Source organism: Streptomyces toyocaensis, from assembly GCF_000725125.1.
Classification (GTDB): domain Bacteria; phylum Actinomycetota; class Actinomycetes; order Streptomycetales; family Streptomycetaceae; genus Streptomyces; species Streptomyces toyocaensis.
In genome coordinates, this window is record NZ_JFCB01000016.1 from 57,524 (window position 1) to 165,169 (window position 107,646).

Genomic DNA, 107,646 nt, shown 5'->3' on the forward strand with positions numbered 1-107,646 from the left:
ATTTCACCATGCGGACCAATCCCGGGCATCGGTCGGATGAACGCACCGGTCAGCGCGTACGTACGGAACGACGGCGGACCCGGACCCCCACGCCGGGTCCGCCTCCTACACGCGTTCGCCGCGGCCCTGGTCGTCGGCGCGTCGGCCTCCCCGCCGGGGCGGTCGTCGGGGCGGTCCTGCTCGGATCAGCCGCCGGAGGTGTCGAGCTCCGCGTCCTCTCCGACGCCGGCGCAGTCGTAGGGGTCCTTCAGCCAGCCGTCCGGCAGCACCACCCGGTTGTTGCCGGACGTACGGCCGCGGGGGCCGTCGGCGCCGGCCGGCCAGGGCTGGCCGAGGTCCAGCTCGTCGAGCCCGGCCCGCAGTTCCTCCAGCGAGGAGGTGACCGCGAGCCGCTTGCGCATCTCGGAGCCGACCGCGAAGCCCTTCAGGTACCAGGCGACGTGCTTGCGGAAGTCGATCACACCGCGGGACTCGTCGCCGATCCATTCCCCGAGCAGCGTGGCGTGCCGGACCATGACGTCGGCGACCTCGCGCAGGGTGGGCCGTACGAAGGCGTCGGTACGTCCCTCGAAGGCGGCCACCAGATCCGCGAACAGCCACGGCCGGCCCAGGCACCCCCGGCCCACGACCACCCCGTCGCAGCCGGTCTCGCGCACCATCCTGAGCGCGTCCTCGGCCGACCAGATGTCGCCGTTGCCGAGCACCGGGATCTCCGGGACGTGCTCCTTGAGCCGGGCGATGGCGTCCCAGTCGGCGGTGCCGCCGTAGTGCTGGGCGGCGGTGCGGCCGTGCAGCGCGATGGCGGTCACACCCTCCTCCACGGCGATCCGGCCGGCGTCCAGGTAGGTCAGGTGGTCGTCGTCGATGCCCTTGCGCATCTTCATCGTCACCGGCAGGTCGCCCGCGCCGCTCACGGCCTCGCGCAGGATGGACCGCAGCAGGTTCCGCTTGAACGGGAGGGCCGAGCCGCCGCCCTTGCGGGTCACCTTGGGGACCGGGCAGCCGAAGTTGAGGTCGATGTGGTCGGCGAGGTCCTCCTCCGCGATCATGCGGACGGCCTTGCCGACGGTCGCCGGGTCGACACCGTACAGCTGGATGGAGCGGGGCTTTTCGGTCTCGTCGAACCTGATGAGCTGCATGGTCTTGTCGTTGCGCTCGACCAGCGCCCGGGTGGTGATCATCTCGCTGACGAACAGGCCCTTGCCGCCGCTCCACTCCCTGCACAGGGTGCGGAAGGGGGCGTTGGTGATCCCGGCCATGGGAGCGAGCACGACGGGCGGCCGGACGGCATGCGGGCCGATGCGCAGGGCCGCGTCCGTGGTCGTGTCCGTGATCGCGTTCACGGTCGTGGTCGTGTTCGTGGTCGGCGAGGGCGTGGGCATTCCCCCATTGTCCCGCATCCCGGAGGGTCCGATCGCGGCCGTCCGCCCCACTCGTTGGTCCAGACCTCTTGACGAAAGGTCTGGACCAAAGCCACTGTCATGGCTACGACACCAGGACAACTCCGCACGGCGCCCCACACATGATCACCTCACCGCACCCACCGGGAGGCCCCATGAACCGCCGGCTCCGCCACAGGCTGCGTCTCCTCGCGGCCGCCGTCACCACAGCGGTCCTCGCCCCGTTCACCCTCACCACCGCACCCGCCGCCACGGCCGCGCCCGCCGCCGAGACCTGTGCGGTGAAAACGAAACCCGCCGGAAAGGTCCTCCAGGGCTACTGGGAGAACTGGGACGGCGCCTCCAACGGCGTCCACCCGCCCTTCGGCTGGACCCCGATCACCGACTCCCGCATGGCCGCCCACGGCTACAACGTGATCAACGCGGCGTTCCCGGTCATCCTCTCCGACGGAACCGCGCTGTGGGAGGACGGCATGGACCGGGGCGTGAAGGTCGCCACCCCGGAGGAGATGTGCGCGGCCAAGGCATCCGGGCAGACCATCCTGCTCTCCATCGGCGGCGCGACGGCCGGCATCGACCTCAACTCCACCGCCGTGGCCGACCGCTTCGTCGAGACGATCGTCCCGATCCTGAAGAAGTACAACTTCGACGGCATCGACATCGACATCGAGACCGGCCTGGTCGGCAGCGGCGACATCAGCCAACCGTCCGCGTCCCAGGCCAACCTGATCCGCATCATCGACGGCGTTCTCGCCCGCATGCCGGCGGGCTTCGGCCTGACCATGGCCCCGGAGACCGCCTATGTCACCGGCGGCAGCGTCGTCTACGGCTCGATCTGGGGCGCGTACCTGCCGGTCATCAAGAAGTACGCGGACAACGGCCGCCTGTGGTGGCTGAACATGCAGTACTACAACGGCGCCATGTACGGCTGCTCCGGCGACGCCTACTCCGCCGGCACGGTGCAGGGCTTCGTCGCCCAGACCGACTGTCTCGACAAGGGACTGGTCATCCAGGGCACGACGATCCGGGTGCCGTACGACAAGCAGGTGCCGGGACTGCCCGCGCAGCCGGGCGCGGGCGGCGGTCACATGTCCCCGTCCCTGGTCTCCCAGGCCTGGAACCACTACGGCGGCGGCCTCAAGGGATTGATGACCTGGTCGATCAACTGGGACGGGTCGCGGAACTGGACCTTCGGCGACAACGTCAAGGCTCTGCAGGGCCGCTGACGCGGATGATGTCGCTTTTCGCCGCACACCCCTTGTCGTCCCCGAACGGGGGCACAAGAACGGCATCACCGACCCGCCGAACCGCCGGAGGCACCATGCCGCAGACCGACACCAGCAAGGTCAGCCGCTGGGACCTGCACGGGCGCGTGCACATCGTGCGCGCCCTGCGCACCGGAGTGCAGCGCACGATCAGGTGTGACACGTGCGGCTGGCGCACAGGAGCGCAGTTCCTGCCGTGGCTCAAGGCGCAGGAGCACCTGGAGGCGGCCCACCAGGCGACGGTGGACCCCACCGCCGCCTGAGACCCGGGCCGGCGGGCCCGGTGGACGAAACAGCCCACCCTCCACCCGACCGGGTCGGGTGGAGGGTGGGCGCGGGTGACGAACGTTCAGCAGCCGATCAGCCGGGCCGCGAGGTACCCCTCGATCTGGTCCAGCGACACGCGCTCCTGCTTCATGGTGTCGCGCTCGCGCACGGTCACCGCGTTGTCGTCCAGGGTGTCGAAGTCGACGGTCACGCAGAACGGCGTACCGATCTCGTCCTGGCGGCGGTACCGGCGGCCGATGGCGCCGGCGTCGTCGAACTCGATGTTCCAGTTCTGCCGCAGCGCCTGTGCCAGGCCCTTGGCCTTCGGCGACAGCTCCGGGTTGCGGGACAGCGGGAGCACCGCGACCTTCACCGGCGCGAGGCGGTGGTCGAGCCGCAGCACGGTCCGCTTCTCCATCTTGCCCTTGGCGTTGGGCGCCTCGTCCTCGACGTAGGCGTCGAGCAGGAAGGCGAGCATCGCCCGGCCGACACCGGCCGCCGGCTCGATGACGTACGGCGTCCAGCGCTCGCCGGCCTCCTGGTCGAAGAAGGACAGGTCCTGGCCGGAGGCCTTGGAGTGGGCGCCGAGGTCGTAGTCGGTGCGGTTGGCGACACCCTCCAGCTCGCCCCACTCGCTGCCGCCGAACTGGAAGCGGTACTCGATGTCAGCGGTGCGCTTGGAATAGTGGGAGAGCTTCTCCTGCGGGTGCTCGTACCACCGCATGTTCTCCTCGCGCAGGCCGAGACCGGTGTACCAGTTCCAGCGCTGCTCCATCCAGTACTCCTGCCACTTCTCGTCCTCGCCCGGCTTGACGAAGAACTCCATCTCCATCTGCTCGAACTCGCGGGTGCGGAAGATGAAGTTGCCGGGCGTGATCTCGTTGCGGAAGGACTTGCCCATCTGGGCGATGCCGAACGGCGGCTTGCGGCGTGAAGTGGTCTGCACCTGGCCGAAGTTGGTGAAGATGCCCTGGGCGGTCTCCGGGCGCAGGTAGGCGATGGAGCCGGAGTCCTGGGTCGGGCCGAGGTGGGTCGAGAGCAGGCCCGAGAACTGCTTGGGCTCGGTGAAGGTGCCCTTGTTGCCGCAGTTGGGGCAGTTGAGGTCGGCGAGGCCGTTCTCCGGGGCGTGACCCTTCTTCTCCTCGTACGCCTCCTCCAGGTGGTCCGCGCGGAACCGCTTGTGGCAGGAGGTGCACTCGGTCAGCGGGTCCGTGAACGTGGCGACGTGACCGGAGGCGACCCACACCTCGGGGGCCAGGATCACGGACGAGTCGATACCGACCACGTCCTCGCGCGACGTCACCATGTAGCGCCACCACTGGCGCTTGAGGTTCTCCTTGAGCTCGACACCCAGCGGCCCGTAGTCCCAGGCGGCACGCTGGCCGCCGTAGATCTCACTGCAGGGGAATACGAAGCCACGGCGCTTGCTCAGGCTGACGATGGTGTCGATCTTGTCGGCGGCCACGGTGCTCTCTTCATTACGACGACGGGCGACGAAGCGAGATTGCTTCCAGCGAAGCCCTCAGGCTACCGGCGCGGCCTGCCCCGCGACCAATTCGGTGTCCCCTACAGCGCTCTCACGTGCTTTGTTGACAACGGTTTCCATATTTGTTGAAAATGAGTGTCATGAACGTACGACGACATCACATATCCGCGGCCGCCCTGGCCGCGGCCACCGCCCTCGGTCTCGGCACCCTGACCGCCTGCTCCTCCGACAGCGCCGCCGCGGGCAACACCGACAAGTTCGACGTCGTCGCCTCGTTCTACCCCATGGCCTTCCTCGCCGAGCAGATCGGCGGCGAGCACGTCAACGTCACCAGTCTGACCCAGCCCGGCCAGGAGCCGCACGACCTGGAGATCAGCGCCAAGCAGACCGCGCAGCTCCAGGAGTCCGACGCGGCCCTCTACCTCAAGGGCCTGCAGCCCACCGTCGACGAGGCCGTCGGCCAGTCCGAGGTCAAGACCAAGATCGACGCGAGCACGCTGACCTCCCTGGAGGAGCACGGCGCCGAGAGCGGTGGTCACGAGGAGGAGCACGCGGACGAGCACGGCGCCGAGGAGGAGCACGGCCACGAGGAGGAGCCCGGCCACGAGGACGAGCACGGCCACGAGGGCGAGGGCGGCAAGGACCCCCACATCTGGCTCGACCCGGTCAAGTACGCCGAGGTCGCCGAGGGCGTCGGCAAGGCCTTCGCCAAGGCCGATCCGGACCACGCCGCCGACTACGAGAAGAACGCCGAGGCGCTGGCCGGCAAGCTGAACGACCTGAACACGGAGTTCCGGACCGGCCTGAAGGACAGGAAGACCGACGTCTTCATCACCACGCACGCCGCCTTCGGCTACCTCGCCGAGCGCTACGGCCTGACCGAAGAGGCCATCAGCGGCCTCGACCCCGAGTCCGAGCCCAGCGGCGCCCGCGTGAAGGAGCTCCAGAGGACGGCGAAGGCGGACGGCGCCACCACCGTCTTCTACGAGACGCTCGTCAGCGACAAGACCGCCAAGACCCTCGCCGGTGACGCCGGACTCAGGACCGACGTCCTCGACCCGATCGAGGGCATCACCGACAGCTCCCGCGGCGACGACTACTTCCAGGTCATGGAAGCCAACCTCAAGGCCCTGCGGACGGCCCTGGGCGCCAAGTGACCGACGAACGACCGGAGGACGGCATGACCACCGAGCCCGTCATCTCCCTGAGCGGCGTCCGCGCCGAGCTGGGCTCGCGCCCCGTCCTGCGCGGCATCGACCTCACCGTGCGCCGCGGCGAGGTCGTCGCCCTGCTCGGTGCCAACGGCTCAGGCAAGTCGACCGCCGTGCGCAGCGTCATCGGCCAGGTGCCCGTCAGCGCCGGCGGGATCGAACTGTTCGGCACCCCGCAGCGCCGGTTCCGCGACTGGGCGCGCGTGGGCTACGTCCCGCAGCGCACCACCGCGGCCGGGGGCGTGCCCGCCACGGTCACCGAGGTCGTCTCCTCGGGCCGCCTGGCCCGCACCCGCTTCGGTGTCTTCCGCAAGGCCGACCGCGAGGCCGTACGCCACGCCCTGGACCTCGTCGGCATGACGGACCGCGCCAAGGACTCCGTCGACGCCCTCTCCGGCGGCCAGCACCAGCGGGTCCTGATCGCCCGCGCGCTCGCCGCCGCACCCGAACTGCTGATCATGGACGAGCCGATGGCGGGCGTGGACCTGGCCAGCCAGGAGGTGCTCGCCGAGACCCTGCGGCACCAGGTCTCCGAGGGCGCCACCGTCCTCCTCGTCCTGCACGAACTGGGCCCCCTGGAGCCCTTGATCGACCGGGCGGTCGTGCTCCGCGACGGCTGCGTCGCGCACGACGGCCCGCCCCCCAAGGCCGTCGGCCAGCACGCGCTGCCCGGCCATGACCACGTACACCCGCACGCCCCCGCGGGCGCCGGACCGATGCGCACAGGACTGCTCAGCTGATGGAGATCCTCGACTTCGCCTTCATGCAGCGGGCGCTGCTCGCCGCCGTCCTGGTCGGCATCACCGCCCCCGCCGTCGGCATCTACCTGGTGCAGCGCCGCCAGGCCCTCATGGGCGACGGCATCGGCCACGTGGCGATGACCGGTGTCGGCCTGGGCTTCCTGCTCACCTGGTCCCCGGTGTGGATGGCGACCCTGGTCTCCGTCCTCGGCGCCGTCTTCATGGAACTGGTCCGCTGGTACGCCAGGACCCGCGGCGACATCGCCCTCGCGATGCTGTTCTACGGCGGTATGGCCGGCGGCGTCATGTTCATCAACCTCGCCCCCGGCGGCTCCACCACGAACCTCTCCTCGTTCCTCTTCGGCTCCCTGTCCACGGTGTCGGAGTCCGACGTCACGGCGATCTGCCTGCTGGCCGCGTTCGTGATGCTGGTCACCGTCGGTCTGCGCCGGCAGCTGTTCGCGGTCAGCCAGGACGAGGAGTTCGCGCGGGTGACGGGCCTGCCGGTGCGGTTCCTCAACCTGCTCACGGCGATCACGGCGGCGGTGACCGTTTCGGTCGCGATGCGCGTCGTCGGCCTGCTGCTGGTGAGCGCGCTCATGGTGGTGCCCGTCGCGGCGGCCCAGCAGCTCACCCGCAGCTTCGCCGCCACCTTCGCCATCGCCGTCGCGATCGGCGTGAGCGTGACCATCGGCGGCACGGTCACCTCGTACTACCAGGACGTGCCGCCCGGCGCGACGATCGTGCTGCTGACCATCGGCGCGTTCATCGCGCTGACCGCGCTGGCGGCCCCGCTCGCCCGCCGCCGCGCCCGGACACTGGCCGCCGCACACCCCGGCGGCGACCCCGCCGAGTGCGCGATTCCGGCCGGCCGCACGGCCGGCGACGAGGTCGGCGCCTGACTCGCCACTGCCCGGGCTGGCACAATGGCCCCGGCAGATGCCAGACGTGAGGAGGCAATCCGGTGACGACCGCAGGACCGCCCGTGAAGGGCCGCGCCACTCGGCAGCGTGCCGCCGTGGCGGCTTGCCTTCAGGAGGTCGACGAGTTCCGCAGCGCGCAGGAACTGCACGACATGCTCAAGCACAAGGGCGACTCGGTCGGGCTCACCACGGTCTACCGCACGCTGCAGTCCCTCGCCGACGCGGGCGAGGTCGACGTCCTGCGGACCGCCGACGGCGAGTCCGTCTACCGGCGCTGCTCCACCGGCGACCATCACCACCACCTGGTGTGCCGCAGCTGCGGCAAGGCGGTCGAGGTGGAGGGCCCGGCGGTGGAGAAGTGGGCGGAGGCCATCGCGGCGGAACACGGCTACGTCAACGTGGCCCACACGGTGGAGATCTTCGGCACGTGCGCGGAGTGCGCCGCGGGCTGAGCGGAACGCGGTTGAGCCGTGAGGCCGCGGCGCGTGGTCGGCCTCGGGTGCGTGGTGGCTGGTCGCGCGGTTCCCCGCGCCCCTGGGGCGTCGTCACAGGCCGCGCGACCCACCCGTGTCAGCCCTGCTGCTCGGCCTCCGCGGGCCGTCCCTCCCTGGCCGACAGCTCCTCGTTGGGGATCGCCCCGCCGAACCGCCGGTCCCGGGACGCGAACTCCAGGCACGCCCGCCACAGATCACGCCGGTCGAAGTCCGGCCACAGCACGTCCTGGAACACCATTTCGGCGTAGGCGCTCTGCCACAGCAGGTAGTTGGACGTACGCTGCTCACCGCTCGGCCGCAGGAACAGGTCCACGTCCGGCATGTCCGGGTAGTACATGTACTTCTGCAGCGTCTTCTCGTTGACCTTCGACGGATCGAGCCGCCCGGCCCTCACGTCCTCGGCCAGCGCCTGCGCGGCGTCCGCGATCTCCGCCCGTCCGCCGTAGTTCATGCAGAAGTACAGCGTCAGCCGGTCGTTGTCCTTCGTCTGCTCCTGGGCGACCTGCAGCTCCTTGGCCACCGACTTCCACAGCTTGGGCATCCGCCCGACCCACCGCACGCGGATCCCCAGCTCGTCGAGCTGGTCACGGGTCCTGCGGATGAAGTCGCGGTTGAAGTTCATCAGGAAGCGCACCTCGTCCGGCGAGCGCTTCCAGTTCTCCGTGGAGAAGGCGTACAGCGAGATGGCCCCCACGCCCATCTCGACCGCGCCCTGGAGCACGTCCAGCACCCGCTCGGCACCGACCTTGTGCCCCTCGGTGCGCGGCAGCCCCCGCTCCTTCGCCCAGCGCCCGTTGCCGTCCATGACGATCGCCACATGGTTCGGGACCAGCTCGCCGGGGAGCTTGGGCGGCCGCGCGCCCGACGGGTGCGGTTCCGGCGTCCTGTACTCCCGGCGCTGACGCCCCAGGAACCCGCGTACGACCATGTGCCTCTCGTCTCCTCTGGCTGTTCGCTGCGCGCGCTACTTCTCGACGTACCGGAGCGAGCGCAGCCCGCGCTCCAGATGCCAGTGCAGGTAGGCGGACACCAGCCCGCTCCCCTCCCGGACGTACCGCGCCTCGCACGCGTCCGCGGTCTCCCAGTCTCCCGTAAGCAGCGCCCCCAGGAGTTCCAGGGCCTGCGGCGAGGGTACGACGCTGCCGGGCACCCGGCAGTCGGGGCAGACGGAACCGCCCGACGCGACCGAGAAGAACCGGTTGGGGCCGGGCATCCCGCACCCCGCGCAGTCGGTGAAGCTGGGCGCGTACCCGTTGACGGCGAGGGAGCGCAGCAGGAACGCGTCGAGCACCAGGTGCGGCGCGTGCTCGCCCCGGGCGAGCGTCCGCAGGGCCCCCACCAGCAGCAGGTACTGCTGCACCGCCGGCTCGCCCTCGTGGTCGGTGAACCGCTCGGCGGTCTCCAGCATGGCCGTACCGGCGGTGTAGCGCGCGTAGTCCGTCACGATCCCGCCACCGTACGGCGCGATGGTCTCGCTCTGGGTGCACAGCGGCAGGCCGCGGCCGATCAGCTCGCTGCCCTTGGAGAAGAACTGCACGTCCACGTGCGAGAACGGTTCGAGGCGCGCGCCGAACTTGGACTTCGTCCGGCGCACACCCCTCGCCACGGCGCGTACCCGGCCGTGACCCCGCGTGAGCAAGGTGATGATCCGGTCCGCCTCACCCAGCTTCTGGGTGCGCAGCACGATGCCGTCGTCGCGGAACAGACTCATGGCATCCATTGTCGCTTACGTTCAAGGCACCTCACCGCGACTGCGGGCGTTGGCGTACGCCGTCGCCGCACGCAGCCGCTCGGCGTCGGTCGCCTGCCGTACGACGTCGGGGTCCGCGTCCCACTCGCGGCCGCCGCCGCACGGTCTCAGCTGGACGTACGGCCCCTCGTGACCCATGACGATGCCGATCCGCTCGGTGCCCGTGTCCACGACGTACGCGCCGACGGGCGGCTTCACCGGAGCACCGCCGCGGTGATCCGCCGCGCGGTCTCCACGGAGCACCGTCCCAGTTCGACGAGCGGACAGGGCGCCTCCCGCGCGAGACTCACCGGGTCCAGTCCCAGTGACGGCAGGGAAATTCCGGCCTTCGCGAGTGCCGCCCGCAATTCCTTCACCACGTCCTCCGCTTCTCCGACGCAGACCGCCGAGTGTTGTGCCGTCACCGTGATTCCCTTCCCGTCGATTCTCACTCTTCGCATACCCACCGTGACGTTACGTACTTAGACTGGGAAGGGGTTTACGCGCTACAGGCGCGGCGCTGCACAAAGGGGTTGAGCAATGGCCAAGGGTTCGCGCCAGGCGGCGTGGGAGTTCTTCGGTGCGGAACTGAAGCGACGGCGGGAGGACGCGGGGTTCACCCAGGTGGAGCTGGGGATGCGGGTCTTCGTGTCCGGCGGCTACATCGGCCAGTTCGAACAGGCGATTCGCAAGCCGCAATTGGACGTGGCCCAGCGGATCGACGAGGCGCTGCAAACCGACGGTATTTTCGAGCGGATGTGGCGCAAGCTCATCAAGGATCAGACCTATACGGAGTACTTCGCGCACGCGGCCGAACTGGAACAGCTGGCCACGGAAATCTGCGAGTACGCACCCGCGGTGATCCCGGGACTCCTGCAAACGCGGGAGTACGCACGGGCCATGTTCCTCGCGGGCAACCCGCTCGCCACCGACGAGTACATCGAGGAACTCATCAAGGGACGCATGGACCGGGCGCGGGTCCTGACGGACGCCGCACGGCCCGTGTATTGGGCGGTGCTCCACGAAACGGTCTTGCGGATCCCCGTAGGGGGCGCCGCCGTCATGGCGCACCAGTTGGACCACATCGCGGCCATGATGCGGGAGCGCACGGTGCTGGTGCAGGTGCTGCCGTTCTCCCAAGGGGCGCACCCGGCCATGGGCAAGATGATGTGGGTGATGGAGTTCGAGGACGCGCCGCCAACTGTCTATACAGAAGGCGTGTTTTCGGGGAGTCTGCTGGACGAACCGACGCTGGTGAAGCGCATCCGGGCGTCTTACGATCACATCAGGGCAGCCGCGCTGTCACCGGAGGCGGCCCTGACCATGATCGAGTCGGCGGCGGAGGACTACAGACAATGCGCGAGCTCGCCCTGAACAGCGCCCGCTGGCGCAAGAGCACGCACAGCGGCGGAGACGGCGGCGAGGCATGCCTCGAAGTGGCCGACGGTCTCCCCGGCCTCGTCCCCGTCCGCGACAGCAAGCTGAGCGGCGGCCCCGTGATCGTCGTCGGGTCGGCCGCCTGGACGGAGTTCGTACGTACCGTGGCGGGCCGCTAGGGGGCGAGGGCCGGGGTCCTGGGGGCGGTGACCAGGCGCAGGCCCAGGTCCACCAGGGTCCAGCCGAGGCGGGTGCGCAGGCGCTCCGGGCGCACGGCCGTGGCGGCGAGGCGGTACGCGTCGGCCTCCGCACGGAGATCCGCGGCACGGGCGCGGTGCAGGGCGAGACGGGTCTCCGGGTGCATCGGGCAGCCTCTCATTCCGTACGGATCGGGAAGACGTGGTGGTGGACGCGCACGTGTTCGGCGTCCGGCGCACCGTCGCCGGGGGCCTGCGCGCGGTAGCTCTCGACGAGGGCGTGCACCTTGTGGATCAGCTCCTCCGCCAGTTCCGGCGTGAGGCGCAGCGTCCAGTCGCTCAGGTCCGACGCGCGGCGCCAGGCCTCCGACCACTCGTTGCCGGTGCCGAGCCAGGTCGCGATCTCCTGGGTGTGGTGGTTGGCGACCTCGTGCAGGAACAGGTCGGCGGCGCCTCGTACCTGGGGGTCGCGGTCCTTGAGCAGGGCGTCGTCGAAGCTCACGCCCGCGTGGACCGCCCTCCACCACCGCTCCCGCCCCTTGCCGTGCTCCGGCGCGTCCTCCACGAACCCGTGGACGGCGAGCTGACGCAGGTGGTAGCTGGTGGCGCCGCTGGACTGGCCGAGTTTCGCGGCCAGTCGGGAGGCGGTGGCCGGCCCGCCGCGCCGCAGTGCGCTCAGCAGCTGCATGCGCAGGGGGTGCGCGAGACCGCGCAGTGAGCGCGCGTCCAGGCTGTGGAGCTTGGGGTCCTTCGGGTCCTGGGGATCACCGGGCTCGTCCATGGACGCAAAGATAGCGTTGCAAAGAAGTGTGTGCAACCACTTCTTTGCAACGCCTTCTTTGCATGTCGATGAACTGCCGATGACGCCGTTGGCGTGACGTTTCCCCTTCGTCGCAACCGGAGCAGGCGCGGCTGGGCTCCTGTCCTGCAGAACCGACACCCTCTGGTGAGGAGAGCGACATGACCGCGACCGCTTTCGAGTACGGCCCGACCCATGCCCTCGTCGACCCCTACGCCGTCGGGGACCGCACGGACGCCGCCTGGTGGCCCTCCGCCGCCGGACAGCAGGACAGCGACTACCTGCTGGCCCCGCCGAACCCGGCCGAGCGCGTCGACACCGCCATCGACCCGCGTGACCGACGCCGGCTGGAGCTCCACGCCGCGCTGACCGCCGCCGGCATCCCGCCGCGACCCGAGGACCGCGAGGCCATCGAGAGCCTGAGCGCCCTGTCCGGCAGCATCAACACCACCATCCAGCGCTGGCTGCACCACACACTGTGAGCCGCCGCCTCACGCCCTCCCCGGCGCCACCAGCCCCGACTCGTACGCCACGATGACCAGTTGGGCCCGGTCCCGGACCCCGAGCTTGCCCATCGTGCGGCTCACGTGGGTCTTGGCGGTGAGCGGGCTCAGGCCCAGCGACTCAGCGATCTCGGTGTTGTTCAGCCCGCGCGCGACCAGGGTGAGCACCTCGCGTTCGCGGTCGGACAGGCACTCCGGGCCGGCGGCGACGGGCGCCGACGGGCTTCGGAGGAAACGTTCGATCAGCCGAGCCGTGGGGCCCGGTGAGAGCAGCGCCTCACCGGCCGCGACCGTGCGGATGGCGTCGAGGAGTTCGGCGGGCCGGGTGTCCTTCACCAGGAAGCCGGAGGCACCGGCGCGCAGCGCGTCCACGATGTTCTCGTCGGTGTCGTAGGTGGTGAGGACGAGGACCTTGACCCCCGCGAGGTCGTCGTCGGCCGCGATGCGGCGGGTCGCCTCGATGCCGTCGAGGTCCGGCATCCGGATGTCCATGACGACGAGGTCGGCTGGCTCGGTACGGGCCAGTTCCACCGCCTGCCTGCCGGTGGCGGCCTGGCCCACGACCTCCATGTCGGGCGCCGACTCGACGAGCATCGCGAACGCCTCCCGTACGAGGGTCTGGTCGTCGGCGAGCAGCACGCGGATGGTCATCCGGTGGTCCCTTCCCATGTCACGGTCGTCAGCGGCAGGGTCGCGGTCACCGTGAAGCCCCCGCCCTCCCGTGGTCCGGCGTCGAGTGTGCCACCCACGCTGCGGGCCCGTTCGCGCATGCCGACGAGTCCGAATCCGGGGGTGCCGCCGGGGGTGGGCCCGGTGCCGTCGTCGGTGACGGACAGATGCAGGGTGCCGCCCTCCTCGCGCAGCTCGACGCGGACCGCCGGATCGGGACCGGCGTGCCGGACGGCGTTGGTCAGCGCCTCCTGCACGAGGCGGTAGGCGGCGGCGCCGACGGCGGGCGGAACGGGCCCCTTCACCCTGACGGCCGGTTCCACCCGGGCGCCCGCGAGGCGTGCGGCCGCCACCAGGTCGGGCACGCCGTCGAGGCCGGCCAGCGGGCCGCGGGCGTCGGCGGGGGCGCCGTTGTCGCGCAGCACCTCCAGGGTCGTACGGAGTTCCCCGCGTGCCGTCCGGCAGGTCCCGGCGATGTCGTCGAGGGCCTTGGCGACGGTCGCGCGGTCGAGGCGTTCGGGGTCGGCGGCCAGCACGTGTGCGGCGACGGAGGTCTGCACGCCGATGAGGGTGATGCTGTGGGCGAGCAGGTCGTGCAGGTCGCGGGCGATGCGCAGGCGTTCCTCGGCGACCCTGCGGCGGGCCTCCTCCTCGCGGGTGCGTTCGGCCCGTTCCGCGCGCTCGACGATGGCGGCGACGTACTGGCGGTAGAAGCGGACGTCGACGCCGAACACGAGTACGGCGACGACCCAGCCGGTGATGCGGACCAGTTCCACGAAGCCGTCGGGATTGGTGAGGGCGTTCACGGTGAGGGTGGTGCCGATGACGACGGTGCCGAGGAGCAGGGTGCGGCGCGGTGGGCCGGTCGCGGCGACGGTGTAGAGGGCGATCATGGAACCGGCGACGGGCGCACCGTGGTTGTTGTCGAGGGCGTGGTAGGGCACGACCGGCGCCAGGACCAGCAGCAGCACGAGCACCGGGCGCCGTCGCCGCCACGCCAGCGGGACGTGGGCGGCGAGCAGCAGCGTCCAGCCGAGCGCGTCGGGCCGGCGGCCGTGGTCGACGAGCAGCGCGACGGCGATGGCGAGCACGGCGGTGCACGCGGCGAGGACCGCGTCGTTGCGGACGGCGTGCGGGGCGGTCAGGGGGTCACGGTTGATCGCCGCCATGATCCGCTCGCCGGTGCGGGGGCGCTCCACTGCCTGCGCTGTCTTCGTGTGCACGGGGTCCATCCTCCGGGAGGAGGGCGCCCCTCCGGGAGGGAGGGGCGCCCGGGTGGCTACACCGGTTCCGGCTGCCGTTCGCGCGGGGCCGGATCCAGGGTCCGGGAGAGCCTGCCGGGCCACCACAGCCGGCGGCGCAGCAGCACGCTCGCCGTGGTGACCAGGTAGGTGCGGACGAGGAAGGTGTCGAGGAGCACGCCGACCGCGATGACGAAGCCGAGTTCGACCAGCGGCACCAGCGGCAGGGTGGTGAGGACGGCGAAGGTCGCGGCGAGCACGACGCCGGCGGAGGCGATCACCCCGCCCGTGGTGCGCAGTGCCGTCAGCGCGGCGGCCTCGGGTTCGGCGCCGCTCAGGGATTCCTCCCGCATGCGGTGCATGAGGAAGATGCCGTAGTCGACGCCGAGGGCGACCAGGAACACGAAGGACAGCAGTCCGAGTCCGGGGTCGGTGCCGGCGAAGCCGAACAGCGGCTCGAAGACCAGCCCGCCGATGCCGAGGGCGGCGCCCCAGACGGCGACCACGGCGGCGAGCAGCAGCAGCGGTGCGACGAGGCTGCGCAGCAGGACCACGAGGATCACGAACACGGCGGCGAGCACCAGCGGCACGATCACCTTGCGGTCGCGCGCCTCACTGTCGGCGAGGTCGAGCTGCTGCGCGCTGGGGCCGCCGACGTGGGCGCCGTCGTCGAGGGTGTCGCGCAGGGCCTCGATGGTGCGGGTCTCGCCCGGCGATTCCGGGGCGGCGGTGGTGAAGACGGCGATCTCGGTCCAGCCCGCGCCGCTGCGCCCGGCGGCGGCGTCGGCGACCCCTTCGGTGCTGCGGGCCTTGTCCACCACGGCGTCGGCCCGACCGGTCGGTGCCATCACGGTGAGCGGCCGGCTGCTGCGCTCGGGGTACTCCTCCGCCAGGGTCCGCATCGCGGTGATGGACTCGGGCCGGTCGGTGAAGGAGTCCTCCTGCTTGAGGCTGCCGTTCAGGTTGAGCGTGCCGAGGGCGAGGCCGCCGAGGAGTACGGCGCCGCCCGCGAGGACGACGGCGGGGCGCCGGGCGGCCGAGGTGCCCATGGCGGCGAACAGCGACCGGCGCGCCGTGGGCGTGCTGCCGAGGGCGGGGATCAGCGGCCAGAACACGCGGCGCCCGAGCAGGACGAGGACTGCGGGGAGCAGGGTCGTCATGGCCACGAGCGCGGCCAGCACCCCGATCATGCCGACCGGGCCCATGCCCCGGCTGCTGTTGAGGTCGGCGGCGAGCAGGCACAGCAGCCCGGCGGCGACGGTGCCGGAGGAGGCGAGGATCGCCGGTCCGCAGCCGCGCAGGGCGGCGCGCATCGCGTCGTACGGCCGCTCGTGGCGGCGTAGTTCCTCGCGGTAGCGGGAGACGAGCAGCAGGGCGTAGTCGGTGCCGGCGCCGAGGACGAGGACGGTCATGATGCCGCCGCTCTGTCCCGTGATGGTGACGTCGAACAGTTCGTGCAGTCCGTACCCGGCGGCCATCGCCACGGCGGCGGCGACGCCCGCGACGGCGAGCGGGACCAGCCACAGGAAGGGGCTGCGGTAGATCAGCACCAGCAGCACGGTGACGACGCCGAGGGTGGCCAGCAGCAGGGTGCCGTCGATGGTCCCGAACACCTTGCCCATGTCGGTGTTGAGCGCGCCGGGCCCGCCGACGTCGACGCTCAGCCCGCCCGGTCCCTCGGTGATCGCGCGGACCCCGTCGACGAACGCGTCCCTGGCCTCCTCGTCCTGGCCCGGCGCGGTACTGGAGACCGGGTACATGAGGGTGCTGCCGTCCTCGGAGGGGATGCCATGCGGGGGGCCCGACAGCTCGTAGCCGCTCTCCACCTGCGCGACCTGCTCGGCGGCGGCCTCCCGGTCGGCGGCGGTCAGTCCGCCGTCCCGGTGGTACACCAGCACCAGGTCGGTGGACTCGCCACCGGGCAACGCGTCCTGGATGCGCGCTACTTGAGTGGAGTCCGCGCTGTCGGGCAGGTAGTCGACGGCCCGGTTCTGCTGCACCTCGCTGAACTTGCCGGCCAGCGGCCCGACCAGCACGAGCGCGGCCATCCACAGCCCGACGACCGCCCACGGCACGAGGCGCCGTCGCCGTACGTGTGTCCTTGCGTCCCCCATGAGCCGGGGCTCCCCTCCGGTCGGGTGTCTGGGTCGGTGTCCAGCCTCCCGGCACAGGGGATCGGGTTCGTCGGGCGCGAGACCGAGTTGCGGGGTACTGCGACGGGCGGCCGGGAACGGCGGTTACTCCCGCGGGAGTACGGGGCCGGAGCAGGCCATTGCCGTGTGTGCGCGGGGTGGGCCATTCATGACGTTCATGACCACGGTGTCCGTACGACCGGCCGGCCCCTCCGAACTCTCCTATGTGCACCACTTGTTGGTGGCCTGGTACGGGGCGGGGACGGCGCCGTCGCCGGAGGCGCTGGAGCACTTCCTGCGGCACGGCCTGGTGGGTGTGGCCGAGGTGGCCGGAGCGGTGGTGGGGTGCGCGGCGGCGGAGTCGCCGTCCCCCGGCCACATGCGTCTGTGCGCTGTCGCCGTCGCATGACATCGGGACAGGTGGGGCGTTCGCTCCGGCGTGGCCGCCGGGTCCGGTTCCGGTCAGGACGGTGTGCGGGCCGCCGCCAGGAGGCGGTTCACGTCGTCCGCGCAGATGGTGAGGGCCGCGCCGACCGTGGCCAGGGCGTCGCGTTCGGCGGGGGTGTAAGGGCCGTCGGCGAGGGCGATGCGGGCGCCCTGGAGGAGGATCGACTCACGGCCGGGGGCGGCCAGGTGTGGGGCCAGGGGGTCCAGGGCCTCGTGGAGCTCGATGGCGAGACCCGCCGTGCAGGGCTCACCGGTGAAGCGGCCGGTGTCCGCCTCCAGCGCCTCGACGAGCGCGGCGAGCTGCTCCTCCGTGCAGTCGTCGAAGCCGGCCGCGCGCACCCCGGCGGCGGCCGTTTCCAGCGAGGCGCGGGAGCAGATGCCGCCCGCGGCCAGGACCGCGAGGGCGACGGTGTGGACGGCGTCGCGGAGCATCGCGGAGAAGCGCGTGGTGGTGGGGTGGTCCAGGACGTCGGTGCCGAAGTGGCGGCGGCAGGCGGCGCACTCGACGGTCGGGGCGGACGCGCCGCGCGGCAGCACGGGCACGCCGAGCAGGGTGAAGCGGCGTCGTCCGGTGAGCCGCTGGTAGTTGCGGTCGCCGCCGCAGCCGGGGCAGAAGAACTCCCCGTCGCCGACGGCCGTCCACGCGGTGCGGGTGCCCATCAGGCGCGACAGTCCGGCAGCAGCGGCACGGCTGGTGGTTCCCCGTTCTGGCAGCACGTCGCACCTCCATCAACGCCACAGCACCATCGCCGCGCTTGCGTGATGTTAGCCACATCCGCGAGGTGGAGTCAGCACCCTGGACGAGACCTTTCCGTGACCTCCACAGCCATTGGCCGGTAACCGACGGCGCCCCGCCCGCCCGGAAAGGCGGACGGAGCCCTCAAACCCCACGAAAAGGCTGCTCAGCGCGTTGCGCGGTTGACGGCCGAGACGACCGCCTTCAGCGAGGCCCGCGTGGTGTTCGCGTCGATTCCGATGCCCCACAGAACCTTGTCGCCGATGGCGCACTCGATGTACGAGGCGGCCTGCGCGGAGGCGCCCTCGCTCATGGTGTGCTCCTGGTAGTCGAGCAGGCGTACGTCGACGCCGATGCCCTGCAGCGCGTCGAAGAAGGCGGAGATCGGCCCGTTGCCGGAGCCGGTCAGGGTGGTCTGCTCGCCGTCGACGGTGGCCTCGACCGTGAGGGTGTCCACGCCGTCGCGGTCGGTGGTGCTCTGCCCGTTGGCGACCTGGATGCGGCCCCAGGGGTTCTCCGGGTTGGGCAGGTACTCGTCCTGGAAGACCGCCCAGATGTCGGCCGGCGTGATCTCGCCGCCCTCGGCGTCCGTCTTCGCCTGGATGATCTTCGAGAACTCGATCTGCATCCGGCGCGGCAGGTCCAGCTTGTGGTCGTTCTTCAGGACGTACGCGATGCCGCCCTTGCCGGACTGCGAGTTGACCCGGATGACGGCCTCGTAGGAGCGGCCGACGTCCTTGGGGTCGATGGGCAGGTAAGGGACCGCCCACTCGATGTCGTCGACGGTGACGCCCTTGGCGGCCGCGTCGGCCTCCATGGCGTCGAAGCCCTTCTTGATGGCGTCCTGGTGGGAGCCGGAGAAGGACGTGTAGACCAGGTCGCCCACATACGGGTGGCGCGGGTGGACCTCCATCTGGTTGCAGTACTCCCACGTGCGACGGATCTCGTCGATGTCGGAGAAGTCGATCTGCGGGTCGACGCCCTGGGAGAACAGGTTCATGCCCAGCGTGACCAGGTCGACGTTGCCGGTGCGCTCGCCCTGCCCGAACAGACAGCCCTCGACACGGTCGGCGCCGGCCATCAGCGCCAGTTCGGCGGCGGCGACGGCCGTACCGCGGTCGTTGTGCGGGTGGACCGACAGGCAGACGTGGTCACGGCGGGACAGGTGGCGCCCCATCCACTCGAAGCGGTCGGCGTGCGTGGAGGGGGTGGAGCGCTCGACGGTGGCGGGCAGGTTGAGGATGATCTCGCGGCCCGGGCCGGGCTGGTAGACGTCCATCACCGCCTCGCAGACCTCCAGCGCGAAGTCCAGCTCGGTGTCGGTGAAGATCTCCGGGCTGTACTGGTAGCCGAACTCGGTCTCGTCGCCCAGCAGTTTCTCGGCGTACTCCATCACCAGGCGGGTGCCGTCGACGGCGATCTGCTTGATGTCGTCCTTGGAGCCGCGGAAGACCACCCGCCGGAAGACCGGGGCGGTGGCGTTGTACAGGTGGACGGTGGCGCGCTTGGCGCCCTTCAGGGACTCCACCGTCCGTTCGATCAGGTCCTCACGGGCCTGGGTCAGTACGGAGATGGTGACGTCGTCCGGGATGGCGTCCGGGTCCTCGACGATGGAGCGCACGAAGTCGAAGTCGGTCTGGCCGGAGGCGGGGAAGCCGACCTCGATCTCCTTGTAGCCCATCCTGACCAGCAGGTCGAACATCGCGCGCTTGCGGGCGGGTGACATGGGGTCGATCAGGGCCTGGTTGCCGTCGCGCAGGTCGGTGGAGAGCCAGCGGGGGGCGGTGGTGATCCGCTTCTGCGGCCACGTGCGGCCGGGGAGATCGACCTGCTCGTAGCGGCCGTACTTCTGGATCGGCATGGAACTGGGCTGCTGGCGGTTTGCCATGGTGCGTGGGCTCCTCGGAGGTCCGCGGGGTGTCCTGGTGGACGGCCGACGGCGCAGCGCCGAACTCCGCGGGGAGGGGGTCGGCCTCTACTGCGGACCCTCACCGCGGCAGCTAAGGAGAAGCAGCCCGAAACGCATGATGCTTCGCAGCTTAACCGAGACGGCCACCGTGCGAGGGTCCGTATCAGTATGCGGGACCGTCGGGACGAAGGGGACAAAGAGTGCTGTATACCACTTGCCGTCAGCCCAGGAGGTGAAGTGGCGGAGCATTTCGCTCATCATGACTGCGAGGGGTGACAGCGTCATCACGCAGTGCGATGGTGCTGGGCATGACCGAGAACGGGGGCTTCGAGCCCGTCTTCTGCACCATCGTCCCGCCGCACGTCCTCGACCATCTCGCGCAGGCCGAGGACCCCGTGGTCCACGGCCCCGCGCGCCGCACCCTCCGGCGCGACGCCTACGAGCGCACCCGGCGCCGGCTGACCACGGTCGTCGGCGCCCCGGCCGTCGCCACGCTCGCCGACGCCGAGCCGGGCGAGCCGCGCCGCACCGTGTACGACGCCCGGCACGGCACCGACCTGCCGGGCAGAAAGGTGCGCGGCGAGGGCGACGCGCCCGGCAAGGACGCCACCGTCAACCGCGCCTACGCCGGTCTCGGCGCCACGTTCGAGCTGTTCCTGACGGCGTACGCCCGCGACTCGATCGACGGCGGCGGACTGCCGATGGACGCGACCGTGCACTACGACGAGGACTACAACAACGCCTTCTGGAACGGCGAGCAGATGGTCTTCGGCGACGGGGACGGGGAGATCTTCCTCGACTTCACCATCCCCGTCGACGTCATCGGCCACGAACTCGCCCACGGTGTCACGCAGTACACCGCGAACCTGGACTACTTCGGCCAGTCCGGCGCGCTCAACGAGTCGGTGTCGGACGTCTTCGGCGCGCTGATCAAGCAGTACACGCTCGGCCAGACCGCCGAGGAGGCCGACTGGCTGATCGGGGCCGGCCTGCTCGCCCCGCGGGTCACGGGCGAGGCGCTGCGCTCCATGAAGGCGCCGGGCACGGCGTACGACGACGACGTGCTCGGCAAGGACCCGCAGCCGGCGACGATGGACGACTACGTCCGCACCGGCCGGGACAACGGCGGCGTGCACATCAACTCCGGCATCCCCAATCACGCCTTCTACGTGGCGGCCACCACGCTGGGCGGGCACGCCTGGGAGCGGGCCGGGCAGGTCTGGTACGACGTGCTGACGGGCGGCGAGCTCCAGCAGGACGCGCAGTTCACGGACTTCGCGACCCTGACGGTGAAGGCGGCGCGCGCCCGGTACGGGGAGGGCGAGGAGCTCCAGGCGGTGACGAAGGCCTGGGAGCGGGTGGGGGTGCGGACGCTGTAGTTCCGTACTAGACACGGACCCATGCGTATTCAGGTGCGGCGCACGGGCGGGTTCGCGGGGATCGAACGGCGGGCCGAGGTGGACACCTCGGGACGGGCCGACGCCCACGAGTGGCACGCCCTGGCCGAGCGGGTCCTGGCCGCAGGCCGGGACACACCGCCGGCCGGGGTGCCGGACGGCTTCAGCTACCGGATCACGGTGGACGGGAGGTCGGTGTACTGCGCGGACCCCCGGCTGACGGAGGAGCAGCGGCGGCTGATCCGCGCCGTGCTCAAGGAGGGCGCGTAACCGCCCTGCGGCGCAGGGGCGTTGACTTCGCTCCGCGTCGGTGCGGATGATCCGGGCCATGGCGACGACGAACCCGCTTCCCCGCTTCCCGGCCGGCTTCCTGTGGGGTGTGTCGACCTCGGCGCACCAGATCGAGGGGGCGGCGGACGAGCGCGAGCCGTCCGTGTGGGACGTGTTCTCGGCCGAGCCGGGGCGGGTGCGGGACGGCTCCACGGCGGCGGTGGCCTGCGACCACGTCCACCGCCACGCCGAGGACGTGGCGCTGCTGGCCGGGCTGGGCGTGGACGCGTACCGCTTCTCCGTCTCCTGGCCGAGGGTGCGGGCGAAGGGTGGCCTGGACTTCTACGACCGGCTGGTCGACGACCTGTGCGCGGCGGGCGTGCGGCCGGTGCCGACGCTGTTCCACTGGGACCTGCCGGCCGGTCTCGACTGGCTGGAGCGGGACACGGCGGAGCGGTTCGCGGAGTACGTGTCGGAGGTCGCCGGGCGGCTGGGCGACCGGGTGAGGAAGTGGATCACGCTCAACGAGCCGGCCGAGCACACCCTGCTGGGGCACGCGCTGGGGGTGCACGCGCCCGGCCGGAACCTGCTCTTCGACGCGCTTCCCGTGGCCCACCACCAGCTCCTCGCGCACGGTCTGGCGGTACGGGCGCTGAGGGCGGCGGGGGCGGGCGACATCGGGATCGCCAACTCCCACGCCCCGACGTGGCCCGCGTCCGGGGAGGAGGCGGACGTGGTGGCGGCCGGCTTCTACGACGTGCTGCTGAACCGGCTGTTCGCCGACCCGCTGCTGCTCGGCCGCTACCCGGAGGGCATCGGCGACCTGATGCCCGGCGACGTCGCGTCCGACCTGGAGGTCGTCGCCGAGCCGCTGGACTGGTACGGGATCAACTACTACGCGCCGGCGCGCGTCGGCGCCCCGCAGGGCACGGAGACCGACGTCGGCGGCGTCCGGATGCCGGCCGAACTGCCCTTCTCGGTGCGGGAGATCGAGGGGCACCCGGTGACGGACTTCGGCTGGCCGGTGGTGCCGGAGGCGCTGACGGAGCTCCTCACCGACTTCCGCGCCCGCTACGGCGACCGTCTCCCGCCGGTCGTCGTCACCGAGAACGGCTGCGCCTACGAGGGCCTGGACGACCGTGACCGCATCGCCTACCTCGACGGCCACATCCGCGCGCTGCACCGGGCGGTGGATGCGGGCGTGGACGTGCGCGGCTACTTCGTGTGGTCCCTGCTGGACAACTTCGAGTGGGCCGAGGGCTACACCCGCCGCTTCGGGCTGGTCCACGTCGACTTCGCCACCCTGGAGCGGACCCCGAAGGCGTCGTACAGCTGGTTCAGGGAGGTACTGCGCGACCAGCGCCGCTGATCAGAAGCCCAGGCGCCGCAGTTGCTTCGGGTCGCGCTGCCAGTCCTTGGCGACCTTCACGTGCAGGTCGAGGAAGACGGGTGTCCCGAGGAGCGCCTCGATCTGCTTGCGGGACTTGATGCCGACGTCCTTCAGGCGCTTGCCCTTGGGGCCGATGACGATGCCCTTCTGGCTGGGACGCTCGATGAACAGGTTGGCGTGGATGTCGAGCAGGGGCTTGTCGGCGGGGCGGTCCTCGCGCGGGAGCATCTCCTCGACGACCACGGCGATGGAGTGCGGGAGCTCGTCGCGGACGCCCTCCAGGGCCGCCTCGCGGATCAGTTCCGCGACCATGACCTGCTCGGGTTCGTCGGTGAGGTCGCCCTCGGGGTAGAGGGCGGGGCCCTCCGGCATCAGCGGGATCAGGAGGTCGGCGAGCAGGCCGACCTGCTGGTTGGCGGTCGCCGAGACGGGGACGATCTCGGCCCAGGTGATGCCCAGCTCCTGGCCCAGCTGGTCGACGGCGATCAGCTGTTCGGCCAGCGCCTTGCCGTCCACCAGGTCGGTCTTGGTGACGATCGCGACCTTCGGCGTCTTCTTGATCCCGGCCAGCTCCTTGGCGATGAAACGGTCGCCGGGGCCGATCTTCTGGTCCGCGGGGAGGCAGAAGCCGATCACGTCGACCTCCGCCCAGGTGGTGCGGACCACGTCGTTCAGCCGCTCGCCGAGCAGGGTGCGCGGCTTGTGCAGACCGGGGGTGTCCACCAGGATCAGCTGGGCGTCCGGACGGTGGACGATGCCGCGCACGGTGTGCCGGGTCGTCTGCGGCCGGTTCGAGGTGATCGCCACCTTCTGCCCGACCAGAGCGTTCGTGAGGGTGGACTTGCCCGCGTTGGGGCGGCCCACGAAGCAGGCGAAACCGGCCCGGTGGACGGCCTCGGCCGGCTGCTCGGATGACTGGGTACGAACACTCATGCCGCCCATTCTCCCTGATGCCGGAAGCCCCGCCGTACCACCGGCCGGGACGGGACCGGGCGGGGCACCTTCGTGAAGGTGCCCCGCCCGGCCGCCCGCCCGCCCGGATCAGTCGAAGACGAACGGTCCCGGTGCCTGCGGCGCGGTCGCCGTGCAGGTGATGGTGATGAAGCCGAACGCGGTCACCTTGAGCGTGCCGCCGAACGCCTCCAGGCTGTCGCCGGAGGCCACGGTCCCGGAGAGCGGACCGACCTCGAGGGCGTCGCCGGTCGCCATGGCCGGGTTCTTGGTGCCCTTGAGGACGGTGGTGCCGCCGCCGGCCTTCACCATGGTGAGTTCCGAGACCAGCGAGTCCTTGCCGAGCGCGACGGGCGCGGTGACCGCGGAGGTGTTGAGGGTGACGGTGGCGGACGTGCCGTTCTGCGTGGCCGTCAGGGTGGCCTCGCCGCCGCCCCAGCTTCCGCAGTCGGCGTTGACGGTCGCCGCTCCGGGGGCGACCGCCGCGGCGGTGGGGGCGAAGGCGAGCCCGCAGACCGCGAGAGCACCTGCCGCCAGGGACACACCTGTTCCGAATCGTTTGCCTCTCATGGATTCCGGCTCCCTTTCCGTGTGGGGGGAATTCCGTGGGGGAACTCCGTCGGGGGAACTGCTGGAGGAACTGTTCGAGGAACTGTTCGGCAGATGGGGTCCGGACCCGCTGCATCACGCCGTCCGACGACGTCTCGTCGGGGTCGGCGTTTCCATTGATGCGCGGGAGGCAGGGCGCGACAAGGTTGAAATCTGGCCTAATTACCGGCGGTAACACCCCGGCGTCCGGCCACCCCGCGTCGGCCGGGTGACGGCGGGCGGCGTGTCAGCCGGCGGTCAGCGTCTCGCGGACGACGCCGTCCGGGCCGGCCACCAGTACCGGGGTCCCGGGCCCGCCGAGGTCCCGTACGGCGGCGCGGTCCCCGGCCGACGCCGAGTCCGCCTCCGTCACCACGGCCGCCGCCTCCAGTGACTTCGCGCCGGACGCGACGGCCATCGCCACCGCCGTCTGCAGGGCGCTCAGCTTCAGGGAGTCCAGGGCCACGGTTCCGGCGACGTACGTCCGCCCGGTCTCGTCCCGCACGGCGGCCCCCTCGGGCACTCCGTTGCGGGCCCGCGCGGAACGGGCCAGGGTGACGATCTTGCGGTCCTCGGGGTCGAGCGCGCTGCTGTCGGTCATGATCCGAGCATAAGGGGACCTCAGGGGCGGTCGAGGCGGAGGCGGTCGGCGCGCGGCAGGCCCGCCACGACCAGGTCGTAGGAGTCCTCGACCAGTTCCCCGACCAGGCGGTCGGGGAGGGTGCCGTCCGCCGTCACCGTGTTCCAGTGGCGCTTGTTCATGTGGTGACCGGGGACGATCAGGCCCGGGTGCTCGGCGCGGAGGCGGACGGCGTCCTCGGGGTCGCACTTGAGGTTGACCTTCAGGGGCCGCGCGTCCAGGGCGGTCAGCGCGAAGAGCCTGCCCCGCACCTTGAAGACCGACGTCTCCGGGTTGAAGGGGAAGTCCTCCGCGGCCGCGTCGAAGGACAGGCACAGAGTGCGCAGTTGCCCCGGTGTCACTCCGGATCCGCCTCCTCGCCGGCCGGCGGGTCCGCCGGGGCCACCGGCTCCACCAGCACCGTCACGATCTTGTTCCGGCGTCCGGCCGCCGCCTCCGCGGTCAGCCGGACCTCGCGGGCGTCGGGGAGCTCGACCACGGACGAGGCGCCCGCGATCGGCACCCGGCCGAGGTGTTTGGCGAGCAGCCCTCCGACGGTCTCCACGTCCTCGTCGTCGAACTCCTCCAGCCCGTACAGCTCGCCCAGGTCGCCGATGTCGAGCCGGGCGGTGACCCGGTACCGGTCCTCGCCGAGCTCCTCCACCGGCGGCAGTTCCCGGTCGTACTCGTCGGTGATCTCGCCGACGATCTCCTCGAGGATGTCCTCGATGGTGACGATGCCCGCGGTGCCGCCGTACTCGTCGACGGCGACGGCGACGTGGTTGCGCTCCTTCTGCATCTCGCGCAGCAGATCGCCGGCGTTCTTGGTGTCGGGCACGAAGACCGCCGGGCGCATCGCCGTGGACACCAGTTCGTTCTCGGCGTCCCGGCTGATGTGCGTCTTGCGGGCCAGGTCCTTGAGGTAGACGACCCCGACGATGTCGTCCTCGTTCTCACCGGTCACCGGCATGCGGGAGAAACCGGAGCGCAGGGCGAGGGTGAGGGCCTGACGGATGGTCTTGTACCGCTCGATCACCACCAGGTCGGTGCGCGGCACCATGACCTCGCGCACCAGGGTGTCGCCCAGTTCGAAGACCGAGTGCACCATGCGGCGCTCCTCGTCCTCGATCAGCGACTCCTTCTCGGCGAGGTCGACCATCGCGCGCAGTTCCGCCTCGGAGGCGAAGGGGCCGCGCCGGAAGCCCTTGCCGGGGGTGAGCGCGTTGCCGATGAGGATCAGCAGCGACGGGATCGGGCCCATGATCCGCGCGAGCGGCACCAGCACGTACGCGGCGGCCGTGGCGGTGTTCAGCGGGTGCTGACGGCCGATGGTGCGCGGGGACACCCCGACGGCCACGTACGACACGAGGACCATGACCGCGATGGCGATCAGCAGCGCCTCGGCCGTGCCGTCGAACTCCCGCAGGCAGCCGTAGGTGATCAGCGAGGCGGCGGCCATCTCGCAGGCCACGCGGACCAGCAGCGCCACGTTGAGGTAGCGGGTGGGGTCGGCGGCGATCTGCGCCAGCCTGGCGCTGCCCCGGCGGCCGGAGCGGACGGCCTCCTCGGCGCGGAAGCTGGAGACGCGCGCGATGCCGGCCTCCGCGCAGGCGGCCAGCCACGCGACGACGACCAGGGCGATCGCGCCGAGGACGAGGGTCGGACTCATGAGACGGTCGGGGCCGGGGACGGGCCGGTGAGGCCCTTCTCCGCGCGCCAGCCGTCCACGATGGCGGCCTGCAGACCGAACATCTCGGCCTTCTCGTCCGGTTCCTCGTGGTCGTAGCCGAGCAGGTGCAGCACGCCGTGGACGGTGAGCAGCTGGAGCTCCTCGTCCATGGTGTGCCGCGTCGGCGCGTCCTGGCCCTGCCGGGCGGCGACCTCGGGGCAGAGCACGATGTCGCCGAGCAGCCCCTGCGGGGGCTCGTCGTCGTCCTTGGACGGCGGCCTCAGCTCGTCCATCGGGAACGACATGACGTCCGTCGGCCCGGGCAGGTCCATCCACTGGATGTGCAGCTGCTCCATGGCACCCGCGTCCACGACGATCACCGAGAGCTCGGAGAGCGGGTGGATGCGCATCCGTGCGAGCGCGTAGCGGGCGATGTCGAGGATCGCCTGCTCGTCGACCTCGGTTCCGGACTCGTTGTTGACGTCGATCGACATCTGGTGCTCGGTCTACTTCCCCTTGTGCCCGGCCTTGCCGCGACCGCCCTTGTGGGTGCCGTTCTGGGTGCCGTGCTTGCTGTCGTACTGCTCGTACGCGTCGACGATACGGCCCACCAGCTTGTGCCGGACGACATCGTGGGACGACAGCCGGGAGAAGTGGACGTCGTCGAGGCCCTCCAGGATGTCCTGCACCTGGCGCAGGCCGGACTTGGTGCCGTCCGGCAGGTCGACCTGCGTCACGTCACCCGTGATCACGATCTTCGAGTCGAAGCCGAGGCGGGTGAGGAACATCTTCATCTGTTCGGGGCTCGTGTTCTGGGCCTCGTCGAGAATGATGAAGGCGTCGTTGAGCGTGCGACCGCGCATGTACGCCAGCGGCGCGACCTCGATGGTGCCGGCCGCCATCAGCCGGGGGATCGAGTCGGGGTCGAGCATGTCGTGCAGCGCGTCGTACAGCGGCCGCAGGTACGGGTCGATCTTCTCGTAGAGCGTGCCCGGCAGGAATCCGAGCCGCTCCCCCGCCTCGACCGCGGGCCGGGTCAGGATGATGCGGTTGACCTGCTTGGACTGCAGGGCCTGCACCGCCTTGGCCATGGCGAGATACGTCTTGCCGGTGCCCGCCGGGCCGATACCGAAGACGATGGTGTGCTGGTCGATCGCGTCCACGTAGCGCTTCTGGTTGAGCGTCTTGGGACGGATCGTGCGGCCGCGCGAGGACAGGATGTTCTGCGTGAGCACCTGGGCCGGGGTCTCCTGGCCGTCGCTCTCCCCGTTCTCGCTCGCCTTGAGCATGGCGATCGAGCGTTCCACTGCGTCCTCCGTCATCGGCTGCCCGGTGCGGAGCACCAGCATCATCTCGTCGAACACGCGCGAAATGAGGGCGACCTCCGTGGCGTCGCCGACCGCGCTGATCTCATTGCCCCGGACGTGGATGTCGGCCCCCGGGAAGGCCTTCTCGATGACGCGCAGGAGGGAGTCCCCGGACCCCAGGACGGTCACCATGGGGTGCTGGGCGGGGACGGTGACGTGCACTCTCGCCTGCTCCTGCGCGGGGGTGTGAGCTGTGGGTGTCTGAGTCATGGGCCGGCGCTGAAGGCCTGCGGATCCTCCTCGTCACGGCCGCGTAGCTGAGGGCGGCCTCGCGTCTCCAGGGTACGACGGAGGGGTGACAACGCCGTAGGACTTTTCACACGACCGGCTCACCCGCCGAACCGGAACAGCCGCGCGCACCCGTGCCGCACCTCGCCCGTCACCCCACCCGAACGGGGGCGGTCCCCCCGGGGTCGAGGCCCGGCCTGCTCTCCCGCCCACCGAGTGGGGACCGGCTCCGTCCGTCAGGGCCGCGGCCCTCGGGACCCCAGGGCGGGAGCTTCCGGCCCGGGGCCCGGGGGCAGAGGGTTCCCTGCCTCCGGGGCCGCCCCGTGTCAGGCGGACCGGCGGAAGCCGATCGTCGGTACCGCCCGCCGCAGCGGCCACGGGCGCCCCGACTCCGGCGGCACCACCCCCGCCAGGAACCCGTACCGCCGCAGCGCCGAGGGATCCTGCCCCTCGACCGACTGCACCCTGCGCCACCACGCCCCGATCTCCGTCCACCCCGGCGCCGACAGCGACCCCCCGAACTCCTGCACGGACAACGCCGCCGTGAGCCCCGCGAAGGCGAGCCGGTCGGCCAGCGGCCACCCCGCCAGCGTCCCCGTGACGAACCCCGCGACGAACACGTCCCCCGCCCCCGTCGGATCCAGCGCCTCGACCTCGATCGCCGGGACCGACGCCGTCTCCCCCGTGCGCCGGTCCACCGCGTAGGCGCCCTCCGCCCCGAGGGTGACGACCGCGACCGGCACGTGGTCGGTGAGGGCGCGCGCGGCCGCGCGCGGGCAGTCCGTGCCGGTGTACCGCATCGCCTCCTGCGCGTTCGGCAGGAACGCCTCGCAGTACCGCAGGTCGGGCAGCCGGGCCAGGTCCCACTCCCCGCTGTCGTCCCAGCCGACGTCGCCGAAGATCCGCGCCCCCTTGCGCGCGGCCTGCGCGATCCACGACGCGGTGCGGCCGGGCGTGAGCGAGGCGACGGCGGCACGCGCGCGGGGCGGGCAGTCGGGGGCCGGCTCGTCCGGGGGCGGTTCGTGCCCGTGGGAGACCATGGTGCGCTCGCCCTCGTAGGCCATGGAGACGGTGACGGGCGAATGCCAGCCGGGCACGGTGCGCGACGGGGAGAGGTCGATGCCCTCGCCCTGCTCCAGCGTGTCCCAGCAGTACTCGCCGTAGTGGTCGTCGCCGAAGGCCGCCGCGAGGGAGGTGCGCAGACCGAGCCGGGCGAGGGCGGTGGCCATGTTGGCGACGCCGCCGGGGCTCGACCCCATCCCGCGCGCCCAGGACTCGGTCCCGCGCACCGGGGCGGTGTCGAGACCGGTGAAGACGATGTCGAGGAAGACGGTCCCGGTGAGGTAGACGTCCCAGGGCGGGTCGTCCGGCGCGCGCAGGCCGGCGAGGGGGTCGAACGGGGACGAGCAGTAGGGTCCCTCGACGCGTACCTTCCCGGTGGACGCCATCACGGTGCGCTCCCTGCCATGGTGCCGATCAGGCCAGTGTGCACCACACCACCGACAACGTGACCCCCGTCACTCTGCAGGGGCACGGTTCCCGCAGGTGACAAGGCATTCGCCCATCACGGCCGACGCTGTTACCCAGGCTTCCGGAAGCCCAAACGGAAGAGTGATCCAGATCACATCCGCCGCCCTCCCGTCGCCCCTCCCCGGCTTGATACAAATTGGCCGCGCGTTCCTGTCGGTCGACGGTCGTCGCTCCCCCTCTTTCTTCTTCTCGCACCGTCCCTTCAGCATGCCCCGGGAACGCCCGTGTTCGCCCCTCGCACCACTCCCTGGCCCCTCGTCGCCCTTTTCACGGCCGGGTACCTCGCCCCGTATCTGCTGCCGACCACCGTCGGCCGGCTGGAACGTGGGCTCGGCCTCTCCGCCACGCAGGCCGGAGCCGTCGGCAGCGCGCTGCTGCTGAGCTCCGCCACGGCCGGTTTCCTCCTGGCCTCCCGCGTGGAGCGGGTCGGCGCGCGGGCCCTGGCCCGGCTGGGTCTCGTCCTGGCCGTCCTCGGCTACGGCGGAGCCGCCCTCACCAGCGCCGTCCCGGCCGTCGTGGCCGGCGCGGTGATCGGCGGCTTCGGCTCCGGCACCGCCACGACGGTCGCCGCCACCCGGATCGCCGCGGAACGCGATCCGCACCGGGCGTCCACCCTCGGACTGCTCAGCGTCTCCGCGCTCGCGGGCGTCGTGTACCTGACGGTGCCGCACCTGCCGGGCCACGGCGTCACCCTGGCCGCCATCGCCCTCACGGCGCTCGCCGTGTGGCCCCTGACCTCCCGGCTGCCCGTCGGCACGCCCGGCCCGCGCCCCAACGGCCCCGACCCGGCGGCCGCCCGCCTGCCGCGCCGGCGTTCGGGGACGGTCCTGGCCGGCACCATGCTGCTGTGGTCGCTCGCCCAGAACGCGCTGTGGGGCGTGAGCGGACGCATCGGGGTCGGCCAGGCCCACCTGTCCGAACCGACCGTGGGAGTCGTCTTCGCGGTGGCGCTGGGCGCCGGGCTGCTGGGCGTCCTCGCCGCGGGCGCGCTGGGGTCGCGGCTGGGGCGGGCGCTGCCCATCGGCGGCGGCACGGTCCTCATCGCGGGCTGCATCGCGCTCAGCGCCTCGGCCACGGGGCTGGGCAGCTTCGCCACCGGTGAGATCGCCTGGAACACGGTCTACCCGGTCGTGCTGTCGTACCTGATCGGGCTGGCCGCCTCGCTGGACCCGCGCGGGCGCTGGGCCGTGCTGGTCGGATCGGCCTCGTCGCTGGGCACGGCGGCGGGTCCGCTGACCGGCAGCGTGCTGTCCGCGCAGGCCGGGTTCCCGGCGATGGGCGCGGTGCTCGGCGCGGGGCTGCTGCTGGTCGCGCTGCCGATGACGGCGGTCGCCCTGCACACCGGCGGACGTCCGCTGCTGCCGGGCGCCGTCCGGCGCCGCGGCGGCCACCCGGCGGCCCTGGTCGCCGCCGCCACGGGCACCCCGACGGGAGCGGTGCCCGAGGTCGGCGCCCAGGAACAGCCGGTGGTCGAGATCCCCCTCGACGGCACCCCGGCCCCGGCCCAGCGCGCCTACGACACGGCGGCGGCGACCCGAGCACCCGGGGCGGGCTGAAACCCCCGCTCCCGCTCCCGCGGGCAGTCGCGCCGCGGGGGCGATGGGGCCCCCGCCCAGCCGGAGCCCAGGCACCGTCGCTCGCGCCCTCAGCCGAAGTCGTACGCCTCCACCTCGGCGAGGTACCGCGCCCGCCGCTCCTCGTCGTCCTCCAGGAAGGAGGCGAGGAAGGAGTTCCGCGCCAGCTCGCGCAGACGCTCCGGGGCGAGCCCCAGCGTCTCGCGCACCGCGTCGAAGGTGTCCCCGGCATAGCCGCCGAAGTACGCCGGGTCGTCGGAGTTGACCGTGCACATCAGACCCGCGTCCAGCATCGCGGGCAGCGGATGGCCGGCGAGGGTGTCCACCGTGCGCAGGCGTACGTTGGACAGCGGGCACAGGGTGAGCGGGACGCGCTCGCGCACCAGCCGCTCCACCAGTGCCGGTTCCTCCACGCAGCGCAGCCCGTGGTCGACCCGCTCGACACCGAGGACGTCCAGCGCCTCGGTGATGTACTCCGGCGGCCCCTCCTCCCCCGCGTGCGCCACGCGCCGCAGTCCCAGCGCGGCGGCGGCCTCGTACACCTCCCGGAACTTCCGGGGCGGATGTCCCACCTCGGCCGAGTCGAGACCGACGCCGGTGATCCGGTGGAGATACGGCGTGGCGGCGTCGAGCGTCGCCATGGCCGACTCCGCGGACTCGTCCCGCAGGAAGCACATGATCAGCCGGGTGGACACCCCGTGCCGCTCCTCGCTCCGCCCCAGCGCCCGCCACAGCCCCTCGACCACCGTGCCCATGCCGACCCCGCGCGCCAGGTGCGCCTGCGGGTCGAAGAAGATCTCCGCGTGCCGCACGCCCTGCGCGGCGGCCCGCGCGAGGTAGGCGTCGGCGAGGTCCGCGAAGTCCCGCTCGGTGCGCAGCACCGTCATGAGCGCGTAGTACAGGTCCAGGAACGACTTCAGGTCCTGGAAGCGGTACGCCTCGCGGAGCGTCCCGGTGTCGGCGTAGGGCAGCTCGACACCGTTGCGGGCGGCGAGGGCGAAGGCGAGCTCGGGCTCCAGAGTGCCTTCGATATGAAGGTGGAGTTCGGCTTTCGGTACGGGCATCCGGCCATCGTACGGCCGTTTCACCGACGCTTCGGGAGCCCCACGCGCTGCAGATCGTGGGCCACGGTCAGCTCGGCTTCGTACCCGGCCGCCCGGGCCTGCCGCTCGAACTCCTCCGGGTCCGAGTAGCGCTGGCTGAAGTGGGTGAGGACGAGATGCCGCACGCCCGCCTCCCGCGCCACCCGCGCCGCCTGCCCGGCCGTCAGATGACCGAACTCGACGGCGAGTTCCTCGTCCTCGTCGAGGAACGTCGACTCGATGACCAGCATGTCGCAGCCCTCGGCGAGCGCGTACACCCCGTCGCACAGCCGGGTGTCCATGACGAACGCGAACCGCTGCCCGCGCCGCACCTCGCTGACCTCCTCCAGCGGGACGCCGCCGAGCGAGCCCTCCCGCTGGATGCGGCCGACGTCGGGCCCCTTGATGCCGTGCGCGGCCAGCCGGTCGGGCAGCATGCGCCGGCCGTCGGGCTCGACGAGCCGGTAGCCGTACGCCTCGACGGGATGGGACAGCCGCCGCGCCTGAAGCGTGTAGCCGGGTGTCCGGGCGAGGGGGCCGTCGGTGTCGACGGGCGCCTCGACGAGGCGGACGCTCTCGCGGTAGGCGGTCGCGTACCGCAGGCGCTCGAAGAAGCGCTGCCCGGAGCGCGGGTAGTGGGCGGTGACCTCGTGCGGCACCTTGTCCAGGTTGATGCGCTGGATCACCCCGGCGAGCCCGAGGGAGTGGTCGCCGTGGAAGTGGGTGACGCAGATCCGGTTCAGGTCGTGGGCGGCGACCCCGGCGCGCAGCATCTGGCGCTGCGTGCCCTCACCGGGGTCGAAGAGGATGCCCTCGCCGTCCCAGCGCAGCAGGTAGCCGTTGTGGTTGCGGTGCCGGGTGGGGACCTGGCTGGCGGTGCCGAGCACCACCAGTTCGCGGACGGACAAGGCTGCCTATCCGGGGGGCCAGTCGAGGCCGCGGCCGCCCAGGACGTGGGCGTGCGCGTGCCAGACGGTCTGACCGGCGCCGCTGCCGGTGTTGAAGACGATCCGGTAGCTCTCCAGCTTCTCCTCGTCGGCGACGGCCTGCGTCTCCCGCAGCACGTCCGCGGCAAGCTCGGGCGCGGCGGCGGCGAGGGCGGCGGCGTCGCGGTGGTGCGCCTTCGGGATCACCAGCACATGGGTGGGCGCCTGGGGGTTGATGTCGCGGAACGCGACGGTCGTCTCCGTCTCCCGCACGATCGTCGCCGGGATGGTCCCGGCCACGATCCTGCAGAACAGACAGTCGTCCTGAGGTTCCCCAGTCATACGCCCTCCTCGACCCGGCGATCACCTACGCAGGCATGCTACCGACCCGGTCGCGGGCAGTCGTGCCCGCGGCCGCCGCGTGCGGCTCACGGCAGCGCGGGCGGCACCTTCGCGGGCGTCGACTCCAGCGCCCGAAGCGCCAGCCGGACCGCCTCGTCGAGCTGGACGTCCCGTCCCTCCGCGTGATCCTGCGGCCGCTGCACGACCTCCACGTCGGGGTCGACCCCGTGGTTCTCCACCCCCCACCCGTAGCCCTCCAGCCAGAACGCGTACTTCGGCTGCGTCACCAGCGTGCCGTCGACCAGCCGGTACCGGCTGTCGATCCCGATCACGCCGCCCCACGTCCGCGTGCCGACCACCGGCCCGATCCCCAGCGCCCGGATCGCCGCGTTCACGATGTCCCCGTCGGACCCGGAGAACTCGTTGGCCACCGCGACGACCGGCCCCCGGGGCGCGTCGCGCGGGTAGCTCTCCGCCCGCATCCCGCGCGGCAGGTCCCAGCCGACGATCCGCCGGGCCAGCTTCTCGACGACGAGCTGCGAGGTGTGCCCGCCCCGGTTCTCCCGCACGTCCACGACCAGCCCCTCGCGGAGCACCTCCACCCGCAGGTCGCGGTGGATCTGCGCCCACCCGGGCGCCTGCATGTCGGGGACGTGGATGTATCCCAGTCGGCCCCCGGACGTCTCCAGCACGTAGGCCCGCCGGTCGGCGACCCAGGCGTGGTACCGCAACGGCTCCTCGTCGGCGAGCGGGACGACGACCGCGTGCCGCGGCGCACCGCCCCCCGCGGGCGACACGGTCAGCTCGACGGGCTTGCCCGCCGTCCCCACCAGCAGCGGCGCGGGTCCCGTCACCGGGTCGACCGGCCGCCCCGCGACGGCGACGATCGCGTCGCCGGCCCGTACGGCGACCCCCGGCGCGGCGAGCGGCGAGCGGGCGTCCGGGTCGGAGGTCTCCGCGGGCAGGATCCTGTCGACCCGCCAGGTGCCGTCCTCGTGCCGGGAGATGTCGGCGCCCAGCAGCCCCTGGCGGGCCCCGCTGCCGCCGTGCCCGCCGCGCGGGGTGACGTAGGCGTGCGAGGTGCCGAGCTCCCCCTGCACCTCCCACAGCAGGTCCACCAGGTCGTCGTGCGTGGCCAGCCGGTCGAGCACGGGCCGGTAGCGGTCCAGCACCGCGTCCCAGTCCACCCCGCTCATGTCGGGACGCCAGAAGTTGTCCCGCATGATGCGGCCGTTCTCGTCGAACATCTGCCGCCACTCGGCCGCCGGGTCGACGAACTGGCGGACCCGGCCCAGGTCGACGGTGATGTTGGAGTCGCTGTCCTCGTCGCCCGAGGCCCGCCGGTCGCTGGGGACGACCTTCAGCCGCCCGTCGGTCCACAGCAGGACCCGCTTGCCGTCGCCGCTGACCTCGAAGTGGTCGGCGTCGACGGCGAGGTGCTCGAGGCGCTGCTGGGCGAGGTCGTAGCGCTCCAGGTCGGTCTTGGGGTCGGGGTCGTCCGGGGTGGCCCGGGACGCGCCGAGCACGCCCCGCACCGGGTGCCGCAGCCACAGCAGCCCGTCCTTGGCGGCGCGCAGGTTGGTGTAGCGGGCGGCCTCGACCGGGAACGCCACGATGCGGTCGGCGAGACCGTCGAGGTCGATGCGGGTGGTCGGGGTGCCCTCGCTGTCGGGCGTCTCGTCCCGGTCCGGCGTCTCGAAGGGGCGGCCGTGCCGCTGCGGCCCGAACGGGGACGGGGTGGTTGCCGCGAGGGTGATCAGGTAAGGGCGTACGCCCTCGACGAAGGCCAGGTCGAAGACGTGCTCGTCGTAGACCGGGTCGAAGGAGCGGGTCGACAGGAACGCGAGGTGCTTGCCGTCGAGGGTGAACGCGGGCGCGTAGTCCTGGAAGCGCAGCGGGGTCGCCTCGGTGACCGACAGGTCGGTCGTGTTGGCGAGGCGGAGCTGGCTGAGCGGCCGCGGGCCGGGGTGGGACCAGGCGAGCCAGGCGGAGTCGGGCGAGAAGACCAGCCCGGAGACGTCGCCGTCCTCGCTGCGGTCGACCTCCCGGACCTCGCCGGTCTCGCGCTCGACGAGGAGGAGGCGCCCGTCGTGCGAGGCGACCGCGGCGCGGCTGCCGTCGGGTGCCATGGCCAGCTCCACGACCCGGCCGAGCTGCCCGGCGGCGATCCTGCGCGGGGTCGCTCCGGGGGCCAGGCCGGTGGCGGGCGCGAACTCCAGCGCGTCGTCGCCCTCGGCGTCGGTCACCCACACCACCCACTCCTCGCCGTCCGCGCGGAAGGCGCACGGCCGCCGGGCCCGTACGCCCGGTGTCGCGGCGAGCGCACGGGCGGGTCCGGAGCGGTGGGTGACCCAGTGGACGGTGCCGCGCACGCAGACGGCGCTGCCGCGCGCGGTGTGGTCGGGGGACGCGGAGCCGAACCAGTGGGCGGCGTTCACCGGGAACGGCTGGAGGTCGACGCGCTGCCCGCCGAGCCGGATGTCGAGGCGGCGCGGCTCCGCCCCGTCGAGGTCGTCGAGCAGCCACAGTTCACCGGCGCTGGAGTAGACGACGCGCGTGCCGTCGGTGGCGGCGTGCCGGGCGTAGAAGCCGCCGAGCGGGGTGTGCCGGCGCAGGTCGGAGCCGTCGGCGAGGGACGAGTACAGCGCGCCGGTGTCCTCGTGGTCGGAGAGGAACGCGATCCTGTCGCCCACCCACAGCGGGTACTCGATGTTCCCGTCGAGGTCCTCGTGCAGGCGGACGAACTCGCCGTCGCCCTCGCGGTCGATCCACAGTTTGCCCGCGGTACCGCCCCGGTAGCGCTTCCACCAGGCGGCCTCGCGGCCCATGGGCGCGGACAGCAGCACGGTGTGCGGGCCCTGCGCGACGTCGCCGACGGGACCGTAGGGCAGGGTGCCGGCGGGGCCGCCGTCGAGGGGCACGGCGCGGGCCCAGGTGCGGCGCAGACTGGCCCGGCCCTGCGCGCTGATCGCCAGGACCCGGCCGTCGGCCGTCCAGCCGCGCACCTGGGTCTTGAGGCTCCCCCAGTGGGTCAGGCGCCGGGCGGGGCCGCCGTCCACGGGTGCGACGTGCACCTCGGGGGCGCCGTCGCGCGTGGACGTCCAGGCGACGGTGGTGCCGTCGGGCGAGATGCGGGGCTGGGTCACCGGCACGTTGTCGGCGCTGACCCGCCAGGCGCGGCCGCCGTCGAGCGGGGCGAGCCACACGTCGTCCTCGGCGGTGAAGGCGACCAACTCGCCGTGCAGATGCGGGAACCGGAGGTAAGCGGCGGATGCGACCGATGCGGGCTGTGTCACCCGATCACCCTATGCAGGCTCGGGCGGTCCTGGACAGGGGTTCCGATCACTTGCCCTCGACGGGGCGACAGGACGGGTACTGATCGCACCACACGGTCGTCGTGACGGTCACGGTGACGGTGGGGCGGGGTTCTCCCTGCGTGGGTTCGCCCACGCGCGGCGGGCTCGTGGAGTCGCAGTCGCCCAGGCCGTCGACGTGGAACACCTGCTTGCCGTCCACCTTCGCGGTGATGTTCCCGCGCACGCAGGCGCCGTTGACGGCGTGGGTGACCCTGCCGGTCACGGTGATCTCCTTGCCGTCCTGCGTCTCACCCTGGCAGTCGACGGAGGCGACGGTGTCCTCGCCGCCGGACGAGGAGCCGTTCCCGTCGCCCTTGCCGTCCTTGCCGCCCTTGCCGCCCTTGTCGTCCTTGTCGCCGAACGTCGCGGTGCAGCTGAGCCAGCGGACCTCGGTCTTCTGCCGGTTGAGTTCCTTGGTCACGGTCTCGTCGGTCGTGAGCGCGACGGCCGCGGAGCTCAGTCCGCCTCCCTCGCACGCCGTGACGCCGGCCACGGCGGCCACGGCGAATCCGGCGGCGAGTGCCTGCCGCCGCCACCAACGCGCCCCTCGCGGGACCCTTTTCGTCGCCCCCATGAACGGCAGACTGCCACCGTCACAGGCGGGACGGTAGAGCGCATACGGCCACATGCTTCCTACGCCCCCGCCGCCCCTTCCCGCCCCGTCCCCGGAGGCTGCGCCCCCGGACCCCGCTTCGGCCCTGAACGGGCCTCGTCCTCACACGCCGGACGGGCTGGTGTGTCGGCCCCTCCGGCGTGTGAGGAGCGGGGGTACGGGGGCGGCGTCCCCGGGCGGTCAGGACCAGCGGCCCGTGCGGCCGAGCAGGAGCGCCGCCGCCGCCGTCCCCGCCGTGGACGTGCGCAGCACGCTGCGGCCCAGCCGGTAGGCACCCGCGCCCGCCGCCTCGAAGAGCGCCAACTCCTCCGGAGAGACGCCGCCTTCCGGACCGACGACCAGCACGATGTCACCGGAGGTGGGGAGTTCGGCCGTCGCCAGCGGCTCCGTACCGCTCTCGTGGAGCACGGCGGCGAACGACGCTTCGGCGAGAAGTGACACAACCCCCTTGCTCGTCATCGCGTCCGCGACAGCCGGAAAGCGCACCCGGCGGGACTGCTTGCCCGCCTCCCGGGCGGTCGCCCGCCACTTGGCGAGCGACTTCAGCCCGCGCTCACCCTTCCACTGCGTGACGCAGCGCGCCGCCGACCACGGCACGATCGCGTCGACACCGACCTCGGTCATCGTCTCCACGGCCAGCTCGCCCCGGTCGCCCTTGGGCAGGGCCTGGACGACGGTGAGCCGCGGGGACTCCTCGGGCTCCTCGACGACCTCACCGAGCCGCACGATCAGCCGGTCCTTGCCCTCGGTGGCGTCGACCTCGCCCTCGGCCCAGCGGCCGGCCCCGTCGGTGAGGACGACGCCCTCTCCGGCGCGCAGCCGCTTCACGGAGACGGCGTGGCGGCCCTCCGGACCGTCCAGGACGTAACGGCCGGTGCCGTCCGTGCCGAAGCCGTCGACGACGAACACCGGGGCGGTCATCGGGCACCTCCCGCCGACAACGCTGTCCGGGCGGCGGCGAGTTCGGCGGTCAGGACCTCCACGAGCTGTCCGGCGGGCAGCTCCCGGGCCATCCGGTGGCCCTGCCCCGCCCACAGGGCCATGCCCTGGGCGTCGCCGGCCTTGGCGGCGGCCTTGCGCAGCGGTGCGGTGAGGTGGTGGACGTCCGGGTAGGCGGCGGGCGCGTAGGGGCCGTGCTCGCGCAGGAAGCGGTTGACCAGGGCACGGGCCGGGCGGCCGGAGAAGGCCCGGGTGAGCTCGGTGCGGACGTACAGGGGGCTGGTGAGGGCCCGCTTGTGCAGGGCGTGCGCGCCGGACTCGTGCGCGGCGACGAAGGCCGTGCCGAGCTGGGCCGCGGCGGCGCCGGCCGCGAGGACGGCGGCGATCTGACCACCGCGCATGATGCCGCCGGCGGCGACGACCGGGATGCCGACGGACTCCCGGACCTGGGCGACGAGGGACAGCACGCCGAGGCCGGAGCCGTCCGTCTCCGGGACGTCGCGGTGGGTGCCCTGGTGGCCGCCGGCCTCGACGCCCTGCGCGATCACCGCGTCCGCGCCGGCCCGCTCCACGGCCCGGGCCTCCTCCGCCGTCGTGGCGGTGACCATGGTGAACGTGCCGACGCGGCGCAGGGAGTCCAGGACCTCCCGGGAGGGCACCCCGAAGTGGAACGACACCACCGGCACCGGGTTGTCCAGCAGCACGGCGAGCTTGGCGTCGTAGCCGTCGTCGCGGCCGCTGTCGGGGTCGCCGAGCTCGGTCTCGTACCAGGAGGCCTCACCGGCCAGCTGGTGGGCGTAGACGCCGACGGCGGAGGGGTCGGCCGTCTCCGGCTGCGGCAGGAAGAGGTTGACGCCGAAGGGCCGGGCGGTCAGTCCCCGCAGTTGCTTGATCTCCTGGTACATCCCGTCCGCGGTCTTGTACCCGGCGGCCAGGAAACCGAGACCGCCCGCCTCGGACACGGCCGCGGCGAGCTGCGGCACGGCGGCACCGCCCGCCATGGGGGCCTGCACGATCGGGTGCGGGAAGAGATCGGTCGGTACGGAGGACATGACGGCATGTTGTCACGTCCCCCGACCAAGTCCGAATCCGCCCTTCCCCTTGGCATAAGCCACTTTTCGGCGGTGTTCCTCGGCGCCCGCCGAACGCGTCAGCGCCCGTTGAACGCGTCCTTCAGCCGTGAGAACAGTCCCTGCTGCCCCGGCTGGAAGGTGCCCTGGGGCCTTTCCTCGCCCCTCAGCTTGGCCAGTTCGCGCAGGAGGCGTTCCTGTTCGGGGTCGAGCTTGGTCGGCGTCTGGACCTCGACGTGGACGATGAGGTCGCCCCGGCCGCCGCCGCGCAGATGCGTGACGCCCCGGCCGTGCAGCGGGATCGACTGGCCGGACTGGGTGCCGGGCCGGATGTCGACCTCCTCCATGCCGTCCAGCGTCTCCAGCGGCACCTTGGTGCCGAGGGCCGCCGCGGTCATCGGGATGGTGACCGTGCAGTGCAGGTCGTCGCCGCGCCGCTGGAAGGTCGGGTGCGGGAGTTCGTGGATCTCGACGTACAGGTCGCCGGCCGGGCCGCCGCCGGGACCGACCTCGCCCTCGCCGGCCAGCTGGATCCGGGTGCCGTTGTCGACACCGGCCGGGATCTTGACCGTGAGCGTGCGCCGGGAGCGGACCCGGCCGTCACCGGCGCACTCCGGGCACGGCGTGGGGACCACCGTGCCGAAGCCCTGGCACTGCGGGCACGGGCGGGACGTCATGACCTGGCCCAGGAAGGACCGCGTGACCTGCGAGACCTCACCACGGCCGCGGCACATGTCACAGGTCTGCGCGCTGGTGCCGGGCGCCGCGCCCTCGCCGCTGCAGGTGGTGCAGACGATCGCCGTGTCGACCTGGATGTCCTTGGTCGTGCCGAACGCGGCCTCGTCCAGCTCGATCTCGATGCGGATCATCGCGTCCTGGCCCCGCCGGGTGCGCGAGCGCGGGCCGCGCTGGGACGCCGTGCCGAAGAAGGCGTCCATGATGTCGGAGAAGTTGCCGAAGCCACCGGCCCCGAAGCCGCCCGCGCCGCCGGCGCCGCCGGACTGCGAGAGCGGGTCGCCGCCGAGGTCGTAGACCTGCTTCTTCTGCGGGTCCGACAGCACCTCGTAGGCGGCGTTGATCTCCTTGAACCGCTCCTGGGTCTTCGGATCCGGGTTGACGTCCGGGTGCAGCTCGCGGGCGAGCCGCCGGAAGGCCTTCTTGATCTCCTCCTGCGACGCGTCGCGGCGCACGCCGAGTACGGCGTAGTAGTCCGTGGCCACTACGACTCCGCCAGGATCTGTCCGACGTACCGTGCCACTGCGCGTACCGCTCCCATCGTTCCGGGGTAGTCCATGCGGGTCGGTCCGACCACGCCGAGCTTGGCGACAGCCTCGCCGCCCGAACCGTAGCCGACCGACACGACAGACGTGGAGTTGAGTCCTTCGTGGGCGTTCTCATGACCGATACGGACGGTCACGCCCGGATCCTTCGCCTCACCGAGCAGCTTGAGAAGCACGACCTGCTCCTCGAGCGCCTCCAGGACGGGCCGGATCGTGAGGGGGAAGTCATGTCCGAAGCGGGTGAGATTGGCGGTGCCGCCGATCATCAGCCGCTCCTCGTTCTCCTCGACGAGCGTCTCCAGGAGGGTGGAGAGCACCGTCGAGACCGTACCGCGGTCGTCGGCCTCGAAGGCCTCCGGGAGGTCCTCCACCAGGCTCGGCACGTCCGCGAAGCGGCGGCCCGCGACCCGGGCGTTGAGCCGCGCCCGCAGGTCCGCCAGGGACGACTCGCCGAACGGCGCCGGGCAGTCGACCATGCGCTGCTCGACCCGGCCGGTGTCCGTGATCAGCACCAGCATCAGCCGCGCGGGCGCCAGGGACAGCAGTTCCACGTGGCGCACCGTCGAACGGGTCAGCGACGGGTACTGCACGACGGCGACCTGCCGGGTGAGCTGCGCGAGCAGCCGTACGGTCCTGGCCACCACGTCGTCCAGGTCGACGGCGCCCTCGAGGAAGTTCTGGATGGCCCGCCGCTCGGGCGCGGTCATCGGCTTGACCCCGGCGAGCTTGTCGACGAACAGCCGGTAGCCCTTGTCGGTGGGGATGCGCCCGGCACTGGTGTGCGGCTGGGCGATGAAGCCCTCGTCCTCCAGGGCCGCCATGTCGTTGCGCACGGTGGCCGGGGAGACGCCGAGGTTGTGCCGCTCGGTGAGCGCCTTGGAGCCGACGGGCTCCTCGGTGCCCACGTAGTCCTGGACGATGGCGCGCAGCACCTGGAGCCTGCGTTCACTGAGCATCGCGCACACCTCCAGTAGCTTTCCGCCCGGTAACGTCTCTGGCACTCTTCGCACCCGAGTGCCAGACTTCCCCGGCCCAGTGTACGGCCGGGGGGTACGCCCCGGGCAAGGCCGGTCCCGCGCCGTCGTGCCGGGCGGCGCCGTCCCCGGTAGCGTCCCGCCATGACCGTGACTTGGGAAGAGTCGGGATGGGAACAAGTGGCGCCCGGGGTGGGGCGGTGCCGGCTGCCGGTGTGGGACTGCACGGCGGGGCTCGTGGTGGGCACCGACGCCGTGCTGCTCGTCGACGCCGGGTCCGGTCTGGGTGAGGGCGAACGGCTGCGGGCCGAGGCGCGGGCGCTCACCGGCCGCCGTGTGACGCATCTCGCGCTCACCCATCCCCACTTCGATCACCTCCTGGGGGCCGCGGCGTTCGCGGGTACGGAGGTGTTCGGCGCGGTGGGCATGGAGACGGTGCTGACGCCGCGAGGGCGTGAGGAGCTGCGTGCCGACGCGGTGCGCCACGGGCTGGACGCGCGGGCGGCTCAGGAGGCGGCGGACGCGCTGGTCCCGCCCCGGCACGCGGTGTCCGGCGAGTGGACGCTCGACCTGGGCGGCGGCCGGCAGGTGCTGCTGGCGAACGTGGGGCCCGGGCACACGGCCCACGATCTGGCGGTCCTGGTGCCCGGCGACCCGGAGGTGGTCTTCTGCGGCGACCTGGTCGAGGAGTCGGGCGAGCCGCAGGCGGGCCCCGACGCCGTACCGTCGCGGTGGCCCGCCGCACTGGACCGGCTGCTGGCGCTGGGCGGGGAGGACGCGCGGTACGTCCCCGGTCACGGGGCGGTGGTCGACGCCGCGTTCGTCCGGGCCCAACGCGAGGTCCTGGCGGAGCGTTTCGGCGTGTCGGACTGATCACGACGGGCATGATCCTCGTATCGTCGTCAGAATGCGCCAGTACTCCGCCGATCTGACCCCCTCGTGGAAGAAGCCGCAGCCGGTTCCCGAGGTCGCGGCCGAGCCCGGCCTGGTCGTGGAGGAGCCGGGCACCGGCTTCTGCGGCGCGGTGATCCGCTGCGAGGCCGGCACGGTGACCCTGGAGGACCGCTTCGGCAAGCACCGCGTGTTCCCGCTGGAGCCGCGCGGGTTCCTGCTGGAGGGGCGCGTGGTGACGCTGGTACGGCCCGCCTCCGGTCCCCGGAGGCCCACGCGTACGGCGTCCGGTTCCGTCGCCGTCCCCGGCGCGCGGGCCCGGGTCGCCCGCGCGGGGCGCATCTACGTCGAGGGCCGGCACGACGCGGAGCTGGTCGAGAAGGTGTGGGGCGACGACCTGCGCGTCGAAGGGGTCGTCGTGGAGTACCTGGAGGGCGTGGACGACCTGCCGTCGATAGTCGAGTCCTTCGGTCCCGGCCCGGACGCGCGGCTGGGGGTCCTGGTGGACCATCTGGTCCCGGGGTCGAAGGAGTGGCGGATCGCGGAGGCGGTGACGAGCGAGCACGCGCTGGTCGTGGGGCACCCCTACATCGACATCTGGGAGGCGGTGAAGCCGGCGTCCGTGGGGATCGCCGGGTGGCCCCGGGTGCCGCGGGGGCAGGACTGGAAGACGGGGGTGTGCGCCGCACTGGGGTGGCGCGTGGCGCACACGGGGGAGGCGTGGCAGCGGATCCTCGGCTCGGTGCGCTCGTACAGGGACCTGGAGCCGGAACTCCTGGGCCGCGTGGAGGAACTGATCGACTTCGTCACGGCCCCGTCGTGACAGGCGGGCTTCTTCGCCCCCGCCGCCCCTTCCCGTCCCGTCCCGGGGGCGCCGCCCCCGTAGCCCCGCTCGTCAGACGCCGGAGGGGCCGACACACCAGCCCGTCCGGCGATTGGGGACGAGGCCCGTTCAGGGCCGAAGCGCGGGGTCTGGGGGCGCGGCCCCCAGGGTCGGGACGGGAAGGGGCGGCGGGGGCGTAAGAAGGTCAGTCCACCAGGTCCCGCACCACCGCGTCCGCCAGCAGCCGCCCCCGCAGGGTGAGGGCCGCGCGGCCCGCCTCGTACGGACCCTGCTGGAGCAGCCCGTCCGTCAGGGCCCGGCGGGATGCCGCCAGCCCCTCAGGGCGGAGGAGCGACAGCGGAACGCCCTCCTCCAGCCGCAGTTCGAGCAGGATCCGCTCCACCCGCCGGTCCTCGTCCGACAGGATCTCCCGCCCCGCCCCCGGCGACCGCCCACCCGCCAGCGCCGCCGCGTACGCCCCCGGGTGCTTGACGTTCCACCAGCGCACCCCGCCCACGTGCGAGTGGGCGCCGGGACCCGCGCCCCACCAGTCGGCGCCGCGCCAGTACAGCTCGTTGTGCAGGCAGCGGGCCGCCTCCGAGGTGGCCCAGTTGGACACCTCGTACCAGTCGAGCCCCGCCGCCGACAGCATCTCCTCGGCGATCAGGTACCGGTCCGCGTGGACGTCGTCGTCCGTCATCGGCACCTCACCGCGCCGGATGCGGCGAGCGAGCTGCGTGCCCTCCTCCACGATCAGCGCGTAGGCCGACACGTGATCCGGGCCGGCCCCGAGCGCCGCGTCCAGCGACGCCCGCCAGTCGTCGTCCGACTCCCCCGGCGTGCCGTAGATCAGGTCCAGGTTGACGTGCTCGAAGCCCGCCGCCCGCGCCTCGGCGACGCAACGCTCGGGGCGCCCGGGGGTGTGTGTGCGGTCCAGCACGTCCAGCACGTGCCGCCGGGCGCTCTGCATGCCGAACGACACCCGGTTGAAGCCGCCCTCGCGCAGCGCCGCCAGGTACGCCGGGCCGACCGACTCGGGATTCGCCTCCGTCGTCACCTCGGCGTCCGCCGCCAGCCCGAACTCCTCCCGTACCGCCCCCAGCATCCGTACGAGGTCGTCGGCCGCCAGCAGCGTCGGCGTGCCCCCTCCGACGAACACCGTGCGGACCGGCCGCGGATCGTCCCCCAGCACCTTGCGGGCCAGGCGGATCTCGTCGATCAGGGTCTCGGCGTAGTTGTCGCGGGAGGCCAGCACTCCGCCGGTGCCGCGCAGCTCGGTCGCGGTGTAGGTGTTGAAGTCGCAGTAGCCGCAGCGGGTCGCGCAGTACGGGACGTGCAGGTAGAAGCCGAGGGGGCGGTCGGCGGCCCCGGCGAGCGCGGAGGCGGGCAGCGCGCCGTCGGCGGGGACGGGCTCGCCGTCGGGGAGTGCGGAAGGCATGTGCTCCATTGTCCCGCACCCGGCAGCGCTCCCCGCCTCACTCCGCCTGGAGCACCAGCAGCGCGAGGTCGTCGGCCGGCGGCCGGGCCCCGAACTCGTGCACGAGCTGGGTGATCCGTTCCGCTATCGGCTCGGCGTCCATCCCGGCGCACCCCGCGAGCGCCGCCGCGAGGCCGTCCCCGTCGTCGAACTGGCGGGAACCGGAGCGCCGCTCGGTGACCCCGTCGGTGACGCACAGCAGGGTGTCGCCGGAGTACATCTCGAAGGTCTCACTGGTGTACGCGGCGTCCTCGACCACCCCGAGCAGCGTCTGCGGCTGGGCGACGGCGCGGACGGAGCCCTCGAGGTCGAGCAGCAGGGGCAGGGGGTGTCCCGCGGAGGCGAGGGTGCAGTGGACTCCGCCGGGGAACGGGACGAGTTCGCCGTAGAGGAGGGAGAGGAAGCGGGTCTGGGGACCGTCGCCGGGGACGGCGGGGCGGGCCCCGGCGGCCACCAGCGCGCGGGCGGCGGCGTCGGCCGCCTCGGTCGCGTCGTCGAGGAGGAGCTGGTTGAGGCGGTCGAGGACGTCGGCGACGCGGTACCCCTCGCGGGCGAGCAGCCGCAGCCAGGGCCGTACCAGTCCGATCACGACGGCCGCCTCGGGACCCTTGCCCTGGACGTCGCCGACGGCGAAGCACCAGCGGCCGTGGCCGGCCGGGAAGAGGTCGTAGAAGTCGCCGCTCGGTCCGCCCTTGTCGCAGGGTTCGTAGACGAGGGCGCTGCGCACCCCGGGGATCTCGGCGACGGCGCCGGGCAGCAGTCCGCGCTGGAGCACGGCGCTGATCGTGGCCTGCCGGGAGTACTGCCGGGCGGCGCCGATGGCGAGGGCGACCCGCCGGCCGAGGTCCTCCACGAGACCGGTGATCTCGTCGGGGAACCGGTCGATCCCACCCCGTCCGATCACCAGTGTCCCGAGCGGCCGCCCGCCGGCGACGAGCCGGTAGGCGAGGGCGGTGCCGCAGGCGCCGTCGGCCGGCACGTCGAGCGCCCCGTCCGGGCACCGGTAGGGGACGGGCCCCGGGCTCAGCGGGTCCCCGGGGTGGGGCGGGTTCTGTTCGAGGACCCGGCTCAGGTCCTCGATGCGGTTCTCGCTGGCGTGCCACACGCGGGCGAGGCGGGGGCCGCCGGCCGCCCGTGTGCCGTCGCTCCAGCCGCCGTGGCCGGTGGTCTCGTCCTCCAGCCACACCGCGCACCAGTCGGCCAGCCGCGGCACGATGAGCTGTCCGGTGAGCGAGGCGACCAGGTCCTCGTCCAGTTGCCCGGCGAGCAGGTCGGAGGCCTCGGCGAGGAAGGAGAGGGCGCCCCGCCCCAGCCAGGTGCCGTCGCGCCCGTGGCGGCGGGCGAGCCAGTCGTCGCCGTACGAGCCCCCGCGCCAGGTCTCCCGGGCGGCCCCGGGCGGCTCCCGGTGACCAGGCGCGTTCCGGGCGGCGAGCGGGTCCAGCGGGTCCGGGGCGAGGATCTCCGCCATCCTGAGGTCGTGCGCCGACGAGCGCTCCCCCGCGTACGCCTCGGCCTGCTCGCCCGCCCGGTGCTCCCCGGCGGAGAACCGGGCCCACACGGTCTTCGTGCCCGGGCGGTAGGTGATCCCCCAGGACTCCGAGAGCGCCGCGACGAGGCGCAGACCCCGCCCGTACTCGGGGATGTCGTGCGCCGGCGGCGTCTCTGGTCCGCCGCCGCGCGGTGCGCGGGACGGGTGCCGGTCGGCGACCTCGACGACGAGCGCCCCCGTGTCCTCCTCCAGCCGGCAGGCCAGGCGCACCTCGGTGCCGGCGTGCACGACGGCGTTGGTGACGAGTTCGCTGGCGACGAGCGCGGCGTCGTCGCCGACGCGGCCCGTGAGGTGCTCGGCGCCGGGCAGTGCGAGCTGCGTCCACTCGGTGAGCGCCTTGCGCAGCAGGGCCCGCGCGGAACCGGGTGCGAGGGGGCTTCCGGACAGGGTCGCTTCCACCCGCGTGCACCCCGGCGCGTCGGAGGCGCACAGGGCGGTCTCGCGCTGAGTCGGAATGGCCCGCATGGGCGGCTCCCCGGGCAGTTCGTACGAAGAGAACTCGATCGCTGCCGACAGGGTGACAGAAAGGACCGGCCCATAAGCGGGGAGTCACCGAACTGGACCGCCAAGGGTGAAAAGAGTGCTCCGCAAGTGTGCAGGTACGAAGGGAAACCCGACCCGTTCCGAACATTCCCGAAGCCGCGTTGCCGGGCTGGTGCCAGCGGGCCCACTTCGCCGGACCGCCGAGCCGATCGGGCTGCGCCGGCTCGGCAGGAACCGCTCGCCGATGTCACGCCGGAACGACGAGAAGAGCGGTCCGGTCTCCGCCCGCCCGTCCGCGGCGACGGCGTCGTCGTAGGTGTACGGCCGGCGGAGGATGCGCCGCGGGTCCTGACCCACGTGGCCCCGCCGTAGGGGGGCGTGCTCGGAGATGGCCGGGAAGCCGAGGTCGTCCGTGGTGCCGACGTCGCGCGGGTCCTTCTTCGCGGTGAGCCCCGCGTCGGTCCGGACGATCCCCGAGAGGACGTCGCCGTCCAGGTCCGGGTTGGCGGTGCCGTCGGGCCGGCCCATGAGGTTGCGCCGGGTGACGCCTTCGCCCTCGACGCCGCGGGCGGGGCGGGGAGGATCCCGCCCCGCTCGCGCGTCACGTCACGTCAGTGACGGTCAGGCCTCGCGGGTGCCCTCGTACATCTCCTCGATGAGGTTCTTGTACTCGCGCTCCACCACAGGGCGCTTCAGCTTCAGGCTCGGGGTGATCTCGCCGTGCTCGACGTCGAGGTCGCGCGGCAGGAGGCGGAACTTCTTGATGGTCTGCCAGCGCTGGAGACCCTCGTTGAGCTGCTTGACGTAGCCGTCGACCATCTCGACCGTGACGGGCGCGGCGACGATCTCGGCGTACGGCTTGCCCTCCATGCCGTTCTCGGCGGCCCAGGCCGTGATGGCCGCCTCGTCGAGGGCGATGAGGGCGGTGCAGTAGTTCCGGTCGGCTCCGTGCACCAGGATGTTGGAGACGTACGGGCAGACCGCCTTGAACTGGCCCTCGACCTCGGCGGGCGCGATGTACTTGCCGCCGGACGTCTTGATGAGGTCCTTCTTGCGGTCGGTGATGCGCAGGTAGCCGTCGGCGGACAGCTCGCCGATGTCGCCGGTGTGGAACCAGCCGTCCGCCTCCAGGACCTCCGCGGTCTTGTCGGGCAGGTTGTGGTAGCCCTGCATGATGCCGGGGCCGCGCAGGAGGATCTCGCCGTCGTCGGCGATGCGCACCTCGGTGCCGGGCAGCGGCTTGCCGACGGTGCCGGTGCGGTAGGCCTCGCCGGGGTTGACGAAGGAGGCGGCGGAGGACTCGGTGAGGCCGTAGCCCTCCAGGATGTGGATGCCGGCGCCGGAGAAGAAGTAGCCGATCTCGGGTGCGAGGGCCGCCGAGCCGGAGACACAGGCGCGGAGGTTGCCGCCGAAGGCCTCGCGGATCTTGGCGTAGACGAGCTTGTCGGCGACGGCGTGCCTGCTGCGCAGGCCGAAGGGGGCGCTCGCGGTGCCGGTGCGGCGGAAGTTGTCCTGGGTGACCTTGGCGTACTCGCGGGCGACCCCGGCCGCCCACTGGAAGATCTTGTACTTGGCGCCTCCGCCGGCCTTCGCCTTGGCGGCGACGCCGTTGTAGACCTTCTCGAAGATGCGGGGCACGGCCGCCATGTACGTCGGCCGGACCACCGGCAGGTTCTCGATGATCTTGTCCACGCGGCCGTCGACGGCGGTGACGTGGCCGACCTCGATCTGGCCGGAGGTGAGCACCTTGCCGAAGACGTGGGCGAGCGGCAGCCACAGGTACTGCACGTCGTCCTTGTTGCAGAGGCCGGTCGCGGCGATGGCCTTGGCCATGTACGACCAGCAGTCGTGCGGCAGGCGCACGCCCTTCGGGCGGCCGGTGGTGCCGGAGGTGTAGATCAGGGTGGCGAGCTGGTCCTTGGTGATCGCGGCGACCCGCTCCTTGATCAGCTCCGGCTCCTTCTGGAGCCGGCCGGCGCCGCGCTTCTCCAGGTCGGTGAGCGTGATCACGAAGTCGTCGGTCTCAACGCCGGCCGGGTCGATGACGACGACGCGGGTGAGCTCGGGCAGCTCGGCGCGCTTCGCCACCGCCTTGGCCGCCTGCTCGGCGTTCTCCGCGATGATCACCCGGCTCTGGGAGTCGGACAGGATGTAGGCGGACTCGTCGGCGTTGGTCTGCGGGTAGATCGTGGTGGTGGCGGCGCCCGCGCAGAGGATGCCCAGGTCGGCGAGGATCCACTCGACGCGCGTCGCGCACGCCAGCGCCACCCGCTCCTCCGGCTGCACGCCCAGCTCGATCAGGCCGGCCGCGATGGCGTGGACCCGCTCGGCGGTGCCGGCCCAGGTGAGGGACTTCCAGTCGTCCGGACCCTCGCCGGAGGCCGGTGGGACGGGGAAGCGGTAGGCCTCGGCGTCCGGTGTGGCCGCCACACGCTCCAGGAAGAGGGCCGCCACGGTCGGCGGTCGGTTCTCGATCAGTGTCTGTGTGTCGCTCACGACATCCTCCGGGGCCCGCGACGGCGCGGCCGGCTCAGTGCGGCTGGGGTTTCCTCGCGTCGTTGTTTAACTCGCGAGTAACTATCGAGCACGGACAGAGTAAAGGCCGACCGCTCACGGCGTAAGGGGCCACGGCCTGTTACTTCGTACAGAGAGCTACCCGCCCGACGCGCGGGGCCCGCCGCACTCGCGTGCGACGGGCCCCGGTTACGCCCGGTTTGCGGAGTGACCCGCGGTAACCACCCGCTACTTCTTGCCCTTGCCGGATCCCGCGCTGTCGTCGCTGGAGAGGACGGCGATGAAGGCCTCCTGCGGCACCTCCACGGAGCCCACCATCTTCATCCGCTTCTTGCCTTCCTTCTGCTTCTCCAGCAGCTTCCGCTTGCGGGAGATGTCACCGCCGTAGCACTTGGCGAGGACGTCCTTGCGGATGGCGCGGATGGTCTCGCGGGCGATGACCCGCGAGCCGATGGCCGCCTGCACCGGCACCTCGAAGGCCTGCCGTGGGATCAGCTCCTTGAGCTTGGCGACGAGCCGCACGCCGTACGCGTACGCCTGGTCCTTGTGGGTGATCGCGGAGAACGCGTCCACCTTGTCGCCGTGCAGCAGGATGTCGACCTTGACCAGGCTGGAGGTCTGCTCGCCGGTGGGCTCGTAGTCGAGGGAGGCGTAGCCGCGGGTCTTGGACTTCAGCTGGTCGAAGAAGTCGAAGACGATCTCGGCGAGCGGGAGGGTGTAGCGGATCTCCACCCGGTCCTCGGAGAGGTAGTCCATGCCGAGCAGGACACCGCGCCGGGTCTGGCACAGCTCCATGATCGAGCCGATGAACTCGCTGGGCGCCAGGATGGTGGCGCGCACGACCGGCTCGTACACCTCGCCGATCTTGCCCTCGGGGAACTCGCTCGGGTTGGTGACGATGTGCTCGCTGCCGTCCTCCATGACCACGCGGTAGACCACGTTCGGCGCGGTGGCGATCAGGTCGAGGCCGAACTCGCGCTCGAGGCGCTCGCGGATCACGTCCAGGTGCAGCAGGCCGAGGAAGCCGACGCGGAAACCGAAGCCGAGCGCGGCGGAGGTCTCCGGCTCGTACACCAGGGCGGCGTCGTTGAGCTGGAGCTTGTCCAGGGCCTCGCGCAGCTCCGGGTAGTCGGAGCCGTCCAGCGGGTACAGGCCCGAGAACACCATGGGCTTGGGGTCCTTGTAACCGCCGAGCGCCTCCTGGGCGCCCTTGTGCTGGCTGGTGACGGTGTCACCGACCTTCGACTGGCGGACGTCCTTCACACCGGTGATCAGGTAGCCCACCTCGCCGACGCCGAGGCCGTCGGCGGGCAGCATCTCCGGCGAGTTGGTGCCGATCTCCAGCAGTTCGTGGGTGGCGCCGGTGGACATCATCCGGATGCGCTCGCGCTTGTTGAGCTGGCCGTCGATGACACGGACGTACGTGACGACACCGCGGTAGGAGTCATAGACCGAGTCGAAGATCATCGCGCGGGCGGGGGCGTCCTTGACGCCGACCGGGGCGGGGACGTCGGCGACCACCCGGTCCAGCAGCGCCTCGACGCCGAGTCCGGTCTTCGCCGAGACCTTCAGCACGTCGTCGGGGTCGCAGCCGACCAGGTTGGCGAGCTCCTCGGCGAACTTCTCGGGCTGCGCGGCCGGCAGGTCGATCTTGTTGAGCACCGGGATGATCGTGAGGTCGTTCTCCATCGCCAGGTAGAGGTTGGCGAGGGTCTGGGCCTCGATGCCCTGGGCGGCGTCGACGAGGAGGACGGTCCCCTCGCAGGCGGCGAGCGAGCGGGAGACCTCGTAGGTGAAGTCGACGTGCCCCGGGGTGTCGATCATGTTGAGGATGTGCGTGTCGCCCTTGTCGTGGGTCGGGGCCCACGGCAACCGCACCGCCTGACTCTTGATCGTGATGCCGCGCTCGCGCTCGATGTCCATGCGGTCGAGGTACTGAGCGCGCATCTGCCGCTGCTCGACCACACCGGTCAGCTGGAGCATCCGGTCGGCGAGCGTGGACTTGCCGTGGTCGATGTGCGCGATGATGCAGAAATTGCGGATCAGCGCCGGGTCGGTACGGCTCGGCTCGGGCACATGGCTGGGGATCGCGGGCACGCAGGGTCCTGATTCTTGAGGCGTCCGCATACGTGTGCTTGTGCGTCTGCGGTCTCGGGTCGGATCGATACGTAGCCTCCATGGTCCCACGGGTGGCGACCGGGGACGGGTTTGGGCCACTGAATGGGCCGCTGGTAGTGTGGGGGGCTGTGTCTCATGCCCTCTCAGCGCGAGGCACACCCCAAGAAATCACCCGGCGCGGGTTCCGTGCGGCACCGTACGGCCCCGGGCCAGAACCTGTAGAGGCTCATTCGTGGCGAACATCAAGTCCCAGATCAAGCGGAACAAGACCAACGAGAAGGCCCGGCTGCGCAACAAGGCCGTCAAGTCCTCTCTGAAGACCGCGATCCGCAAGGCCCGCGAGGCCGCCGCCGCGGGTGACGTCGAGAAGGCCACCGAGTACCAGCGCGCTGCCGCGCGTCAGCTCGACAAGGCCGTATCCAAGGGCGTCATCCACAAGAACCAGGCCGCCAACAAGAAGTCGGCGCTGGCTCAGAAGGTCGCGGCCGTCAAGGGCTGACACCCTGTGATCTGACCGCCGGCGGGACCCCGGGCGGGCCCTCTCTCATCCGCCCCCGGCCGGCACCCCGAACTCGTACGCGGCCTGCGTTCGCCACGCGGGTACGAGTTCACACTCTTCATCCGAAGGCCCCGCCGCCACCCTTCCCCGGGGTGGCGGGCGGGGTCTTCGGCCTTTGCCTCACGCCCAGGAGTCGTTGGCCTCGTCGAGGTCCTCGGCGCACTCGTCCACGTCGGCGATCCCGTCCCGACCATCCGGACGACCTGGCCCTACGCCCGTCCCCTCGACCGCGCCGCACGCGCGATGGTGACGACCGCCTTCTCCAGCGCGTACTCCGGGTCGTCCCCGCCGCCCTTCACTCCCGCGTCGGCCTCGGCGACCGCGCGCAGCGCCACGGCCACGCCGTCCGGGGTCCAGCCGCGCATCTGCTGCCGCACGCGGTCGATCTTCCACGGCGGCATGCCCAGCTCGCGGGCCAGATCGGCGGGTCTGCCGCCGCGCGCCGACGACAGCTTGCCGATCGCCCTGACGCCCTGGGCCAGCGCGCTGGTGATCAGCACCGGGGCCACGCCGGTCGACAGCGACCAGCGCAGGGCTTCGAGGGCCTCCGCCGCGCGTCCTTCGACCGCACGGTCGGCGACCGTGAAGCTCGACGCCTCGGCCCGCCCGGTGTAGTAGCGGCCGACGACCGCCTCGTCGATGGTGCCCTCGACGTCCGCGACCAGCTGGGAGACGGCCGACGCCAGCTCGCGCAGGTCGCTGCCGACGGCGTCGACCAGCGCCTGGCACGCCTCCGGTGCGGCGGACCTGCCGGCGGCCCGGAACTCGCCCCGCACGAAGGCCAGCCGGTCCGCCGGCTTGGTCATCTTCGGGCAGGCCACCTCCCGGGCACCCGCCTTGCGCGCCGCGTCGAGCAGGCCCTTGCCCTTGGCGCCGCCCGCGTGCAGCAGCACGAGCGTGATCTCCTCGGCGGGTGCCCCGAGGTACGCCTTCACGTCCTTGACGGTGTCGGCCGACAGGTCCTGCGCGTTGCGCACGACCACGACCTTGCGCTCCGCGAAGAGCGAGGGGCTGGTCAGCTCGGCGAGGGTGCCGGGCTGGAGCTGGTCGGGGGTCAGGTCGCGTACGTCCGTGTCGGCGTCGGCGGCCTTGGCGGCGGCCACCACTTCCTGCACGGCGCGGTCGAGCAGCAGCTCCTCCTGGCCCACGGCGAGCGTCAGGGGGGCGAGGGGGTCGTCGGATCCGGTCTTCCTGGCCATCGCGACAAGCATCCCACGGGCCACTGACAACGCCGCCCGCCGCCGGGCGCCCCCTACGGTTCCTCCCGCCACCCCTCCCACCCGGCCACGAACTCGTTCAGCTCTGCGGGGTCCAGCCGCCGCGCCTCGTCGCGCAGGACGACGAGCCACTGGGCGTCCTCCGCGTCGTCCTCACCGGCGAGCGCGTCCCGCACCAGCCGGGGCTCCTCGTCCACACCGAACCGTTCCCCGAGGACCTCGGCCACCTCTTCCGCGGCCTCGCGGTCGGGCAGCACCAGCACATGTCGCACATCACTCACACGGGCCATTGTCCGGCACCGGGGCCAGCCGCTCCCGTCCGGTCTCCCGCACCGTCGGCACCGTGTCCAGCGCGATCCCGAACCGGTCCCGGTAGAGCGCCAGCACCTCCTCGTCCGTCCCGGTCTCCCGCTCCCGCCGCGTCCCGTCCGGCGCGGTGACGGTGAACCGCCGGCCGCTGAGCGTGATGCGTCCCCCGTCCCCGGTGATCCGGGAGCACACGAGCGACCGGGTGAAGTGGGAGGCCGGCGAACTGCTGTGCCACCAGGCCCCGGCCGTGAAGTCGCCGAGCGCCCTCGGCCGCACCTCCAGGCGGTACACCGGCCGTCCGTCCCGGAAGACGTCCAGATCCGCCGCCTCCACCGTGTCGTGCCCGCCACGCACCCCGGCGGCGTCCTCCCCCGCCTCGACGATCCGGAACGTACCCCCGGGATCCTCCTGCTCCCCCCGCTCCCCGAAGGCCAGCGGCAGATGGCAGTGCGCGCCGAAACCGACGTCGGCCAGCCGGTCGCCCCCGTCCACCGTCCGTACGCGCAGCGCGAGATGGTCGTACGGGATGCCGAGCCGGCCCCCGTCCCCGTACACCCGCGCGGCGAGCAGGGTGACGTCGTAGCCGAGCGCGGCGAGCAACGCCCCGAACGCGCCGTTCAGTTCGTAGCAGAACCCGCCCCGCCGCGCCTCCACCACCTTCTCCAGCAACCGCTTCTCGTCCAGCACGATCTCCTCGCCGAGATGGACGGACAGGTTCTCGAACGGCACGGTCTCCAGATGCCGCAGGTGCAGCTCGCGCAGCGCGTCCACGGTGGGCCATGCGGGCTGTTCGACACCCAGCCGGCGCAGGTAGGCGTCGATCGCCGCGGGGTTCATGCGGTCAGTCATGTCCTCAGTGTGGCGCCACCCCGCGCTCGCCGCCCCCTGTTCTCAGCACCGGTCGCCGTCCGCGGCGCGGGCGGTGCCCGGAAGCCGGCGTCCCAGGCGGGCGAGCGGGGACACCGCCATGACCACGGGGGACAGCATCATGCCCGCGGCCGTCACGAGGAGGCCGGTGCGCAGCCCCCACTCCTCCGCCAGGAAGCCGCCTGCCAGCGAACCGAGTGGGGTCATCCCCATGCCGACGAACGTGATCGTCGCGGCCGCGCGGCCCTGCATCCCGTCCGGAGTGACGGCCTGCCGGACGGCCATGACCGTGACGTTCACCAACTGGCCGCCGCAGCCGAAGACGAACCCGACGGCGAGCAGCGCGGGAACCGTCACCGCGGACGAGCCGTCCAGCGCGGGCACACACAGGAACGCGCCGTCGCCGACTGCCGCCGCGCACACGAGCACCGGGCCGTGCCCGAACCGGCCCGGCAGCCGGGCGGCCAGCAGTGAGCCGAGGAGCGCGCCCGGTCCCGCCGCCGTGAGCGCCAGCCCGACGACGGTGCCGGGCAGGAGCAGCTCCCGTGGCAGGAAGAGCAGATAGACGGTCATCACGGCGGCGAAGAAGAACTGGAAGGCGGCCGAGGCCAGACACACCGCCCGCAGCGCGCCGTCGCCGGCGACGAAGCGCAGGCCGTCGTGGATCCGCCGCCAGACGCGAGGGGCGGGTTCCGGGCGCTCGGGGACGGCCGCGTTCCTGCGGATCCTCGACATCACTCCGGTCCTGCATCTCTTCGGAAGCGCTCCGGTCCGGCGGATCCCGGGAATCGCCTCCGTCCGGCGGATCCGCCGGATCGACAGGAACGACAGCGCGAAGAACAGCGCGCCCGCGGCGGCGGCGACCGGCGCCGACAGCAGGGACACCAGCGCGCCGCCGAGAGCGGGGCCGCCGATCTGGGCCGCGGACCGGCTGCCCTCGAGCGCGCTGTTGCCCCGCACCAGTTGGTCGCGTTCCACCAGTCGCACGAGAGACGCCTGATAGGCCACGTCGAAGAACACGGACAGGGCTCCGACGGCGAAGGCGAGTATCAGCAGGGCGGGAAGGCCGAGCAGGCCGAAGAGACCGGCGACGGCGGCGGCGCCCAGGGCCAGGGCCCGGCCGGCATCGGTGAGCACCATCGTGGTGCGGGTCCGCCACCGATCCACCCACGCGCCGGCGAAGAGCGAGAGCAAAAGGATCGGTGCCTGCCCCACCGCGCGCAGGACACCGAGCTGTCCGGCGTCGGCGTGGAGGGTCAGGACGGCGAGGAGCGGCAGCACCACCAGCGTCGTGTGCTCACCGAGTTGGGAGGCCGTCTGACCGGTCCACAGCCTGCGGAAGTCGGAGTTGCGCCAGAGGCTCGGCGGGCCGGCCCGACGGGAGTCGGACACGGCGGGGGAAGGGGAGGAAGCGGAGGAGGCGGACGGCACGGGGATCCCTCGGGTTGCCGGCGACGAGGCCCGCCACCGGTCGCACGAAAGGTGCGCCGACGGTCCGGGCAGGGAAAGGCTCGCTGTGCCGCATCATCAAGGGCAGCACGCGATGACGGGCCGGTCACGGCCCAACGTCAACGCGCGCTCGGAGAACCGGGCATGCCTCAGCTCCTCGTGGGTGAATCGCCGCGCCGAGCCTAACCCCCGGAGGCCCGGCACGAAAGGCGGCCTGGCCCCGCCCTGCTCAGCGCCGCGCCACCCGCAGCTCCCCTCCCCCGTCCTCCCCGGCGGTCACCGCCAGCGCCCCGTCCCGGTCCGTGCGCAGCACCGTCGCGCCCCCGGCGCGCAGGGCGGCGACCGTACCCGGGGCCGGGTGGCCGTAGGTGTTGTCCTCGCCCGTGCTGATCAGCGCGAGCCGTGGCGCCGCCCGGCGCAGCAGGTCCGGGTCCTGGTGGGCCGAGCCGTGGTGGGCGACCTTGAGCACGTCCACGCCGGTCAGCCGCCGCGCCGCCGGTGACCTCGCCAGCGCCCGCTGGGCCGGGGGTTCCAGATCGCCGAGCAGCAGCAGGCGCAGGCCAGCCGTGCGGACCAGCATGGCCACGCTGGCGTCGTTCGGCCCCTCGGCGGCGAGGTGGACGCCCGGTGGCGGCCACACCACCTCCCAGGAAAGACCGCCCGCGCGCCGCACCTCACCGGCGGCGGCCTGCGTCACCGGGACGTGCCGGGCTGCGGCGAGTCGCCGTACGAACGCGGCCTGCTCGGCGGGCTCTTCGAGGGTCGTCGCCTGGATGGCGCCCACCTCGCGTCCACGCAGCACGCCGGGCAGGCCCGCCACGTGGTCGGCGTGGAAGTGGGTCAGGACGACGAGGGGAACGCGGGTGACGCCCAGGGAGCGCAGGCAGCGGTCCACCAGGGCCGGGTCGGGTCCGGTGTCGACCACCACGCCGGAGCGCGGGCCCGCCGCCAGCACCACCGCGTCGCCCTGGCCCACGTCGCACATCACCATCCGCCAGCCGGGCGGCGGCCAGCCCGTGACCACCCGGGTCAGTGGCCGGGGCTGCGCCACCACCAGCACCAGGAGCAGTGCGCAGGCACCGCACCACCAGGGATGTCCCGGCAAGCGCCGCACCACGAGCAGCACGGCCAGGGTGACGGCGCCGAGCGCCGCCGCTCCGGTCCAGCTGCCGGGCCAGTCCACGCCCGCGCCGGGGAGCGCGGCACCGGTCCTGGCGACCCGCGCGATCCACTCCGCGGGCCAGCTCGCGCACCAGGCCAGGACGCGGGCCGCCGGCATCGCGACCGGGGCCGTGGCCAGGGCCAGGAAGCCCAGCACCGTGGCGGGCGCGAGCGCGAACTCGGCGAGCAGATTGCAGGGGATCGCCACGAGGCTCACCCGTGCCGCGAGCACGGCGACCACCGGCGCGCACAGTGCCTGCGCGGCACCCGCGGCGGCCAGCGCCTCCGCGAAGCGGGGCGGGACGCCGCGCCGGCGCAGTCCGGCGCTCCAGCGCGGAGCGAGGGTGAGAAGCGCGCCGGTGGCCAGCACGGAGAGCAGGAAGCCGTAACTGCGGGCCAGCCAGGGGTCGTAGAGCACCAGGAGCAGTACGGCGGTCGCCAGGGCCGGGATCAGCGATCTGCGGCGGCCGGTGGCGAGTGCGAGCAGGGCGACGGATCCGCAGGCGGCGGCCCGCAGCACGCTGGGGTCGGGCCGGCACACGACGACGAAGGCGAGGGACAGCGCCGCGCCCAGCAGTGCCGTGGCCCGTAGCGGGATGCCGAGGCGGGGCGCGAGGCCCCGGCGCTCGGTGTGCTGCGCCAGGCCGGGAGGGCCGAGGAGCAGGGCGAGAAGGATGGTGAAGTTGGCGCCCGAGACGGCGAGCGTGTGCGTGAGGTCGGTCTCCCTGAACGCCTCGTCCAGCTCCGGGCTGATCCGCGCGGTGTCCCCCACGACCAGCCCCGGCAGCAGCGCCCTCGCGTCCGGGGGCAGTTCGTCGGTCGCCTCCCGCAGACCGGCCCGCAGCCCTCCCGCCAGTCGTTGCGGTCCCGACGGCCCGCCCACGGTCCGCGGCCCCTCCCCGCCCTTCACCCGCAGGACCGCGGCGAACCGGTCACCACCCCCGAGGGCCGGGGCGAGCCGTGCCTCCACGCGCAGCCGGGTGGAGGGGAGCAGGCGGAGCCAGGGGGAGCTCCGCCCGCCCGCCGGCGCGGCTCGCCCGGGCGGGCGGACGTCGACGATCAGCAGCACGGGTGCCCGGGTCGCCCGCACCGCTCGACCGGGTCGCTCCACCCGCCGCACGTCGGCCTCGATCAGCACGGACGGCGGGGCCATGCGGTTCCCGCTGACCCGGGGCCGGGTGAGCCGGGGGTCGGCGGTGATCTCGATCTCGGCGGTGACCCCGGCGTACTCCCGCGCCAGCGTGGGGACGGGGCCCCGCCGCAGGTCGGCGCCGTGCAGCCCCGCCGAGCCGGCGGCAGCGGCGACGCAGAGCAGCACGGCGGCGACGGCGTGGGCGGCGGCGCGTCCCCGTCCCGGCACGCGGCTCGCGGTCACGAGGAGGGCGAGGGCCGTCAGCAGGGAGAGGAGCACGGCGCCCACCACCGGGGCGGGCGGCGCGTGCAGCGTCAGCGCCGCCGTGGCCCACGCGGCCAGGGCGGGCGGGACCAGCCGGAGGTCCGCCGGCCCCTCCTGCCTCGGGTGCGCGGCGCCGAGCCGCTTGCCGGACGTCGCGTGGACGGGCCGCCGCGCGGTGGGTGCCGTGGGCGGTGGCGCCGTCGTTTCTGTGCTCATGGGCGTACGAGGTTCCGCAGATCCGCGAAGCGGCGGTCGCCGATGCCGTTGACCTCGCGCAGTTCGTCCACCGAGCGGAAACCGCCGTTCCTGGTGCGGTGGTCGACGATGTGCTGGGCCAGGACGGGGCCGACGCCGGGGAGGGCGTCGAGCTGGTCCAGGGTGGCGGTGTTGAGGGACACCGGCGCGGTGGGACCGGCTCCTGCCGCCGTGCCGGTGCCGCCGCCGGGTGCCGCCGCGGCCGGTGCCGGACCTCCTACGACCACCTGTTCACCGTCGACGAGGAAACGGGCGCGGTTCAGGGTGTCGGTCCGGGTGCCGGGACGCACTCCACCCGCCGCCCGCAGCGCGTCCTCGACGCGTGAACCGGCCGGGAGGCGGTGGATGCCCGGCTCGCGCACCTTGCCGCTGACGTCGACCACGATCCGCGGGGCCGCCGTGCCCCCGTCCTTCGCCGCGCCGGCCGGCGCGCCCGGTGCGCCGTCCTCCCCGTTCGCCCGCTCCACGGGCGACTGGGCCGCCCGCACCACCTCCGGGGCGCTCACCGGCTGTGTCCGGCCCGTCCAGAAGTGCTGGACGGCGAAGCCGAGGACGAGCACGAGCAGCGCCGACAGCGCGACGACGCTGCGCCGTTCCAGCCCGCAGCGTGCCTGCATCCACAGGGGCAGGCGCTCCCGCACGGCGAGCCCCACCCGCCGGCCCACGGAGGTTTCCGGTTCGCCGCCCGCGGGAGGCCCCGGTTCCGGCACCCCCGCGGGCGTCCCCGGGTCAACGGACCCCGCGCCGCCGCCGTCCGCCCCTCCCACCCCGGCCGCCGCGGCGGGACGGGCCCCGCTCACCGGACGCGCCGTGTGGCCGATCCTCACCGCCGGGTCCGCGGCCGCCGCGCGCGGAACGACGGCCGGGCGCCCCGTCGGGAGCGAACGCGCCACCGGGGCCGGGTCGTTCGCGCCCGTGCGGTACCCGGCCTCGCGGTCGAAGGGAACCCCGCCGCCGACGGGAATCCCGCGGGCACGGTGCGGAGCCGCCCACCGATGCGCACCGGCCGCCTCCGGACGGTGCACGGCCGCCGACGCATCGGCCCGCCCGCCGCGTCCCGCCCCGTCCAGCGCCCAGCTCGGCACCCGCCCGGCGCCCCTGGCGCCCGCCCCGGCGGAACCCGGACCCCCGTCGCTCTCGCCGAACAGCGCCTCCGCCCGTCGCCGGAGTTCCTCCGCCGACGCGAGACGGTCGCGGGGGCGGTACCCGTGCCGTGCCCGGGAACGGGACCCGCCGGTGCGGCGGTGGCGGACGCGGTGGTCGGACGCGGGGCCACGGCCCGGTCCACTGGTCGGGGTCGCTGTGCGTGAGCGTGATCGAAGTGCCATGCGTCGAGGATCCGGCACCTCGCCGGACCGCGATGATCTTGCCCGATTCCCGGGGACTACTCACCGGTTGTGGACAACTCCGTCACCCGTACGAGCGCCGGGCCGCGGACGGGCGCCTCACCGGGCCGAGACCACGACCCCCAGCAACCCGGGTCCCGTGTGCGCCCCGATCACCGCGCCCACCTCGCTGACGTGCAGGTCGGCCAGGCCCGGCAACCGGACCCGCAGCCGCTCCGCGAGCGCCGCCGCGCGCTCGTGGGCGGCGAGATGGTGGACGGCCACGTCCACCTGCGCGCCACCCGCCCGATCGGCCGCGATCTCCTCCAGACGGGCGATCGCCTTGGACGCGGTGCGCACCTTCTCCAGCGGTTCGATACGGCCGCCCGCCAGCTGGAGCAGCGGCTTCACCGCGAGCGCCGAGCCGAGCAGGGCCTGCGCGGCGCCGATCCGGCCGCCCCGGCGGAGATAGTCGAGGGTGTCGACGTAGAAGTAGGCGGACGTGGCCGCCGCCCGCTTCTCCGCGGCCGTGACCGCCTCGTCCACCGTGCCGCCCGCCTCCGCGGTCTCCGCGGCCGCCAGGGCACAGAAACCGAGCGCCATCGCGATCATCCCGGTGTCCACCACGCGCACCGGCACCGGTGCCTGGCGGGCCGCGACGACCGCCGCGTCGTGGGTGCCCGAGAGTTCGGCGGACAGGTGCAGGGAGACGATGCCGCTCGCGCCGGACTCGGCGGCCCTGCGGTAGGTCTCGGCGAAGACCTCGGGTCCGGGGCGCGACGTCGTGACCGGGCGCCGCTTCTGCAGGGCCTGCGCGAGGGAACGGGTGGAGATCTCCGTGCCCTCCTCCAGCGCGCGGTCGCCGAGGACCACGGTCAGGGGTACCGCCGTGATGCGGTGCCGCTCCATCGTCCGGGCCGGAAGGTAGGCCGTTGAATCGGTGACGATCGCGACATGGCGGGACATGAGCTGGAGGTTACCTGGCGTAGTGCCCGTGCGGCAGTCCGGCCCCGCGGGCCGCGTCCGGCCGTGGCGGGATCACACGGTGCTCACGTGGTGCTCTCGGGGCGCGGCTTCTTCTGCCAGGAGTACGTGGGCCGCGGCGCCGGCGGGTCGAGGGCGGCCCGCGCCGGGTCCTGCCCCGCCCTGTGCCCGGAGGCGGGCTCCTGCGCCTCCGGCCGGGACCGACCGTCCGTCGGGGCGTCGGCGGCGGGAGCCTCGGGCCGGCGCGGCGGCGCGGGCTGCGCCTCCGTGGTGGTCCAGTGCCGCAGGGCACCGGCCTCCATGTCGATCTGGCCGCTCAGGGAGTCGAGGTCGTCGTCCGCGAAGCGGCGGGCGCGGTCGCGGGCGGCCCAGCGCAGGGAGTCCGCGGAGCTCGTGATGCGTTCGGTGCGCTCGCGCAGCCCGGGCAGCCGCGCGGCGAGGGTGGCGCGGTCCGGCTCTGACTCCATGCGCCTGAGCTCGCCGTCCAGTTCACGACCGTGCTCACTGAGCCGCTGGAAGAGCCCGAGGGACTCCTTGAGGGACGCGTCCTCGGCGGCGGTGGCCTCCAGAGCGTCCTGGGTGGCCCGCATGGAGGTGCGCAGCGTGAGCCGGAGCTGCGCGATCTCACCGGCCGGTCCGGACTGGGCGAAGGCCTTGGCCCTCAGGGTGTGGTCCTCGACCGTGCGGCGGGCCTGCGTGATGTGGCGGTCCGCGCTGCGCTTCGCAGCGCCGACGACCTTCACCGTGGCGTAGGCGCCGAGCACCACGAGGAGCACGAAGAGCAGGGCGACCACTGCGAACACCGCTTCCACGAGGCTCTCCTCCCGGGCCCTTCGGCCTGTCCCGGCACACTCCGTGCCGCTCTTCAACGGTAAACGCAACGGGCAGGCCGGAAGTTCCTCGAGAACCCCGATCCTGCCCGTAGGGGACGACCCCGAGCCCTGGTCCCGGCCCCGGCTGCCCTCGCTCACCTCACGCGGTCACCTGGCGCGCCCACCTCACGCCGGAACGATGTTCACCAGCTTCGGCGCCCGTACGATCACCTTGCGGATCCCGGCCCCGTCCAGCGCCGCGACGACCCGCTCGTCCGCCAGCGCGGCCTTCTCCAGCTCGTCCTCGGAGATGTCGGGGGACACCTCGAGCCGCGCCTTGACCTTGCCCTTGATCTGCACGACGCAGGTGACGGTCTCGTCGACCACGTACGCCGGGTCGGCCACCGGGAAGTCCTGGTGCACCACCGACTCGGCGTGCCCCAGCTTGCGCCACAGCTCCTCGGCGACGTGCGGGGCCAGCGGCGCCACCAGCAGCACCAGGGACTCGGCAACCGGCCGCGGCAGCGCTCCTCCCCGCTTGGTCAGGTGGTTGTTCAGCTCGGTGACCTTGGCGATGGCGGTGTTGAACCGCATGCCCTCCAGGTCGCCGCGCACGCCGTCGATCGCCTTGTGCAGGGCGCGCAGGGTGTCCTCGTCGACGTCGTCGGTGTCGACGACGGTGACCTCCCCGGTCGCCTCGTCGACGATGTTGCGCCACAGCCGCTGCAGCAGCCGGAACTGACCGACCACCGCACGGGTGTCCCACGGGCGCGACACGTCCAGCGGGCCCATGGCCATCTCGTACAGGCGCAGTGTGTCGGCGCCGTACTCGGCGCAGATCTCGTCCGGAGTGACCGCGTTCTTCAGGGACTTGCCCATCTTGCCCAGCAGCCGGGTGACCTTCTCGCCCTGGTACCAGTAGCCGCCGTCGCGCTCCTCCACCTCGGCGGCCGGTACGGCGATGCCCCGGCTGTCGCGGTAGACGTAGGCCTGGATCATGCCCTGGTTGAACAGCTTGTGGAACGGCTCCGCCGACGACACGTGCCCCAGGTCGTACAGCACCTTGGACCAGAAGCGCGCGTACAGCAGGTGCAGCACGGCGTGCTCGGCACCGCCGACGTACAGGTCGACACCGCCGTGCGGCATGCCCTGGCGCGGGCCCATCCAGTACCGCTCGATCTCCGGGTCGACCAGCTTCTCGCCGTTGTGCGGGTCCAGGTAGCGCAGTTCGTACCAGCAGGAACCGGCCCAGTTGGGCATGGTGTTGGTCTCGCGGCGGTAGCGGCGCGGACCGCGGCCGTCGCCCAGGTCCAGGGTGACGTGGACCCAGTCCTCGTTGCGCGACAGCGGCGTCTCGGGCTGGGTGTCGGCGTCGTCCGGGTCGAAGGTGCGCGGGCTGTAGTCCTCGACCTCGGGCAGCTCCAGCGGCAGCATCGACTCGGGCAGGGCGTGGGCGATGCCGTCCTCGTCGTAGACGATGGGGAAGGGCTCGCCCCAGTAGCGCTGGCGGCTGAACAGCCAGTCGCGCAGGCGGAAGTTGACGGTGCCCTCGCCGCGGCCCTCGCGCTCCAGCCACTCGGTGATGCGCGCCTTGGCCTCGACGACCCCCAGGCCGTCCAGGCTGATCTCGTCGTTGGCGGAGTTGATGATCTTCGCGTCGTAGGACCCGAAGGCGTCCTCCCAGGTGGAGGTGTCGGTGCCGCGGCCGTCGGTCGGCTCGACGACGCAGCGGATCGGCAGTTCGAAGGCGCGCGCGAACTCGAAGTCGCGCTGGTCGCCGGCCGGGACGGCCATGATCGCGCCGGTGCCGTAGCCCATCAGCACGTAGTCGGCGATGAAGACGGGCACCTGCTCGCCGTTGACCGGGTTGGTCGCGTACGCGCCGATGAAGACACCCGTCTTGTCCTTGGCCTCGGCCTGCCGCTCGACGTCGGACTTCGAGGCGGCCTGCGCGCGGTAGGCGGCGACGGCCTCGGCGGGCGTCGCGTGACCGCCGGTCCACACCTCGTGGGTGCCCTCGGGCCAGGCGTCCGGGGTGAACTTCTCGACCAGCGGGTGCTCGGGCGCCAGCACCATGTACGTGGCGCCGAACAGCGTGTCGGGGCGGGTGGTGAAGACGGTGATGTTCTCGCCGTCGATGGGGAAGTCGACGCGGGCGCCCTCGGAGCGGCCGATCCAGTTGCGCTGCTGCAGCTTGATGGCCTCGGGCCAGTCCAGGGCGTCCAGGTCGTCCAGCAGGCGGTCGGCGTACGCCGTGATCCGCATGTTCCACTGGCGCAGCTTGGCCTTGAAGACGGGGAAGTTGCCGCGCTCGGAGCGGCCCTCGGCGGTGACCTCCTCGTTGGCCAGGACGGTGCCCAGGCCGGGGCACCAGTTGACCGGCGCGTCCGAGGCGTAGGCCAGGCGGAACCCGCCGAGGACGTCGGCGCGCTCCGCCTCGCTCAGTTCCCCCCACGGGCGCGTGTGGCCGGGTACGGCACGCTCACCGGACTCGAACTGCGCGACCAGCTCGGTGATCGGACGGGCCCTGCCCGCCTCGTCGTCGTACCAGGAGTTGAAGATCTGCAGGAAGATCCACTGGGTCCACTTGTAGTAGTCCGGGTCGATCGTGGCGAACGACCGGCGCTTGTCGTGGCCCAGGCCCAGCCGGCGCAGCTGGGACTTCATGTTCTCCATGTTGGCCTCGGTGGACACGCGCGGGTGCGTGCCGGTCTGCACGGCGTACTGCTCGGCGGGCAGGCCGAAGGCGTCGAAGCCCAGGGTGTGCAGGACGTTGTGCCCGGTCATGCGCTGGAAGCGGGCGAAGACGTCGGTGGCGATGTAGCCCAGGGGGTGACCGACGTGCAGGCCGGCACCGGAGGGGTACGGGAACATGTCCATGATGAACTTCTTGGGCCGGGCGGCCAGCTCCGGGTCGCCCGCCAGGTCACCCTTGGGGTTGGGCGCGGCGTACGTCCCCTCGGCGTCCCAGAAGTCCTGCCAGCGTGCCTCGATCTCGGCGGCCAGGGCGGCCGTGTAGCGGTGCGGCGCGGCCTCCGCGGCTGCGGGGTTCGTCTCGCTCATGATCCTCAAAGCTCCATCGATCGTCTCTGCCTGCTGCTGCGACTGCCGGAAATGAAAAATCCCCTCGCACAGGAGGGGACGCCGCGCCGATTCCGACCTGCCGGTCACCGGCGGTCGGGACTGATCAGCGCGGCTCGCTAAGCAGAAGGCGTACGGCACGCATGGCGTCAGGGTACCGCAGCGTCCGATCGGGCCGCGACGCGCTTTGACGGCAGACGAACCCGGAGCCATGGTTACTTCGCGTAACAACCACTAACGGACATCGCAACGGGCGCATGGTCTTTTGATAACAGCGCAATAACTCAAACCTCGTACTGATCGGTATGACGGGGCTTAGAGTTCGGCGGCGGGACCGCTTTACCGAACCGTTCGGAGTTGCCCCCATGAACTCTCGTCCAGACAGCAGCCCACCCCCCGCTCGGGGCAGGTCGGCTGCGGCTCCGGTGTGCCCGCTCCGCGTCGTGACGTCGGGAGGTCGGTCGTGAGGCCGGACGACAGCACGGCGGACGACTGGTTCGCCGAGTTCCTCAACTTCGGTGTGGGCGTCCTGTCACTGGTCTGCCTGAGCTGTTCGGTGATCTGGGGGCTCGTCGCCCAGGACCGGATCCTGCTCGGTCCCCGCCAGCGGATCCTGGCGCAGGCGGTGCACCGCGCCACCGCGGTCGCCTCGATCGCCTTCCTGCTGGTCCACATAGGCATCAAGCTGGCCCTCGACCACACCACCTGGATCGCCGCGGTGATCCCCTTCGGACTGGCCCTCACCGACGACGAGGCCGTCGCCGGCCGGTCGTTCCTGATCGGACTCGGCACCCTGGCCGGCCTGCTGATGATCTTCGTGGGCGTCACCGGGATCCTGCGCAACCGCTTCGCCTCCCCGGCCCCGGTCGCGGCCCGCTGGCGGGCGATGCACATGCTGGCCTATCCGGCCTGGTGCGCCGCGCTCGTGCACGGGCTCTACGCGGGTCGAGCGGCGAAGCCCGTCTTCCTGGTCCTCTACGGGCTGTCCCTGCTCGGCGTCATGGCGGCCCTCGTGGTGCGGGCCTCCCCGCCCCGGGTCAAGCGCGCGATCGCCGACCGGATCACCGCGCTGCTCGGCACCGACCAGCAGCGGGACCGCGAGGAGCGGCTGGAGGAGAGCAGGTCCCGGGCGGCGGAGTCCGCCCTTCCCGGATACGGCGGCGGACGCGGCTCCGCGCGGGGCCACGGAGGCCGGCGCGACGAACGCCCGCTGTACGAGAGCGCCGAGCGGGCCCCCGCCCCGGAACCGGCGAACGGCTTCGCGGCCGCCTACCGCGCGGTGTCGGCGCCCGGCCGGCCACCGGCCTTCCCGCCGCCCGTCACCGACGCGACCGCCCGCATGGAGCTGCCGCTGGACATGCAGCCCACGGAGGCGATCCCGCGCGTGGACGGCCCCTCCAGCACCTCGGGCAACTGGCCGATCCCGTCCCCGCCCCCGGTCGGCGAGGCCCCGCCGTCGGCCTACGACCCGCTCAACGACACGGGATACACCATCCCGGTCCATGACAATGCGGTCGGCTCCGGCTACGGCTCGAGTGATGTGTACGACACCGGTGAGACGAACACCCTCTACGGCACGTACAACCCGGGTGACACGTACAACAGCGGTCCCGCCACTGAAACACCCTCCGGTGCGTCGCCGTCGTCCTCCTACGACTTCGACGCACCGGGTTCGGGCGAACCTTGGAACACGCCGTCCGGAGGCTACAAGTGAACGAGGCTCTGCCCGACGTACCCGAAGTCCGCGTGGTCGGACTTCCCCAGCTCACGTCGGGCTTCGACCTTGTCGACCGGCTCGATCTGCCCATGCACCTCAAGGTGCACGGGCCGCTCGAGCCGCTGGGCGGTGAGCAGCTCGCGCAGCTCGCCGAACGCATCAACCTCAGGGGCCGCGGCGGCGCGGGCTTCCCCTTCCACAAGAAGCTGCGCTCGGTCGCCGAATCGGCCATCAAGCGCGGCGTCCGGCCGGTCGTCGTCGTCAACGGCAGCGAGGACGAGCCGGCCTGCCGCAAGGACACGGTGCTGATCAACCGCGCCCCGCACCTCATCCTGGACGGCGCGCTGCTGTGCGCCGAGGCCATGGGTGCCCGCACGCTCGTGGTGGGGGTCACCCGGGAGTCCACCCAGCGCTCCATGGAGGCCGCGCTCGCCGAACGCGGACTGAGCAACGGCCGCCGTTCCGCGCTGCGCGCCCGCGTGCAGCGCAACCCGGTCCGCATGGTCACCGGTGCCGCGGCCTCCCTGATCCGCTCCATCGACGGCGGCCCGGCCATCCCGCCGGGCCGCAAGGTCAGCGCCTCGCGGAGCGGCGTCGGCGGCGCGCCCACGCTGCTGTCCAACGCCGAGACCTTCGCCCAGCTCGCCATCGCCGCCCGCATCGGCCCGGAGCGCTACGGCAACACCGGCCTGTACGACGAGCCGGGCACCGTGATGCTCACGGTGTCCGGGGCGGTGGCCCGCCCCATGGTGATCGAGGTGCCGACGGGTGTGCCGCTGCGCTACGTCCTCCAGCTCGCCGGTGCCCCGCCGATGCCGCAGGGGGTGCTGACGGGCGGCTACCACGGCAAGTGGATCGACGCGGCGACCGTCAACGAGGCGATCGTCTCCCGCAACTCCCTGGACGCGGTGGGCGGTTCGCTGGGCGCGGGCGCGATCCTGCCGATCAGTCAGGACACCTGCCCGCTGGGCGAGTCGCTGCGGGTCGCCCAGTGGCTGGCGGAGGAGAGCGCCGGCCAGTGCGGCCCCTGCTACCTCGGGCTGCCGGCCGCCGCGCGCGGCCTGGAGGACATCCTGGGCGGCGGCGGACCCGCCGCACTGGAGGCCGTCAAGCAGGTCGCCAGGAACGTCAAGCGGCGCGGGGCGTGTTCGCACCCGGACGGCTCCGCGATGTTCCTGGAGTCGACGCTCAAGGCGTTCACCGACGACCTGGCCGCCCATGTCCTCGGCAACGGCTGCGGACGGCCCGTGGCAGGTGTCCTGCCGCTCTTCGAGGGGGGCAGGGCCCCCACGGGCATCCCGGGCGGCGGCGGGGAGGAGAACGGCCCCAGCCGTCAGAAGATCTACGTCGACTGGACGCTGTGCCGCGGCCACGGCCTGTGCGCGGACATCCTCCCGGAGGTCTTCCAGCTCGGCGCGGACGGCTTCCCGACGGTGGCTCAGGCCCAGGTGCCGCGCTTCGCGGAGGCCAAGGCGCTGCGCGCGGTGCGCCGCTGTCCGGCGCTGGCCCTGCGCATCGAGGACGAGGCCCCCCAGGCCAAGGCGCCCTCCAGGAATCTGCCGGTGCTCTCCCAGGGCCGCGGCCGGCGCGCTCTGGGCCGCTGAGAACCCGCCCGGGCCAGCCTTCGGGCCGCCCCGGGCACCCCGGCGAAGGGTGCGGGACAAGCGGCGAGGGCGGACCATCCGTTCGGATGGTCCGCCCTCGACTTCTGTGGAGCTAAGGAGAATTGAACTCCTGACCTCCTGCATGCCATGCAGGCGCTCTACCAACTGAGCTATAGCCCCTGGTCCTGCTCCGCCCGGTTTCCCCGGCGGCGACGCCAACTTTACACGGTCCACCCGGCCCAACACCAAATCGGTTTCGGCCCGGTGCCGCCATGTCCGACATGACCGCTGTCGAGTCACGCGGTCACGCGGTCACGCGGTCACGAACGAATAGAACCGCTTGAGCGTGCAGTGCTCCTCGAGGAGCCGGCCGTAGATCGGCTCGCCCTCGAGTTCCCGGTACGTTTCGATGGGGTCGCCTTTTATGATCAGCGCCCGCGCGCACTCCTCGCACCAGTACTGGTAGTCGGGGTTGATCGGCTCCATGTCCCGGACGATCGGCGTCCCGCTGCCGCACCAGTCGCATTTCCGCCTGTGTGCACCCATGGATCAGCTCCAGCTGTGGCCGCAGGCCGTGCACACGTAGGAGATCCCGCCGTTGTCACCGAGTACCTGGGCGACGTGCGCGGAACCGCAGGAAGGGCAGCTGAGCCGGGTCGAGGTCCGTCGGGTCGACACCGCTCCGAGGAGGTGACCGACCTCCTCGAGGATGCTCGCAGGCATCACAACTCCCTCCCGTCGGGCCGCGCCCCCTTCCGGTCGTTTGATTCTGCCACGACCGGGCCAATACGGTCAGCGACGCCGGGGTACCGGTCGGGACACGGCTCGACGCCTCGCGGAGGTATACGCCGCGCGGGCCCCTCCCACTCAACGCGGACAACGAAAAATCCCGCCTCCCCGGAGGGAGACGGGACCTTCGTCCTGTGGAGCTAAGGAGAATTGAACTCCTGACCTCCTGCATGCCATGCAGGCGCTCTACCAACTGAGCTATAGCCCCGGATGCCACGGTGTGGCCACCTGGTGCTTCGCCCCGCTCGGCGGGGCGAACAAGAAGAACTTTAGCCTGCGACCTGCCAGAAAGTGAAATCCGGGTCCCGGGGCGCCCGGGGCCGGACCGCACGGCCCTCAGTCGTCGTCGCCGAGCACGGGTTCCGGCAGGGTGCCGGCGTTGTGCTCCAGCAGGCGCCAGCCCCGGGCGCCCTCGCCGAGGACGGACCAGCAGCAGTTGGTGAGGCCTCCCAGGCTCTCCCAGTGGTGCGGGTCGAGACCCAGCAGCCGGCCGATGGTGGTGCGGATGGTGCCGCCGTGGCTGACCACGACGAGCGTGCCGTCCTCCGGGAGCTTCTCGGCGTGCCGCAGCACCACGGGAGCGGCGCGGTCGGCGACCTCGGTCTCCAGCTCACCGCCGCCCCGGCGGACCGGCTCACCGCGCTTCCACGCGGTGTACTCGTCGCCGTACCTGGCGATGATCTCGTCGTGCGTCAGGCCCTGCCAGACACCGGCGTAGGTCTCCCGCAGGGACTCGTCGAGCATGACGTCCAGGCCGGTGAGCGCGGCGAGTTCCGCGGCGGTGGCCGCGGCCCGCTTCAGGTCGGAGGCGATGATCGCGTCGGGCCTGAGGCCCGCGAGGAGCCGGGCGGACCGGCGGGCCTGGGCCACGCCGGTCTCGGTGAGTTCGACGTCCGTGGAGCCCTGGAAGCGGCGTTCCACGTTCCAGGAGGTCTGGCCGTGGCGCCACAGGATGACGCGGCGGCCCCGGCGCCCGGAGCCGCGCACCTCACCGGTGGCGCTCACCGCCACTCACCGCCCGGCTGCGCCGCCTCCTCGGCCTGCTGCAGCTTCGCGTGTTCGGCGGCCTTGCCGCGGGTGGCCCTGGCGTCCTCGGGCAGCTCCAGCTCGGGGCAGTCCTTCCACAGCCGCTCCAGGGCGTAGAAGACGCGCTCCTCGCTGTGCTGGACGTGGACGACGATGTCGACGTAGTCGAGCAGCACCCAGCGGGCCTCGCGGTCGCCCTCGCGGCGCACCGGCTTGGCACCGAGCTCCTTGCTGAGCCGCTCCTCGATCTCGTCGACGATCGACTTGACCTGTCGGTCGTTGGGCGCGGAGGCCAGCAGGAAGGCGTCGGTGATGGACAGCACGTCACTGACGTCGTAGGCGACGATGTCGTGCGCGAGCTTGTCGGCGGCCGCCTGCGCGGCGATGTGGACGAGCTCGATGGAACGGTCGGTTGCGGTCACTACATGGCTTTCGGTCGGCGGTCACTTGCCCTCAAGGGTCTCACGACCGCCGGGCACCCCCCACGTCATTACGGAGGGTGTGCCCGGAGCGGGTCCGCCGGCCCTAGGAACCGGGGTCGTAGTCCTGGCCGAGGACGACCGAGACGCGGGCGTTCCCGGAGGTCCCGCCCTTGGTGACGGAGTCCGCGTCCAGCCCCAGGGTCTTGGCGACCTCGGCGGCGTTCTCCTTGTCGGCGGCGTTCGCGTAGACCACCTTGGAGGCCGCCTGCGGTGCGGCGGCGGTGCCGGCCCCCCGGAAGGTGAAGCCGCCGTTGAGGAGCACCACGCGGGCCTTCTCGGCGCGGTCCTCCACCCCGGTGGCGTTGCGCACGGAGACGCTGACGGCGGCGTCCGGGTCGGGGCTCTTCACGGTGCCGCCGAGGACGTCCTTGACCACGCTGTCGCTCGCCTCGGCGGTGAGCGTGCCGTCCTGCTGCACGGGCAGCAGCGCGGTCCGGTGGTCGCCGCCCTTGGCGAGGTCGGAGAGCCGGGCGAGGAAGGCGCCGAGGTCCTTGTCGGTGAGCGGAGGCTCGATGATCTGCCCGAGGGTCTGGATGGTGGTCGTGGCGGCGTCCGGGTCGGAGGTCATCTTGCGCAGGACGCTCTGCAGCACCTGCCCGAACCGCTCCAGCTGGGCGTTCTGCGCCTCGCCCGGTCCGCGGTGGGTGGCGTAGGCGACGGCCATCTTGCCGCTGAGGGTCTGGCCCTTACCCTTCCTGACCAGCGGCGCCTCGCCCTTCTTCTTGGCGTCGGGGTCGGGCACGTCGGCGTCGGTGTCGACCTCGATGTTGCCGACGAGGTCGACGAGGGTGAGCAGGAACGGGGTGTCCAGCCGCCAGGTGCCCTCGATGTCGGTGCCGAGGACGGTGTCGAGCGCGGACCTGGTGCCCTCGGAGCCGTCGTCCTCGACCGACTTGGCGAGCGTGGTGGTCGTACCGTCGTCGGCGGTGAGGGCGAGGGAGTTGGGCAGCAGGACGGTGGTGCCCCGACCGGTGGTGGTGTTGTCGACGAGCAGGGCGGTGGCGGTCCCGCCCCGCTCGGTGTCGTGCAGGTGGACGACGATCACGTCCCGCTTCTGGGCGCCCGCGGCCGTCGTCGTGCCCGTGTCCTGCCCGGAGGACAGTCCGGGCAGCTTCCCGGCGTACCAGAGGTAGCCGACGCCACCGGCCGCGACCAGGGCGAGGACCACGACGAGCGCGATGATCCGGCTGCGGGCGCGGCGCCGGGCCTCCTCGCGCCGCTCGGTGCGGTTCTCGGTGAACTTGAGCCAGTCGATGACGTCCTCGGAGTCGCCGTCCGGCTCCTCGACGAAGGAGAACTGCTCGGTGCGGTACTCCCGGCCGGGCCCGGCGGGGTCGTGCTCCTCGTCGACCGGGCCGGCCTGCTGCGGAATGTGCGCGGTCTGCTCGGCGACCCGGGGCTGCTGCCCGGTGCCCGCGGCGTGCGTGCCCTGCCCGTAGGGGTCGTACGGGGCGCCCTGGCCCCCCTGCCGGGTGCCGTAGGGGTCGTAGCCGCCGTAGGAGGGGGTTCCGGGCTGCTGCGGGGCTCCGGTGGCGTACGGGTCGTACGACGGCTGCTGGTGCCCGCCGGTGGCGTACGGGTCGTAGCCGCCGTACCCCTGCTGCCCCTGCTGCTGGTAGGGGTCGTACTGCTGGGACTGCGGGGCCTGCTGCTCCGTGGCCTGGCGGTAGACGGGCCGGCCGTACTCGTCGTAGCCGACGAGTTCGTACGGGGCGCCGCCCCCGTATTCCGCGTCGTATCGGTCGTTCACCGGTACCCCTCTCGGATCACTCGCCGCGGTACAGGTCGCGCTTGTCGATGTAGCGCACGACTCCGTCCGGCACCAGGTACCAGACGGGAGCTCCCTTGGCGACTCTCGCACGGCAGTCCGTGGACGAGATGGAGAGGGCGGGGACCTCCACCAGGGAGACACCGCCCTCGGGGAGACCGGCGTCGGTCAGGTGATGGCCGGGCCGGGTCACGCCGATGAAGTGTGCCAGGGAGAAGAGTTCCTCGCTGTCGCGCCAGGTGAGGATCTGGGCGAGGGCGTCGGCGCCGGTGATGAAGAACAGGTCCGTGTCCGGGTTGAGCGCGCGCAGGTCGCGCAGGGTGTCCACGGTGTAGGTGGGGCCGCCGCGGTCGATGTCGATGCGGCTCACCGAGAACTGCGGGTTCTCGGCGGTCGCGATGACCGTCATCAGGTAGCGGTCCTCGGCGGCGGAGACCGCACGGTGGCTCTTCTGCCAGGGCTGCCCGGTGGGGACGAAGACGACCTCGTCCAGGTGGAACTGCGCGGCGACCTCGCTGGCCGCCACCAGGTGCCCGTGGTGGATCGGGTCGAAGGTGCCGCCCATCACACCCAGGCGGCGCCTCGTCCGCTCGGCCGGGCCGCTGCCGGGCCCGGTAGGCATGTCCTGCTCTCCCATGCGTGCAGACCCTACCGGCCCGGCCCGGGCACCCCGTCCGCCAGTGCCCTCCCGGGCCCGGGGACGCGGGTCAGCGGTCGCGGTTGAAGCGGGTGGTGATCCACAGCAGGAGCAGCAGGACGAAGAGGGCGCCGCCGCCGGTGAGGTAGGGGCTGAGGCTCTCGTGGTTGCCGCTGTGCTCTCCGCCCTCGGCGGCGAGCGTGACCAACTGGGCAGCGGTGCTGGGGAAGCTCATCTTCGGCAGAACCTATCGCGTGTGGGCGGGATAAAGACGTCCGCTCATCGTAAGCGGGCGCCTCGGCGGCGATCACGCCGACTCCGCCGTTGCGGGCCCGCGGCGTCCGCGGCCCCGGGCGGCAGGCAACCCCGCCGGTCCCCCGGTCGTCCTTCCGGCTGGAGCCGCGCGACGGGCCCGCGCCTCCCGGGCCGTACGGCCGGACGCTCTGCCCGTGCGAGAGGTCTGCGCCTAGGCTGGGCTTCGCCGCGGGGAGCAACGGGCCCGCACGACGGCCCGCAGAGATCACTCATTCGCACCTGGGGGAAACATGTCCGACGGCCACCAGCACAACGGGCACGAGAGCGTGCCGGGCAGGCAGCGCAGGCGCTTCCCCGGAATCTCCTCGCGTGCGTACGAACATCCGGCCGACCGCTCCGCGCTGGTGGCGCTGCGCAAGCTGAGCGGCTTCGACACGGTCTTCAAGGCCCTGAGCGGCCTGCTGCCCGAACGCAGCCTGCGGCTGCTGTTCCTGTCCGACTCGGTGCGGGTCTCGGACCGGCAGTTCGCCCACCTCAACGACATGCTGCGGGACGCCTGCTACATCCTGGACCTGGAGAAGGTCCCGCCGATGTACGTCAACCAGGACCCGAATCCGAACGCCATGTGCATCGGCCTGGACGAGCCGATCATCGTGGTGACCACGGGGCTGGTGGAGCTGCTCGACGAGGAGGAGATGCGGGCGGTCGTCGGGCACGAGGTCGGGCACGCGCTGTCCGGGCACGCGGTGTACCGGACCATCCTGCTGTTCCTGACGTCGCTGGCGGTCCGGGTCGCGTGGATCCCGCTCGGCAACTTCGCGATCATGGGGATCGTGACGGCGCTGCGCGAGTGGTTCCGCAAGTCGGAGCTGTCCGCGGACCGGGCGGGGCTGCTGGTCGGGCAGGATCCGCAGGCCTCGATGCGCGGCCTGATGAAGATCGCGGGCGGCAACCACCTGCACGAGATGAACGTGGACGCGTTCCTCGAACAGGCCGAGGAGTACGAGGCCGGGGGCGACCTGCGCGACTCCGTGCTGAAGATCCTCAACGTGCTGCCCCGCTCGCACCCGTTCGCCACCGTGCGGGCCGCCGAGCTGAAGAAGTGGGAGGCCTCCCGTGACTACCAGCGGATCATGGAAGGCCACTACCCGCGGCGCGACGAGGACAAGGACGCCTCGGTGCGGGACTCCTGGCGGGAGTCGGCGAGCAGTTACGCCGGTGAGGTGAGGAACTCCAAGGACCCGCTGATGAAGCTGGTCAACGACATCGCGGGCGGCGCCGGCGACCTGGGCGGCCGGGTCCGTCGCGGCTTCGGCGGCTTCACGTCGTCGGCGCCCCGGCAGGAGCCGCCGTCGGACTCGGACGGCGGCGGCTCACCGCGCGACGGCGCCTGAGGCCCGTCCCGCCGGGTGCCCTCACAGGTCCGGCTGCGCGCCGGGCGCCAGGGAGCCGCACAGCGCCGGGGTGCCGCCCGTGGCATAGGGGTCGGTCACGGCGGGCCCGCCCTTCCCGGCGGTCCGGCCGGCCAGCAGCGGGCGCAGCCGGGCGGTGGCGTCCTCGGCGCAGGACAGGGGTCCGGCCCGGACGTCGGCGACGACGAGTTCCGCCTGGTGCAGGCGCAGGTCGTCGCGGTCGAAGCGGAAGTGCAGTTCACGGCGGACCGTGAACAGCGACGCCTCGGCGTCCCGGCCGGCGCCCGCCGGACGCAGCGCGTAGACGACGGTGTGGTCGGCGGTGACCGCGAGGGTGTCGGAGTCGGTCTCGGCGGCCTGCAGGGTGCCGCGCACCCGGATCCCGGGGTCGGCCAGTTCCACCCGGGAGGGGTCGAAGCGGACGAGCCACCCGGTGGGCGCGTGCCGGCCGTCGGCGGTGGGCCGGTCGAAGCTCCGGTCGAACTGCTCCAGCTGGCCGGAGTCGAGCAGCACCCGCACCGGGCGGGTCTCGCCGCCGGTGAGCACGGCCGGGTCGAGGGAGGACCGCACCACGTAGTCCTTCGCGGTGAGCAGGGCGGCCACCACCTGGCCGTCGGAGAAGTGCGCGGTACGCCGGGACGCCGGGAGCGGCACCCCTTCGGCGCCCGTGCGGAAACTCGCCGCCGGACTGCTCGCGAACAGCCGTGCCGCGTCCGCGGTGCCGGGGACCTCGCCCCGCGGGGCGAGCGGGACGACGGTCATCCGCAGGGGCTCCACGGGGCGGTCGGCGGCGGGGGTCCGGTAGGGGTGGCGTATGCCCATGTAGACGGCGGTGCCGAAGGCCACGGCGATCAGCAGGACGAGGACCAGCGCCTGCCGGGACAGGCCGCCCTTGCGCCGGTGCGGGCGGCGGCGCACGGCCGGGGCGTGATCGGTGATGCGCTCCTGCGCGGAGTACTCCTGGAGGCGGGCAGCGCGGACGAAGGACTCGTCGAAGACGACGGACCTGTACTCGTCCTCTCCACCGCCGCCGGGAACTCCCTCGGGCGTCCCCTCGGGTGGGTCCGGAGGTCCTCCCATGTCTTCAGGGTAGGTTCGGCGAAGGCCCGGTAAACGCCCCACCGGAGGGGAAGTTGTGTCAGGTCCCCACCAGACGGGCGGTCGGTCTCAGGGGCTGCCGCGCGGGATCACCGGGACGGTCGGCCGGGAGTAGTCGGCCGACGCCGAGGGTGCCGCCGCGCTCTCCCGCTCCACACCGGTGGAGGCCGGTGGCGGGACCGGGTCCTGGCGGGTGGAGGAGGAGCCCCGGTACACCGCCGAGAAGGCGAGCGCGACCATGCCGATGCCCATCACCAGGGCGAGCATCCAGGCGACGGGGCGGTGCCAGCGCACCTGTTTGCCGTACGCGCCCGGGGAGCCGTAACCGCGCTCCGGGGCGTCGGAGTCGTCGTCCCGGTCGTACCCGTCCGTGCCCCGGTACCCGCCGTACCCGTCGTCGTACCGCTCACCGCGCGCACGGGCCCGGCGGGCCTCGGCCTCGGAGGCCTCGGCTCTGGCCTGCGCGGCGGCCAGGAGGCGTTCGACGGCGGTCGGCTCGTGCACCTCGGCCGCGCGTACGAAGGCCTCGTCGAAGACCACGGAGGCGAACTCTTCGTCCGACACCCCGCGGTCGTGGTCGTCGTCGGGCTCCCAGCCGTCAGGGAACGGCGTGCCCCCCACGTCCTCCGGCACGGATCCAGAGTAGACCGGGGGGGTCGTTTTGGGCAGACGGTATGGAAATTCATCCGTCTGCCGCATCCGTCCGCCGAGACGCGCAGCGCCGCCGCCGTCCGGCGGGCGGGCTTCAGCGCCGTACGTGACCGTCGCCGGTGACGATGTACTTGGTGCTGGTCAGCTCGGGCAGGCCCATCGGTCCCCGGGCGTGCAGCTTCTGCGTCGAGATGCCGATCTCCGCGCCGAAGCCGAACTGGCCGCCGTCGGTGAACCGGGTGGAGGCGTTCACCGCGACCGTGGTGGAGTCCACCAACTGGGTGAAGCGGCGGGCGGCCTGCTGCGAGGTGGTGACGATGGCCTCGGTGTGGCCGGAGGTCCACAGCCGGATGTGCTCGACGGCCCGGTCGAGGGAGTCGACGACGGCGGCGGCGATGTCGTGGGAGAGGTATTCGGTCTCCCAGTCCTCCGTGGTGGCCTCGACGACCGTGGCGCGGGAGTCCTTGGCGTAGGCCATCACGCGCTCGTCGGCGTGCACGGTGACCCCGGCGTCGGCGAGCGCGTCCAGGGCACGGGGCAGGAACTCCGCGGCGATGTCCTGGTGGACCAGGAGGGTCTCGGCGGCGTTGCACACGCCGACCCGCTGGGCCTTGGAGTTGACCAGGATCTCGACGGCCATGTCCACGTCGGCCGCCGCGTCGACGTAGACATGGCAGTTGCCGGTACCGGTCTCGATGACCGGCACGACGGACTCCTGGACGACCGTGTTGATCAGCGAGGCGCCGCCGCGCGGGATGAGCACGTCGACCAGGCCGCGTGCGCGCATCAGCTCGCGCACGCTGTCGCGGCTCTCGCCGGGAACCAGCTGCACGGCGTCGGCCGGCAGCCCGGCACCGTGCACGGCGTCGCGCAGGACGCGCACGAGGGCGGTGTTCGAGCGGTACGCGGAGGAGGAGCCGCGCAGCAGGACGGCGTTGCCCGACTTCAGGCAGAGCGCGGCGGCGTCGACGGTCACGTTCGGCCGGCCCTCGTAGATGATCCCGACCACGCCGAGCGGCACACGGACCTGGCGCAGGTCGATGCCGTTGGGCAGCGTGGAGCCGCGGACCACCTCGCCGACCGGGTCGGGGAGCGCGGCCACGTCCCGCACGTCGGCGGCGATGGCGCGCACCCGCTCCGGGGTGAGGGTGAGCCGGTCGATCATGCCCTCGCCGGTGCCGGCCTCGCGGGCCCTGGCCACGTCCTGGGCGTTGGCCTCGACGATCTCGCTCGCGCGGACCTCCAGCGCGTCGGCGATGGCGAGCAGCGCGTCGTCCTTGGCCGCGCGCGGCAGCGGCGCGAGCACGGCGGCGGCCCCCTTTGCCCGGTAGGCGGCCTGGTTGACCGGGGACATCGAGTCGTACGGCGAGAGCGTGGTCATGAGGGAAGGGTAGTGCGGGCGGCGGTTCCGGTCGGCAGCCATCCCACACCCCGAGACAGACGGGGACGTTTGGCTCCAAAGGGGCGGCCGCCCGGTTCCGCGGCGTGTGACCGCCCGGTCACGGAACGGGCGGTCACGGAACGGGTGGCCACGCCGTCTCAGAACGGGTGGACGCCGATGGGGGTCGCCAGGACGGGTCCGTACCCGGCGGCGACGCGCTGGTGGTAGGTCGGGCGGTCGATGACCTCCAGGCCCACGATCTCCCAGGGCGGCAGGCCCGCGGTCTGCCGGTGCTCCCCCCACAGGCGCAGCGCCACGGCGGCCGCGTCGTGCAGGTCGCGGGCCTCCTCCCAGTAGCGGATCTCCGCGTGGTCGCCGGCGTAGCGGCTGGTGAGCAGGAAGGGGTGGTCATGGGCGAGTTGCTCCAGGGACCGCCTGACCTCCCCGACCGGGGCCGGCGCACCGGAGACGCTGAGGGTGACGTGCCACAGACGCGGAAGGTCCTGGGGCTCGCCGCCCGGGAACGGGTCGCCGGCCGGCACGCTGGTCAGAGCACGCTCGTCGCCGGCCGCACGGGAGCCGGCACCACCACGAGGCGCCGTCGTCCCAGGGCGCGCTCGTCTCACGGCGGCCTCCTTCACACGCGGACCGCCCGGGGGTCGGGCGGGCTTGTCCCTGCGACAAAGTTGAGCAGGCCGCCGGGAATCGCGGGGCACTTTTGCGGAACGTCCACCACCGGGGGCGGACGTTCAGACAGATTACGGATGCAGGACCACCAGATCGTCCCTGTGTACGACCTCGCGTTCGTACTCCGGCCCGAGGTCCCGGGCGAGCTCACGGGTGGAGCGGCCGATCAGGAGGGGGATCTCCTTCGCGTCGAAGTTGACGAGCCCCCGGGCCACCGCCCGCCCCTCGCGGTCCCGCAGCTCCACCGGGTCGCCCGCGCTGAACTCCCCGTCGACGCCGGCGATCCCGGCCGGCAGCAGCGACTTGCGGCCCTGGACGACCGCGCGCACCGCACCGTCGTCCAGGGTGAGCGAGCCCTGCGGGGTGGAGGCGTGCTGGAGCCACAGCAGGCGGTCGGCGGAGCGGCGGCCCGTGGGGTGGAAGTGGGTGCCGGTGTCGCCACCGCCCAGGGCGTCGGCCGCGTGGATCGCGCTGGTCAGCACCACGGGGATGCCGGCGGCGGCGGCGATCCGGGCCGCCTCGACCTTGGTGACCATGCCGCCGGTGCCGACGCCCGCCTTGCCGGCGCTGCCGATCTCGACGTGGGCGAGGTCCTCGGGGCCCCTGACCTCCGCTATGCGCGAGGTGCCGGGCCGGGCGGGGTCGCCGTCGTAGACGCCGTCCACGTCGGACAGCAGCACGAGCAGGTCGGCGCGGACCAGGTGGGCGACGAGAGCGGCGAGCCGGTCGTTGTCGCCGAAGCGGATCTCGTCGGTGGCGACCGTGTCGTTCTCGTTGACGACCGGGAGGGCGCCCATCGCGAGCAGTTTGTCGAGGGTGCGGGAGGCGTTGCGGTGGTGGGCGCGGCGGCTCATGTCGTCGCTGGTCAGCAGCACCTGGCCGACCCGGATGCCGTAGCGGGCGAAGGAGGCGGTGTAACGGGCGACCAGCAGCCCCTGGCCGACGCTGGCGGCGGCCTGCTGACGGGCGAGGTCCCTCGGACGGCGGCGCAGCCCCAGCGGCGCGAGACCGGCGGCGATGGCGCCGGACGAGACGAGAACGACCTCCCGCTCTCCCCCGCTCCGGGTTTTCGCCAGCACGTCGACCAGCGCGTCCACCCGGTCGGCGTCCAGACCTCCCGCCGCGGTGGTCAGCGACGAGGAGCCGACCTTGACGACGATCCGGCGTGCCTCGCCCACGGTCTGCCTCGCGCCTGCCACCTTGCCGCCCGTCCCCTCACGTCGGTCGTTCCACCCGCCAGGCAATCTACGCGAAGTGGATCGAAGGTCGCTCCCCGGTCCAGCCCCCGGGACGGGGCACGGGCCACGTGCCGGAGGAGGGCGGACCGCGGTGGTGGATACGGGCGCCGGGGGCTTGTGGACACGCGCGTGTCGTCCGGAGGCCGGCGGGCGTTAACCCGGGCGCACGCCCCACGACGACCCTGGAGTGCCCGCAGTGCCCGATCCCACGTCCCGCCGGCGGTTCCGGGCGGGAATCCGCCGCCACCGCTCCCCGCTGCCCCGCCTGCCCGGCCGGACCGCTTGCGCCAAGGCGCTGGTGGCGGCCGTCCTGGCCGGTGCCTGCGCGGCGCAGGCCGTCGCGGCCCTGGCGCCGCACGTGCCGCTGCTGCTCGCGGCGACCGCCCTCGCCCTGGTCGTCGAGGGCGGGCTGTACCGCTGGCAGCGGGGCGTGCTGACCGTGTTCGCCAAGGCACACGCGGACATCACCGTGCGCCATGTGCTGCGCGACCTGCTGCTGGTGGTGGGTCTGCTGCGGCTCGGCGAACAGGACCGGGAGACGCGGTACGCGGCGATCGCGGCCGGTCTGCTCGCGTTCTACGCCCTGCACTGCGCGATCCAGGCGGTGTCCGTGCTGGTCCGCCGGACCCGCACGCTGCCCGTGGTGACCCGGAACATCGACGCCTCCGCACTGCGGCTCTCCCCCGCACCGCCCGCGCTGCTGCGCAGGCCCGGTCACCGGCTGCTGGTGTTCGGCCTGCCCGCGACGGCCGGACTGGCGGCGACGGCGGCGACCGGCGGGACCCGCTGGGCGGCGGCCGGTGTCGCGCTGTCGCTGGCGCTGGCCCTGGCCGGCCTCGTCGCCCTGTCGCTGCGGCTGCTGCCCGGGCGGCGCCCGGCGGACGAACAGGAGGTGCTCGACTGGTTCGACGCCTGGCTGGCGGACTACCGGCCGACCGTCGGGCTGTACTTCTCCGGCGGGGTGTCCTCCGCCTACCAGGCCGGCATGTGGCTGGAGCCGCTGGCCGGGCTGGACGCCCGGCCGGTCATCATCCTGCGCGAGCGGTTCATGGTGTCGAAGATCGCGGCGACGGACATCCCGATCGTGTGTCTGCCGAGGGTGCCCACGCTGATGCGGCTCGAGCACTCCACGCTCCAGGTGCTCCTCCACCCCTCCAACTCCGGCAAGACCTCGCAGGTGCTGCGCATCCCCACGATCAAGCACGCCTTCGTCAACCACGGGGAGAGCGACAAGCTGTCGTCGTGCAACCCGTACGCGAAGGCGTACGACGAGGTGTGGGTGGCCGGCCCGGCGGCGCGCGAGCGGTACGCGCTGGCGGAGGTCGGGGTCGAGGACAAGGACGTGGTCGAGATCGGCCGCCCGCAACTGGACGCCGTGCGTCCGTACGCGGGGCCGCCGGCGGGGCGGCGCACGACCGTGCTGTACGCGCCGACCTGGGAGGGCTGGGACGGCAACCCGGGCAACACGTCGGTGATCGCGGCCGGCGAGAACCTGGTGCGGGCACTGCTCGCGGACCCGGGGGTGCGGCTGCTGTACAAGCCGCACCCGCTGACCGGCACGGTGGATCCGCGGGCGGGCGCCGTGGACCGGCGGATCCGGGACCTGATCGAGGCGGCGAACCGCTCCCGCCCGGCGCCGTCGACGGAACTCGCGCGTCTCACCGCACAGTTGAACCGTCTCACCGCGGACGGGTTCCGGCCGGCCGCCGACCAGGCCGAGCGGATGCTCGCCCACTCCGCCCCCGAGCCGGGCCGGGCGGAGGCGGTGGCCCGGGTGACGGCCGCCTGGGAGGAGGCGTACTGGGCCTCGCCGGCGGAGGGGGAGCACCGGGTCGTCGACGACGCCCGCCCCTCGCTCTACTCCTGCTTCAACGTCTCCGACCTGCTGATCAGCGACGTGTCCAGCGTGATCACCGACTTCCTGGCCAGCGGCAAGCCCTACGCGGTGACCAACACCAGCGGCCTGACCGAAGAGGCGTTCCGCGCGGCCTTCCCGACGGTGGCGGCGGCCACGGTCCTGACCCCGGACGCGACCGGCGTACCCGCGTTGCTGGAGTCGGTACGGCACCCGGAGAAGGACCAACTGGCCGATTCCCGCGCCGCGTTGAAGCTCCGCCTGCTGGGACCGGCGGAACCCCCGTCCCAGGACCGCTTCGCAGCCGCGGTGCGGGCGCTGTGCGCGGCGGCCCAGGGACACCGCGGGCGGACGGCGGACAGGCAGGAGGCGGAACTTCCCGGTCAGCGGCGGCAGTACGCCGCCCGCGTCACCGCTCCGACCGCCGGTCCGCCGACCGGGGCGGCGCCACGTAATTAGGGGGTGTCTACCGGCGGTGCCGCCAGCCCCGCCACGCCGAGTCGATCATCTCGTCCAGGCCGTGGCGGGCCGTCCAGCCCAGTTCCTCGCGGATGCGGTCCGCCGAGGCCACCACGCGGGCCGGGTCTCCGGCGCGGCGGGGGGTCACCTCGGGGGCCACGTTCTCGTTGCCGGTGATCTTGAGGATGCGGTCGACCATCTCGCGTACCGAACTGCCCTCGCCGCGGCCGATGTTCAGCGTGAGCGCGGTGCCCTCCGGGGCCTCGTCGAGGCGACGGGCCGCGGCGAGGTGGGCGGAGGCGATGTCCTGGACGTGGATGTAGTCGCGGACACAGGTGCCGTCGGGCGTCGGGTAGTCGTCCCCGAAGATGCGGGGCGACTCACCCGCCTCCAGGCGCTCGAACACCATGGGGACGAGGTTGAACACCCCGGTGTCGGACAGCTCCGGGGACGCGGCGCCGGCGACGTTGAAGTAGCGCAGGGAGGCGCCGCGGATGCCGTACGCGGTGGCAGCCGCCTTGATCAGCCACTCACCGACGAGCTTGGTCTCCCCGTACGGGCTCATCGGCGCGCACGGGGTGTCCTCCGTGACGAGCGCCACGTCGGGCATGCCGTAGACGGCGGCGGAGGACGAGAAGACGATCTTGCCGACGCCGGTGGCGGACATGGCCTCGAGGAGCGTCTGCACACCGGTGACGTTCTCGCGGTAGTAGTGGAGCGGCCGCTCCACCGATTCGCCGACCTGCTTCTTGGCGGCGATGTGCACGACCCCTGTCACAGCATGGTCACGAATTGCCTGCTCCAGCAGGTCACGGTCCACGACGCTGCCGACGACGAGGGGCACTCCGTCCGGAACCCGGTCCGCGCTGCCGGTGGACAGGTCGTCGTAGACGACCACGGACTCGCCGCCGTCGCGCAGGGCACGCACCACGTGCGCGCCGATGTATCCGGCTCCACCGGTGACCAGCCAGCTCATGCTCATGCCTCCAAGGTCGCAGTCACTGCATGCAGAGTGTTCCGCGAGTCGGGGAAAATCGAATCCGGCAGATCACACATAGGGGAGGAACGGCGTGAACTCGGCGCCGCCGCACGGCCCCGGCGTCCGCGCGGCGGGGAACGGGAAGCTCCTGGAATCGGGCGATTGCGCCGCCACCCGGCCGCAGAGGGCGCGGCCACCTCGCCCACGGAAACTTCGCATGAATCCTTTACGCTGATGCGGCGACGCCCTCCAGGTCCATGGATGCCCGGAGCGCGGCCAGGCCCCAAGCCCAAGCCCCAGCGCACGCGGTCAGTTCTCGGAACAGGTTGTAAGGATGCCCAGACTCTCCCTCGTCGTCCCTGTGTACAAGGTGCAGGGCTATCTGCCCGAGTGCCTGGATTCCGTGCTCGGCCAGGACTACACGGACTTCGAGATCATCGCCGTCGACGACTGCTCGCCGGACGGATCGGGCGCCATTCTCGACCAGTACGCGGAGAGAGACCCGCGTATTCATGTGATTCACCTCACCGAGAATGTGGGGCTGGGACGTGCGCGCAACGCGGGACTGGAACGGGCGGAGGGCGATTACGTCCTGTTCCTGGACAGTGACGACACGTTGTCCGACGGTGCGCTGGCGGCGATATCCGACCGCCTCGACGCCACCGGGGACCCCGAGATACTCGTCTACGACTACGCGCGCACCTACTGGGACGGAGAGGTCCGCACCAACCAGCGGGCGGACCTGCTCAGCAGCGAGGGCCCGGACGTCTTCCGCCTCGCCGACCGCCCCGAGCTGCTCGATCTGCTCCAGATCGTCTGGAACAAGGCCTACCGCCGCGACTTCATCTCCCGCACCGGCCTCACCTTCCCGCCGGGGTACTACGAGGACGCCCCCTGGACGTTCTGCTCGCTGATCAGCGCCGAGCGCATCGCCGTACTGGACCGCGTCTGCGTCCTGTACCGGCAGCGCCGTGAGGGCGGCAACATCCTGAAGACGGTCAGCCGCAAGCACTTCGACGTCTTCGACCAGTACGCCCGGGTCTTCGACTTCATCGCCGCGCGCCCGGAACTCGACGAATGGCGCGGGCCGTTGTTCCGCAAGATGGTCGACCACTACCTCACCGTGCTCGAACGTCCCGGCCGGCTGCCGCAGTCGTCCCGCGCCGAGTTCTTCCACCGGGCCTCGGCCGACTACCGCGCGCACCTGCCCGAGGGGTTCCAGCGCCCGGAGGGCGGCCGCGGCCACAAGTACGCGATGCTGCAGCGTGACGCGTACACCGCCCTGACCGGTGCCACCGCGGCCGTGAAGTTCCGGCGGCGGGTCAGGACCCGCGCGGCGGCCGCGGTCAGCCGGTCCAGGCGCAGCGCGATTGGCGTGTACTACCAGTCGCAGCTGCGACTCCCGCTCGACGAGAACCTCGCGCTGTTCTCCGCCTACTGGAGCCGCAGCGTCTCCTGCAACCCCGCGGCCATCGCCGCCGAACTCGCCCGCCTCGCCCCCGGGATACGCCGCGTGTGGGCCGTCCGGGCGGACGCGGTGGACAGGGTGCCCCAGGGCGTGGAGTACGTCCGTGTCGGTTCCCGCGCGTACTGGTCGGCCGTGGCGCGCGCCAAGTACCTCGTCAACAACGTGAACTTCGCGGACGCGGTGGTGAAGCGCGAGGGCCAGGTCCATCTGCAGACGCACCACGGCACCCCGCTGAAGACCATGGGCCTGGACCAGCAGAAGTATCCGGCGTCCACCAACATGAACTTCGCCAAGCTGCTCGAGCGGTGCGACCGCTGGGACTTCAGCCTCAGCTCCAACCGCTTCTCGACCGCCGTGTGGGAGCGCGTGTACCCCTGCTCGTACACGTCCCTGGAGACCGGCTACCCGCGCAACGACCGCCTGGTGAACGCCACGGCCGACGACGTCCGCCGGGCCCGTGCGGCGCTGGGACTGGCCGACGGCACCAGGGCCGTGCTGTACATGCCCACCCACCGGGAGTACCAGCCCGGGTTCACTCCGGCCCTCGACCTGGCGCGCCTCGCCGACGAGCTGGGCCCCGACGTGACGCTGCTGATGCGCGGCCACTACTTCTACGGCAACTCCCCGCACATCGCCGAGCTGCGCCGCAGCGGCCGCATCGTCGACGTGTCGGGGCACGACCGGGTGGAGGAGCTGTACCTGGCCGCGGACGCGCTCGTCACGGACTACTCCTCCGCGATGTTCGACTACGCGGTCCTGGACCGGCCGATCATCATCTACGCCCCCGACTGGGACATCTACTCCGCGGTCCGCGGCACCTACTTCAACCTGCTGGAGGAGCCGCCCGGTGCGGTGGCCACCACGCAGACCGAGCTGATCCGCCTGCTCGGCTCGCGGGAGTACGACGGACCGGACGCGACCGAGCGCCGCGCCGCGTTCCGCCGGCGTTTCTGCGAGTTCGACGACGGGCGCGCAGCCGAGAGGGTGGTCCGGCGCGTCTTCCTCGGCGAGGAGAGCATGCTGCCGTTCGTCCCGTTCACCGAACGATCCCACGCACCGACCCCCGACCAGGCGCTCGAACTGGTCGAGCGGGCCTGACCCCGGAAAGGAGAGCACAAAAGCCATGGCCCCTCGGCTCAGTGTCATCGTCCCCATCTACAACGTCGAGCGCTATCTGCCCGCGTGCCTGGACTCGCTCGCCGCGCAGACCTTCCGGGACATAGAGGTCCTGATGGTCGACGACGGCTCCCCCGACGGCTCCGCCGCCATAGCCGAGGCGTACGCGAACCGCGACGAGCGGTTCAAGCTCATCCGCAAGGAGAACGCCGGCCTCGGCGCGGCCCGCAACACCGGCATCCAGCACCTGTCGGACGCGTCGGAGTACCTGACCTTCGTCGACAGTGACGACCTCATCCCGCCGGACGCCTACCGGCAGATGCTGGCCAGCCTGGACGAGTCCGGCTCGGACTTCGCCACGGGCAACGTCTTCCACCTCAAGGGCGAGAAGACGTGGCAGGTGCCCCTGCTGAAGATGCTCGCCGGTGAGGCCCGCAGGCGTACCCACATATCCAGGAACCCGAAGCTCATCGCCGACCGCATCGCCTGCAACAAGATCTTCCGGCGGAGCTTCTGGGAGAAGGAGGGCTTCGTCTTCCCGGAGGGGATCCTGCACGAGGACATCCCCGTGGTGCTGCCCGCCCACTACCGGGCGGAGGCCGTCGACATCATCGGTGAGCCGACCTACTTCTGGCGGCTGCGCGAGGGCGAGTCGGCTCCCTCGATCACCCAGCGTCGCAAGGAGCCGCAGGCCGTCCGCGACCGCGTCACCGCGGTGAGCATGGTCAGCGACTACCTCGCCCAGCAGGCCGGCCCGGAGTTCGCCGAGTACAAGCGCCAGTACGACGACCGGGTGCTCCGCGACGACCTGCGGCTGTTCATGCGCGTGCTGCCGGACGCCACGGCGGAGTTCCACGAGGCGTTCCTGGAAGCCACCAACCGCTACCTCGACATGGTGGACCCCAAGATCGTCATGGGTCTGCCGACGGATCTGCGGGTGCAGTGGCTCCTGGTCCGCAAGCACGCCATGCCCGAGCTGATCGCACTGCTGGCCTCGCAGCGCCGCAAGGAGCCGGTGGAGGTCTCCGGGACCTTCCGCAAGTACGCGAGCTTCCGCACACTCGACGAGAGCGGCTTCGACCTGCCGAAGTCGGCCCTGCGCATCGACGGCGACCTCAACCTCCGCGCACCGCTGCGTTCGGTCACCTGGCAGGACGGCAAGCTGGTGCTTTCCGGTGACGCCTACATCGACAAGATCGACGTGTCGACCAAGCGGAGCAGCGTCAAGATCGTCCAGCTCAAGCGGCACGGTTCCCGCCGGCGCGTCTTCCTGCCGGCCAGGAACGTCCACCGCCCGGAGTGCACCACCGATTCCGGCCAGCAGCGGTACAACTACGACTGGGCCGGCTGGGAACTCGCCCTCGACCCCGCGAAGCTGCGCAAGGGCGGCACGTGGCAGGAGGGCCTCTGGCACGTCGGCATCAACGTCTACGCCTCCGGACTGGTGCGGCGCAGCGGCATCTGGGCCCGTGGCGGCTCGGCGGCGAACTTCCCGCCGTACCAGTGGCTCGACGACGACTACCGGCTGCTGCCGAGCGTCGAGCGCAGCGCGCTGAAGCTGCGCGTCGAGAAGGTCCGCGCCCTGATCACCGACCGCCGGCTGGACGGCGACGCGGTGGAGGTCAGCGGTGACATCCGCGAGCCGCTGAAGACCGGCGAGACCGTGACGTTCCGCCTGAGCCACAACAAGAGCGGCGAGGTGCGCACCTACCCCGTCGAGGTGGTGCGGCAGGGCGGCGGCACGACGTTCCGTACCCGGGTCCCGCTCGAGGACGTGGCCCTGCTGAGCACCAGCACGGTCGACGACCAGGCGCAGCCGGACCGCCGCCGGTGGAGCACGGTCCTGGTGGCCACCGCCCCGGACGGCACGGAGCGCCAGTTCAGCAGTGTGGTACGGGAAGGGCTGGAGGACCTGTCCTTCGGCCTCCCGGCCTCCTTCGGTGAGGCGGGTGCCCACCGGGAGATCTCCGTGTCGTCCGGTCACAACGGCTATCTGAAGATCACCGGCCGGACGCGCCGCGCCGTGATCTCGGGGATCGGCCTGGAGAACGGACAGCTCGTGGTGCGCGGCCACGGCAGCCGGGAACTGCTGGGCTCCGACCTGGTCCTCAAGGCGACCAACCGCTTCGACGAGCGCACGGCGACCGTCAACTGGTCCGAGGAGGGCACGTTCACCGTGGCCTTCGACCCGTCGGTGATGGGCGGTTCCGGTCAGGTGCCGCTGAAGGCGGGCCGCTGGAACCTGCTGCTGCGCTCCTCGAACCCGGACGTCCCGGACGCCCAGTTCGTCATCGACCGGCTCGCGCTGCCGCAGTTCCCGCTCCACAGCGAGCTGGGCGGCCGCCGCTACTGGTTCGAGAACCGCTGGAGCGACTACCCCCAGCTCAACTGCCGGTCCGAGCTCGGAGAACTGGAGCGCGGCCCGTACCGGCAGCTCCAGATGCGCCGCGAGGTGTATGCGACGGGCCGCCGGGAGCCGCTGCGCGACCAGGTGTTCTTCCTCAGCTACAACGGCAAGCAGTACTCCGACAGCCCGCGGGCGATGCACGAGGAACTGCTGCGCCGCGGCAGCGACATGAAGTTCCTGTGGGCCGTGCGCGACGGCCAGGTGGTGCTGCCGCCGACCGCGGAGAAGGTCCGCATGTGGGGCCGCGAGTGGTTCGAGGCGCTGGCCACCTCCCGGTACATCGTCACCAACGGGCACCTGCCCGAATGGGTGGAGCGCCGGCCCGGTCAGGTCATCGTGCAGACCTGGCACGGCACGATGCTGAAGAAGATCGGCCACGACATCGAGACGCTGTACTTCGACCGCGAGTACCAGAACCGTCTGGCGCTCGAGGCCAAGAACTGGAGTCTGCTCGTCTCCTCGAACCGGTTCTCCACGCCGATCCTCAAGCGGGCCTTCTCGTACGACGGAGAGATCTTCGAGGCCGGGTACCCGCGCAACGACTACCTGTACTCGCCCGACCGCGACAAGATCGCGGAGAAGGTGCGGCAGACGCTCGGGATCCCGAGCGGGAAGAAGGTCGTGCTGTACGCGCCGACCTGGCGGGACGACCAGTCGCACAGCGCCGGGCAGTACCTGTTCGATCTGCGGATCGACCTCGAGGACGCCCGTCGCCGCCTGGGTGAGGACCACGTGCTGCTGATCCGGCGCCACTCCAACGTCGTCGACGCCGTGCCCGGGGCCGGCAACGGCTTCGTGTGGGACGCCTCGGAGTACCCGGACATCGCCGACCTGTACCTGGCGGCGGACATGATGATCACGGACTACTCGTCCGTGATGTTCGACTACGCCCATCTGAAGCGGCCCATGCTGTTCTTCACGTACGACCTGGAGCACTACCGGGACACGCTGCGCGGCTTCTACTTCGACTTCGAGAAGGACTCACCCGGTCCGCTGATCGCCACCTCCGAGGAGCTGGTCACCGCGATCCGCGACATCGACAAGGTGTCCGCCGAGTACGAGGAGCGCTTCGCACGGTTCCACCACCTGTTCTGCGATCTGGACGACGGCCACGCCTCCAAGCGGGTCGTGGACCGGATGATCGAGCAGGCCAAGGAGATCTGAGCGGGGTGCGCCGCCCGGGGACCGGCGGTTCCCGGGCGGCACACAGGGCGACGGCCGGGCGGACACGCCCGGCCGTCGCCCTTTTCCCCGCCCGTCTCCCGGGTCCCGCCCGGGTCAGCGCCCTGCCCTGCGGGCCGGACGCGCCCGGTCGGCCAGCGCGGCGGTCAGGGCGCGGATCCGGCGCCGCAGACGCCTGCGCGGACGGGGCGCCGGCCCGGGGGGCGTGTTCTCCGGTACGGGCTCGGTCCGCGGCCGGGGCACCAGTGCGCACAGCCCGGTGAGTTCCTCCACCAGCCCCTCGGTCAGCAGCAGGCAGCGCAGCCGGGAGAGCGCCGGGAGTTCGGCCACAAGTTCCCGGGGCATGTACTCGCGCAGCAGCTGCCCGGCGAGCTCCACGTGCCGCACGCGGGTCTCCTCCGGCAACGCGGCGAAGGGCTCCTTGAAACGGCCGAGTATCTCCAGCGTGAGCCAGCGGTACAGCAGGCTGTTGCGGCGGCTGCCGGGCGGGACGTGTGCCACCACCACGTCCAGTACGTCGCGCACATTGGCGTAGAAGGGGCCGGGTTCGGGGACTTCCAGCGTCAGGTGCGCGAAGCCGTCCCGGTGGACCAGGTGGTAGCAGTCGTAGTCCGCGACGACGGAGATCGACCGGGCGTGCAGATAGGCCGGGACGACGAACATCTGCTCCTCGGCCAGCCTGACGCCCTCGGCGAAGCGCAGCCGGTGCTCCGTGACGAGGGAGCGCCGGAACAGCTTGTGCGCGGTCAGGGTCCACACGGCCTTGCAGGAGAAGACGTCCCCGCCCTCGACGTTCTTGCGGAACGGTGTGACCGGGGCCTTGCGGCCCACCCCCCGGATGCGTCCGAGGACCACGTCCGAGTCGTTGCGCCGGGCGGCCTCCACCATCCGCTCCAGCGCCTCGGTGCCGAGGTAGTCGTCGGGGTCCGCGAAGAACAGGAACTCACCGGTGGCCATGTCGATGCCCCGGTTGCGGGGGCCGCCCGGGGCGCCGGAGTTCTTCTCGAGCCGTACGACTCTGACCCGGCCGGGGTGACGTGCGGCCCAGGCGTCGAGTAACGCTCCGCTGCCGTCCGTGGAGGCGTCGTCCACGGCGACGATCTCGACGTTCCCGAATCCTAAGGACTGGTCCGCGACGGACCGCAGGCATTCCTCGAGGTGGTCACTCGCGTTGTAGACCGGTATGACCACCGAGACGGTGGGCCCGTGTCCGGGCTCGATGTCCATGCGTCCCCCATGAGCGGCGTTGCTACGCCCGCCGAGGTCCGGCACTCGTCGGGGCGCGGGTCTCGTCGGTACATGTCACGGTAGCTCCCGATGTCACCCGTACCATGTCGGGAACCCGTCAGCCGGAGCAAGGTCTTGTAACAACTGATGTTCCATCAACTCACTTGAGAGTAAAGCGAAATGGCGGTGCCCCGGGCGGCACGTGGCTCGGCCCGGGGCACCGCCTGTGAAGGCGTCCGCCGGTCTAGAACGGCTCGAAGTCGTCGTACTCGCGCTCGGACTCGTCCCGCTCGGCCTGGCGGTCGCGCCGCCGCTGCGCGGCCGGACGGGGCGCCTCGAAGCGGTGGTCCTCACCTCGGCGGCCGAGCATCTCCGCACCGGCGGTGACGGTCGGCTCCCAGTCGAAGACGACCGCGTTCTCCTCGGGGCCGATGGCCACGCCGTCGCCGGAGCGGGCGCCGGCCTTCATCAGCTCCCCCTCGACACCGAGGCGGTTGAGCCGGTCGGCGAGGTAACCGACGGCCTCGTCGTTGTTGAAGTCGGTCTGGCGGACCCAGCGTTCGGGCTTCTCGCCGCGCACCCGGAACAGCGGCTCCCCGCCGGTCTCCTCGCGGGTGACGGTGAAGCCGGCGTCGTCCACGGCCTTGGGCCGGATGACGATCCGGGTCGCCTCCTCCTTCGGCTTGGCCGCGCGCGCCGCGGCCACCAGTTCGGCCAGGGCGAAGGACAGCTCCCGCAGCCCGGTGTGGGCGACGGCCGACACCTCGAAGACGCGGTAGCCGCGCGCCTCGAGGTCCGGCCGCACCATCTCGGCGAGGTCCAAGCCGTCCGGCACGTCGATCTTGTTGAGGACGACGATCCGCGGCCGGTTGTCGAGACCGCCGTACTGCCGCAGCTCCTCCTCGATGATGTCGAGGTCGGAGACGGGATCGCGGTCGGACTCCAGGGTGGCGGTGTCCAGCACGTGCACCAGCACGCTGCACCGCTCGACGTGGCGCAGGAACTCCAGGCCCAGCCCCCTGCCCTGGCTGGCCCCCGGGATCAGTCCCGGCACGTCGGCGATGGTGTAGACGGTCGAACCGGCGGTCACGACACCGAGGTTGGGCACGAGCGTGGTGAAGGGGTAGTCGGCGATCTTCGGCTTCGCGGCGCTGAGCACGGAGATCAGGGACGACTTCCCGGCGCTCGGATACCCCACGAGCGCCACGTCCGCGACGGTCTTGAGCTCCAGCACGATGTCCTGGAGGTCCCCCGGCACGCCGAGGAGCGCGAATCCGGGCGCCTTGCGCCGCGCGGAGGCGAGGGCGGCGTTCCCGAGTCCGCCGCGTCCGCCCTGGGCGGCGACGTACGAGGTGCCGTGGCCGACGAGGTCGGCCAGCACGTTGCCCGCCCTGTCGAGCACCACGGTGCCGTCCGGCACGGGGAGGACCAGGTCCTGCCCGTCCTTGCCGGACCGGTTCCCGCCCTCGCCCGGCTTGCCGTTGGTGGCCTTGCGGTGCGGCGAGTGGTGGTAGTCGAGCAGGGTGGTCACGGACTGGTCGACGGTGAGGATGACATCGCCGCCGCGTCCGCCGTTCCCGCCGTCGGGCCCGCCGAGCGGCTTGAACTTCTCGCGATGGACGGAGGCACAGCCGTGACCTCCGTTACCCGCGGCGACATGCAGCTCGACGCGGTCCACGAAGGTGGTCATGAGGGGTGCCTCCAGAGACGATGGGTCGTACGCGCGTACGTACGTCGGTGCTTCTTGGGTAACACGCGAAAGGCGGACCCGCCTTCCCGACCGGGAAGTGAGGTCCGCCTCGCGAAACGTACGGTCGAAAGGCCTGGATCAGGCGACCGGAACGATGTTCACGACCTTGCGGCCACGGTTGGTGCCGAACTGCACCGAACCGGCCTGCAGCGCGAACAGGGTGTCGTCGCCGCCACGGCCGACGCCGGCGCCCGGGTGGAAGTGGGTGCCGCGCTGGCGGACCAGGATCTCGCCCGCGTTGACGACCTGACCGCCGAAGCGCTTGACGCCGAGGCGCTGAGCGTTGGAGTCACGACCGTTGCGGGTGGACGATGCGCCCTTCTTGTGTGCCATCTCTCCTCAGTCCCTTACTTCGCAGCCGCGGGGATCTCAGTGACCTTGATCGCCGTGTACTGCTGGCGGTGGCCCTGACGACGGCGGTAGCCGGTCTTGTTCTTGTAGCGCAGAATGTCGATCTTCTGGCCCTTGTGGTGGTCCACGACCTCGGCCTGGACCTTGATGCCGGCCAGGACCCACGGGTCGCTGGTCACGGCGTCGCCGTCGACCACGAGCAGGGTCGAGAGCTCGACCGTGTCGCCGACCTTGGCGGTGGAAATCTTGTCAACCTCGACGATGTCGCCGACAGCAACCTTGTGCTGGCGACCACCGCTGCGCACGATGGCGTACACGCGGATCTCACTCTCTCACTCGAAGAACGGCACCCCCGCAGGCCAGCCGCCCACGTACACACGCGGACGACCTCTCCCGGTCGCGGCCCGCGTCCGGGAGGATGAGGTTTACGGGGATGTGGCGGTCCAGATGGACACGCCGACGGTCAAGGTTACGGGGCCCGGCCCACGGGGGTCAAACCGGACCCCCTTCCTCAGGCCGTGACCGACGCGACGTAGTCCGTGTAGGCGTCCTTGATCCGCTCCGGCGTCAGGTCCAGGTGCTCCAGGATCGTGTACCGGCCCGGACGGGTCTCCGGGGCGAACTCCACGGCGCGGACGAACTCCTCGTCGCTGAAGCCGATCTCCCGCGCCACGACCGGGAGGCCGTGCCGGCGCAGCGCGTCGGCCATGATCCGGGAGCTTTCCGGATCGCCCCGCAGATGCATGGCGAACGCCGCACCGATCCCTACCTGCTCGCCGTGGCTGGCGGCACGCTTGGGGTACAGCAGGTCGATCGCGTGGCTGATCTCGTGGCAGGCCCCCGAGGAGGGCCGGGTGTGGCCCGCGATCGACATGGCGATGCCCGACAGCACCAGGCCCTCGGACAGCACGGTCAGGAACCCGTCGTCGCCGCAGCCCCCGGGGTGGCGCAGCACGGCCTCGCCGGCCTGCCGCGCCATCGCCGCCGCGAGGCCGTCGACCTTCTCGCCATTGACACGGTGGGACAGCTCCCAGTCCGCGACGGCGGAGATGTTCGACAACGCGTCCCCGATGCCCGAGCGCACGAAGCGGATCGGCGCCTCGCGTATCACCGCGAGGTCGATGAGCAGCGCGATGGGCATGGGCACGCCGTACGAGCCGCGGCCCGCGTCGTTGTCCAGGATGGAAACGGGCGAGCAGATGCCGTCGTGGGAGAGGTTGGTGGCCACGGCGACCATGGGCAGCCCGATGCGTGCCGCGGAGTACTTCGCGCAGTCGATGACCTTGCCGCCGCCGAGCCCGACGACCGCGTCGTAGCGGCCGGACTTCATCCCGTCGGCGAGCCGGACCGCGTCGTCGATGGTGCCCCCGCCGACCTCGAACCAGTCGGCCCCCGGCAGGGTCGGCGACAGCCGTTCGCGCAGCCGGGCTCCCGATCCGCCGCTGACGGCGATGGCGAGGCGGCCCGACTGCGAGATCCGCTGGTCCGCGAGGACGCTCGCCAGGTCGTCGAGGGCACCCGGGCGGATGTCCACGACCACCGGCGAGGGGATGAGCCGGGTCAGTACTGGCACGCGATCTCCCGCCCGCGCGCGAGGTCGTCGTGGTTGTCGATCTCGACCCACGCGACGTCACCGATCGGTGCCACGTCGATCCGGAAGCCGCGGTTCACCAGCTCCTGGTAGCCGTCCTCGTAGTACAGCTGCGGGTTCCGCTCGAAGGTCGCCTTCAGCGCGTCGGCCAGCTCCCCGGCCGCCCCGCCCTCGATGAGCGTGACCCCGATGTACTCACCGCTCGCCTCGGCCGGCTCCATCAGCTTGGTGATCCGCGTCATCCCCTTGTCCGGGTCGACGACGACCTTCATCTCCTCGTCGGCGAGCTTCTTCACCGTGTCCAGCGCGAGGATGATCCTCCTGCCGTCGCCGCGCGCGGCCAGGAGCGTCCTCTCCACCGACACCGGGTGCACGGTGTCGCCGTTGGCGAGGATCACCCCGTCCTTCAGGGCGTCACGGCCGCACCACAGCGAGTAGGCGTTGTTCCACTCCTCGGCCTTGTCGTTGTCGATGAGCGTGAGCTTCAGGCCGTACTTCCGCTCCAGGGCCGCCCTGCGCTCGTACACGGCCTCCTTGCGGTACCCGACGATGATCCCGGCCTCGGTCAGCCCGACCTCGGCGAAGTTGGCGAGGGTCAGGTCCAGGACCGTCACCCCGTCCGGGTCGCCCTCCGCGCCCACCGGCACCAGCGCCTTGGGAAGCGTATCGGTGTAGGGGCGCAGACGGCGTCCGGCGCCGGCCGCAAGCACGAGGCCTATCATCGCGGGTTTCTCCTTACGTTCCCCGGGTCCGACCGAGTCGGGGAGGTGGTGTCATCTCGGCGGCAGAACTGTGTGACGGGCGCGTCCGCACGCGGTGGGCGCGGCCCCTGGGAAAGGGTGTGGTCCTGTCCACGGGGGACAGGACCACACAGCGTAGACGTCCGCTCAGCCCTCGTCGGTCACGGCCGTGACCGAGGACGGCGACTGCTGGTCCGCGGCCACGGTCTTCTTCGACGCCGCCTTCTTGGCCGTCGTCTTGGCGGCGGCCGCCTTGGTGGTCTTCGCCGCCTTCTTGGCCGTCGTCTTCTTGGCGGCGGTCTTCTTGGCCGTCGTCGTCTTCTTGGTGGCGGCCTTCTTCGCCGTGGCCTTCTTGGCCGCCTTGCGGGCGGTCTTCTTGGCCGGAGCGGCTTCACCCTCGCCGACGGGCTCCCCGGACTCCTCCGCGGGCTCCGCGGACGGCCTCGGCTCCTCGGCGGGGGCCGACGGGACGACCACGACGGCCGTGTCCTCGGACGCGGTGGACGTGCTCGGCTTGCGCACCGCGCGGCGGCGCGGGCGGGCCGGGGCCTCGGGCTCCGCCGGGGCCGCCGCCTCCGCCGGGGCGGCTGTCCCGGCGGGGGCCTCCTCGGCCTTCGGCGTCTCCTCCGTCCTCGCGGTCTCCGCGACCGTCACCACCGCGGCCTCCGCTCCCGCCGGGGAACCGGCCGGCGCGGACACCTTGCGCGTGGCGCGGCGACGCGTGCGGCCCTTGGGGGCGGCCTCCTCGGCGGCCGGCTCCGGGACCACCGCGTCCTCCACGGCGGCGGGCTCGGCCAGCGCCTCGGCGGCCGTCTCCGGCTGCACCGGACGCGCGGCCTCCTCGGCGGCCGTGACGTCCTGCGCCGTCGGGGCCTCCGTCTCGGCGGCATCCCCGGCCCGCGCGGGCTCCTCGGCCCTCTGCCGGTCGGCCTTGGCGGCCTCCCGCTTCGGGGCGCCCGCGGGAGCGGACACCCGCCGGCTCGCCCGGCGCCGCGTACGCCCGCGGGTGGCCGCGGCCTCCGCCTCGGCGGCGCTGCTGTACAGCTCCTCGTCCGGAGTGAACTCCGGGGCCGGAAGCGCGGCCGGCTCGGCGGCCTCGGCGGCGACCTCGGCCACCGACTCCGCCTCCGCCTCCTGCTCGGCCGTCTCGACGCCCTCGGCCGCCTCGTGCTCGTGCGGCTGCTCCGCCGCGCCGGCCCGCGCCCGCTTCCTGCGCTTGCCGCCACCGCCGGCGGCGGCCGGCTGGTCCAGGTGCACGATGACGCCGCGCCCGTTGCAGTGGACGCAGGTCTCCGAGAACGACTCCAGCAGGCCCTGGCCGACCCGCTTGCGGGTCATCTGCACCAGGCCGAGCGACGTGACCTCGGCGACCTGGTGCTTCGTACGGTCGCGGCCCAGGCACTCGAGCAGGCGCCGCAGCACCAGGTCCCGGTTGGACTCCAGCACCATGTCGATGAAGTCGATGACGATGATGCCGCCGAGGTCGCGCAGCCGCAGCTGACGCACGATCTCCTCGGCCGCCTCCAGGTTGTTCCTGGTGACCGTCTCCTCGAGGTTGCCGCCCTGACCGGTGAACTTGCCGGTGTTGACGTCGACGACCACCATCGCCTCGGTCCGGTCGATCACCAGCGAACCGCCGCTCGGCAGCCAGACCTTGCGGTCCAGCGCCTTGGCGAGCTGCTCGTCGATCCGGTACGTGGCGAAGACGTCGGTCTCGCTGGTCCACTTGGACAGCCGGCCGGCCAGGTCCGGCGCCACGTGGGAAACGTACCCGTGGATGGTCTCCCAGGCGTCGTCACCGCTGACGACGACCTTGGAGAAGTCCTCGTTGAAGATGTCCCGCACGACCCGGACGGTCATGTCCGGCTCGCCGTACAGCAGCGTCGGCGCGCTGCCGCCGTTCTTGGACTTCTTCTTGATCTCCTCCCACTGCGCCTGGAGCCGTTCGACGTCGCGGCGCAGCTCGTCCTCGCTCGCTCCCTCGGCGGCGGTGCGCACGATGACGCCCGCGTCCTCGGGGACGATCTTCTTGAGGATGGTCTTCAGCCGGGCCCGCTCGGTGTCGGGCAGCTTGCGGCTGATGCCGGTCATCGAGCCCTCGGGGACGTACACGAGGTAGCGGCCCGGGAGGGAGACCTGGCTGGTGAGGCGGGCGCCCTTGTGGCCGATCGGGTCCTTGGTCACCTGGACCAGGACCGGCTGGCCGGACTTCAGCGCGGACTCGATGCGGCGCGGGCCGCCCGACATGCCGAGCGCCTCGAAGTTCACCTCACCGGCGTAGAGCACGGCGTTGCGGCCCTTGCCGATGTCGATGAAGGCGGCCTCCATCGACGGCAGCACGTTCTGCACCTTGCCGAGGTAGACGTTGCCGACGTACGAGGTGGCCTGCTCCTTGTTGACGTAGTGCTCGACGAGCACCCCGTCCTCCAGGACGCCGATCTGCGTACGGTCGCCGTACTGACGCACCACCATCACGCGCTCGACGGCCTCACGGCGGGCCAGGAACTCGGCCTCGGTGATGATCGGCACACGGCGGCGGCCCTGCTCGCGGCCCTCGCGGCGGCGCTGCTTCTTGGCCTCCAGACGCGTGGAGCCCTTGATGGACTGCACCTCGTCCGACGGCTCGGCGGCCTTGCGCGGCTCACGCACCTTGACGACGGTGCGCTCGGGGTCGTCGGTGGTGGGCTCGCCCTCGCCACCGCTGTCACCGGCCCGGCGACGGCGCCGACGACGGCGCCGGCTGCTGCTGGAACCGCCGGAGTCCTCGCGGTCCTCGGCGTCCTCCTCCGCCTGCTCGGCGGTGTCCTCGGCGTCCTGGGCGGCCTGCTCGGCGGCGACCTGCTCGGTGTCGGCGTCCTCGTCCCCGGACTCGCCGCCCTCACCGTCGGAGTCGGCGTTCTCACCACGCCGGCGGCGACGGCCACCGCGGCGACGGCGGCGGCGCGAACCGGCGGACTCGTCCTCGGCGTCGGCGTCGGCGTCGGCCTGTTCCTCGGCCTCCTCCGCCTCGTCCTCGGCGGCGGCCTCGGCGGCCGGCGCGGCGGCCTCGGTCTCGTCACCCGCGCCCCGGCGACGACGCCGGCGGCGGGAGGCGGCGGGCTGCTCCTCCTGGAACTCTTCGGTCTCCTCCTCCGGCTCCACCGGTTCGGCGACCTCGGCCGCCGCCTCGGCGGCGGCCCGCTCCGGGGTCTGGAAGCGGGGCTCGGTGAACACCGGCGGCTGGAAGACGGCGACGGCCGGGCGCGCGGGGCGGCGCGGCGAGCCCTCCGTCTCCTCGGTCGCGGCGGCCCGTGCCGTACGCGCGGGCTCGGCGAACCCGGCGGCCGCCTTGCGCACGACGCGGCGGCGGCGGCGCGGGGCGGCCTCCTCGGCGGGGGCCTGCCCGGCCTCGGCGGCGGGCGCCTCGACGGGGGTCTCCGTCTGCTTCTCGTTCTGCTTCTCGTTCTCGGTCACCGGGGCCTCCTCGGCGGTCGGGGCGGCCTGCGCGGTCTCCCCCGCGTCTCCCTCCGCCGTCCCGGCGGTCTCCGGCGTACCGGCGGGAGCCGATGCACGTCGCGAGGCGCGGCGACGGGTGCGGCGAGGAGCGGCGTCTTCGGTGATCTCCGGGGTTTCGGTGGCCTCGGTGGCTTCGGGGATTTCGGGGGCCTCAAGGGCTTCGGCGGCCGCGGGGGCCTCGGCCGGCTCCGTGGGTGAGGTCACCGTGCGCGTCGCGCGGCGACGGGTGCGGCGCGGGGCCGCGTCCTCGGTGGCCTCGTCGGCCTGGACGGCTGCCGCGGCCACGGGGACCTCAGGAGCCTCGGACGCGGCTTCGGCCGCCTCGGTGGTCACGGCCGCCTCGGTGGTCTCCGTCGGCGAGGTCACGCTGCGCGTCGCGCGACGGCGGGTGCGCCGGGGAGCGGCGTCCTCGGAGGAGTCGGCGCCGGCCGGCTCGGAAGCCGGGGTGGTCCCGGACACGGCCGGAGCCGCCGGTACGACGGTCTCGGCGGCCTCAGCGGACGCGGGCGCACCGGCGGGCGCGGCCGCGCGGCGCACCGCGCGGCGACGCCGGGGCGCGGGGGCCTCGGTCTCCGTCTTCGCCGCGGCGCTCTCCTCGTCCTGCGCGGGAGCGGCGGGCTCGGACGCCTGCGGGGTGTCGGCGGTCTCCGCGGCCGGTATGGCCGGCGCGACGGTCTCGGCCGTCGTCCCGGCCGTGGCGGCGGGCGGGCCCGCCGGGCGGGATGCGGCACGGCGCCGCCGCCTCGGCGGCAGGGTGTCGCTCGGGGTGTTCGGTTCGGAGCCCTCGGTGGGCTCGATCGGTTCGAGCATGCGGGCGTTTCTCCCGTCAGGCTCCCGGGCGCCGCACCTGGTCCGGCGATGCCGGTGACGTCCGCGGCTCGCGCGGTGCGCGGTTACCGCCGTCCGGGGCGCGGGCGCCGCACGGGAGCTCTCTGTGTCCTGTCTCACCGGTTCCGTACGCCGAATGCGTACGGCCTGGCGAAAGTCTTCTGGTCGGTGCGCTGCCCGACCCAGGTGGCTCCCGAGTTCCTGGGCGGCGCTTACGACGTCCGTCCCTACGCGGGACCTTCCTTACGCCGGCGCCGTCGCGGCGGCAGTGGCGCCGGCCGGATGCGGCTCGGTCGCTGCTGCCTCGCGGTCGGGCGCGAGCGGGTCGGTCACCGTGCCGGTCTCTTCATCGAGCAGCCCCTGCGCCAGCCTGGTCACCGCTGCGGGGACCGGCGGCGCCAGGTCGGCCACGGCGCGGAGACCGGACAGGACGTCGTCGGGTCGTACGGCAGGCGTCACGTGCCGAACAACCAGCCGCAGTATCGCACAGGGCCGGTCGGTCGGCCTATCGGCCGGCGAGGAGTGCGTTTCCGCGCTCTCCAGGCCCACGACCGCGGAACGGGCGTCGAAGGTGCGGACGCCGTTCTTGGTCCGGCGCTGGACCTCGACGGCGGGGGCCGCGGTGAAGGCGTCCACCGCGCGGTGGGCGTCCTCGGGACCGACGCCGTCCAGCCGCAGCTCCCACACGGAGGCCGTGAGCCGGTCGGCGAGGCCGGACGTGCGGGCCTCGACCGCCTCGACGATGTCGAGCCCGGCGGGCATCGACTCGTCGAGAAGGGCCCGGAGCCGCTCGGGGTCGCGCGGCTCGGTGAGCGCGATCTCCAGGTACTCCGCCTCACTGCCCGTGCCGGTGGGTGCGGCATTGGCGTACGACACCTTCGGGTGCGGCGTGAACCCCGCCGAGTACGCCATCGGCACCTCGGCGCGGCGCAACGCGCGCTCGAAGGCACGCTGGAAGTCACGGTGGCTGGTGAACCGGAGGCGGCCGCGCTTGGTGTAACGCAGTCGGATGCGCTGCACCGCGGGTGCGGGCGGCGGGCCTTCGGGCTGTCGCTTGCCCAGTGTTCTTCAGTCCTTCGTGAGAGCGGTCGTACTGCTACCAAGAGTACGTGCCTCCGCGCCGGGAGGTTCCCGCCGGTGTGCGACCTGCGGTTTCAGCGGTGCGCCGAACAGCGTCCCGCGGACGTCGGCACGGGTCTGCCGGACCGACGCGCGGGCGGCCTCGACGGCCGGCCGCAGTACGGCGTCACGCACCACGTACCCCGCGGGGACCAGCACACTCCGGTACACCCACCGCACCGGTTCCACGAAGATCCACCGCAGGAGGGTTCCCAGGGCCCGCCCCGCCGGCGCCAGGACCCGGCGCCACACCGCGAGCGCGGGCAGCACCAGCAGGATCCGGGCGGTCCGGTACAGACCCGTGCCGATCAGAGCCAGGTCACGGCTCCGCCCAGCGGGACGAGCACGTACCGCCACAGCCCCACCGACGGCCACACGAACACCGCACGCCCCACCCACAGCAACGCCCGCCCGGCCGGCCGGCCGGAACACCGTGTCGTTCAGGATCCGCCAGGCACCCCACGCCCGCGACACGACCCCTCATACGCTGAACGCCAGTCGCAAAAAAGGGAATTACTAGGCTTGTACAAAGCCATTTACCGCCCGGCCATTCACTCGTTCGCCACGCATCCAAGTGAAACGGCCGCCGTTAGTCGCTACATGAAGGCAAGCAGGTCAGGGCCACCCCAACTGCACGTTGAATCAACGCTGTTGAATACTTCCACCGGCCCGATGAATCAATTCTGACATGAATGACGAACGCTATGACCCTCTCTGGTACAGCGCCGACGTCCCGGACCAGTTCAACGACGCGGGCACCGGACGGCACCGGGCCGGAGCCGTCTACGCGGAGCCCGTAGCACCGGCCGTCCCGCCCTGGGACCCGGCGATGGAAGGGGCCGTCCCGCCCTGGGACCCCGCCGAGGAACTGGCCTATCTGCTCCAGGAGGCCCGCAGCGAGGAGTACGGCAGAACCGTGCCGCCCCCGCGCGAGGAGGCCTCGGTCACCGCACCCCCCGCCGGCACCCCCATGGGCAACCTGCACGAGCTCACGGCCGAACTGCCACCCCTGCGGGCGGCCCCGCGCGGACACCGCAAACCCCCGCGCAAACGCCCCGACGCGCTGCGCGCCGCCAGTTATGTCATCGCCGCGATGGCAGCGGTCACCGTGTCGATGGTGAGCGTCTTCAGCGGCGTGGTCACCTACGAACCCCTGCTCCTCGTCACCACGGCGCACAGCAGCGGCACGTCGTCGGCCTGGTGGCCCATCCTGGTCTACGGCCCCTGGCTGGCGGGCTCGCTGTCCATCCTGCGCGCGGCACTCCACCAACGACGCGCCCTGCACTCCTGGTTCGTCGTCCTGCTCTTCTCCTCCGTCGCGGTCCTGCTCTGCGTCGCCCAGGCCCCCCGCACCATCACCGACACGGCCGCCGCGGCCCTGCCGGGCGTCGCCGCACTGGCCTGCTTCCAGCAACTGGTCCGCCAGATCACCCTCACCCGTCCACCCCGCCGCACGGTCGCCCCCCGCCACCGCATCCGCCCGTACGGCCGCGAGGTCCCGTAGCACCCGGCCCGACCACGGGAAAGCGGCCCCCGCCGTCGACGGGGGCCGCTTTCCCGCTCACCCGCCTCAGTACCGGGGCGGTCCGCCCGCTGGTGTCTGGCGCAAGATCCGGAAAGTCACTAGCATGCGCAGGATCCGGCCACAGCCGGGCCGGCCGGGCCGTCTTCCCCGAAGAGCGGGGGAGACTCGCCACTGGCCGGTCCCCGTCGGTCCCCCACAGCGATGCGTGGCCCACCCGGTCAAGCATCGTTGATCGCTCGGAGGGAAGTAGTCCACGCCGCGACAGGGAGATCCAGTGAAAGACGCCGGGCCGGTGCGAACTGCCGCATTCCGGGACAGCGAGGCCGACAGCGGCGCCTTCCAGGCCAGCGCGAGTATCGTGCAGGCGGGATTCTTCTCCTGGGAGATCGCCACGGGCGAGGTGAGCTGCGACCCCCTCACCCTCGCGCTGCACGACATGCCCGAGAACGGCCCATCGGACATCTCGAGCTTCCTGGCCGCGGTGCACGAGTCCGATCTGGCCGACGTGCGCGACGCCCTGGGCCAGATAGCGCAGTCCTGCGGCAACTACCAGATCGAGTACCGCGTCACCTCCGCCGACGGCATGCACCGGTCCCTGGAAGCCCGGGGCCGCGTCCTGCCCGGCGCCGACGGGCTGCCGGCCCGCATGGTCGGTGTGGTCATGGACACCACGGCCGTCCACGAGCGCCACGAGGCGGAGAAGCGGCGGCTGTACGAGCGCGCCACCCGTGACCGCCGGATGCGGGAGCTGACCGCGGCCCTGGCCGCCGCGGTGACGGTCAAGGACATCATGGCCGCCGCCCAGGCAGGACTGCGCACCTTCGGAGCGGACGCACTGGCGGTGATCGCCCCGGAGGGAGACCGCCTGACCGTGGTGGCCTCGTGCGCGGACGACGAGCAGGGCGAGGGTCCCCCGCGCGTCCCCGACGCCACGGCCCGCACCCTCGTGGAGGAGTCACTCGACACCGGGGCGCCCGTCCTCATCGGCTCCACGGACGCACTGATCACCGACTTCCCGCACCTGGCACCGCTCGCGCCGCCGGCCCCGCAGGCGTGGGCGGCACTGCCGCTCACGGACTCGCGCGGCCGCGTCAGTTCCTGCCTCGTCAGTTTCCCCGAGCCGCAGGAGTTCCAGCCCGAGGAGCGGGCCATCCTGGTCGCCGCCATGGGACTGCTCGCCCAGTCACTGGAGCGAGCCGGCCTGTACGAGTCGGAACACGCGCTGGCCACCGAACTCCAGCGCGGCATGCTGCCGCGCGGGCCGCTCACGGCACCGGGCGTGACCATCGCCGCCCGCTACCAGGCCGCCACCTCCGGCATGTGGATCGGCGGCGACTGGTACGACGCCATCAGCCTGCCCGACGGCGGCGTGGCACTGGTCATCGGAGACGTACAGGGACACAGCGTTCACGCCGCCTCCCTCATGGGGCGGCTGCGCACCGCCGTGCACGCCTACGCGAACGAAGGACACCCGCCGGCAGCGGTCCTGGAGCGCACCAACCGCCTGCTGGCCGAACTGAACACCGACCCGGACCGGGCCCTGTTCGCCACATGCTGCTACATCGCACTCGACCCCACCGACGGAACGCTCCGGGCGTGCCGAGCCGGGCATCCGGCCCCGGCGCTCATCGCCCCCGACGCGCCGCCGCGCCTCCTGGAGGTCCCGGGCGGCCTGCCCCTGGGGATCGACCGGGAGCAGCGGTACCCGACCACCCGCCTGCGCATCGCCCCGGGCAGCGTGCTCGCACTGACCACCGACGGTCTGCTCGAGGCGGTGAACAAGGACATCGACCAGGGCACCGAGAGGTTCCTCCAGGGCCTGGCGGGCGCTGCCACGGCGGACCTGGAGACCGTGGTCGACGAACTCCTCGCCCACACGCAGAAGGCCCACGGCGTGGGTGACGACGTCGCTCTGCTCCTGGCCCGTCTGAACGGCCCGGACGCCACCGGGACCGCTGTCGAACGCCGTCCGCGGGCACGGTAATTTACGTCGACGGCTGGGACTGTCCGGTCATACTCCATACGCGCGCCCCACCATGCCGCACCGGCACCGAACCGGGCGTCGCGCATGGCGGATTCACGGAGAAGCGAGCTGACGCATGGACACTTTCCGAATTCCGGACCTGCGCATACCCGTACCGGCGGCGCTCAATCCGGAACTCCGGGAGGCCACGGTGGCCACGGAGGCCTGGCTGGACGAGTTCGGTCTGGTGCCCACCGAGGAGGCACGTCGCCATGTGCAGCGCACTCGTGTGGACCGGCTCACCGCGTGGCTGTGCCCGAACGCCTCGCGTGAGGCCCTGACACTGATCACCCAGTGGAACGCGTGGCTGTTCCAGCTGGACGACCAGTTCGACGACGACCCGGTGCGCGGTTACCAGCCCGAGCGGTGGCGGGAGGCGTTCGGGCCGCTGTTCGCCGTCCTCGACGGAACCGTGACGGACGGGCGGCTCGCACGCTCCCTGGCCGATCTGTGGCACCGCACGACGGCCGTACGTTCCCCAGCATGGCAGCGAAGGTTCACCCCGCACCTGTTGTGGTACTTCGACAGCTACCGGGCCGAGATGATCCATCGGGAGGAAGGCCGCGTACCCGGCCTGCAGCAATATCTCGCCCACCGACGCGCCTCGTTCGCGTTCGACGCCGTCCTGGACCTGGTGGAGATCGGCACCGGCGTCGACCTGCCCGACCACCTGCACGCACACCCGTCCTTCGCGGACATGCGGGAGGCGGTGATCTACGCGAACGCCTGCATCAACGACCTCTACTCGCTGCGCAAGGAACTCGCGCACGACTACGCCTTCAACGCCGTCACGGTCATCCGTCACCACCACCGGTGCAGCCTCCAGGAGGCGGCGGAACGCGTGGCCGTGATGCAGGCCGGACACGTCCAGCGGATCCTCGACCTCGAGCAGGTCCTGCCCGGGCGGCTGACCCGCGCCGGCCTCGCCGACGACGTCGTCGAGGACGCGCTGCGCTGCGTCGGGGACTTCCACGCACTCACCGCGGGGAACATCGCCTGGTCGAAGGAGACCGGGCGCTACGCGGACATCGAGGCCGAACCGACCTACCTGACGGACCTCTTCACTCCGTGACACCCGGCCGGAGCGGAAGAATCCCGCGCACGCCTCTTGACCACCCGTACCTACCGGTCAGTACGCTCACGTCACCCTCGATGACACCGGTGTCCTCCCCACCGTGGGCCGCGCTGACGAGCGCCGTCCCGCACCCCACCCGAGAGTCTTCCCGTGAACACATTCCTCGCGAGCGCGGCCGCAGTCGCGGCCGGCGCGCTGCTCGCCGTGCAGGCCTCCCTTCCCGCCCAGGCGGCGTCGGGCAGTTCCGCCTTCGGCCCGACCAGCGACCCCGTCCTCTTCGTCCACGGCTACACCGGCTCCGCCGGCAACTGGAACACCATGGCGGACCGCTTCAGCACCGACGGCTGGCCTTCGTCGCACCTCGACCAGTGGTCCTACGACTGGCGCCAGTCCAACGCCACGACCGCCCAGCAGCTGTCCACCGAGGTCGACCGTCTCCTCGCGGCCACCGGCGCCACCAAGGTCGACATCGTCAGCCACTCGATGGGAGGGCTCTCCTCGCGGTACTTCCTGAAGAACCTCGGCGGGACGTCCAAGGTCGACGCCTGGGTGTCACTCGGAGGACCGAATCACGGCACCGACAGCGCCAACGGCTGCTTCGACACCTCCTGCACCGAGATGCGCATCGGCTCCGGCTTCCTCGCCGCCCTCAACTCCGGCGACGAGACACCGGGCTCGTCCCGTTACGCCACCTGGTGGTCGCCCTGCGACACGGTGATCAACCCGGACACCACCGTCGCCCTGTCCGGCGCGGCCAACACCAGGACCGCCTGCCTCAGCCACACGGGCCTGCTCAATGACGCCACGGTCTACGCCCAGACCCGGGACATGATCAACCGCTGAGAGTCCTCGGCCGGCCGGAACGCCTCCGGGGCACCTCCCGCACAGGAGGTGCCCCGCCCGGCCGGAACGTCCGGGCTCCCCACCGACTCACCTCAGTGGGCGTGCTCGCCGGCCGCGGGTGACTTGACGGTCAGGGGCAGCAGCTTCCTGCCCGTCGGACCGATCTGGATACTCGTGTCCATCTGCCGCCATATACCGACAAGCCCAAATCCGCGCTACCGTCCTCGACATGGGGAAACGAGCCAGGACCCGCCGGGCGACCGACCGGCGGCAGTACGAGGTCGAGGCCGAGTGGACCGAGGCCGACTTAGCACTCTTGGAGAAGCTGAAGAAGACGGAGGCAGCCCTACCTGATGACGCACCACGGGCCCTGCTGTCCGTGCGGCTGTCCGTCCTCACCGACGACACGACGTCACCGGTCCGCCAGGAGCTCGACCTGCGCAGGCTGGCCTTGGACCGCGGCTGCCGAGTCGTCGGCGTGGCCAGCGACCTCAACGTGTCGGCCACGAAGGTCCCACCGTGGAAGCGCAAGGAGCTCGGGGACTGGCTCAACAACCGGGCGCCGGAGTTCGACGAGATCCTCTTCTGGAAGCTGGACCGCTTCGTACGGCGGCTCACCGACCTCAGCACCATGATCGACTGGTGCCTGAAGTACAGGAAGAACCTCGTCTCCAAGAACGACTCGATCGACCTGACCACCACGGCCGGGAAGATCATGGTCACGATCATCGGCGGCATCGCCGAGATCGAGGCCGCCAACACCAGCACGCGTGTAGCGAGCCTCTGGGACTACACCAAGACACAGAGCGACTGGCTCGTGGGCAAGCCGGCGTACGGGTACGAAACGGCGGAGGACGAGAACGGCAAGGTCGTACTCGTCATCGACGAGGACGCGCGCCGGGCGTTGCACTGGTGCCGTACGGCCGCCTTGCGGGACAAGCCTGCTTCCGCCCGGCGCATGGTCAAGGTCCTGGTGCGTGCCAGCCTCTGCGGATCAGGCCTGACAGCGTCGACGCAGCTCCGCCGACTCAGGAACCCAGCGCTCATGGGCTACCGCGTAGAAGAGGACAAGAACGGGGGCGTACGCCGCTCGAAGATCGTATTAGGAAGCGACGCGAAGCCCATCCGCGTGGCAGACCCGATCTTCACCGAGGACGAGTTCAACAGCCTTCAGGAGGCCCTCGACCGTCGGGGAAGGAACCAGCCCACCCGGCGCCCGGAAGGGGCAACCAAGTTCCTCGGCGTCCTGATCTGCCATGACTGCGGCTCGAACATGACTGTTCAGCAGAACCGCGTCAAGAATTGGTCCTACTCATACCTACGGTGCGGCAAGTGCAAGGCCGGAGGCCACGGCGCTCCGAACCCTGACGAGATCTACAGCAAGCTCGTCAACGACGTTCTGAGGGTTCTCGGAGACGAACCCGTCATGACCCGCGAGTACCGGCAGGGCGCCGAGGCCCGCAAGGAACAACAGCGCCTCGAACAGTCCATTGGGTACTACATGACCGGGCTGGAGCCGGGAGGCCGCTTCACGAAGACGTGCTTCACCAAGGAGCAGGCTGAGAAGACACTGGACGACCTCATCAATCAGTTGGAGACCATCGACCCCGAGTCGACCAAGGACCGGTGGGTGGCCGTACACAACGGAAAGTCGTTCCGTAGCCACTGGGAGGAAGGCGGCATGGAGGCCATGGCCGCCGATCTACTCCGGGTCGGCGTGAAGTGCGTGATCAAGCGGACGAAGGTGAAGGGCGTACGAGCCCCGCGCGTCTACATGAAGCTGATGATCCCCAAGGACGTACGAGACCGGCTGCTACGCAAGGAAGACGACTTCGCGGAAACCTTCTGACACGGTCCGCCCAACAGATGCGGACGGCAGCCTTCCCGAGCTGCGTAGGGAGGCGGCTT

Annotated in this window: 92 protein-coding genes, 2 tRNA genes and 1 pseudogene; 28 read left to right on the forward strand and 67 right to left on the reverse strand. The window is 72.1% G+C overall.

All coding sequences use genetic code 11. The features are described from left to right. Positions 1-185: 185 nt before the first annotated feature. On the reverse strand, positions 186-1,382 hold the full coding sequence (gene dusB, locus BU52_RS18370) for a tRNA dihydrouridine synthase DusB (protein ID WP_037935653.1): 1,197 nt from the start codon (positions 1,380-1,382) through the stop codon (positions 186-188). Positions 1,383-1,555: 173 nt separating this feature from the next. Here dusB and BU52_RS18375 point away from each other — a divergent pair, with 173 nt between their 5' ends. Together BU52_RS18375 and BU52_RS18380 are read left to right on the forward strand one after the other, a co-directional pair. Beyond that, positions 1,556-2,626, forward strand: coding sequence for a chitinase (locus tag BU52_RS18375; RefSeq protein WP_037935656.1), 1,071 nt, complete (start codon positions 1,556-1,558; stop codon positions 2,624-2,626). 95 nt (positions 2,627-2,721) lie between these two features. Then, positions 2,722-2,928, forward strand: coding sequence for a hypothetical protein (locus BU52_RS18380; protein ID WP_037935658.1), 207 nt, complete (start codon positions 2,722-2,724; stop codon positions 2,926-2,928). Positions 2,929-3,014: 86 nt separating this feature from the next. Here the strand turns inward: BU52_RS18380 and BU52_RS18385 are convergent, their stop codons facing one another. Continuing rightward, a complete protein-coding gene (locus BU52_RS18385; RefSeq protein WP_037935660.1) occupies positions 3,015-4,397 on the reverse strand; it encodes a glycine--tRNA ligase in 1,383 nt (460 codons plus the stop codon). Positions 4,398-4,558: 161 nt separating this feature from the next. Between BU52_RS18385 and BU52_RS18390 the strand changes: the two genes are divergently transcribed. The 4 genes from BU52_RS18390 to BU52_RS18405 all read left to right on the forward strand — a co-directional run bounded on the left by BU52_RS18390 (position 4,559) and on the right by BU52_RS18405 (position 7,744). After that, positions 4,559-5,575, forward strand: a complete 1,017-nt coding sequence (locus tag BU52_RS18390) for a metal ABC transporter substrate-binding protein (protein ID WP_037935662.1) — start codon at positions 4,559-4,561, stop codon at positions 5,573-5,575. A gap of 23 nt (positions 5,576-5,598) precedes the next feature. After that, the gene (locus BU52_RS18395; RefSeq protein ID WP_037935820.1) at positions 5,599-6,369 is read left to right on the forward strand and encodes a metal ABC transporter ATP-binding protein; all 771 of its coding nucleotides are present in this window, start codon (positions 5,599-5,601) and stop codon (positions 6,367-6,369) included. After that, complete coding sequence (locus BU52_RS18400; protein WP_037935664.1) at positions 6,369-7,271, forward strand: metal ABC transporter permease; 903 nt, start codon at positions 6,369-6,371, stop codon at positions 7,269-7,271. Before BU52_RS18395 ends, BU52_RS18400 begins: the two co-directional genes overlap by 1 nt. A 62-nt stretch (positions 7,272-7,333) precedes the next feature. Continuing rightward, entirely contained in the window at positions 7,334-7,744 is a 411-nt protein-coding gene (locus BU52_RS18405) for a Fur family transcriptional regulator (protein ID WP_037935665.1), read from the forward strand. 118 nt (positions 7,745-7,862) lie between these two features. On the opposite strand, the gene BU52_RS18410 is transcribed toward BU52_RS18405, so the two are convergent. From BU52_RS18410 to BU52_RS18425, 4 genes are read right to left on the reverse strand one after another with little or no spacing between them, the layout of a single operon-like run. Continuing rightward, positions 7,863-8,714 carry an isoprenyl transferase gene (locus tag BU52_RS18410; RefSeq protein WP_037935667.1) on the reverse strand — a complete coding sequence of 284 codons (852 nt, stop codon included), beginning with the start codon at positions 8,712-8,714 and terminating at the stop codon, positions 7,863-7,865. A 36-nt stretch (positions 8,715-8,750) separates the two neighbouring features. Continuing rightward, a complete protein-coding gene (gene recO / locus BU52_RS18415; RefSeq protein WP_037935670.1) occupies positions 8,751-9,497 on the reverse strand; it encodes a DNA repair protein RecO in 747 nt (248 codons plus the stop codon). A gap of 21 nt (positions 9,498-9,518) precedes the next feature. Continuing rightward, on the reverse strand, positions 9,519-9,734 hold the full coding sequence (locus BU52_RS18420; RefSeq protein ID WP_037935672.1) for a hypothetical protein: 216 nt from the start codon (positions 9,732-9,734) through the stop codon (positions 9,519-9,521). Further along, positions 9,731-9,940, reverse strand: a complete 210-nt coding sequence (locus BU52_RS18425; protein WP_037935677.1) for a hypothetical protein — start codon at positions 9,938-9,940, stop codon at positions 9,731-9,733. The genes BU52_RS18420 and BU52_RS18425 overlap by 4 nt, the downstream gene beginning before the upstream one ends. 115 nt (positions 9,941-10,055) lie before the next feature. On the opposite strand from BU52_RS18425, the gene BU52_RS18430 reads away from it, so the two are divergent. Then, entirely contained in the window at positions 10,056-10,889 is an 834-nt protein-coding gene (locus BU52_RS18430) for a helix-turn-helix domain-containing protein (RefSeq protein WP_037935680.1), read from the forward strand. Beyond that, positions 10,871-11,071 (forward strand): DUF397 domain-containing protein, encoded by a 201-nt coding sequence (locus BU52_RS18435; RefSeq protein ID WP_037935681.1) that lies wholly within the window; start codon positions 10,871-10,873, stop codon positions 11,069-11,071. The genes BU52_RS18430 and BU52_RS18435 overlap by 19 nt, the downstream gene beginning before the upstream one ends. On the opposite strand, the gene BU52_RS18440 is transcribed toward BU52_RS18435, so the two are convergent. Then, positions 11,068-11,256 (reverse strand): hypothetical protein, encoded by a 189-nt coding sequence (locus BU52_RS18440; RefSeq protein WP_037935684.1) that lies wholly within the window; start codon positions 11,254-11,256, stop codon positions 11,068-11,070. The two genes, BU52_RS18435 and BU52_RS18440, sit on opposite strands and share 4 nt — an antisense overlap. A gap of 11 nt (positions 11,257-11,267) precedes the next feature. Then, positions 11,268-11,870, reverse strand: a complete 603-nt coding sequence (locus tag BU52_RS18445; RefSeq protein WP_037935689.1) for an ArsR/SmtB family transcription factor — start codon at positions 11,868-11,870, stop codon at positions 11,268-11,270. Between the two features lie 179 nt (positions 11,871-12,049). On the opposite strand from BU52_RS18445, the gene BU52_RS18450 reads away from it, so the two are divergent. Then, positions 12,050-12,370, forward strand: coding sequence for a hypothetical protein (locus tag BU52_RS18450; RefSeq protein WP_037935692.1), 321 nt, complete (start codon positions 12,050-12,052; stop codon positions 12,368-12,370). A gap of 9 nt (positions 12,371-12,379) precedes the next feature. Here the strand turns inward: BU52_RS18450 and BU52_RS18455 are convergent, their stop codons facing one another. The 3 genes from BU52_RS18455 to BU52_RS18465 are packed head-to-tail and all read right to left on the reverse strand — an operon-like array spanning position 12,380 to position 16,415. Then, the gene (locus tag BU52_RS18455; protein ID WP_037935694.1) at positions 12,380-13,042 is read right to left on the reverse strand and encodes a response regulator transcription factor; all 663 of its coding nucleotides are present in this window, start codon (positions 13,040-13,042) and stop codon (positions 12,380-12,382) included. Next, positions 13,039-14,292, reverse strand: coding sequence for a sensor histidine kinase (locus BU52_RS18460; protein ID WP_037935696.1), 1,254 nt, complete (start codon positions 14,290-14,292; stop codon positions 13,039-13,041). The genes BU52_RS18455 and BU52_RS18460 overlap by 4 nt, the downstream gene beginning before the upstream one ends. Before the next feature lie 47 nt (positions 14,293-14,339). Beyond that, positions 14,340-16,415 (reverse strand): MMPL family transporter, encoded by a 2,076-nt coding sequence (locus BU52_RS18465; RefSeq protein ID WP_037935699.1) that lies wholly within the window; start codon positions 16,413-16,415, stop codon positions 14,340-14,342. Between the two features lie 187 nt (positions 16,416-16,602). On the opposite strand from BU52_RS18465, the gene BU52_RS35960 reads away from it, so the two are divergent. Further along, positions 16,603-16,842, forward strand: coding sequence for a hypothetical protein (locus tag BU52_RS35960; RefSeq protein WP_037935702.1), 240 nt, complete (start codon positions 16,603-16,605; stop codon positions 16,840-16,842). A gap of 53 nt (positions 16,843-16,895) precedes the next feature. Here the strand turns inward: BU52_RS35960 and BU52_RS18475 are convergent, their stop codons facing one another. Beyond that, positions 16,896-17,597 (reverse strand): TerB family tellurite resistance protein, encoded by a 702-nt coding sequence (locus BU52_RS18475; RefSeq protein WP_037935705.1) that lies wholly within the window; start codon positions 17,595-17,597, stop codon positions 16,896-16,898. A 185-nt stretch (positions 17,598-17,782) separates the two neighbouring features. Next, complete coding sequence (gene leuA / locus BU52_RS18480) at positions 17,783-19,504, reverse strand: 2-isopropylmalate synthase (protein WP_037935709.1); 1,722 nt, start codon at positions 19,502-19,504, stop codon at positions 17,783-17,785. A gap of 329 nt (positions 19,505-19,833) precedes the next feature. Between leuA and BU52_RS18490 the strand changes: the two genes are divergently transcribed. From BU52_RS18490 to BU52_RS18500, 3 genes are read left to right on the forward strand one after another with little or no spacing between them, the layout of a single operon-like run. Next, entirely contained in the window at positions 19,834-20,904 is a 1,071-nt protein-coding gene (locus tag BU52_RS18490) for a M4 family metallopeptidase (RefSeq protein ID WP_037935822.1), read from the forward strand. A 21-nt stretch (positions 20,905-20,925) separates the two neighbouring features. Further along, positions 20,926-21,192, forward strand: a complete 267-nt coding sequence (locus BU52_RS18495; RefSeq protein ID WP_037935714.1) for a protealysin inhibitor emfourin — start codon at positions 20,926-20,928, stop codon at positions 21,190-21,192. 58 nt (positions 21,193-21,250) lie between these two features. After that, the gene (locus tag BU52_RS18500; protein WP_037935717.1) at positions 21,251-22,561 is read left to right on the forward strand and encodes a GH1 family beta-glucosidase; all 1,311 of its coding nucleotides are present in this window, start codon (positions 21,251-21,253) and stop codon (positions 22,559-22,561) included. On the opposite strand, the gene era is transcribed toward BU52_RS18500, so the two are convergent. The 8 genes from era to BU52_RS18540 all read right to left on the reverse strand — a co-directional run bounded on the left by era (position 22,562) and on the right by BU52_RS18540 (position 29,452). Beyond that, positions 22,562-23,515 (reverse strand): GTPase Era, encoded by a 954-nt coding sequence (gene era / locus BU52_RS18505; protein ID WP_037935823.1) that lies wholly within the window; start codon positions 23,513-23,515, stop codon positions 22,562-22,564. It lies immediately after the preceding gene. Between the two features lie 108 nt (positions 23,516-23,623). After that, positions 23,624-24,103 (reverse strand): hypothetical protein, encoded by a 480-nt coding sequence (locus BU52_RS18510; protein WP_037935718.1) that lies wholly within the window; start codon positions 24,101-24,103, stop codon positions 23,624-23,626. A gap of 265 nt (positions 24,104-24,368) precedes the next feature. Beyond that, the gene (locus BU52_RS18515; RefSeq protein ID WP_037935721.1) at positions 24,369-24,722 is read right to left on the reverse strand and encodes a cytidine/deoxycytidylate deaminase family protein; all 354 of its coding nucleotides are present in this window, start codon (positions 24,720-24,722) and stop codon (positions 24,369-24,371) included. 20 nt (positions 24,723-24,742) lie between these two features. Beyond that, the gene (locus BU52_RS18520; RefSeq protein ID WP_037935723.1) at positions 24,743-25,102 is read right to left on the reverse strand and encodes an MmcQ/YjbR family DNA-binding protein; all 360 of its coding nucleotides are present in this window, start codon (positions 25,100-25,102) and stop codon (positions 24,743-24,745) included. Further along, a complete protein-coding gene (locus BU52_RS18525; protein ID WP_037935725.1) occupies positions 25,099-26,409 on the reverse strand; it encodes a hemolysin family protein in 1,311 nt (436 codons plus the stop codon). Before BU52_RS18525 ends, BU52_RS18520 begins: the two co-directional genes overlap by 4 nt. Beyond that, on the reverse strand, positions 26,406-26,903 hold the full coding sequence (ybeY, locus tag BU52_RS18530) for an rRNA maturation RNase YbeY (RefSeq protein WP_037935727.1): 498 nt from the start codon (positions 26,901-26,903) through the stop codon (positions 26,406-26,408). Before ybeY ends, BU52_RS18525 begins: the two co-directional genes overlap by 4 nt. A 12-nt stretch (positions 26,904-26,915) precedes the next feature. Continuing rightward, positions 26,916-27,986, reverse strand: coding sequence for a PhoH family protein (locus BU52_RS18535; protein ID WP_037935730.1), 1,071 nt, complete (start codon positions 27,984-27,986; stop codon positions 26,916-26,918). Positions 27,987-28,330: 344 nt separating this feature from the next. Continuing rightward, on the reverse strand, positions 28,331-29,452 hold the full coding sequence (locus BU52_RS18540) for a carbohydrate kinase family protein (protein ID WP_037935731.1): 1,122 nt from the start codon (positions 29,450-29,452) through the stop codon (positions 28,331-28,333). 306 nt (positions 29,453-29,758) lie between these two features. Here BU52_RS18540 and BU52_RS18545 point away from each other — a divergent pair, with 306 nt between their 5' ends. Then, a complete protein-coding gene (locus BU52_RS18545) occupies positions 29,759-31,090 on the forward strand; it encodes an MFS transporter (RefSeq protein WP_037935734.1) in 1,332 nt (443 codons plus the stop codon). Between the two features lie 89 nt (positions 31,091-31,179). Here BU52_RS18545 and BU52_RS18550 read toward each other — a convergent pair whose 3' ends face one another. The 9 genes from BU52_RS18550 to hrcA all read right to left on the reverse strand — a co-directional run bounded on the left by BU52_RS18550 (position 31,180) and on the right by hrcA (position 41,672). Next, positions 31,180-32,172, reverse strand: a complete 993-nt coding sequence (locus BU52_RS18550; RefSeq protein WP_037935737.1) for an adenosine deaminase — start codon at positions 32,170-32,172, stop codon at positions 31,180-31,182. A 20-nt stretch (positions 32,173-32,192) separates the two neighbouring features. Continuing rightward, entirely contained in the window at positions 32,193-33,098 is a 906-nt protein-coding gene (locus tag BU52_RS18555; RefSeq protein WP_037935740.1) for a ribonuclease Z, read from the reverse strand. 6 nt (positions 33,099-33,104) lie between these two features. After that, positions 33,105-33,458, reverse strand: a complete 354-nt coding sequence (locus BU52_RS18560) for a histidine triad nucleotide-binding protein (protein WP_037935742.1) — start codon at positions 33,456-33,458, stop codon at positions 33,105-33,107. Between the two features lie 86 nt (positions 33,459-33,544). Then, the gene (locus tag BU52_RS18565; protein ID WP_037935744.1) at positions 33,545-36,754 is read right to left on the reverse strand and encodes a S41 family peptidase; all 3,210 of its coding nucleotides are present in this window, start codon (positions 36,752-36,754) and stop codon (positions 33,545-33,547) included. 46 nt (positions 36,755-36,800) lie between these two features. Next, a complete protein-coding gene (locus tag BU52_RS18570) occupies positions 36,801-37,388 on the reverse strand; it encodes a hypothetical protein (RefSeq protein ID WP_037935825.1) in 588 nt (195 codons plus the stop codon). A gap of 219 nt (positions 37,389-37,607) precedes the next feature. After that, on the reverse strand, positions 37,608-38,348 hold the full coding sequence (locus tag BU52_RS18575) for a 16S rRNA (uracil(1498)-N(3))-methyltransferase (RefSeq protein ID WP_037935746.1): 741 nt from the start codon (positions 38,346-38,348) through the stop codon (positions 37,608-37,610). Next, the gene (locus tag BU52_RS18580; protein ID WP_037935748.1) at positions 38,345-39,418 is read right to left on the reverse strand and encodes a nitronate monooxygenase; all 1,074 of its coding nucleotides are present in this window, start codon (positions 39,416-39,418) and stop codon (positions 38,345-38,347) included. The genes BU52_RS18575 and BU52_RS18580 overlap by 4 nt, the downstream gene beginning before the upstream one ends. Before the next feature lie 98 nt (positions 39,419-39,516). Next, complete coding sequence (gene dnaJ, locus BU52_RS18585; protein WP_037935750.1) at positions 39,517-40,656, reverse strand: molecular chaperone DnaJ; 1,140 nt, start codon at positions 40,654-40,656, stop codon at positions 39,517-39,519. Then, positions 40,656-41,672, reverse strand: coding sequence for a heat-inducible transcriptional repressor HrcA (gene hrcA / locus BU52_RS18590; protein WP_037935751.1), 1,017 nt, complete (start codon positions 41,670-41,672; stop codon positions 40,656-40,658). The genes dnaJ and hrcA overlap by 1 nt, the downstream gene beginning before the upstream one ends. A gap of 162 nt (positions 41,673-41,834) precedes the next feature. Between hrcA and BU52_RS18595 the strand changes: the two genes are divergently transcribed. Together BU52_RS18595 and BU52_RS18600 are read left to right on the forward strand one after the other, a co-directional pair. Beyond that, positions 41,835-42,563, forward strand: coding sequence for an MBL fold metallo-hydrolase (locus tag BU52_RS18595; protein ID WP_037935753.1), 729 nt, complete (start codon positions 41,835-41,837; stop codon positions 42,561-42,563). A 34-nt stretch (positions 42,564-42,597) separates the two neighbouring features. Further along, a complete protein-coding gene (locus BU52_RS18600; RefSeq protein WP_037935755.1) occupies positions 42,598-43,404 on the forward strand; it encodes a DUF3097 domain-containing protein in 807 nt (268 codons plus the stop codon). Positions 43,405-43,609: 205 nt separating this feature from the next. Here BU52_RS18600 and hemW read toward each other — a convergent pair whose 3' ends face one another. From hemW to lepA, 4 genes are all read right to left on the reverse strand, one after another. Next, positions 43,610-44,842 (reverse strand): radical SAM family heme chaperone HemW, encoded by a 1,233-nt coding sequence (gene hemW / locus BU52_RS18605; protein ID WP_037935827.1) that lies wholly within the window; start codon positions 44,840-44,842, stop codon positions 43,610-43,612. 37 nt (positions 44,843-44,879) lie between these two features. After that, positions 44,880-46,895, reverse strand: a complete 2,016-nt coding sequence (locus BU52_RS18610; protein WP_037935759.1) for a SpoIIE family protein phosphatase — start codon at positions 46,893-46,895, stop codon at positions 44,880-44,882. 639 nt (positions 46,896-47,534) lie between these two features. After that, entirely contained in the window at positions 47,535-49,409 is a 1,875-nt protein-coding gene (locus BU52_RS18620; protein ID WP_037935762.1) for an AMP-dependent synthetase/ligase, read from the reverse strand. A gap of 246 nt (positions 49,410-49,655) precedes the next feature. Further along, positions 49,656-51,524 carry a translation elongation factor 4 gene (gene lepA / locus BU52_RS18625; RefSeq protein WP_037935764.1) on the reverse strand — a complete coding sequence of 623 codons (1,869 nt, stop codon included), beginning with the start codon at positions 51,522-51,524 and terminating at the stop codon, positions 49,656-49,658. 253 nt (positions 51,525-51,777) lie between these two features. Here lepA and rpsT point away from each other — a divergent pair, with 253 nt between their 5' ends. Beyond that, complete coding sequence (gene rpsT / locus BU52_RS18630) at positions 51,778-52,044, forward strand: 30S ribosomal protein S20 (RefSeq protein ID WP_030858234.1); 267 nt, start codon at positions 51,778-51,780, stop codon at positions 52,042-52,044. A 269-nt stretch (positions 52,045-52,313) separates the two neighbouring features. Here rpsT and holA read toward each other — a convergent pair whose 3' ends face one another. The 9 genes from holA to leuS all read right to left on the reverse strand — a co-directional run bounded on the left by holA (position 52,314) and on the right by leuS (position 64,942). Next, a complete protein-coding gene (gene holA, locus BU52_RS18635) occupies positions 52,314-53,303 on the reverse strand; it encodes a DNA polymerase III subunit delta (RefSeq protein WP_200881213.1) in 990 nt (329 codons plus the stop codon). A gap of 53 nt (positions 53,304-53,356) precedes the next feature. Beyond that, positions 53,357-53,602: a hypothetical protein gene (locus tag BU52_RS18640; RefSeq protein ID WP_037935828.1), complete on the reverse strand. Its 246-nt coding sequence runs from the start codon at positions 53,600-53,602 to the stop codon at positions 53,357-53,359. Further along, positions 53,595-54,467 (reverse strand): arylamine N-acetyltransferase family protein, encoded by an 873-nt coding sequence (locus BU52_RS18645; protein ID WP_051858353.1) that lies wholly within the window; start codon positions 54,465-54,467, stop codon positions 53,595-53,597. The genes BU52_RS18640 and BU52_RS18645 overlap by 8 nt, the downstream gene beginning before the upstream one ends. A gap of 54 nt (positions 54,468-54,521) precedes the next feature. Continuing rightward, the gene (locus BU52_RS18650) at positions 54,522-55,928 is read right to left on the reverse strand and encodes an MFS transporter (RefSeq protein ID WP_037935769.1); all 1,407 of its coding nucleotides are present in this window, start codon (positions 55,926-55,928) and stop codon (positions 54,522-54,524) included. Between the two features lie 247 nt (positions 55,929-56,175). Next, positions 56,176-58,719: a ComEC/Rec2 family competence protein gene (locus tag BU52_RS18655; RefSeq protein WP_051858355.1), complete on the reverse strand. Its 2,544-nt coding sequence runs from the start codon at positions 58,717-58,719 to the stop codon at positions 56,176-56,178. After that, positions 58,716-60,086 carry a ComEA family DNA-binding protein gene (locus tag BU52_RS36415; RefSeq protein WP_407702048.1) on the reverse strand — a complete coding sequence of 457 codons (1,371 nt, stop codon included), beginning with the start codon at positions 60,084-60,086 and terminating at the stop codon, positions 58,716-58,718. Before BU52_RS36415 ends, BU52_RS18655 begins: the two co-directional genes overlap by 4 nt. 117 nt (positions 60,087-60,203) lie before the next feature. Then, entirely contained in the window at positions 60,204-61,049 is an 846-nt protein-coding gene (locus BU52_RS18665; RefSeq protein ID WP_037935771.1) for a DegV family protein, read from the reverse strand. An 83-nt stretch (positions 61,050-61,132) separates the two neighbouring features. Beyond that, complete coding sequence (locus BU52_RS18670) at positions 61,133-61,879, reverse strand: hypothetical protein (RefSeq protein ID WP_037935773.1); 747 nt, start codon at positions 61,877-61,879, stop codon at positions 61,133-61,135. Positions 61,880-62,065: 186 nt separating this feature from the next. After that, positions 62,066-64,942, reverse strand: a complete 2,877-nt coding sequence (gene leuS, locus BU52_RS18675; RefSeq protein WP_037935775.1) for a leucine--tRNA ligase — start codon at positions 64,940-64,942, stop codon at positions 62,066-62,068. 481 nt (positions 64,943-65,423) lie between these two features. Between leuS and BU52_RS18680 the strand changes: the two genes are divergently transcribed. Together BU52_RS18680 and BU52_RS18685 are read left to right on the forward strand one after the other, a co-directional pair. Further along, positions 65,424-66,674 (forward strand): ferric reductase-like transmembrane domain-containing protein, encoded by a 1,251-nt coding sequence (locus BU52_RS18680; protein WP_037935776.1) that lies wholly within the window; start codon positions 65,424-65,426, stop codon positions 66,672-66,674. Next, a complete protein-coding gene (locus tag BU52_RS18685; protein WP_037935778.1) occupies positions 66,671-68,281 on the forward strand; it encodes an NADH-quinone oxidoreductase subunit NuoF family protein in 1,611 nt (536 codons plus the stop codon). Before BU52_RS18680 ends, BU52_RS18685 begins: the two co-directional genes overlap by 4 nt. A 107-nt stretch (positions 68,282-68,388) precedes the next feature. On the opposite strand, the gene BU52_RS18690 is transcribed toward BU52_RS18685, so the two are convergent. The 9 genes from BU52_RS18690 to BU52_RS35700 all read right to left on the reverse strand — a co-directional run bounded on the left by BU52_RS18690 (position 68,389) and on the right by BU52_RS35700 (position 73,218). Then, a tRNA-Ala gene (locus tag BU52_RS18690) sits at positions 68,389-68,461 on the reverse strand. Between the two features lie 132 nt (positions 68,462-68,593). Further along, entirely contained in the window at positions 68,594-68,827 is a 234-nt protein-coding gene (locus tag BU52_RS18695) for a hypothetical protein (protein WP_006136074.1), read from the reverse strand. 3 nt (positions 68,828-68,830) lie between these two features. Next, positions 68,831-69,004, reverse strand: a complete 174-nt coding sequence (locus tag BU52_RS34870; RefSeq protein WP_107061204.1) for a hypothetical protein — start codon at positions 69,002-69,004, stop codon at positions 68,831-68,833. Between the two features lie 201 nt (positions 69,005-69,205). Further along, a tRNA-Ala gene (locus BU52_RS18700) sits at positions 69,206-69,278 on the reverse strand. A 128-nt stretch (positions 69,279-69,406) separates the two neighbouring features. Next, positions 69,407-70,081, reverse strand: coding sequence for a histidine phosphatase family protein (locus BU52_RS18705; RefSeq protein ID WP_200881215.1), 675 nt, complete (start codon positions 70,079-70,081; stop codon positions 69,407-69,409). After that, positions 70,072-70,518 carry a ribosome silencing factor gene (gene rsfS / locus BU52_RS18710; RefSeq protein WP_037935780.1) on the reverse strand — a complete coding sequence of 149 codons (447 nt, stop codon included), beginning with the start codon at positions 70,516-70,518 and terminating at the stop codon, positions 70,072-70,074. Before rsfS ends, BU52_RS18705 begins: the two co-directional genes overlap by 10 nt. Before the next feature lie 103 nt (positions 70,519-70,621). After that, on the reverse strand, positions 70,622-72,328 hold the full coding sequence (locus BU52_RS18715; protein WP_037935781.1) for an LCP family protein: 1,707 nt from the start codon (positions 72,326-72,328) through the stop codon (positions 70,622-70,624). 16 nt (positions 72,329-72,344) lie between these two features. Next, positions 72,345-72,983 carry a nicotinate-nucleotide adenylyltransferase gene (gene nadD / locus BU52_RS18720; RefSeq protein ID WP_037935783.1) on the reverse strand — a complete coding sequence of 213 codons (639 nt, stop codon included), beginning with the start codon at positions 72,981-72,983 and terminating at the stop codon, positions 72,345-72,347. Positions 72,984-73,053: 70 nt separating this feature from the next. Continuing rightward, entirely contained in the window at positions 73,054-73,218 is a 165-nt protein-coding gene (locus BU52_RS35700) for a hypothetical protein (RefSeq protein ID WP_037935784.1), read from the reverse strand. A gap of 310 nt (positions 73,219-73,528) precedes the next feature. Between BU52_RS35700 and BU52_RS18730 the strand changes: the two genes are divergently transcribed. After that, positions 73,529-74,632 (forward strand): M48 family metallopeptidase, encoded by a 1,104-nt coding sequence (locus BU52_RS18730; protein WP_037935785.1) that lies wholly within the window; start codon positions 73,529-73,531, stop codon positions 74,630-74,632. A gap of 21 nt (positions 74,633-74,653) precedes the next feature. On the opposite strand, the gene BU52_RS18735 is transcribed toward BU52_RS18730, so the two are convergent. The 5 genes from BU52_RS18735 to proB form a co-directional block, all read right to left on the reverse strand. After that, positions 74,654-75,730 (reverse strand): SCO2583 family membrane protein, encoded by a 1,077-nt coding sequence (locus tag BU52_RS18735; RefSeq protein WP_037935787.1) that lies wholly within the window; start codon positions 75,728-75,730, stop codon positions 74,654-74,656. An 87-nt stretch (positions 75,731-75,817) separates the two neighbouring features. Continuing rightward, positions 75,818-76,381: an SCO2584 family spore wall biosynthesis protein gene (locus BU52_RS18740; protein ID WP_456154826.1), complete on the reverse strand. Its 564-nt coding sequence runs from the start codon at positions 76,379-76,381 to the stop codon at positions 75,818-75,820. Between the two features lie 112 nt (positions 76,382-76,493). Beyond that, positions 76,494-77,780, reverse strand: a complete 1,287-nt coding sequence (locus BU52_RS18745) for a glutamate-5-semialdehyde dehydrogenase (protein WP_037935788.1) — start codon at positions 77,778-77,780, stop codon at positions 76,494-76,496. A 158-nt stretch (positions 77,781-77,938) separates the two neighbouring features. Further along, positions 77,939-78,406, reverse strand: a complete 468-nt coding sequence (locus BU52_RS18750) for a hypothetical protein (protein WP_037935840.1) — start codon at positions 78,404-78,406, stop codon at positions 77,939-77,941. A 132-nt stretch (positions 78,407-78,538) separates the two neighbouring features. After that, positions 78,539-79,666, reverse strand: coding sequence for a glutamate 5-kinase (gene proB, locus BU52_RS18755; RefSeq protein WP_078903316.1), 1,128 nt, complete (start codon positions 79,664-79,666; stop codon positions 78,539-78,541). A gap of 235 nt (positions 79,667-79,901) precedes the next feature. On the opposite strand from proB, the gene BU52_RS18760 reads away from it, so the two are divergent. Further along, positions 79,902-82,019: a hypothetical protein gene (locus tag BU52_RS18760; protein ID WP_078903317.1), complete on the forward strand. Its 2,118-nt coding sequence runs from the start codon at positions 79,902-79,904 to the stop codon at positions 82,017-82,019. A 7-nt stretch (positions 82,020-82,026) separates the two neighbouring features. Here the strand turns inward: BU52_RS18760 and galE are convergent, their stop codons facing one another. Further along, entirely contained in the window at positions 82,027-82,995 is a 969-nt protein-coding gene (galE, locus tag BU52_RS18765; protein ID WP_037935845.1) for a UDP-glucose 4-epimerase GalE, read from the reverse strand. Between the two features lie 337 nt (positions 82,996-83,332). Between galE and BU52_RS18770 the strand changes: the two genes are divergently transcribed. Both BU52_RS18770 and BU52_RS18775 read left to right on the forward strand, forming a co-directional pair. Beyond that, on the forward strand, positions 83,333-85,564 hold the full coding sequence (locus tag BU52_RS18770; protein ID WP_037935792.1) for a bifunctional glycosyltransferase/CDP-glycerol:glycerophosphate glycerophosphotransferase: 2,232 nt from the start codon (positions 83,333-83,335) through the stop codon (positions 85,562-85,564). A gap of 25 nt (positions 85,565-85,589) precedes the next feature. After that, positions 85,590-89,153, forward strand: coding sequence for a bifunctional glycosyltransferase/CDP-glycerol:glycerophosphate glycerophosphotransferase (locus tag BU52_RS18775; RefSeq protein ID WP_037935793.1), 3,564 nt, complete (start codon positions 85,590-85,592; stop codon positions 89,151-89,153). Between the two features lie 114 nt (positions 89,154-89,267). On the opposite strand, the gene BU52_RS18780 is transcribed toward BU52_RS18775, so the two are convergent. The 9 genes and pseudogenes from BU52_RS18780 to BU52_RS18820 all read right to left on the reverse strand — a co-directional run. Further along, positions 89,268-90,398: a glycosyltransferase family 2 protein gene (locus tag BU52_RS18780; RefSeq protein ID WP_078903318.1), complete on the reverse strand. Its 1,131-nt coding sequence runs from the start codon at positions 90,396-90,398 to the stop codon at positions 89,268-89,270. Positions 90,399-90,642: 244 nt separating this feature from the next. Then, positions 90,643-92,088 carry a GTPase ObgE gene (gene obgE / locus BU52_RS18785; RefSeq protein ID WP_037935794.1) on the reverse strand — a complete coding sequence of 482 codons (1,446 nt, stop codon included), beginning with the start codon at positions 92,086-92,088 and terminating at the stop codon, positions 90,643-90,645. Between the two features lie 138 nt (positions 92,089-92,226). After that, a complete protein-coding gene (rpmA, locus tag BU52_RS18790) occupies positions 92,227-92,481 on the reverse strand; it encodes a 50S ribosomal protein L27 (RefSeq protein ID WP_037935795.1) in 255 nt (84 codons plus the stop codon). A gap of 14 nt (positions 92,482-92,495) precedes the next feature. Further along, positions 92,496-92,816, reverse strand: a complete 321-nt coding sequence (rplU, locus tag BU52_RS18795; protein WP_004931419.1) for a 50S ribosomal protein L21 — start codon at positions 92,814-92,816, stop codon at positions 92,496-92,498. Positions 92,817-93,010: 194 nt separating this feature from the next. Beyond that, entirely contained in the window at positions 93,011-94,072 is a 1,062-nt protein-coding gene (locus tag BU52_RS18800) for an iron-containing alcohol dehydrogenase family protein (RefSeq protein WP_037935797.1), read from the reverse strand. Beyond that, on the reverse strand, positions 94,060-94,812 hold the full coding sequence (locus BU52_RS18805; protein ID WP_037935798.1) for a phosphocholine cytidylyltransferase family protein: 753 nt from the start codon (positions 94,810-94,812) through the stop codon (positions 94,060-94,062). The genes BU52_RS18800 and BU52_RS18805 overlap by 13 nt, the downstream gene beginning before the upstream one ends. Before the next feature lie 165 nt (positions 94,813-94,977). Continuing rightward, complete coding sequence (locus BU52_RS18810) at positions 94,978-99,135, reverse strand: Rne/Rng family ribonuclease (protein ID WP_037935800.1); 4,158 nt, start codon at positions 99,133-99,135, stop codon at positions 94,978-94,980. A 261-nt stretch (positions 99,136-99,396) separates the two neighbouring features. Beyond that, entirely contained in the window at positions 99,397-100,173 is a 777-nt protein-coding gene (locus BU52_RS18815) for a TIGR03936 family radical SAM-associated protein (protein WP_037935802.1), read from the reverse strand. A gap of 48 nt (positions 100,174-100,221) precedes the next feature. Then, a pseudogene (locus BU52_RS18820) lies at positions 100,222-100,694 on the reverse strand (hypothetical protein); the annotation flags it as partial. 266 nt (positions 100,695-100,960) lie between these two features. Here BU52_RS18820 and BU52_RS18825 point away from each other — a divergent pair. The 5 genes from BU52_RS18825 (at position 100,961) to BU52_RS18845 (ending at position 107,587) form a co-directional block, all read left to right on the forward strand. Next, positions 100,961-101,776, forward strand: a complete 816-nt coding sequence (locus BU52_RS18825; RefSeq protein ID WP_037935805.1) for an MFS transporter — start codon at positions 100,961-100,963, stop codon at positions 101,774-101,776. Between the two features lie 313 nt (positions 101,777-102,089). Further along, positions 102,090-103,781, forward strand: coding sequence for a PP2C family protein-serine/threonine phosphatase (locus BU52_RS18830; RefSeq protein ID WP_157847892.1), 1,692 nt, complete (start codon positions 102,090-102,092; stop codon positions 103,779-103,781). A 115-nt stretch (positions 103,782-103,896) separates the two neighbouring features. Further along, entirely contained in the window at positions 103,897-104,892 is a 996-nt protein-coding gene (locus BU52_RS18835; RefSeq protein ID WP_037935807.1) for a terpene synthase family protein, read from the forward strand. A gap of 153 nt (positions 104,893-105,045) precedes the next feature. After that, entirely contained in the window at positions 105,046-105,738 is a 693-nt protein-coding gene (locus BU52_RS18840; protein WP_051858363.1) for an esterase/lipase family protein, read from the forward strand. A 229-nt stretch (positions 105,739-105,967) separates the two neighbouring features. Continuing rightward, positions 105,968-107,587, forward strand: a complete 1,620-nt coding sequence (locus BU52_RS18845) for a recombinase family protein (RefSeq protein WP_051858365.1) — start codon at positions 105,968-105,970, stop codon at positions 107,585-107,587. Positions 107,588-107,646: the final 59 nt, after the last annotated feature.

What these genes read in the sequence shown, in the direction of transcription:
- dusB (WP_037935653.1), bottom strand. Translation starts at nt 1,382, where the DNA reads ATGCCCACGCCCTCGCCGACCACGAACACGACCACGACCGTGAACGCG.
- BU52_RS18375 (WP_037935656.1), top strand. Translation starts at nt 1,556, where the DNA reads ATGAACCGCCGGCTCCGCCACAGGCTGCGTCTCCTCGCGGCCGCCGTC.
- BU52_RS18380 (WP_037935658.1), top strand. Translation starts at nt 2,722, where the DNA reads ATGCCGCAGACCGACACCAGCAAGGTCAGCCGCTGGGACCTGCACGGG.
- BU52_RS18390 (WP_037935662.1), top strand. Translation starts at nt 4,559, where the DNA reads ATGAACGTACGACGACATCACATATCCGCGGCCGCCCTGGCCGCGGCC.
- BU52_RS18395 (WP_037935820.1), top strand. Translation starts at nt 5,599, where the DNA reads ATGACCACCGAGCCCGTCATCTCCCTGAGCGGCGTCCGCGCCGAGCTG.
- BU52_RS18400 (WP_037935664.1), top strand. Translation starts at nt 6,369, where the DNA reads ATGGAGATCCTCGACTTCGCCTTCATGCAGCGGGCGCTGCTCGCCGCC.
- BU52_RS18410 (WP_037935667.1), bottom strand. Translation starts at nt 8,714, where the DNA reads ATGGTCGTACGCGGGTTCCTGGGGCGTCAGCGCCGGGAGTACAGGACG.
- recO (WP_037935670.1), bottom strand. Translation starts at nt 9,497, where the DNA reads ATGAGTCTGTTCCGCGACGACGGCATCGTGCTGCGCACCCAGAAGCTG.
- BU52_RS18430 (WP_037935680.1), top strand. Translation starts at nt 10,056, where the DNA reads ATGGCCAAGGGTTCGCGCCAGGCGGCGTGGGAGTTCTTCGGTGCGGAA.
- BU52_RS18435 (WP_037935681.1), top strand. Translation starts at nt 10,871, where the DNA reads ATGCGCGAGCTCGCCCTGAACAGCGCCCGCTGGCGCAAGAGCACGCAC.
- BU52_RS18440 (WP_037935684.1), bottom strand. Translation starts at nt 11,256, where the DNA reads ATGCACCCGGAGACCCGTCTCGCCCTGCACCGCGCCCGTGCCGCGGAT.
- BU52_RS18445 (WP_037935689.1), bottom strand. Translation starts at nt 11,870, where the DNA reads ATGGACGAGCCCGGTGATCCCCAGGACCCGAAGGACCCCAAGCTCCAC.
- BU52_RS18450 (WP_037935692.1), top strand. Translation starts at nt 12,050, where the DNA reads ATGACCGCGACCGCTTTCGAGTACGGCCCGACCCATGCCCTCGTCGAC.
- BU52_RS18455 (WP_037935694.1), bottom strand. Translation starts at nt 13,042, where the DNA reads ATGACCATCCGCGTGCTGCTCGCCGACGACCAGACCCTCGTACGGGAG.
- BU52_RS18460 (WP_037935696.1), bottom strand. Translation starts at nt 14,292, where the DNA reads ATGGACCCCGTGCACACGAAGACAGCGCAGGCAGTGGAGCGCCCCCGC.
- BU52_RS18465 (WP_037935699.1), bottom strand. Translation starts at nt 16,415, where the DNA reads ATGGGGGACGCAAGGACACACGTACGGCGACGGCGCCTCGTGCCGTGG.
- BU52_RS35960 (WP_037935702.1), top strand. Translation starts at nt 16,603, where the DNA reads ATGACGTTCATGACCACGGTGTCCGTACGACCGGCCGGCCCCTCCGAA.
- leuA (WP_037935709.1), bottom strand. Translation starts at nt 19,504, where the DNA reads ATGGCAAACCGCCAGCAGCCCAGTTCCATGCCGATCCAGAAGTACGGC.
- BU52_RS18490 (WP_037935822.1), top strand. Translation starts at nt 19,834, where the DNA reads ATGACCGAGAACGGGGGCTTCGAGCCCGTCTTCTGCACCATCGTCCCG.
- BU52_RS18495 (WP_037935714.1), top strand. Translation starts at nt 20,926, where the DNA reads ATGCGTATTCAGGTGCGGCGCACGGGCGGGTTCGCGGGGATCGAACGG.
- BU52_RS18500 (WP_037935717.1), top strand. Translation starts at nt 21,251, where the DNA reads ATGGCGACGACGAACCCGCTTCCCCGCTTCCCGGCCGGCTTCCTGTGG.
- era (WP_037935823.1), bottom strand. Translation starts at nt 23,515, where the DNA reads ATGAGTGTTCGTACCCAGTCATCCGAGCAGCCGGCCGAGGCCGTCCAC.
- BU52_RS18510 (WP_037935718.1), bottom strand. Translation starts at nt 24,103, where the DNA reads ATGAGAGGCAAACGATTCGGAACAGGTGTGTCCCTGGCGGCAGGTGCT.
- BU52_RS18515 (WP_037935721.1), bottom strand. Translation starts at nt 24,722, where the DNA reads ATGACCGACAGCAGCGCGCTCGACCCCGAGGACCGCAAGATCGTCACC.
- BU52_RS18525 (WP_037935725.1), bottom strand. Translation starts at nt 26,409, where the DNA reads ATGAGTCCGACCCTCGTCCTCGGCGCGATCGCCCTGGTCGTCGTCGCG.
- ybeY (WP_037935727.1), bottom strand. Translation starts at nt 26,903, where the DNA reads ATGTCGATCGACGTCAACAACGAGTCCGGAACCGAGGTCGACGAGCAG.
- BU52_RS18535 (WP_037935730.1), bottom strand. Translation starts at nt 27,986, where the DNA reads ATGACTCAGACACCCACAGCTCACACCCCCGCGCAGGAGCAGGCGAGA.
- BU52_RS18540 (WP_037935731.1), bottom strand. Translation starts at nt 29,452, where the DNA reads ATGGCGTCCACCGGGAAGGTACGCGTCGAGGGACCCTACTGCTCGTCC.
- BU52_RS18550 (WP_037935737.1), bottom strand. Translation starts at nt 32,172, where the DNA reads ATGCCCGTACCGAAAGCCGAACTCCACCTTCATATCGAAGGCACTCTG.
- BU52_RS18560 (WP_037935742.1), bottom strand. Translation starts at nt 33,458, where the DNA reads ATGACTGGGGAACCTCAGGACGACTGTCTGTTCTGCAGGATCGTGGCC.
- BU52_RS18570 (WP_037935825.1), bottom strand. Translation starts at nt 37,388, where the DNA reads ATGGGGGCGACGAAAAGGGTCCCGCGAGGGGCGCGTTGGTGGCGGCGG.
- BU52_RS18575 (WP_037935746.1), bottom strand. Translation starts at nt 38,348, where the DNA reads ATGACCGCCCCGGTGTTCGTCGTCGACGGCTTCGGCACGGACGGCACC.
- BU52_RS18580 (WP_037935748.1), bottom strand. Translation starts at nt 39,418, where the DNA reads ATGTCCTCCGTACCGACCGATCTCTTCCCGCACCCGATCGTGCAGGCC.
- hrcA (WP_037935751.1), bottom strand. Translation starts at nt 41,672, where the DNA reads ATGCTCAGTGAACGCAGGCTCCAGGTGCTGCGCGCCATCGTCCAGGAC.
- BU52_RS18595 (WP_037935753.1), top strand. Translation starts at nt 41,835, where the DNA reads ATGACCGTGACTTGGGAAGAGTCGGGATGGGAACAAGTGGCGCCCGGG.
- BU52_RS18600 (WP_037935755.1), top strand. Translation starts at nt 42,598, where the DNA reads ATGCGCCAGTACTCCGCCGATCTGACCCCCTCGTGGAAGAAGCCGCAG.
- hemW (WP_037935827.1), bottom strand. Translation starts at nt 44,842, where the DNA reads ATGCCTTCCGCACTCCCCGACGGCGAGCCCGTCCCCGCCGACGGCGCG.
- BU52_RS18610 (WP_037935759.1), bottom strand. Translation starts at nt 46,895, where the DNA reads ATGCGGGCCATTCCGACTCAGCGCGAGACCGCCCTGTGCGCCTCCGAC.
- holA (WP_200881213.1), bottom strand. Translation starts at nt 53,303, where the DNA reads ATGGCCAGGAAGACCGGATCCGACGACCCCCTCGCCCCCCTGACGCTC.
- BU52_RS18645 (WP_051858353.1), bottom strand. Translation starts at nt 54,467, where the DNA reads ATGAACCCCGCGGCGATCGACGCCTACCTGCGCCGGCTGGGTGTCGAA.
- BU52_RS18655 (WP_051858355.1), bottom strand. Translation starts at nt 58,719, where the DNA reads ATGAGCACAGAAACGACGGCGCCACCGCCCACGGCACCCACCGCGCGG.
- BU52_RS36415 (WP_407702048.1), bottom strand. Translation starts at nt 60,086, where the DNA reads ATGGCACTTCGATCACGCTCACGCACAGCGACCCCGACCAGTGGACCG.
- BU52_RS18665 (WP_037935771.1), bottom strand. Translation starts at nt 61,049, where the DNA reads ATGTCCCGCCATGTCGCGATCGTCACCGATTCAACGGCCTACCTTCCG.
- leuS (WP_037935775.1), bottom strand. Translation starts at nt 64,942, where the DNA reads ATGAGCGAGACGAACCCCGCAGCCGCGGAGGCCGCGCCGCACCGCTAC.
- BU52_RS18695 (WP_006136074.1), bottom strand. Translation starts at nt 68,827, where the DNA reads ATGGGTGCACACAGGCGGAAATGCGACTGGTGCGGCAGCGGGACGCCG.
- BU52_RS34870 (WP_107061204.1), bottom strand. Translation starts at nt 69,004, where the DNA reads ATGCCTGCGAGCATCCTCGAGGAGGTCGGTCACCTCCTCGGAGCGGTG.
- nadD (WP_037935783.1), bottom strand. Translation starts at nt 72,983, where the DNA reads ATGGGAGAGCAGGACATGCCTACCGGGCCCGGCAGCGGCCCGGCCGAG.
- BU52_RS35700 (WP_037935784.1), bottom strand. Translation starts at nt 73,218, where the DNA reads ATGAGCTTCCCCAGCACCGCTGCCCAGTTGGTCACGCTCGCCGCCGAG.
- BU52_RS18730 (WP_037935785.1), top strand. Translation starts at nt 73,529, where the DNA reads ATGTCCGACGGCCACCAGCACAACGGGCACGAGAGCGTGCCGGGCAGG.
- BU52_RS18735 (WP_037935787.1), bottom strand. Translation starts at nt 75,730, where the DNA reads ATGGGAGGACCTCCGGACCCACCCGAGGGGACGCCCGAGGGAGTTCCC.
- BU52_RS18745 (WP_037935788.1), bottom strand. Translation starts at nt 77,780, where the DNA reads ATGACCACGCTCTCGCCGTACGACTCGATGTCCCCGGTCAACCAGGCC.
- galE (WP_037935845.1), bottom strand. Translation starts at nt 82,995, where the DNA reads ATGAGCTGGCTGGTCACCGGTGGAGCCGGATACATCGGCGCGCACGTG.
- BU52_RS18770 (WP_037935792.1), top strand. Translation starts at nt 83,333, where the DNA reads ATGCCCAGACTCTCCCTCGTCGTCCCTGTGTACAAGGTGCAGGGCTAT.
- BU52_RS18775 (WP_037935793.1), top strand. Translation starts at nt 85,590, where the DNA reads ATGGCCCCTCGGCTCAGTGTCATCGTCCCCATCTACAACGTCGAGCGC.
- BU52_RS18780 (WP_078903318.1), bottom strand. Translation starts at nt 90,398, where the DNA reads ATGGACATCGAGCCCGGACACGGGCCCACCGTCTCGGTGGTCATACCG.
- obgE (WP_037935794.1), bottom strand. Translation starts at nt 92,088, where the DNA reads ATGACCACCTTCGTGGACCGCGTCGAGCTGCATGTCGCCGCGGGTAAC.
- rpmA (WP_037935795.1), bottom strand. Translation starts at nt 92,481, where the DNA reads ATGGCACACAAGAAGGGCGCATCGTCCACCCGCAACGGTCGTGACTCC.
- BU52_RS18805 (WP_037935798.1), bottom strand. Translation starts at nt 94,812, where the DNA reads ATGATAGGCCTCGTGCTTGCGGCCGGCGCCGGACGCCGTCTGCGCCCC.
- BU52_RS18810 (WP_037935800.1), bottom strand. Translation starts at nt 99,135, where the DNA reads ATGCTCGAACCGATCGAGCCCACCGAGGGCTCCGAACCGAACACCCCG.
- BU52_RS18825 (WP_037935805.1), top strand. Translation starts at nt 100,961, where the DNA reads ATGAATGACGAACGCTATGACCCTCTCTGGTACAGCGCCGACGTCCCG.
- BU52_RS18835 (WP_037935807.1), top strand. Translation starts at nt 103,897, where the DNA reads ATGGACACTTTCCGAATTCCGGACCTGCGCATACCCGTACCGGCGGCG.
- BU52_RS18845 (WP_051858365.1), top strand. Translation starts at nt 105,968, where the DNA reads ATGGGGAAACGAGCCAGGACCCGCCGGGCGACCGACCGGCGGCAGTAC.